Source organism: Micromonospora sp. HM134 (genome assembly GCF_007833915.1).
Classification (GTDB): Bacteria; Actinomycetota; Actinomycetes; order Mycobacteriales; family Micromonosporaceae; genus Micromonospora; species Micromonospora wenchangensis.
Map to the genome: position 1 here is coordinate 563,014 of NZ_CP041061.1, position 113,987 is coordinate 677,000.

General features: G+C 73.3%; 107 protein-coding genes, 1 tRNA gene and 1 riboswitch (2 of these 109 only partly in view). Of the genes, 68 read left to right on the forward strand and 40 right to left on the reverse strand.

Annotation, left to right across the window (positions count from 1 at the left end; genetic code table 11):
• Positions 1-35 carry the beginning of a PspC domain-containing protein gene (locus tag FJK98_RS02880; RefSeq protein ID WP_088643568.1) on the reverse strand. It extends 172 nt beyond the left edge of the window, so the window shows 35 of its 207 coding nt (coding positions 1-35); its start codon is at positions 33-35; its stop codon lies off the left edge, out of view.
• Positions 36-347: 312 nt separating this feature from the next.
• Here FJK98_RS02880 and FJK98_RS02885 point away from each other — a divergent pair, with 312 nt between their 5' ends.
• The 9 genes from FJK98_RS02885 to FJK98_RS02925 all read left to right on the forward strand — a co-directional run bounded on the left by FJK98_RS02885 (position 348) and on the right by FJK98_RS02925 (position 12,647).
• On the forward strand, positions 348-1,718 hold the full coding sequence (locus FJK98_RS02885) for an L-serine ammonia-lyase (protein ID WP_145917630.1): 1,371 nt from the start codon (positions 348-350) through the stop codon (positions 1,716-1,718).
• 59 nt (positions 1,719-1,777) lie between these two features.
• Positions 1,778-2,605 (forward strand): ABC transporter permease, encoded by an 828-nt coding sequence (locus FJK98_RS02890; RefSeq protein WP_145917631.1) that lies wholly within the window; start codon positions 1,778-1,780, stop codon positions 2,603-2,605.
• A complete protein-coding gene (locus FJK98_RS02895) occupies positions 2,606-3,346 on the forward strand; it encodes an ABC transporter ATP-binding protein (RefSeq protein ID WP_145917632.1) in 741 nt (246 codons plus the stop codon).
• A complete protein-coding gene (locus FJK98_RS02900) occupies positions 3,343-5,307 on the forward strand; it encodes a DUF5941 domain-containing protein (protein ID WP_145917633.1) in 1,965 nt (654 codons plus the stop codon). The genes FJK98_RS02895 and FJK98_RS02900 overlap by 4 nt, the downstream gene beginning before the upstream one ends.
• 16 nt (positions 5,308-5,323) lie before the next feature.
• A complete protein-coding gene (locus FJK98_RS02905) occupies positions 5,324-7,498 on the forward strand; it encodes a bifunctional glycosyltransferase family 2 protein/CDP-glycerol:glycerophosphate glycerophosphotransferase (protein WP_145917634.1) in 2,175 nt (724 codons plus the stop codon).
• Positions 7,499-7,633: 135 nt separating this feature from the next.
• Positions 7,634-8,938: an ABC transporter ATP-binding protein gene (locus FJK98_RS02910; protein WP_145917635.1), complete on the forward strand. Its 1,305-nt coding sequence runs from the start codon at positions 7,634-7,636 to the stop codon at positions 8,936-8,938.
• 73 nt (positions 8,939-9,011) lie between these two features.
• Complete coding sequence (locus tag FJK98_RS02915) at positions 9,012-9,479, forward strand: DUF4442 domain-containing protein (protein ID WP_145917636.1); 468 nt, start codon at positions 9,012-9,014, stop codon at positions 9,477-9,479.
• Positions 9,480-9,528: 49 nt separating this feature from the next.
• Positions 9,529-10,278: a beta-phosphoglucomutase family hydrolase gene (locus FJK98_RS02920; protein WP_145917637.1), complete on the forward strand. Its 750-nt coding sequence runs from the start codon at positions 9,529-9,531 to the stop codon at positions 10,276-10,278.
• The gene (locus tag FJK98_RS02925) at positions 10,275-12,647 is read left to right on the forward strand and encodes a glycoside hydrolase family 65 protein (RefSeq protein WP_145917638.1); all 2,373 of its coding nucleotides are present in this window, start codon (positions 10,275-10,277) and stop codon (positions 12,645-12,647) included. The genes FJK98_RS02920 and FJK98_RS02925 overlap by 4 nt, the downstream gene beginning before the upstream one ends.
• Positions 12,648-12,701: 54 nt before the next feature.
• On the opposite strand, the gene FJK98_RS02930 is transcribed toward FJK98_RS02925, so the two are convergent.
• The 3 genes from FJK98_RS02930 to FJK98_RS02940 all read right to left on the reverse strand — a co-directional run bounded on the left by FJK98_RS02930 (position 12,702) and on the right by FJK98_RS02940 (position 13,686).
• Positions 12,702-12,881 (reverse strand): hypothetical protein, encoded by a 180-nt coding sequence (locus tag FJK98_RS02930; protein ID WP_145917639.1) that lies wholly within the window; start codon positions 12,879-12,881, stop codon positions 12,702-12,704.
• A gap of 95 nt (positions 12,882-12,976) precedes the next feature.
• Entirely contained in the window at positions 12,977-13,324 is a 348-nt protein-coding gene (locus FJK98_RS02935) for a co-chaperone YbbN (protein ID WP_145917640.1), read from the reverse strand.
• Positions 13,294-13,686, reverse strand: coding sequence for a MerR family transcriptional regulator (locus FJK98_RS02940; protein WP_088643569.1), 393 nt, complete (start codon positions 13,684-13,686; stop codon positions 13,294-13,296). The genes FJK98_RS02935 and FJK98_RS02940 overlap by 31 nt, the downstream gene beginning before the upstream one ends.
• Before the next feature lie 124 nt (positions 13,687-13,810).
• Between FJK98_RS02940 and FJK98_RS02945 the strand changes: the two genes are divergently transcribed.
• The gene (locus tag FJK98_RS02945; protein WP_145917641.1) at positions 13,811-14,467 is read left to right on the forward strand and encodes a dienelactone hydrolase family protein; all 657 of its coding nucleotides are present in this window, start codon (positions 13,811-13,813) and stop codon (positions 14,465-14,467) included.
• Positions 14,468-14,562: 95 nt separating this feature from the next.
• On the opposite strand, the gene FJK98_RS02950 is transcribed toward FJK98_RS02945, so the two are convergent.
• Positions 14,563-15,729 (reverse strand): AI-2E family transporter, encoded by a 1,167-nt coding sequence (locus FJK98_RS02950; RefSeq protein WP_240762573.1) that lies wholly within the window; start codon positions 15,727-15,729, stop codon positions 14,563-14,565.
• 284 nt (positions 15,730-16,013) lie between these two features.
• On the opposite strand from FJK98_RS02950, the gene FJK98_RS02955 reads away from it, so the two are divergent.
• Positions 16,014-17,222 (forward strand): cytochrome P450, encoded by a 1,209-nt coding sequence (locus FJK98_RS02955; protein ID WP_240762575.1) that lies wholly within the window; start codon positions 16,014-16,016, stop codon positions 17,220-17,222.
• A 20-nt stretch (positions 17,223-17,242) separates the two neighbouring features.
• On the forward strand, positions 17,243-17,473 hold the full coding sequence (locus FJK98_RS02960) for a ferredoxin (protein WP_145917643.1): 231 nt from the start codon (positions 17,243-17,245) through the stop codon (positions 17,471-17,473).
• A 54-nt stretch (positions 17,474-17,527) separates the two neighbouring features.
• Here FJK98_RS02960 and FJK98_RS02965 read toward each other — a convergent pair whose 3' ends face one another.
• The 5 genes from FJK98_RS02965 to FJK98_RS02985 form a co-directional block, all read right to left on the reverse strand.
• Complete coding sequence (locus tag FJK98_RS02965) at positions 17,528-18,130, reverse strand: hemerythrin domain-containing protein (protein WP_145917644.1); 603 nt, start codon at positions 18,128-18,130, stop codon at positions 17,528-17,530.
• Between the two features lie 178 nt (positions 18,131-18,308).
• Positions 18,309-18,767: a TIGR03618 family F420-dependent PPOX class oxidoreductase gene (locus FJK98_RS02970; protein WP_145917645.1), complete on the reverse strand. Its 459-nt coding sequence runs from the start codon at positions 18,765-18,767 to the stop codon at positions 18,309-18,311.
• Positions 18,768-18,813: 46 nt separating this feature from the next.
• Positions 18,814-19,164 carry a YkvA family protein gene (locus tag FJK98_RS02975; protein ID WP_145917646.1) on the reverse strand — a complete coding sequence of 117 codons (351 nt, stop codon included), beginning with the start codon at positions 19,162-19,164 and terminating at the stop codon, positions 18,814-18,816.
• An 85-nt stretch (positions 19,165-19,249) separates the two neighbouring features.
• Positions 19,250-20,047, reverse strand: coding sequence for a hypothetical protein (locus FJK98_RS02980; protein ID WP_145917647.1), 798 nt, complete (start codon positions 20,045-20,047; stop codon positions 19,250-19,252).
• A gap of 230 nt (positions 20,048-20,277) precedes the next feature.
• Positions 20,278-20,649, reverse strand: coding sequence for a hypothetical protein (locus tag FJK98_RS02985; protein ID WP_145917648.1), 372 nt, complete (start codon positions 20,647-20,649; stop codon positions 20,278-20,280).
• Positions 20,650-20,889: 240 nt separating this feature from the next.
• Between FJK98_RS02985 and FJK98_RS02990 the strand changes: the two genes are divergently transcribed.
• Positions 20,890-21,492 carry a lipocalin family protein gene (locus FJK98_RS02990; protein ID WP_145917649.1) on the forward strand — a complete coding sequence of 201 codons (603 nt, stop codon included), beginning with the start codon at positions 20,890-20,892 and terminating at the stop codon, positions 21,490-21,492.
• Between the two features lie 66 nt (positions 21,493-21,558).
• Here the strand turns inward: FJK98_RS02990 and FJK98_RS02995 are convergent, their stop codons facing one another.
• Entirely contained in the window at positions 21,559-21,885 is a 327-nt protein-coding gene (locus tag FJK98_RS02995) for a helix-turn-helix transcriptional regulator (RefSeq protein WP_370516991.1), read from the reverse strand.
• Between the two features lie 256 nt (positions 21,886-22,141).
• Between FJK98_RS02995 and FJK98_RS03000 the strand changes: the two genes are divergently transcribed.
• Entirely contained in the window at positions 22,142-22,846 is a 705-nt protein-coding gene (locus FJK98_RS03000) for a carbonic anhydrase (protein WP_145917651.1), read from the forward strand.
• 138 nt (positions 22,847-22,984) lie between these two features.
• Here FJK98_RS03000 and FJK98_RS03005 read toward each other — a convergent pair whose 3' ends face one another.
• On the reverse strand, positions 22,985-24,010 hold the full coding sequence (locus tag FJK98_RS03005; RefSeq protein ID WP_145917652.1) for a hypothetical protein: 1,026 nt from the start codon (positions 24,008-24,010) through the stop codon (positions 22,985-22,987).
• 3 nt (positions 24,011-24,013) lie between these two features.
• Positions 24,014-24,145: riboswitch (cyclic di-AMP (ydaO/yuaA leader) on the reverse strand.
• A 166-nt stretch (positions 24,146-24,311) separates the two neighbouring features.
• Entirely contained in the window at positions 24,312-25,655 is a 1,344-nt protein-coding gene (locus FJK98_RS03010; protein ID WP_145917653.1) for a YibE/F family protein, read from the reverse strand.
• 161 nt (positions 25,656-25,816) lie between these two features.
• Between FJK98_RS03010 and FJK98_RS03015 the strand changes: the two genes are divergently transcribed.
• The 3 genes from FJK98_RS03015 (at position 25,817) to FJK98_RS03025 (ending at position 29,071) form a co-directional block, all read left to right on the forward strand.
• Positions 25,817-27,859, forward strand: a complete 2,043-nt coding sequence (locus FJK98_RS03015) for a heavy metal translocating P-type ATPase (RefSeq protein ID WP_145917654.1) — start codon at positions 25,817-25,819, stop codon at positions 27,857-27,859.
• Positions 27,860-27,903: 44 nt separating this feature from the next.
• Positions 27,904-28,377, forward strand: coding sequence for a hypothetical protein (locus FJK98_RS03020; RefSeq protein ID WP_145917655.1), 474 nt, complete (start codon positions 27,904-27,906; stop codon positions 28,375-28,377).
• A 64-nt stretch (positions 28,378-28,441) separates the two neighbouring features.
• Complete coding sequence (locus FJK98_RS03025) at positions 28,442-29,071, forward strand: DUF305 domain-containing protein (RefSeq protein WP_145917656.1); 630 nt, start codon at positions 28,442-28,444, stop codon at positions 29,069-29,071.
• A gap of 52 nt (positions 29,072-29,123) precedes the next feature.
• Here FJK98_RS03025 and FJK98_RS03030 read toward each other — a convergent pair whose 3' ends face one another.
• Positions 29,124-29,423: a metal-sensitive transcriptional regulator gene (locus FJK98_RS03030; protein ID WP_091244878.1), complete on the reverse strand. Its 300-nt coding sequence runs from the start codon at positions 29,421-29,423 to the stop codon at positions 29,124-29,126.
• A 94-nt stretch (positions 29,424-29,517) separates the two neighbouring features.
• Here FJK98_RS03030 and FJK98_RS03035 point away from each other — a divergent pair, with 94 nt between their 5' ends.
• The 5 genes from FJK98_RS03035 to FJK98_RS03055 all read left to right on the forward strand — a co-directional run bounded on the left by FJK98_RS03035 (position 29,518) and on the right by FJK98_RS03055 (position 33,226).
• The gene (locus FJK98_RS03035) at positions 29,518-29,724 is read left to right on the forward strand and encodes a heavy-metal-associated domain-containing protein (RefSeq protein WP_088643691.1); all 207 of its coding nucleotides are present in this window, start codon (positions 29,518-29,520) and stop codon (positions 29,722-29,724) included.
• A gap of 11 nt (positions 29,725-29,735) precedes the next feature.
• Complete coding sequence (locus FJK98_RS03040) at positions 29,736-29,963, forward strand: hypothetical protein (RefSeq protein WP_145917657.1); 228 nt, start codon at positions 29,736-29,738, stop codon at positions 29,961-29,963.
• A 14-nt stretch (positions 29,964-29,977) separates the two neighbouring features.
• Positions 29,978-32,254 (forward strand): cation-translocating P-type ATPase, encoded by a 2,277-nt coding sequence (locus FJK98_RS03045; RefSeq protein ID WP_145917658.1) that lies wholly within the window; start codon positions 29,978-29,980, stop codon positions 32,252-32,254.
• 145 nt (positions 32,255-32,399) lie between these two features.
• Positions 32,400-32,573 carry a CsbD family protein gene (locus FJK98_RS03050; protein ID WP_088643694.1) on the forward strand — a complete coding sequence of 58 codons (174 nt, stop codon included), beginning with the start codon at positions 32,400-32,402 and terminating at the stop codon, positions 32,571-32,573.
• Positions 32,574-32,716: 143 nt separating this feature from the next.
• Complete coding sequence (locus FJK98_RS03055; protein WP_145917659.1) at positions 32,717-33,226, forward strand: hypothetical protein; 510 nt, start codon at positions 32,717-32,719, stop codon at positions 33,224-33,226.
• Between the two features lie 54 nt (positions 33,227-33,280).
• Here FJK98_RS03055 and FJK98_RS03060 read toward each other — a convergent pair whose 3' ends face one another.
• Positions 33,281-34,558: a DUF2786 domain-containing protein gene (locus tag FJK98_RS03060; RefSeq protein WP_145917660.1), complete on the reverse strand. Its 1,278-nt coding sequence runs from the start codon at positions 34,556-34,558 to the stop codon at positions 33,281-33,283.
• Between the two features lie 169 nt (positions 34,559-34,727).
• On the opposite strand from FJK98_RS03060, the gene FJK98_RS03065 reads away from it, so the two are divergent.
• Entirely contained in the window at positions 34,728-35,618 is an 891-nt protein-coding gene (locus tag FJK98_RS03065; RefSeq protein WP_240762577.1) for a DUF3152 domain-containing protein, read from the forward strand.
• Between the two features lie 104 nt (positions 35,619-35,722).
• On the opposite strand, the gene FJK98_RS03070 is transcribed toward FJK98_RS03065, so the two are convergent.
• Positions 35,723-36,151, reverse strand: a complete 429-nt coding sequence (locus FJK98_RS03070; RefSeq protein WP_145917662.1) for an ATP-binding protein — start codon at positions 36,149-36,151, stop codon at positions 35,723-35,725.
• 396 nt (positions 36,152-36,547) lie between these two features.
• Between FJK98_RS03070 and FJK98_RS03075 the strand changes: the two genes are divergently transcribed.
• The 7 genes from FJK98_RS03075 to FJK98_RS03105 all read left to right on the forward strand — a co-directional run bounded on the left by FJK98_RS03075 (position 36,548) and on the right by FJK98_RS03105 (position 46,511).
• Positions 36,548-38,083 (forward strand): glycosyltransferase family A protein, encoded by a 1,536-nt coding sequence (locus tag FJK98_RS03075; RefSeq protein ID WP_145917663.1) that lies wholly within the window; start codon positions 36,548-36,550, stop codon positions 38,081-38,083.
• A 287-nt stretch (positions 38,084-38,370) separates the two neighbouring features.
• Entirely contained in the window at positions 38,371-38,460 is a 90-nt protein-coding gene (gene kdpF, locus FJK98_RS03080; RefSeq protein WP_067312053.1) for a K(+)-transporting ATPase subunit F, read from the forward strand.
• Positions 38,460-40,115, forward strand: a complete 1,656-nt coding sequence (kdpA, locus tag FJK98_RS03085) for a potassium-transporting ATPase subunit KdpA (RefSeq protein ID WP_145917664.1) — start codon at positions 38,460-38,462, stop codon at positions 40,113-40,115. Before kdpF ends, kdpA begins: the two co-directional genes overlap by 1 nt.
• A gap of 20 nt (positions 40,116-40,135) precedes the next feature.
• A complete protein-coding gene (gene kdpB, locus FJK98_RS03090; RefSeq protein WP_145917665.1) occupies positions 40,136-42,325 on the forward strand; it encodes a potassium-transporting ATPase subunit KdpB in 2,190 nt (729 codons plus the stop codon).
• Positions 42,325-43,206 carry a potassium-transporting ATPase subunit C gene (locus FJK98_RS03095; RefSeq protein WP_145917666.1) on the forward strand — a complete coding sequence of 294 codons (882 nt, stop codon included), beginning with the start codon at positions 42,325-42,327 and terminating at the stop codon, positions 43,204-43,206. Before kdpB ends, FJK98_RS03095 begins: the two co-directional genes overlap by 1 nt.
• A gap of 84 nt (positions 43,207-43,290) precedes the next feature.
• Positions 43,291-45,831 carry a DUF4118 domain-containing protein gene (locus FJK98_RS03100; protein WP_145917667.1) on the forward strand — a complete coding sequence of 847 codons (2,541 nt, stop codon included), beginning with the start codon at positions 43,291-43,293 and terminating at the stop codon, positions 45,829-45,831.
• Positions 45,828-46,511: a response regulator gene (locus FJK98_RS03105; RefSeq protein WP_145917668.1), complete on the forward strand. Its 684-nt coding sequence runs from the start codon at positions 45,828-45,830 to the stop codon at positions 46,509-46,511. Before FJK98_RS03100 ends, FJK98_RS03105 begins: the two co-directional genes overlap by 4 nt.
• A 15-nt stretch (positions 46,512-46,526) precedes the next feature.
• Here the strand turns inward: FJK98_RS03105 and FJK98_RS03110 are convergent, their stop codons facing one another.
• Both FJK98_RS03110 and FJK98_RS03115 read right to left on the reverse strand, forming a co-directional pair.
• Complete coding sequence (locus FJK98_RS03110; protein WP_145917669.1) at positions 46,527-47,123, reverse strand: hypothetical protein; 597 nt, start codon at positions 47,121-47,123, stop codon at positions 46,527-46,529.
• A 194-nt stretch (positions 47,124-47,317) separates the two neighbouring features.
• The gene (locus FJK98_RS03115) at positions 47,318-47,707 is read right to left on the reverse strand and encodes a DUF1304 domain-containing protein (RefSeq protein WP_145917670.1); all 390 of its coding nucleotides are present in this window, start codon (positions 47,705-47,707) and stop codon (positions 47,318-47,320) included.
• Positions 47,708-47,849: 142 nt separating this feature from the next.
• On the opposite strand from FJK98_RS03115, the gene FJK98_RS03120 reads away from it, so the two are divergent.
• Positions 47,850-49,064 carry a PP2C family protein-serine/threonine phosphatase gene (locus tag FJK98_RS03120; protein ID WP_145917671.1) on the forward strand — a complete coding sequence of 405 codons (1,215 nt, stop codon included), beginning with the start codon at positions 47,850-47,852 and terminating at the stop codon, positions 49,062-49,064.
• 40 nt (positions 49,065-49,104) lie between these two features.
• Here FJK98_RS03120 and FJK98_RS03125 read toward each other — a convergent pair whose 3' ends face one another.
• Together FJK98_RS03125 and FJK98_RS03130 are read right to left on the reverse strand one after the other, a co-directional pair.
• Positions 49,105-50,244, reverse strand: coding sequence for a hypothetical protein (locus FJK98_RS03125; protein WP_145917672.1), 1,140 nt, complete (start codon positions 50,242-50,244; stop codon positions 49,105-49,107).
• A 275-nt stretch (positions 50,245-50,519) separates the two neighbouring features.
• The gene (locus tag FJK98_RS03130; protein WP_145917673.1) at positions 50,520-53,522 is read right to left on the reverse strand and encodes a family 16 glycoside hydrolase; all 3,003 of its coding nucleotides are present in this window, start codon (positions 53,520-53,522) and stop codon (positions 50,520-50,522) included.
• Between the two features lie 261 nt (positions 53,523-53,783).
• Here FJK98_RS03130 and FJK98_RS03135 point away from each other — a divergent pair, with 261 nt between their 5' ends.
• Positions 53,784-54,455: a DUF305 domain-containing protein gene (locus FJK98_RS03135; protein WP_145917674.1), complete on the forward strand. Its 672-nt coding sequence runs from the start codon at positions 53,784-53,786 to the stop codon at positions 54,453-54,455.
• A gap of 120 nt (positions 54,456-54,575) precedes the next feature.
• On the opposite strand, the gene FJK98_RS03140 is transcribed toward FJK98_RS03135, so the two are convergent.
• Entirely contained in the window at positions 54,576-57,125 is a 2,550-nt protein-coding gene (locus tag FJK98_RS03140; protein ID WP_145917675.1) for an LVIVD repeat-containing protein, read from the reverse strand.
• A 349-nt stretch (positions 57,126-57,474) separates the two neighbouring features.
• On the opposite strand from FJK98_RS03140, the gene FJK98_RS03145 reads away from it, so the two are divergent.
• Positions 57,475-57,822 carry an STAS domain-containing protein gene (locus FJK98_RS03145; protein WP_145917676.1) on the forward strand — a complete coding sequence of 116 codons (348 nt, stop codon included), beginning with the start codon at positions 57,475-57,477 and terminating at the stop codon, positions 57,820-57,822.
• 6 nt (positions 57,823-57,828) lie between these two features.
• Here FJK98_RS03145 and FJK98_RS03150 read toward each other — a convergent pair whose 3' ends face one another.
• From FJK98_RS03150 to FJK98_RS03165, 4 genes are all read right to left on the reverse strand, one after another.
• Complete coding sequence (locus FJK98_RS03150; RefSeq protein WP_145917677.1) at positions 57,829-59,076, reverse strand: PP2C family protein-serine/threonine phosphatase; 1,248 nt, start codon at positions 59,074-59,076, stop codon at positions 57,829-57,831.
• Between the two features lie 132 nt (positions 59,077-59,208).
• A complete protein-coding gene (locus FJK98_RS03155) occupies positions 59,209-59,760 on the reverse strand; it encodes a DUF5872 domain-containing protein (protein WP_145917678.1) in 552 nt (183 codons plus the stop codon).
• 32 nt (positions 59,761-59,792) lie between these two features.
• On the reverse strand, positions 59,793-60,572 hold the full coding sequence (locus FJK98_RS03160) for a SigB/SigF/SigG family RNA polymerase sigma factor (RefSeq protein ID WP_145917679.1): 780 nt from the start codon (positions 60,570-60,572) through the stop codon (positions 59,793-59,795).
• Between the two features lie 203 nt (positions 60,573-60,775).
• Entirely contained in the window at positions 60,776-61,342 is a 567-nt protein-coding gene (locus FJK98_RS03165; RefSeq protein ID WP_145917680.1) for a hypothetical protein, read from the reverse strand.
• An 89-nt stretch (positions 61,343-61,431) separates the two neighbouring features.
• On the opposite strand from FJK98_RS03165, the gene FJK98_RS03170 reads away from it, so the two are divergent.
• The 9 genes from FJK98_RS03170 (at position 61,432) to FJK98_RS03210 (ending at position 72,175) form a co-directional block, all read left to right on the forward strand.
• Positions 61,432-62,682, forward strand: coding sequence for an HlyD family secretion protein (locus tag FJK98_RS03170; protein WP_145917681.1), 1,251 nt, complete (start codon positions 61,432-61,434; stop codon positions 62,680-62,682).
• A 26-nt stretch (positions 62,683-62,708) separates the two neighbouring features.
• Positions 62,709-63,365, forward strand: a complete 657-nt coding sequence (locus FJK98_RS03175; protein WP_145922537.1) for an ABC transporter ATP-binding protein — start codon at positions 62,709-62,711, stop codon at positions 63,363-63,365.
• Entirely contained in the window at positions 63,362-64,621 is a 1,260-nt protein-coding gene (locus FJK98_RS03180; protein ID WP_145917682.1) for an ABC transporter permease, read from the forward strand. Before FJK98_RS03175 ends, FJK98_RS03180 begins: the two co-directional genes overlap by 4 nt.
• A 787-nt stretch (positions 64,622-65,408) precedes the next feature.
• Positions 65,409-66,728: a cellulose binding domain-containing protein gene (locus tag FJK98_RS03185; protein WP_240762579.1), complete on the forward strand. Its 1,320-nt coding sequence runs from the start codon at positions 65,409-65,411 to the stop codon at positions 66,726-66,728.
• A 229-nt stretch (positions 66,729-66,957) separates the two neighbouring features.
• Complete coding sequence (locus FJK98_RS03190) at positions 66,958-68,589, forward strand: ABC transporter substrate-binding protein (RefSeq protein WP_240762581.1); 1,632 nt, start codon at positions 66,958-66,960, stop codon at positions 68,587-68,589.
• Positions 68,586-69,599, forward strand: coding sequence for an ABC transporter permease (locus FJK98_RS03195; protein WP_240762583.1), 1,014 nt, complete (start codon positions 68,586-68,588; stop codon positions 69,597-69,599). Before FJK98_RS03190 ends, FJK98_RS03195 begins: the two co-directional genes overlap by 4 nt.
• On the forward strand, positions 69,592-70,491 hold the full coding sequence (locus tag FJK98_RS03200) for an ABC transporter permease (protein ID WP_145917684.1): 900 nt from the start codon (positions 69,592-69,594) through the stop codon (positions 70,489-70,491). The genes FJK98_RS03195 and FJK98_RS03200 overlap by 8 nt, the downstream gene beginning before the upstream one ends.
• The gene (locus tag FJK98_RS03205; RefSeq protein ID WP_240762585.1) at positions 70,488-71,495 is read left to right on the forward strand and encodes an ABC transporter ATP-binding protein; all 1,008 of its coding nucleotides are present in this window, start codon (positions 70,488-70,490) and stop codon (positions 71,493-71,495) included. Before FJK98_RS03200 ends, FJK98_RS03205 begins: the two co-directional genes overlap by 4 nt.
• Positions 71,492-72,175 carry an ABC transporter ATP-binding protein gene (locus FJK98_RS03210; RefSeq protein ID WP_145917685.1) on the forward strand — a complete coding sequence of 228 codons (684 nt, stop codon included), beginning with the start codon at positions 71,492-71,494 and terminating at the stop codon, positions 72,173-72,175. The genes FJK98_RS03205 and FJK98_RS03210 overlap by 4 nt, the downstream gene beginning before the upstream one ends.
• A 24-nt stretch (positions 72,176-72,199) precedes the next feature.
• Here FJK98_RS03210 and FJK98_RS03215 read toward each other — a convergent pair whose 3' ends face one another.
• On the reverse strand, positions 72,200-72,865 hold the full coding sequence (locus tag FJK98_RS03215; RefSeq protein WP_145917686.1) for a response regulator transcription factor: 666 nt from the start codon (positions 72,863-72,865) through the stop codon (positions 72,200-72,202).
• Positions 72,853-74,142, reverse strand: a complete 1,290-nt coding sequence (locus FJK98_RS03220) for a sensor domain-containing protein (protein ID WP_145917687.1) — start codon at positions 74,140-74,142, stop codon at positions 72,853-72,855. Before FJK98_RS03220 ends, FJK98_RS03215 begins: the two co-directional genes overlap by 13 nt.
• 192 nt (positions 74,143-74,334) lie before the next feature.
• On the opposite strand from FJK98_RS03220, the gene FJK98_RS03225 reads away from it, so the two are divergent.
• The 4 genes from FJK98_RS03225 to FJK98_RS03240 all read left to right on the forward strand — a co-directional run bounded on the left by FJK98_RS03225 (position 74,335) and on the right by FJK98_RS03240 (position 78,320).
• Complete coding sequence (locus tag FJK98_RS03225) at positions 74,335-74,868, forward strand: SigE family RNA polymerase sigma factor (RefSeq protein WP_145917688.1); 534 nt, start codon at positions 74,335-74,337, stop codon at positions 74,866-74,868.
• Positions 74,855-76,096, forward strand: coding sequence for a hypothetical protein (locus FJK98_RS03230; protein WP_145917689.1), 1,242 nt, complete (start codon positions 74,855-74,857; stop codon positions 76,094-76,096). The genes FJK98_RS03225 and FJK98_RS03230 overlap by 14 nt, the downstream gene beginning before the upstream one ends.
• A gap of 297 nt (positions 76,097-76,393) precedes the next feature.
• The gene (locus tag FJK98_RS03235; RefSeq protein WP_240762587.1) at positions 76,394-77,788 is read left to right on the forward strand and encodes a glycoside hydrolase family 6 protein; all 1,395 of its coding nucleotides are present in this window, start codon (positions 76,394-76,396) and stop codon (positions 77,786-77,788) included.
• 103 nt (positions 77,789-77,891) lie between these two features.
• Positions 77,892-78,320, forward strand: coding sequence for a nuclear transport factor 2 family protein (locus tag FJK98_RS03240; RefSeq protein ID WP_145917690.1), 429 nt, complete (start codon positions 77,892-77,894; stop codon positions 78,318-78,320).
• Positions 78,321-78,358: 38 nt separating this feature from the next.
• On the opposite strand, the gene FJK98_RS03245 is transcribed toward FJK98_RS03240, so the two are convergent.
• The 3 genes from FJK98_RS03245 to FJK98_RS03255 form a co-directional block, all read right to left on the reverse strand.
• On the reverse strand, positions 78,359-79,096 hold the full coding sequence (locus FJK98_RS03245) for a phosphotransferase family protein (RefSeq protein WP_145917691.1): 738 nt from the start codon (positions 79,094-79,096) through the stop codon (positions 78,359-78,361).
• 130 nt (positions 79,097-79,226) lie between these two features.
• On the reverse strand, positions 79,227-80,171 hold the full coding sequence (locus FJK98_RS03250; RefSeq protein ID WP_145917692.1) for an NADP-dependent oxidoreductase: 945 nt from the start codon (positions 80,169-80,171) through the stop codon (positions 79,227-79,229).
• Between the two features lie 61 nt (positions 80,172-80,232).
• The gene (locus FJK98_RS03255; RefSeq protein ID WP_145917693.1) at positions 80,233-81,087 is read right to left on the reverse strand and encodes a helix-turn-helix domain-containing protein; all 855 of its coding nucleotides are present in this window, start codon (positions 81,085-81,087) and stop codon (positions 80,233-80,235) included.
• Between the two features lie 337 nt (positions 81,088-81,424).
• Between FJK98_RS03255 and FJK98_RS03260 the strand changes: the two genes are divergently transcribed.
• Together FJK98_RS03260 and FJK98_RS03265 are read left to right on the forward strand one after the other, a co-directional pair.
• The gene (locus FJK98_RS03260) at positions 81,425-82,495 is read left to right on the forward strand and encodes an acyl-CoA desaturase (protein WP_145917694.1); all 1,071 of its coding nucleotides are present in this window, start codon (positions 81,425-81,427) and stop codon (positions 82,493-82,495) included.
• A gap of 140 nt (positions 82,496-82,635) precedes the next feature.
• Positions 82,636-83,046 (forward strand): STAS domain-containing protein, encoded by a 411-nt coding sequence (locus FJK98_RS03265; protein ID WP_145917695.1) that lies wholly within the window; start codon positions 82,636-82,638, stop codon positions 83,044-83,046.
• Between the two features lie 100 nt (positions 83,047-83,146).
• Here FJK98_RS03265 and FJK98_RS03270 read toward each other — a convergent pair whose 3' ends face one another.
• Together FJK98_RS03270 and FJK98_RS03275 are read right to left on the reverse strand one after the other, a co-directional pair.
• Entirely contained in the window at positions 83,147-83,695 is a 549-nt protein-coding gene (locus FJK98_RS03270; RefSeq protein WP_145917696.1) for a DUF5994 family protein, read from the reverse strand.
• 3 nt (positions 83,696-83,698) lie between these two features.
• Positions 83,699-84,010 carry a lipopolysaccharide assembly protein LapA domain-containing protein gene (locus FJK98_RS03275; RefSeq protein WP_205789366.1) on the reverse strand — a complete coding sequence of 104 codons (312 nt, stop codon included), beginning with the start codon at positions 84,008-84,010 and terminating at the stop codon, positions 83,699-83,701.
• Between the two features lie 659 nt (positions 84,011-84,669).
• On the opposite strand from FJK98_RS03275, the gene FJK98_RS03280 reads away from it, so the two are divergent.
• The 3 genes from FJK98_RS03280 (at position 84,670) to FJK98_RS03290 (ending at position 87,462) form a co-directional block, all read left to right on the forward strand.
• Entirely contained in the window at positions 84,670-85,311 is a 642-nt protein-coding gene (locus tag FJK98_RS03280) for a GAF and ANTAR domain-containing protein (protein WP_145917698.1), read from the forward strand.
• A 73-nt stretch (positions 85,312-85,384) separates the two neighbouring features.
• Positions 85,385-86,116, forward strand: a complete 732-nt coding sequence (locus tag FJK98_RS03285; RefSeq protein WP_145917699.1) for a GAF and ANTAR domain-containing protein — start codon at positions 85,385-85,387, stop codon at positions 86,114-86,116.
• A 170-nt stretch (positions 86,117-86,286) separates the two neighbouring features.
• The gene (locus FJK98_RS03290) at positions 86,287-87,462 is read left to right on the forward strand and encodes a metallophosphoesterase (protein ID WP_145917700.1); all 1,176 of its coding nucleotides are present in this window, start codon (positions 86,287-86,289) and stop codon (positions 87,460-87,462) included.
• Here the strand turns inward: FJK98_RS03290 and FJK98_RS03295 are convergent.
• A complete protein-coding gene (locus FJK98_RS03295) occupies positions 87,443-88,318 on the reverse strand; it encodes a helix-turn-helix transcriptional regulator (RefSeq protein ID WP_145917701.1) in 876 nt (291 codons plus the stop codon). The genes FJK98_RS03290 and FJK98_RS03295 overlap by 20 nt on opposite strands.
• A 144-nt stretch (positions 88,319-88,462) precedes the next feature.
• Here FJK98_RS03295 and FJK98_RS03300 point away from each other — a divergent pair, with 144 nt between their 5' ends.
• Entirely contained in the window at positions 88,463-89,242 is a 780-nt protein-coding gene (locus FJK98_RS03300; protein WP_145917702.1) for an NAD(P)H-dependent oxidoreductase, read from the forward strand.
• 282 nt (positions 89,243-89,524) lie between these two features.
• On the opposite strand, the gene FJK98_RS03305 is transcribed toward FJK98_RS03300, so the two are convergent.
• Complete coding sequence (locus tag FJK98_RS03305; protein WP_145917703.1) at positions 89,525-90,787, reverse strand: ATP-binding protein; 1,263 nt, start codon at positions 90,785-90,787, stop codon at positions 89,525-89,527.
• 143 nt (positions 90,788-90,930) lie between these two features.
• On the reverse strand, positions 90,931-91,431 hold the full coding sequence (locus FJK98_RS03310; protein ID WP_240762590.1) for a hypothetical protein: 501 nt from the start codon (positions 91,429-91,431) through the stop codon (positions 90,931-90,933).
• 158 nt (positions 91,432-91,589) lie between these two features.
• On the opposite strand from FJK98_RS03310, the gene FJK98_RS03315 reads away from it, so the two are divergent.
• The 6 genes from FJK98_RS03315 to FJK98_RS03345 all read left to right on the forward strand — a co-directional run bounded on the left by FJK98_RS03315 (position 91,590) and on the right by FJK98_RS03345 (position 97,502).
• Entirely contained in the window at positions 91,590-92,171 is a 582-nt protein-coding gene (locus tag FJK98_RS03315; RefSeq protein WP_145917705.1) for a hypothetical protein, read from the forward strand.
• 86 nt (positions 92,172-92,257) lie between these two features.
• Complete coding sequence (locus tag FJK98_RS03320; protein WP_145917706.1) at positions 92,258-93,094, forward strand: PfkB family carbohydrate kinase; 837 nt, start codon at positions 92,258-92,260, stop codon at positions 93,092-93,094.
• 740 nt (positions 93,095-93,834) lie between these two features.
• Positions 93,835-95,016, forward strand: coding sequence for a prolyl oligopeptidase family serine peptidase (locus FJK98_RS03330; RefSeq protein ID WP_145922542.1), 1,182 nt, complete (start codon positions 93,835-93,837; stop codon positions 95,014-95,016).
• Positions 94,904-95,398, forward strand: a complete 495-nt coding sequence (locus FJK98_RS03335; protein WP_145922544.1) for a DUF4240 domain-containing protein — start codon at positions 94,904-94,906, stop codon at positions 95,396-95,398. The genes FJK98_RS03330 and FJK98_RS03335 overlap by 113 nt, the downstream gene beginning before the upstream one ends.
• A 393-nt stretch (positions 95,399-95,791) precedes the next feature.
• Positions 95,792-96,910, forward strand: a complete 1,119-nt coding sequence (locus tag FJK98_RS03340) for an EcsC family protein (RefSeq protein WP_145917707.1) — start codon at positions 95,792-95,794, stop codon at positions 96,908-96,910.
• 519 nt (positions 96,911-97,429) lie between these two features.
• Positions 97,430-97,502: transfer RNA gene (locus tag FJK98_RS03345), tRNA-Arg, on the forward strand.
• A 186-nt stretch (positions 97,503-97,688) separates the two neighbouring features.
• Here the strand turns inward: FJK98_RS03345 and FJK98_RS03350 are convergent.
• Positions 97,689-98,273: a hypothetical protein gene (locus FJK98_RS03350; RefSeq protein WP_145917708.1), complete on the reverse strand. Its 585-nt coding sequence runs from the start codon at positions 98,271-98,273 to the stop codon at positions 97,689-97,691.
• A 134-nt stretch (positions 98,274-98,407) separates the two neighbouring features.
• Between FJK98_RS03350 and FJK98_RS03355 the strand changes: the two genes are divergently transcribed.
• From FJK98_RS03355 to FJK98_RS03365, 3 genes are all read left to right on the forward strand, one after another.
• Positions 98,408-99,706 carry a hypothetical protein gene (locus tag FJK98_RS03355; protein WP_145917709.1) on the forward strand — a complete coding sequence of 433 codons (1,299 nt, stop codon included), beginning with the start codon at positions 98,408-98,410 and terminating at the stop codon, positions 99,704-99,706.
• 155 nt (positions 99,707-99,861) lie between these two features.
• A complete protein-coding gene (locus FJK98_RS03360) occupies positions 99,862-101,100 on the forward strand; it encodes a hypothetical protein (protein WP_145917710.1) in 1,239 nt (412 codons plus the stop codon).
• Between the two features lie 112 nt (positions 101,101-101,212).
• On the forward strand, positions 101,213-102,904 hold the full coding sequence (locus FJK98_RS03365) for a choice-of-anchor D domain-containing protein (RefSeq protein WP_145917711.1): 1,692 nt from the start codon (positions 101,213-101,215) through the stop codon (positions 102,902-102,904).
• Positions 102,905-102,959: 55 nt separating this feature from the next.
• Here FJK98_RS03365 and FJK98_RS03370 read toward each other — a convergent pair whose 3' ends face one another.
• The 4 genes from FJK98_RS03370 to FJK98_RS03385 all read right to left on the reverse strand — a co-directional run bounded on the left by FJK98_RS03370 (position 102,960) and on the right by FJK98_RS03385 (position 106,232).
• The gene (locus FJK98_RS03370; RefSeq protein ID WP_145917712.1) at positions 102,960-103,352 is read right to left on the reverse strand and encodes a PAAR domain-containing protein; all 393 of its coding nucleotides are present in this window, start codon (positions 103,350-103,352) and stop codon (positions 102,960-102,962) included.
• A 33-nt stretch (positions 103,353-103,385) separates the two neighbouring features.
• Entirely contained in the window at positions 103,386-104,153 is a 768-nt protein-coding gene (locus tag FJK98_RS03375; protein WP_145917713.1) for a response regulator transcription factor, read from the reverse strand.
• Positions 104,150-105,502 (reverse strand): hypothetical protein, encoded by a 1,353-nt coding sequence (locus FJK98_RS03380; RefSeq protein WP_145917714.1) that lies wholly within the window; start codon positions 105,500-105,502, stop codon positions 104,150-104,152. Before FJK98_RS03380 ends, FJK98_RS03375 begins: the two co-directional genes overlap by 4 nt.
• Positions 105,503-105,614: 112 nt before the next feature.
• Positions 105,615-106,232: a Pvc16 family protein gene (locus FJK98_RS03385; protein WP_145917715.1), complete on the reverse strand. Its 618-nt coding sequence runs from the start codon at positions 106,230-106,232 to the stop codon at positions 105,615-105,617.
• 179 nt (positions 106,233-106,411) lie between these two features.
• Between FJK98_RS03385 and FJK98_RS03390 the strand changes: the two genes are divergently transcribed.
• The 7 genes from FJK98_RS03390 to FJK98_RS03420 form a co-directional block, all read left to right on the forward strand.
• A complete protein-coding gene (locus tag FJK98_RS03390; protein ID WP_145917716.1) occupies positions 106,412-107,971 on the forward strand; it encodes a phage tail sheath subtilisin-like domain-containing protein in 1,560 nt (519 codons plus the stop codon).
• Between the two features lie 56 nt (positions 107,972-108,027).
• On the forward strand, positions 108,028-108,510 hold the full coding sequence (locus FJK98_RS03395; RefSeq protein ID WP_088643766.1) for a phage tail protein: 483 nt from the start codon (positions 108,028-108,030) through the stop codon (positions 108,508-108,510).
• Positions 108,497-108,913, forward strand: coding sequence for a hypothetical protein (locus FJK98_RS03400; RefSeq protein ID WP_145917717.1), 417 nt, complete (start codon positions 108,497-108,499; stop codon positions 108,911-108,913). The genes FJK98_RS03395 and FJK98_RS03400 overlap by 14 nt, the downstream gene beginning before the upstream one ends.
• A gap of 844 nt (positions 108,914-109,757) precedes the next feature.
• On the forward strand, positions 109,758-112,238 hold the full coding sequence (locus FJK98_RS03405) for a DUF4157 domain-containing protein (RefSeq protein ID WP_145917718.1): 2,481 nt from the start codon (positions 109,758-109,760) through the stop codon (positions 112,236-112,238).
• A gap of 83 nt (positions 112,239-112,321) precedes the next feature.
• Positions 112,322-112,807, forward strand: coding sequence for a phage tail protein (locus FJK98_RS03410; RefSeq protein WP_088643770.1), 486 nt, complete (start codon positions 112,322-112,324; stop codon positions 112,805-112,807).
• 8 nt (positions 112,808-112,815) lie between these two features.
• Entirely contained in the window at positions 112,816-113,937 is a 1,122-nt protein-coding gene (locus FJK98_RS03415; RefSeq protein WP_168222374.1) for a phage tail protein, read from the forward strand.
• Positions 113,938-113,950: 13 nt separating this feature from the next.
• A protein-coding gene (locus FJK98_RS03420; protein WP_145917720.1) for a phage baseplate assembly protein V crosses the window boundary here: on the forward strand, positions 113,951-113,987 show its beginning. The gene runs 1,889 nt beyond the window's last position; 37 of the gene's 1,926 nt are visible here — the first part of the coding sequence; it begins with the start codon at positions 113,951-113,953; its stop codon lies off the right edge, out of view.

The following is a 113,987-nucleotide window of genomic DNA, read 5'->3' on the forward strand; positions in this document are numbered from 1 at the left end:
CGCCCCTCGCGGGGTCGGACCAGTTTGCGACTCATCGTCGTACTCCCACTCTGCGGCGATCCGCCGCGCTGCATTCCACGGTAGGAAGGGGCGGCCACCGTGCCCTCCGTCCCGAGGGTGATCCGGTGACCCCGTACCCGTAGGTGGTTACCCGAGTCGACCCCGGCCGACGCCTGCCCGGCGCGACGACGGGGTGCGGACGACGGGGTGCGGTGGGCGGGGCGGGTAGGCTCGCCGGTCGACACCGCCCCCACCCCGGGCGGGATCAGCAGGTCACCGGGGACCCCGGGCGGCCACGGACCCGGCCCGACCCGGCACCACCCGGGCGACGGCGAGGAAGCGCAGCGATGATCAGTGTCTTCGACCTCTTCAGTGTCGGCATCGGCCCGTCCAGCTCCCACACGGTGGGCCCGATGCGGGCCGCGCGCACCTTCGTCGCCGGGCTGAAGGCCGACGGGCTGCTGCACACCGTGACCCGGGTCGGGGTCGAGCTGTTCGGGTCCCTGGGCGCCACCGGGCACGGCCACGGCAGCGACCGGGCGGTGCTGCTCGGCCTGGCCGGCGAGAGCCCGGAGACGGTGGACACCGACAGCGTCGGCCCCCGGGTCGCCGAGATCCGCGCCCGACGCCGGCTCGCCCTGCTCGGCAGCCAGGAGATCGACTTCGAGCCGGACCGGGACCTGGTGCTGCACCGCCGCCGGTCACTGCCGTACCACCCGAACGGGATGGTCTTCTCGGCCTGGGACGCGGCGGGGGCGCAGGTGCGCAGCCGGACGTACTACTCGGTCGGCGGCGGGTTCGTGGTGGACGAGGCGGCGGCCGGGGCGGACCGGATCACCGTGGACACCACCGCCGTGCCGCACCCCTTCTCCACCGGTGCCGAACTGCTCGACGTCACCGCCGGCACCGGCCTGTCGATCAGCGGGGTGATGCTCGCCAACGAGCTGTCCTGGCGTGGCGAGGCGGACGTCCGGGCCGGGCTGCTGGACATCTGGCGGGTGATGCGGGAGTGCGTGGCCCGGGGCGGCACCCGCGACGGCGTACTGCCGGGCGGGTTGCGGGTCCGGCGGCGTGCCGCCGAGCTGCGCCGCAGCCTGGAGGCCGACGCGGGCGCGGCCGACCCGCTGCGCGCGATGGACTGGGTGACCCTGTTCGCGCTCGCGGTCAACGAGGAGAACGCCGCCGGTGGCCGGGTGGTGACCGCCCCGACGAACGGCGCGGCCGGGATCATCCCGGCGGTGCTGCACTACTACACCCGGTTCGTGCCGGACGCCTCCGACGAGGGGGTGGTGCGGTTCCTGCTGGCCGCCGGGGCGATCGGGGTGCTGTTCAAGGAGAACGCGTCGATCTCCGGGGCCGAGGTGGGCTGCCAGGGCGAGGTCGGTTCGGCCTGCTCGATGGCCGCCGCCGGGCTGGCCGAGGCGCTCGGCGGCACCCCCGAGCAGGTGGAGAACGCCGCCGAGATCGGCATGGAGCACAACCTCGGGCTGACCTGCGACCCGGTCGGGGGGCTGGTGCAGATCCCCTGCATCGAGCGCAACGCGGTGGCTAGCATCAAGGCGATCACGGCGGCCCGGCTCGCGCTGCGTGGCGACGGGGTGCACCACGTCTCGCTCGACAAGGTCATCAAGACCATGCGCGAGACCGGGGCGGACATGAAGGTCAAGTACAAGGAGACGGCACGCGGCGGCCTGGCCGTCAACGTGATCGAGTGCTGAGGGGCGTTCGTTCACCGACTGCTAACCTGTCGTCCGTTGTTGTCAGGCGGGAGGCGACGGTGACCGCAGGCGTCACGGCGTTGTGGTCGCACCGCAACTCGCTGCGCATCCTGGTCAGACGCGATCTCGCGGTGAAGTACCAGCAGTCCGTGCTCGGCTACCTCTGGTCGCTGATCGAGCCGCTGGGGATGGGCGCGATCTACTTCTTCGTCTTCGGGGTGCTCTACTCCGGGCCGACCAACCGGCACCTCGGCGAGGCCGCCGGGTCGTACCCGCTGTTCCTGATCACCGGCATCTTCGCCTGGATGTGGACGAGTTCGGCGCTGAGCGAGGCGACCAACGCGCTGACCGGGCAGTCCCGCCTGATCACCACGATGAACGTGCCCCGGCAGGTCTTCCCGATCGGCCGGGTCACCGGCCGGTTCGCCGAGTACGTCGCCGGCCTGCCGATCCTGCTGGCCGTCGCCGCCGTCTACGCCGCCAACGGCCGGATCACACTGGGCTGGTCGCTGCTGAGCCTGCCGCTGGCCGTCGCCGTGCAGGGCACCCTGCTGATCGGGCTGGCCCTGCTGCTGTCCGCGGTGAACGTGCTGATGCGCGACGTGGAACGGTTCATGCGGCTGGTCATCCGGGTGCTGTTCTACGCCACCCCGATCATCTACCCGCTGAGCCTGGTCCGGGAGTCGGGCATGCCGGGCTGGGTGAAGGTGGCGTACGAGCTGAACCCGCTGGTCGGCATCTTCCAGCTCCAGCACGCCATCTGGTACCCGGACGAGTTCCCCGACGCCCGGCTGCTGACCACCACGATCGCCGGGAGCCTGCTGGTGCTGGCCGCCGGCTGGTGGGCGTTCCGCCGGCTCGAACCGGCCGTGCTGAAGGAACTGTAGGTGCCGCCGATCATCGAGGCACAGGGGCTCGGCATCCGGTTCGTCCGCAACCGGCGTCGGCAGCTCCGGCTGCGGGAGCTGTTCATCCACCGGGGCGGCCGGGCCGCCACCGGCCAGTTCTGGCCGCTGCGGGACGTCTCGTTCACCGTCGCGCCGGGCGACACGCTCGGGGTGATCGGGCGCAACGGCACCGGCAAGAGCACCCTGCTGCGGCTGATCGCCGGGGTGCTCATCCCCGACGAGGGGCGGATCACCGTCTCCGGTGACGTCGCGCCGCTGCTGGAACTCTCCGCCGGCTTCTCCAACGACCTGACCGGCCGGGAGAACCTCTACCTGGTCGGCGGGCTGCACGGACTCTCCACGGGCTACCTGCGACGGCACTTCGACGACATCGTCGGGTTCGCCGGTGAGCAGGTGGAACGGGCCATCGACACGTCGGTGCGGCACTACTCGTCGGGGATGAAGGTGCGGCTCGGGTTCGCGATCATCTCGCACCTGCCGCACCCGATCCTGCTGATGGACGAGGTGACCGCGGTGGGCGACGCGGAGTTCCGCCAGAAGTGTTACTCGACGATCGACCGACTGCTCGCGGAGGGGCGCACCTTGGTGCTGGTGTCACACAACGAGAAGGACCTGACCCGGTTCTGCCGTCGGGGTCTCTACCTCGACGGCGGGCGGCTGGCCGTGGACGGGACGGTCGCGGAGGCGCTCGACGCGTACCACGCCGCGGTGCCGCGATGACCGTGGCGATCGTGCTCGCCGCCGGTGCGCCGGCCGCGGGCCTGCCCACCGGCACGGGTGAACCGCTTGCCGACCGGCTCGCCGGGCAGTTGCGCCGGGCCGGGGCGGACCGGGTGCACACCGTCACCGACCTGCCCGCGCTGGCCGCCCTGGTGGACACCGTCACCGGCCCGGTCCTGGTCACCGGGGGCGACCTGGTCGCGCACACGGCCGTACTGCGGCATCTGGCGACCAGCCCGGTCGGCCCGACGGTGGCCCTGGTGCTCACCGACCCGCCGGCCGACGGCCGGACGCTGGTGCGCGAGGAGCGCGGGCAGGTGGTCGACGCCGGCCCGGAGCTGTCCGACGCCACCGGCGTCTTCGGCGGCGCGGTGCGGGTCGGCGTGGACGACCTGCCGGCGCTGGCCGCCGCCGCCCGCTCGGCGGCCGTCACCCCGGCGGGCGGGGCCGCCGTGGACCGGCTGTTCGCCGCGCTCGCCGACCTCGGCACCCTGACCTTCGCCCACCGGGTACGCCTGCTCGTGGCGCACCGGGTCGCCGATCCGGCCGGGCTGGCCGCCGCCGAGGCGGCCCTGGCCGGGGTGGACGAGGACCGGGCACAGCTGCGGCTGTCGGTGAAGGAACGGGACGACTTCTTCACCACCTACTTCGTCAGCACCTGGTCGCCGTACGTGACGAAGGCGTGCGCCCGGCTGGGCCTGACGCCGACCGGGGTCACCATGATCTCGGTGCTGTTCGCAGTGGTCGCGGCGGTGCTCTTCGGCGTCGGCGGGCGGGCCGCCCTGGTGGCCGGCGGGGTCCTGCTCTACCTGGGGTTCGTGCTGGACTGCGTGGACGGGCAGTTGGCCCGCTACACCCGGCACTTCAGCGCCTGGGGCGGCTGGCTGGACACGATGGCCGACCGGGCGAAGGAGTACCTGGTCTACGCCGGGCTGGGCTACGGCGCGACGCACGCCGGGTTCCGCTACGGCTGGGCGCTGGCCATCGCCGCGATGACGTTGCAGACCGTCCGGCACATGACCGACGCCTGGTACGGGGTGCTGCACGACGAGGCGGCCCGACGTCCCCGCCCGGCCGGCCCGGCCGCCGGGGGGATCGGCGGGAAGCTGAACGCCGCCTCGACCCGGGTGCAGGCGGACACCGGCTCGGTGTCGTACTGGCTGAAGCGGACGGTGGTCTTCCCGATCGGCGAGCGGTGGGCGCTGATCGCGGTCACCGCCGCGCTGTTCGGGCCGCTGGTCAGCCTGGTCGCGGTGCTGGTGTGGGGGGTGCTGGCGTTCGGTTACACGGGAGCGTTGCGGACCCTGCGGGCGCGCTGGATGTGGGTGCCGGTGCTGGACACGGTCGACGCGACGCTGCACCGCGACGACGGGCCGGTGGCGGCCCGGCTGCCGGTGGTCCGCCCGATGGGCCCGTTGACCCTGGCGGTGCTCGGGGCGCTCGGGCCGGCGGTGCTGCTGGTGGTGGGGCTGCTCCGGGCGGCCGGCGACGGCGACCCGGGCGGGCTGCGCTGGTGGCTGCCGGTGGCGCTGGTGGTGCTGCTGGTCGCCGGCCTCGGGGCGGGCGCGGCGCACAACGGGCCGCTGGACTGGCTGGTGCCGGCGGCGCTGCGGGCCGGCGAGTACCTGTTCGCCGCCGTGGTCGGGGTGATCGGCGGGGTGCCGGCGTGGCTGGTCTTCGGGTACGTCTTCGTGCTGACCGTGCACCACTACGATCTGACCGCCCGGTTGGAGAAGCGGCAGGCGGCCCCGCCGTTGCACACCTGGACGCTGGGCTGGGAGGGGCGTTCGGTGCTGCTGGCGGTGGCGGCGATCGCCGGATTTGCCGCCCCTGCCATGGCTACAATCGGTACGTACCTTCTGGTGGTGTTCGTGGCGAGTGTCGTGCTGGCCTGGGTCGTCCTGCCGGCCCGCGCGGGCCGGGCGGCGGCCGTACCCGTGCGGGGTGCCTCGCCGGGCTGACGACGGGGGCGGCCGGATGACGCTGATCAGCTTCGTCGTACCGGCCTTCCGGGTGCAGGGCTACCTGCGCGAGTGCCTGGACTCGCTGCTCGGCCAGCCGTACCGGGACATCGAGGTGATCGGGGTCGACGACGCCTCCCCGGACGCCTGCGGCGACATCCTCGACGAGTACGCCGCCCGTGACCCCCGGGTCCACGCGGTACGCCTGCCGCGCAACGTCGGGCTCGGTCCGGCCCGCAACGTCGGGCTGGACCGGGCCACCGGCGAGTACGTCTGGTTCCTCGACGGCGACGACCGGCTCGCCCCCGACTGCCTGCCCGAGGTCGCCGACCGGCTCACCACCACCCGCCCCGACGTGCTGCTGGTCGACCACGTCCGGGTGCACTGGGACGAGCGCGCCACCCGCAGCGCCCTGCCGGAGGTCTTCCCCGAGCCGCCCGGCGCGGCGACGTTCCGGCTCGCGGAGCGGCCCGAGGCCCTGCGCCTGCTGCACACCGCCTGGAACCGGGTGGTCCGTCGGGAGTTCCTGACCGGCCTCGGGCTGCGCTTCACCCCCGGCTGGTACGAGGACGTCGCGTTCAGCTACCCGGTGCTGCTGGCCGCCGGGCGGATCGGCGTGCTCGACCGGGTCTGCGTGCACTACCGCCAGCGTCGGGCCGGCGCGATCACCCGGACCCTCGACGGCCGGCACTTCGAGGTCTTCGAGCAGTGGCACCGGGTGTTCGCGTTCCTCGACGGGCGGCCCGGACTGGCCGGCCTGCGCCCGGTGGTGTTCGAGCGGATGATCTGGCACTACCTGACCGTGCTCGGCAACGGCGACCGGATCGCCCCCGCGCTGCGGCCGGCGTTCTTCCAGCGGATCACCGCCGACCACCGGCGCTTCCGCCCGCCCGGCGGCTATCCGGTGCCGGACGGCGGGGACGGGCTCAAGCACCGGCTGGTCGCCGCCGGCCGGTGGCACACCTTCAGCGCGTTGCGCACCGTCAACCAGGCCCGGGAGAGCGCGCGGGTGACCGGCCGGCGGGTCCGGCCGGTGGCCCGGCGGACCGCCCGGCTGGCCCGGGACGCGCTGCTGCACGAGTACTACCGGGCCGAGCTGCGCCGGCCGATCGACCCGACGCTTGCCGTCTACGCCGCCTACTGGTACCGGGGCTACGCCTGCAACCCGGCGGCGGTGCACGCCGCCGCCCGCCGGCTCGCCCCGCAGGTACGGGGGGTGTGGATCGTCCGCCGGGACCGGGTCGACACCCTCCCACCCGGAACCGAGTACGTCGTCGCCGGCACCCGCGACGCCCAGCGGGTGCTGGCGCGGGCCCGCTGGCTGGTCAACAACGTCAACTTTCCGGACTTCGTCCGCAAGCGCCCCGGTCAGGTGCACGTGCAGACCCACCACGGCACCCCGGTCAAGGTGATGGGGCTGGACCAGCAGCGGTATCCGCTCGGCGCGGTCGGGATGGACTTCGCGGGGCTGCTGCGCCGGGTGGACCGGTGGGACTACAGCATCACCTCCAACGCCTTCTCCACCCAGATGTGGGACCGCGCCTACCCGGCGGACTACGTCCGGCTGGAGGTGGGCTATCCGCGCAACGACCGGCTGGTCACCGCCACCGCCGAGGAGGTACGCGCGGTCCGGGCCGGGCTCGGGATCGCCCCGGACGAGCGGGTGGTGCTCTACGCGCCGACCCACCGCGAGCACCTGCCCGGTTACCGGCCGCCGTTCGACCCGTACCGGCTGCTGGACGTGCTCGGGCCGGCCGGCCGGTTGCTGGTGCGCAGCCACTACTTCCACGACCGGGAGGGCCGGGTCCGGCGGCGGGCCGGGGGGCGGGTGGTCGACGTCAGCGACGTCGGCACCGTGGAGGATCTCTACCTGGCCGCCGACGTGCTGGTCACCGACTACTCGTCGGCGATGTTCGACTACGCGGTGCTGGACCGGCCGATCGTGATCTACGCGCCGGACCACGACGCCTACCGGTTGGCCCGGGGGGTCTACTTCGACGTCACCGCCGAGCCGCCGGGCGCGGTCGCGCTGACCTTCGACGAGCTGCGGGAAGTCTTCCGCTCCGGCGCGGTGACCGGGGCGTCGGCCGAGCGGGCCCGGCGGGCGTTCCGGGAGCGGTTCTGCGGCTGGGACGACGGGCACGCGGCGGAACGGGTGGTCCGGCGGGTGTTTCTCGACGAGCCGGGGTGATGTTTCCGGGCGGATCGCCGTACTGGCCCGTAATAGGGCTGTCATCAGTCGAACATGGCACGTTTACCCGATGTGCTAACCCGATGATGCTCGTCACAGTCAACCCGGGGTTCGGCCAAGCTGGGGGAGGAGACGGTGACCACCGTCGCGCTGAAGGACGTCACAAAGGTATTCCCGGACGGGACAATTGCCGTCGACAACGTCAGTCTCGACGTCGTCGACGGGGAGTTCATGGTGCTGCTGGGCCCGTCCGGTTGCGGGAAGTCGACCGTGTTGCGGATGATCGCGGGCCTGGCGGAGCCGACCAGCGGCGCGGTGATGCTCGACGGTGAGGTCGCCAACGACCTTCCGCCGCGCGACCGGAAGATCGCCATGGTCTTCCAGGACTTCGCGCTCTACCCGCACATGTCCGTCGGTGACAACATCGGCTTCCCGCTCAAGCTGTCCGGCGTCGAGCCGGTGCCCCGGGGTGAGCGGGTGCAGGACGTGGCGAGCGCGCTCGGCATCGGCGACGTGCTCGGCCGCAAGCCGAGCCAGCTCTCCGGCGGCCAGCGGCAGCGGGTCGCGATGGGTCGGGCGATCGTCCGCCGGCCGGGGCTGTTCCTGATGGACGAGCCGCTGTCCAACCTGGACAGCGGGCTGCGCGCCGAACTACGGGCCGAGATCTCCGCGCTGACCCGTGAGCTGGGCGTCACCACCATCTACGTCACCCACGACCAGGCCGAGGCGCTGACCATGGCCGACCGGGTGGCCATCATGCGCAAGGGCGTGCTCCAGGACGTCGGCACCCCCACCCAGGTGTACGGCCGGCCGGCGACCCTCTACGTGGCCGCCTTCCTCGGCAGCCCCCGGATGAACCTGCTGGAGGCGTCGGTCTACGTCCACCTCGACCGGTACGTCACGCTGACCCTCGGTGACCAGGCGCTCTACCTGCCGTGGGACGACATCCGCAGCCGGGCGGTGGCGCACTACCACGGCGAGCGGATCGTGGTCGGGATGCGGGCCGAGGCGCTCACCCCGGTCGCCCCGGACACCCCCGGCGACGTGCTCCAGGGTCGGGTGCGTTACCTGGAGCACCACGGGCACGAGTCGCTGGCCTTCCTCGACATCGGCGCCACCGCCATCATGGTCGACGAGATGAGCGCCCCGACCGACGACGCGGCCCCCGGCCAGCGCGGGCTGCGCCGGTTCGGCCAGGTCATGTCCCGGCTCACCGGGCGCGCCGCCGACCCCGAGCAGACCGACCGGACGCCGGGCGGCAACCGCACCAGCGTGCTGAACGACCCCGGCCGGCACCACCGCCGCCCGGCCGAACTGGCGGTCCGGCTGGCCCCGTACCCGGCGATCTCGGCGGGTCACCCGATGGCGGTCGCGGTCCGGATGGACGCCCTGCACTTCTTCGACGAACGCGGCGACCGGATCGACGTCGGCTGGCGCTGACCCGGCCGCCGCGCGTGGTCGCGACATCGCGCATGGTATTGGCGGGGTATCTACCCGCGAGTAACGTCAGGGTATGACCGTTGACTCCCGCGAGGTGGCGGCCGGGGTGCTCCGGGCCGTCCCGTTCGCCCGCACGCTCGGCTTCGAGTTCGTCGAGGTCGCGCCCGAGGCCGAGGGCGGGGTCCGGGCCGTCGTCCGGCTGCCCGACTCGCCGGCCACCCACAACCACGTCGGCGGCCCGCACGCCGGCGCCATGTTCACCCTCGGCGAGACCGCCTCCGGCGCGGTGGTGATGGCCGCGTTCGGGCAGGTGCTCGACCGGGCGCTGCCGCTGGCCGTACGGGCCGACATCGCGTACCGGCGGGTGGCGATGGGGGAGGTGCGGGCCACCGCGCGGCTCGGTCGCCCCCCGGCCGAGGTGCTCGCCGAACTGGACGCCGGGCAGCGCCCCGAGTTCCCGGTGGCGGTGGAGATCGGCACCCCCGACGGCACCGTCACCGCCACCATGACCGTCCTGTGGACGCTGCGCCCGCACCGCTGACCCGCGTGGCGGGGGTTTGCCCGGGTGGGGCGGTGGATAGATTCGTAGCGTGCTGGGCCTACCTGCTCATGTGACCGCCTGCCTCTTCGACCTCGACGGCGTGTTGACCCCGACCGCCAAGGTGCACAACGCCGCCTGGAAACAGACCTTCGACGACCTGCTGCGCCGGCACGCCGAGGCCAACGGCGAACCGTTCCGGCCGTTCGACCCCGGCCCGGACTACCACCGCTACGTCGACGGGAAACCGCGCGCCGACGGGGTGCGTTCCTTCCTCGCCTCCCGGGGCATCACCCTGCCCGAGGGGAGCCCCGACGACCCGCCCGGCGCGGAGACCGTCAACGGCGTCGGCAACCGCAAGAACGTCGTCCTGCTGGACCGGATCCACCACGACGGCGTGGCGGCGTATCCGGGCTCGGTGGCCTACCTGAAGGCGGCCGAGCGGGCCGGGCTGCGCCGCGCGGTCGTCTCGGCCAGCGCCAACTGCCGCGACGTGGTCGCCGCCGCCGGTCTGGAACCGCTGCTGGAGGTACGCGTCGACGGGCTGGTCGCCCGCGCCGAGGGGTTGCGCGGCAAACCGCACCCGGACACCTTCCTCGCCGCCGCCGAGCTGCTCGGGGTGGCCCCCGCCGACGCCGCCGTGTTCGAGGACGCGCTGGCCGGGGTGGCCGCCGGCCGGGCCGGGGGCTTCGGCCACGTGATCGGGGTGGACCGGGTCGGACAGGCCGACGAGCTGCGCGCCCACGGCGCGGACGTGGTGGTCACCGACCTCGCCGAGCTGCTGACCGGGCCGGCCGCATGATCCGGGAGCGCGCCTACCCGGTCGAGCCGTGGCACATCCGGGAGACCCGCCTCGACATGGACGTGCTGGCCCAGTCCGAGTCGGTGTTCGCGCTCTCCAACGGCCACATCGGGCTGCGCGGCAACCTCGACGAGGGCGAACCGCACGGCCTGCCCGGCACCTACCTGAACTCGTTCTACGAGCTGCGTCCGCTGCCGTACGCGGAGGCCGGGTTCGGGTTCCCCGAGTCGGGGCAGACCATCGTCAACGTCACCAACGGCAAGCTGATCCGGCTGCTCGTCGACGACGAACCGCTGGACCTGCGCTACGGCGAGCTGCTCAGCCACGAACGGGTCCTCGACCTGCGGGCCGGCACCCTCTACCGGGAGATGCACTGGCGCTCGCCGGCCGGCCGGGAGGTCAAGGTCCGCAGCACCCGGCTGGTCTCCTTCACCCAACGGTCGGTCGCCGCGATCCACTACGAGGTGGAGGCGGTCAGCGGCCCGCTGCGGCTGATCCTCCAGTCCGAGCTGGTCGCCAACGAGAACCTGCCGGCACAGAGCCGCGACCCCCGGGTCGCCGCCGTGCTGGAGTCGCCGTTGCAGGCCGAGGAGGAGCTGACCACCGGCGACGGCGGCCTGCTCATCCACCGCACCAAGGTCAGCGGGCTGCGGGTGGCCGCCGGGATGGGGCACGACGTGGACGCCCCGGGCCGCACCACCATCGAGTCCGAGGGGTACGAGGACTGGGTGCGGACCACCGTCGGCTGCGTGCTCCAGCCCGGCGAGACGCTCCGCGTGGTCAAGTACCTCGCGTACGGCTGGTCCAGCCGACGCTCGTTGCCCGCGCTGCGTGACCAGGTCGGCGCGGCGCTGGCCGCCGCCCGGCTGGCCGGCTGGGACGGGCTGCACCGGGAGCAGCGTGGCTACCTCGACGGGTTCTGGGACGCCGCCGACGTCCGGGTCGAGGGCGACCCGGAGGTGCAGCAGGCCGTCCGGTTCGGACTGTTCCACGTGCTCCAGGCCGGGGCGCGGGCCGAACGCCGGCCGATCTCCGCCAAGGGGCTGACCGGCCCCGGCTACGACGGGCACGCGTTCTGGGACACCGAGATGTTCGTGCTGCCGGTGTTGACGTACACCCAGCCGGGCGCGGTCCGCGACGCCCTGTACTGGCGGCACGCCACCCTGGAGCAGGCCCGGGAGCGGGCCCGGACGTTGAACCTGGCCGGCGCGGCGTTCCCGTGGCGCACCATCGAGGGGCCGGAGTCCTCGGCGTACTGGCCGGCCGGCACCGCCGCCTTCCACATCGCCGCCGACATCTCCGACGCGCTGCGCCGCTACGTCCTGGTCACCGGCGACGAGCAACTGGAACGGGACATCGGCCTGGAACTGCTGGTGGAGACGGCCCGGCTGTGGCGTTCCCTGGGCCACCACGACCGGTACGGCCGGTTCCACATCGACGGGGTGACCGGCCCCGACGAGTACACCGCCGTCAAGAACGACAACATCTACACCAACCTGATGGCGCAGCGGAACCTGCTCACCGCCGCCGACTGTGCGATGCGCCTGCGCGACGAGGCCCTCGACCTCGGGGTGTCCGAGGAGGAGGCGGCCGAGTGGCGCGACGCCGCCACCGCCATGCACATCCCGTACGACGAGGATCTCGACGTGCACGAGCAGGTGGAGGGGTTCACCCGGCTCCAGGAGTGGGACTTCGCGCACACCCCGACCGAGAAGTACCCGCTGCTGCTGCACTACCCGTACTTCGACCTGTACCGCAAGCAGGTGGTCAAGCAGGCCGACCTGGTGCTGGCCATGCACTGGCGGGGGGACGCCTTCACCGACGCGCAGAAGCTGCGCAACTTCCTCTACTACGAGCGGCGTACCGTGCGGGACTCGTCCCTGTCGGCGTGCACCCAGGCGGTGCTCGCGGCCGAGGTGGGGCACCCCGAGTTGGCGCACAGCTACCTGCGGGAAGCCGCGCTGATGGACCTGCACGACCTCAACGAGAACACCCGCGACGGCGTGCACATGGCGTCGCTGGCGGGGGCCTGGATCGCGTTGGTGGCCGGCTTCGGCGGGCTGCGCGACCACGACGGCGAGCTGTCGTTCGCCCCCCGGCTGTCCAGCCGGTTGAGCCGGTTGGAGTTCTCGTTGCAGTGGCGCTCGATGCGGCTGCGGGTGGACGTCCGGCCGCACCAGACGACGTACTCGCTGCGCAACGGCGGGCCGGACACGGTGATGGAGCTGCGGCACCACGGCGAGACCGTCCGGGTGACCTCCGCCGCCCCGGTGACCGTGCCGGTGCCGCAGCGCCACGAGAGCGGCCCGGCACCGGAACAGCCGCCCGGTCGGGCCCCGCTGCTGCGCCTGCCCGAGTCCCCCGGCTGACCCTGCCGGCCGGGGAGGGTCGCCGTCGCGGCAGCGCCGACGACCCTCCGCCTGTCAGAACTGGGGGCCGTTGGAGGGCCGGCCACCGGCGTCGCGGGGGGCCACCGCCCGAGGGTCCTCGGGGGTACGCGCCTGCGCCGCCTCGTCCGCCCAGTCGGGCTCGTGCCCGGCGTCCGGTTCGGGGCGGTCCTGCTCGATGGTCCGGGTCTGCTGACGTGCCTTCCGCTTGGCCATGGCGAACCTCGTGATCCGTGCGGGGCGCGGCTGCGCCGGTGTCCCGCGCGTCTTCCCGCCGGAAACCCCCGCAAACCGCCGCCGGGCGGGGCCGGTCAGGTGTCGAGGTGGCGGGCGAAGGCGAGGCGCAGGTGGTTCTTCGGGCGGGCGCCGACGATCGAGCCGGCCACCTGCCCGCCGACGAACACCAGCATGGTGGGCAGCGACATCACCCCGTACGCCCGGGTGGTGGCGGGGTTCGCGTCGGTGTCCAGGGCGACCACCCGCAGCCGGTCGCCGAACTCCTCGGCCAGCTCGGCGAGGTGCCGGGAGGTGCCCACGCAGGGCGGGCACCAGTCCGCCCAGAAGTCGACCACCACCGGCCGGTCGGCGGCCAGCACCGTGTCGGCGAAGGTGGCGTCGGTGACGGCGGTCAACCGGTGCGCTGCCGTGTCCTGAGGCATGTTTCCTCCCGTTGTGCGATGGCCTGGGTGAGCTGGTCGTGCAGCCGGCGGCGGACCGTGCCGAGCCGGTCGAGGTAGGCGTCCACCTCGGCCAGCTTGCGGCGCAGCACCGCCACCGAGTCGGGGCAGACGTCCCCGGAGGCGTGGCCGGCCCGCAGGCAGGCCACGAAGGGCCGGATGTCGTCGAGGCCGAAGCCGACCGCCAGCAGTGCCCGGATCTCGTGCACCACCCGCAGCTCGGCCTCGTCGTACACCCGGTAGCCGTTGGCCGAGCGGCGGGGCCGGACCAGCCCGTGTGTCTCGTAGTACCGCAGTGTGCGGGTGCTCGTGCCGGCCCGTTGCGCCAGCTCGCCGATCAGCATCCCGACCTCCTCGCCGGTGTTCCCGGCGTCACGCTAGACCTTGCCGCCGGTGTCAAGGCAACGGGTGAGAGCGGCCACCGGGTGGGTAACCGCCACCGGCCGGCGAGCGGGAGGGGGCACCACCATGGGGGTACGCGCCGAGGCGACCGTGTCGCTGGGGGAGGTCAGGCTGCCGGCGGACGTCGACGGGCCGGACGACGCGACGGGGGTGGTGCTCTTCGCCCACGGCAGCGGCAGTTCCCGGCACAGCCCGCGCAACGTGGCGGTGGCCCGGGTGCTCCAGCGTCGCCGGCTGGTGACGGTGCTGGTGGACCTGCTCACCGCCGAGGAGGACGCGGCCGACGCCCGGACCGCGCAGTGGCGTTTCGACATCGGCCTGCTGGCCGGCCGGCTCACCGGCACCCTCGACTGGCTGGCCGCCGAACCCACGCTGGGCCGGCTGCCGGTCGGCCTGTTCGGGGCGAGCACCGGGGCCGCCGCCGCCCTGGTGGCCGCCGCCGCCCGTCCGCAGCGGGTCGCCGCCGTGGTGTCCCGGGGCGGCCGGCCGGATCTGGCCGGCCCCGCCCTGTCCGGGGTACGCGCTCCGACGCTGCTGCTGGTGGGGGGCCTCGACGACCAGGTGATCACGGTGAACGAACAGGCCGCCGAGGTGCTCGCCGCCCCGCACGAACTGCGCGTGGTGCCCGGTGCCGGTCACCTGTTCGAGGAGCCCGGCACGCTCGACCAGGTGGCCGACGCCGCCGCCGGCTGGTTCACCCACCACCTCCCCGTCCCGGCCTGACCCCGTCCTGGCGGCCCGACGCGCAACGGGGGCGATGTTGCGGTGTACCGGGCCCCGGAATACCGCAACATCGCCCCAGGAGCGTTTGGTGCGCCTCAGGCCGGGGCGGCGGGCGGCTCGTCGCGGCGGTGGTGCGGGCGGTCGGCCGGCGGGGTCGGGGCGACCTGCTCCCGGTGCCGCTGGACGGTGTCGACCACCCGGTAGGCGACCGCCGCGATCGGCACCGAGACGAAGGCCCCGGCGATGCCGGCGATCAGCGTGCCCGCCGTGACCACCACCAGGATCACCGCCGGGTGCAACTGCACCTGCCGCTTCATGATCAACGGTTCCAGCAGGTTGCCCTCGACCTGCTGGACGGCGACCACCGCCGCCAGCACCAGCAGCGCCGTGGTCGGCCCGTTCGCCGCCAACGCCACCAGGACGGCGACCGCGCCGGCCACCGTCGCCCCGATGATCGGCACGAAACCGCCGAGGAAGGTGATCAGTGCCAGCGGCAGCGCCAACGGCACCCCGAGCAGCACCAGCGCCAGCCCGATCCCGATCGCGTCGATGGCCGCGATGATCATCGTGCCCCGGCTGTACGAGCCGAGGGTGCGCCAGCCGACCCGGCCCGCCTCGGCGGCCACCGTACGGTTCGGCCCGGTCATCCGGCGCAGCACCCAGTGCCACATCGACCGGCCGTCCTTGAGCAGGAAGAACAGCAGCACCAGGGCGAGCAGGGTGGAGCCGAGCGCCTCGGCCGCCGTACGGGCCCCGCCGACCGGGTCGGGGGCGCTGCCACCCAGGCCGTCGCGGACCTGCCCGATCAGCTTGTCGAGTTGGGCGTCACTGACCGGCAGGGTCTCGGTGACGAAGTCGCGGGAGCGTTGCAGCCCCTCGTCGAGCTGCTGGCTCAGCTCACCGAACTGGGCGGCCGTCAGGTTCCACACCAGCACCCCCACCCCGACCAGCACCCCGAGCAGCAGCAGGACGCTCAGCAGCGCGGCGAGCGCCGCCGGCACCCGCAGCCGGCGCAGGGCCAACAGCACCGGGTCGAGCAGCGCGGTGAGGAAGAAGGTGACCGCCACCGCGATCGCCAGCGGCGCGAGCAGCACCGCCACCCGGCCCAGCAGGTAACAGCCGAACACCACGACCACCAGGCAGGCGCTCCACACCACCGCCGTGCGGACCAGCCAGGGCAGCGCCGCCCAGGCCTGCCGTGGGCTGGGGCGGGCACCCGCAGCCGTCACCTCGGGCGTACGCCCGGCACCGTCCTCGGCCACGTCGGTTCCTCCTCGGTCTCGGCGGGGTCGATACCCGACCGGGCCGGCCGCGACACCCGGTGGCTCAACGCCGTGCCGGCTACCCGGTTCCGTTCAGGACGGTCCCTTCCGGACGGCGGCCACCCGCCGGACCCCGGTGCTGCCGGTCCCGACAGACGTTCCGCCCCTGGAAACCATCGGCGACTGTCGCTACTATCCGCATTCGGGGCATGACTCACCGTGGAGTCGTGTGGAGTGGGTCGGCGCGCGAGCGCGCGGGCCGTCGACGAGAGGGAGCATCCCCGGTGACCGAGACAACGCACGTCACGAAGGCCCGGCCGTATCCGTTCAGCGATCCGCACCGGCTCGACGTCGACCCCCGCTACGCCGGGCTGCGCCGCGACGAACCACTGGTCCGGGTGCAACTCCCCTTCGGGGAACCGGCCTGGCTGGCCACCCGGCACGCGGACGTGCGGACGGTGCTGGGTGATCCCCGGTTCAGCCGGGCGGCCGCCGTCGGGCGGGACGAGCCGCGCAGCGTCCCCTACCAGCGGGAGGCCGGCATCCTCGGGATGGACCCGCCCGAGCACAGCCGGCTGCGCCGGCTGGCGGCCAAGGCGTTCACCGCCCGGCGGGTCGAGGAACTACGCCCGCGCACCCGGGAACTGGCCGACGGCCTCGTCACCGGCATGACCGCCGCCGGGTCGCCGGCCGACCTGGTCGCCCACGTCGCCACCCCGCTGCCGATCCGGGTCATCTGCGACCTGCTCGGGGTGCCGGTCACCGACCAGGACCGGTTCCACACCTGGTCCGAGGCGATCGTGTCGACCACCTCGCTGCGGCCGGAGGTGGCCCAGAGCTACCTCGACCAACTGCTGTCGTACATGGCGGGGCTGATCGCCCAGCGGCGGGTGACCCCCACCGACGACCTGATCGGGGCGATGGTCCGGGCCCGCGACGAGAACGCCGACCGGCTGACCGAGGACGAGATGGTGCGCCTGGCGGCGGGCCTGCTGGCCGCCGGCCACGAGACCACCGTGACCCAGATCCCCAACCTGGTATACGTCCTGCTCACCGAGCCCGACGTCTGGCAGCGGCTGCTCGACGAGCCGTCCCTGGTGCCGTCCGCCGTGGAGGAACTGCTGCGCTTCATCCCGCTCGGCGCCACCTCCGCGTTCGCCCGGTACGCCCTGGAGGACGTCGAACTCGGCGGGGTGCTGGTCCGCGCCGGTGAACCGGTGCTGGTTTCCATCCCCTCGGCCAACCGGGACGAGACCGTCTTCCCCGACGCCGACCGGCTCGACCTCGACCGGGAGACGAACCCGCACCTCGCCTTCGGGCACGGCCCACACCACTGCATCGGTGCCCAACTGGCCCGGATGGAACTCCAGGTGGTGCTGGAGACGCTGCTGACCCGTACCCCGGGGCTGCGGCTGGCGGTGCCCCCGGCGGCACTGACCTGGAAGAGCGGCCTGCTGGTCCGGGGCCTGACGGCGTTGCCCGTGAGCTGGTAGCGAAAGGAACGGTGGGGCAGATGGGGGACAGCGGCTGGCGGGTGCACGTGGACCCGACCCGGTGCATCGGGGCGGGGATCTGCGCGAGCTACGCCCCGGCGCACTTCGTCCTGGTGGACGGGTTGTCCCGGCCGGTGGCCGAACGGATCGACCCGGCGGACGCGGTGCTGGACGCCGCCGAGTCCTGCCCGATGGAGGCGATCGTGGTGTCCGACGCGGCGGACGACAGCCGGATCGCCCCGGAACCGTGACCGGGCCCGGTGGTCACCTCCGGCGGGGTACCCGGAGGTGACCACCGTCGACGCTCAGTCCTGCCCGTCGTGCAGCTCCGCCCGGGTGGTCGGCCGCCCGCTCAGCGTGTCCCTGATCCGGTCGACCAGTCCGGCGCCGGGGTTGAGCAGCCGGTTCGCCGGTGGGTGGTCCGGTGCGCCGGGATGCGGGCGGGTCGGCAGGTGCCCCTTCGCCGCCCGCACCCGGTCGGCCAGCTCCACCAGCTCCTCCTGCGCGACCGCCGCCCGCAGCCGGGGGAACAGCTCCGACTCCTCCTCCCGTACGTGGTGGCGGATGGTCTTCGCCAGGTGGCTGATCAACGGCTCGAAGCGGGCGTCGGACGGGTCCAGCGGCTCCAGTTCCTTCAGCGTCCGCTCGGCGGCGGCGTGTTCGGCGATCTCGTGCTCGGCGAGCTGTTCGCCGTCGGGCAGGGCCCGGCGGGCGGCCGGGTAGACGTACATCTCCTCGGCGACCGCGTGCCGGACCAGCTCGGCGATCAACACCCCGGCCAGTTGACGACGGTGTTCCGCGCTGCCCTGCCGGGTGCCCAGCTCCGCGAAGATCGCCTCGATCTCGTGGTGGTCGGCGGTCAGGACGTCCACCACGTCCTGGTCCGTGGTGGCCTGTGGGTCGTTCATCTCGGTGCCCCTTACCGGTTGCGGACGGATCGGCTCCTGGCGGGGCCTGTACCCACCGCCGGCGACCCGAACCCATCACCGTCGATGAACCGCCACCCGTCGACCCCGCCCGTCAGCCGGCGGTGTCGGCGGCCCGCCCGTCACGCGCCGGTCGGCCCTGTCACGTCGGTCGTTCCTGTCACGTCGGTCGTTCCTGTCGCGCCGGTCGTTCCTGTTCGGACGTGAGCGGCGGGAGGGAGCCGAGCAGGCGGGTCACCCCGATCTCGATGACCACCCGCTCCGGGTTCGGGCGCGGCGGGCGGTAGCGCTCGGCGTACCGGCGCTCGGCCTCGGCCACCGCGGCGGCGTCGGTCCGCAGCACCGCCCGGCCCTCGACGGTCAGCCACCAGCGGCCGTCGAGGTGACAGGCCGCCACCGGGACCCCCGTCGCACCGGCGGCGGCGACGTACCGGGCCTTGGTCGAACCGGCGGACGTGATCACCCGGGCCAGCCCGGCCGCCGGATCGTAGGTCAGCCCGACCGGTACGACGTGCGGCGTGCCGTCGGGCCGCAGGGTGGTCAGCGTGGCCAGGTGCCGCTCGCGGCAGAACGTGAGGACCCGTTCGTCGTACGGGTCCAACCGATGCCTGCCGGCCATGTCCGTCCCCCGTCCCAGGGCCGGCGTGGCCCCGGCCCGGCCCCGATCATGGCACGATCTGGCGGGGCTGGCCCGGACCGGGCGGGACACCCGTCCGACCGGGCTGGCCGGGCAGGCCGCGACCGGCGGCCCGGCGACGGTGGGCCAGCCGGGTCAGGTAGATCAACGCCCCGGCCAGCACACCCATGTCGTCCAGGTAGATCGGGTCGGGCAGGAGGTCGACCGGGCAGATCGTGTAGATCAGCGCGCCGTAGAACGCCACCTTGCCGCTCACGCCGAGCGTGCCGAGCAGCCGTCGGGTGCGGACCACCCGTACCGCCAGCAGGACCGCGCCGACCAGCGTCGCCAGCGCCAGGATCACACCGACGACGACGAGCGCCCACATCTCCCGGGACATGCCCGCAACGCTAGTCCAGCGCCGCCCGCCGCGCCGAAGTCCGGGGGCGCGCCGCGCCGCCGTCCGTCGCCGGGGCGGGGGCGGGTCAGTAGGCGGCGACGGCGGCCCGACCGCGCGCCACGACCGGGTTCTCCCGGGTGGTGTCCGTCGCCGGGCGGGGTGCCTCCGGCATCGGCAGCACCGACTCGGCCCGCTCCGGGCGGCGCTCGCGCGCGGCGAACGCCTCGTCGCGCAGGCTGCGGGCCGCCGCGCCGGCCAGGTCGGCGGCCCGCCAGGCCGCCTGCTCCCGGGCGACCGCCGCTCGGTGCCGGGCCGCCAGGTGGTCCCGGGTCGCGCGGCGCAGCACCAGTTCCTGCTCGACCGGGTGCCGGCGCGGGTCCCAGCCGGCCCGGTGGGCGAGGACGTCGTCGAGTTGGGCGTCCGACAGCTCACCCCTCCGGTGCGCCTCCTCGGCGGCCCGGTGCAGCCAGCGTTCCCGGTCGGCGTACTCGGCGGGGGTCTGGCCGGTGTGCGGCAGGGGCATGACCGCAGCGGCGGCGAGCCGGCGCAGGTGCGCCTCCGCCGCCTCCAGCGCCGTCCAGGCCGACTCGACCTCCTCCTGGGTGGCGAGCCACCCGGCCCGCAGCCGGCTCGCCGTGGTGCCGGCCCGGTCGGCCGCCACGGCGACCTCCTCGGCGTACCGGGTGTGCTCCCGGTCCAGCTCGGCCCGTTCCGGGTCGTCGGGCAGGGCGGCGTCGCGGAACCGGCCGGCCACCGCCAGCCGGAGCCGGCCGGGCCGGACCACCAGGGCCGCGACGGCGACGGCGGCGAGGGCGAGCAGGATCAGCCAGATCGCGGCGGCGGCGGGGACATCGGGCAGGACGGCGGAGAAGACGGTCTGCATCACCAACACCTCACGGTGGACAACGATGTGGACGGACGGTGGCCCGGCAGCGGGCGGGGGCGGTGCGCGACACGTCCTGCGACGGAGGGACCGGACCGGATCTGCCCGGACCGGACCGGATCGGCCGGATCGGATCGGCCGGATCGGATCGCCGCCGGACCGACCGGGATCGGTTCGCGGCCGGCGGTGGGCCGGTCGTGGCCGGACGGGCGGCGCAGGTGCCGCGCGGCTCAGCTCCGGGGCGGGCCGCGCCGGCCGGTGGCGTCCCGGGCCGGGTCCGGCGTCGCCCCGGCGGCCGGCGCGACGGGCCGGGCGGCGGCACCGTCGGCGGGCGTCGGCGGCTGGGGCCGGAGGGACCCGTCGTCGGGCCGCTCGTCGCCGGGCCGGGTGTCGGCCCGGTCGCCGGCCGGCCGGGCGTCGGCGGGCAGCGTCGCCACCCGCGAGGTCACCACGGACGGTCGGGCGGCAGCGGCGGCCGGGCCGCCGGTGACGGCGAGGAACCCGCCGAGGCCGACGGCGAGCACCAGCGCGGTGACCGCCAGCCGGGTCAGGTCGCGCAGCCTCGACACCCAGACGGGCGGGGTGGAGGCTGCGCGGATCACCCGTCCAACCTATCCCCGACCGGCCGTCCGCGCAGCGGCGGTGGCCCGACCGGACGAGTGAGTCGGGCCACGGTGTGCCGTGTGGACGGACCGCTCCCACCAGGGATACGGCCGCTGACCTGCGCCTGGATGCATCGACGGTGATGAGAATGCCGACAGTTTCCGGCCGGTGGGTCCGGGCAATTCCGCCGACGGCGCGACGCCCCCGCCGCGCCGGACCGACAGACCGGAGGAGACACCATGGGAGTACGCCGTCAGGTCGTTGCGGCCGTCGCGGTCGCCATCGCGGCGGTGCTGGCCACCGCCGTACCGGCGCAGGCCGCGCCGACCGCCGTCGACACCGGACCGCTCACCCCGGTGGCCGACGTCGACGTCGAGCGTTACGCGGGCGACTGGTACCAGGTCGCCGCCATCCCGGCGATCTTCGAGATCCAGTGCTACAAGAACGTCGCGGCGCGGTACGACGTCCAGCCCGACGGCACCATCGGGGTCCGCAACACCTGCCGCACCATCATCGGCACCACCAGCGCGGTCACCGGGCGGGCCCGTAGCGAGAACCCGCCGGCCGACTCGGCGTTGACCGTGTCCTTCCTCAAGCTCGGCGGTAGGTGGATCTACCTGGGCGGGCCGAACTACGTGGTGATCGGGCTCGACCCCGACTACCGGTGGGCGGTCGTCGGCGACCCGGACCGCAGCAGCGGTTTCGTCCTCTCCCGGGAGCCGGCGCTGACCGGGGCGCAGACGGCGGCGGCGAAGGCGGCGCTCACCGCCAACGGCTACGACCTGTGCGACTTCCGGACCACCCGGCAGGACGGTGGTGGCGGAGCCGGCAGCTTCTGCTGAACACCCACCCCGCGACGGCCCGTCCCCACCGGGGCGGGCCGTCGGCGTACCTGCCGGGCCGGCGGCTCAGGCGTCGGGCTCGGCCGGGTCGGGGGTGAAGAGGGCGAGCAGGTCGCCGACCTGGCGGTCGGCCTCGGCGGGGTGCCGGAAGTGACCGCTCGGGTTGAGCGTGTACTCGTTGCGCCGGCCGACCCGGGTCCGCCGCAGGTAGCCGCCGGCTTCCAGGTCGGCGACGATCGCCTGGGCGGCCCGTTCGGTCACCCCGACCTCGTCGGCGACGTCCCGGAGCCGGGCGGTGGGGTTGCGGGCGATGGCGAGCAGCACGTGACCGTGGTTGGTGAGGAACGTCCAGTTCCGGGTGCTCCCGGTGCCGCCTGTCGCCATGATGGTCATCGTATGGCCCGTTCCTGGGAGACCCGTCGTCGGCCGCCCCGACGGTCGCGCCCGGTCGGTGGGATCGGGCCCGGTGGGTCGCCCGCCGAGCCGGTGCGCGCCCGGGTTCGACACGCCGTCGACACCGCGCCGACCGATGCCTGAAACGTGTATCACGAAATCTTGACGTACCTTTAGCTGCGTGTGACCGTGGGGACACGGCCGTCGTCGCCGCCGGCCGGCGTGACCAGGTGCGATTCCGGACCGAGGTGAGGCAATGGCCCCGATCACTCCGACCCAGGCGCTGGCCGAGTTGCAGGCCGGCAACCGGCGTTTCGTCGCCGGGGCACCCCGCCATCCCAACCAGGACGCCGGGCACCGCACCGCCGTCGCCGACGGCCAGCATCCCTTCGCCGTCATCGTCGGCTGCTCCGACTCCCGGCTCGCCGCCGAGATCATCTTTGACCGGGGTCTCGGTGACCTCTTCGTGGTCCGGACCGCCGGGCACACCGCCGGGCCCGAGGTGCTCGGCAGCGTCGAGTACGCGGTGACGGTGCTCGGCACCCCGCTGGTGGTGGTCCTCGGGCACGACTCCTGCGGTGCCGTGCAGGCGGCCCGGGACACGGCCCGTACCGGCACCCAGCCCCCGGGGCACCTCTACTCGGTCGTCGCCGCCGTCGGGCCGAGCCTGCGTCGCGCGGCCCAGCAGGGGGTGCACGACATCGACGGGATCGTCGACATCCACATCGCGCAGACCGTCGAGGTGCTGCTCGGCAACTCCCCGGTGATCGCCGCCGAGGTGGCGGCCGGCCGGTGCGCGGTGGTCGGCATGTCCTACCGGCTCGCCGCCGGTGAGGTCCACCAGGTGGCCCCGGCCGAGGAACCCACCGCCCAGGCGTCCGCCGTCGCGGTGCCCGGGCCCGCCGCGCCGACGGGTGTCGACCCCGCCCCGGCGGGCGAGCCGGCGGCCGTCCCCGGCTGAGCCGCCCCACGCACGACGAAGGCCGCCCGGTCCAGCCGGGCGGCCTTCGTCGTCGCTCGCTGACCCCACTGGGGTCGATGATGCGGATCCGGGACGCCGGACACCGCATCATCGGCCCCGATGAGGCTGATCACCCCGCTACAGCAGAGACACGTGCACGTGGTCGGTGTGGTTGGACGGCCCCGAGTACGAACTCCAGCCGTTGGCCGGGAACCAGATCTGCCGGTTCCAGATCACGTAGTAGATGCCCAGCCGGTCCGAGTTGCGGATCAGGAACGCGGCGAGGTTGTTGCCGTACATCCGGGTGTCGTTGTTGTGCCACGGGCTGAACCCGCTCTTCTGCAACGACCAGTCGCACGCCTTGCCCTTGGGGTGCTCCCACGGCCCACCGGGGCGGTAGCAGCCGACGAACCGGTTGAAGCCGGCCCGCTTGACCTCCTTGTACATGTGCAGCGTGCGCGGCGTGACGCAGCCGGACGTGGTCGGGTCGTTCTCGCTGCACGACTCGCCGCGCCACTCGCCGTTGGCGGTCTGGCCGGGGGCGATGCGGGCCACCGGGGACGTCGCGTCGACCAGGCCACCGGTGAAGCCCCGGCCGCCGACGAGGGCCAGCGCCTTGTCGGCCTCGGTCTTCTTCTTGGCCATCAGGTTGGTCTGCTTCTGCTGCTCGCGTACCTCGGCGTCGAGGGCGAGCTTGGCGTTCTCGGCCCGGCTCTTGGCCTCGTTGACCTCGGCCAGCTTGCCGGCGTTGACCATGTTCAGCTCGTCCAGGGCGGCGGCCCGGCGGACGAAGGCGTCCGGCGCGTCGCTCTCCAGCAGCGCGGCGACCGCGCCGACCCGACCCGTCCGGTACGACTGGGCGGCGATCTCGGTGACCTGGGGGGCCAGCGCGGCCAGTTCCTGCTCCGCCTTCTCCACCTCGATGGCGAGCTGGAGCTGACGCTTCTTGGACTTCTCCAGCCGGTTCTTCGCCGCCGAGTACTCCCGGTTGGTGGCCTCGATGACGTCGGTGAGGAGCTTCGGCTCGTCGTCCTCCTCGTGCCCCGAGGGGGTGGGCGCGTTGGGCGCGGCCGTCGCGGGGGCGGCGGCCGGTCCGGCGACGATCGCCAGGGCGGCGAGTACGGCCACTGCCGGCGTCAGCCAGCGGCGTAGGGGTGCCGTCACAGTTTTCCCTTCCGTCGACCGCCGACCGGGTTAGCTGACGGGTTCGGGACGGAAGTGGCCCCTACCGCTGGCGCGGATTCACCCCGGGTGCTCGGTTCCCCGGCTCGCCGTACGGCGATTGGGCGGTGGCACCGCTGGCGCCGGTGGGCGCCTTCGGCGGTGACCGGCAGCGAGGTTACCCGAGAGTCGTACCGGGGATCTACGCCCGCAACCCGACCAAATGCGTATTTTCCCGATAGCGAGGGGTAATCAGTGACGCGGCCGACAGCCGCGACCTCGCCTCCGGTCACGCAGCGCAGTGTCACCATGCGGCGTCCGTGCTCCTTTCCGGGTCTGGCCACCGTGCGGGGGCCGGGGTGGACGGTTCACCGTGCCGGGGCGCGCTCAACGCCTCCAGCGCCTCGGCACGGTCGGGGGCGGGACGTGGGGTGGGCGGCGGTCCGACCGTACCGGCGTCGGCCGGCCCCCGCCCGGCGGTCACCACCAGCGCGGCCAACCCCGTGGTCAGCGGCACCGCCGCCACCAGCCCGAGGGTCGCCACCGCGCTGCGGACGATCTCCTGGGCCAGGAACTCGCTGGTGAGGATCTGGCCCACCGGGCGGCTGTCGGCGGTGAGCAGGAGCAGCAGCGGCAGCGACGCGCCCGCGTACGCCAGCACGATCGTGTTGACCGTGGACGCGATGTGCGCCCGGCCGACCCGGGTGGCCGCCCGGTAGAGCTGCAACCGGGACAGCCCCGGGTTGGCGTGCGCCAGTTCGGTGACGGTGGCCGACTGGGTGACCGTGACGTCGTCCAGGACCCCGAGCGACCCGATGATGATCCCGGCCAGCAGCAGGCCGTGCAGGTCCACGTCGCGTTGGTACATCGACAGCGTGGTGGCCTCCTCGCTGCCGTACCCGGTCAGGTGGGTGGCGGCGGTGGCCAGCGTGCCCAGGACGCCGGTCAGCACCAGGCTGCCCAGCGTGCCCAGCACCGCCACCGAGGTCTGCGCGGTGATCCCGTGGGTCAGGTACAGCACCACGAACATGATCAGCGCGGCGCCGGTGACCGCGATCGGCAGCGGCGCGCCCCCGGCGGAGATGCCCGGCACCACGAAGGTCAGCAGGATGGCGAAGCTGGCCCCGAGGCCGGCCAGGGCGGCCAGCCCGCGCAACCGGCCGAACGCCACGATCGCCGCCGCGAACAGGGCGACCAGCCAGAGCAGCGGCATGCCCCGCTGGTGCTCGGCGATGTGGTAGCTGCTCACCGACGGATCGCTCGGGTCGGCCAACGCGACGAGCACCACCTCGTCGCCGACCGCCACCGTCGGCGCCCCCGGCCCGGACGGCACCGGCGTCTGCACCTCACGGCCCGCGTCCGGCCCCTGCTCGACGGCGACCGTCACCGTCCCGCACGGCCCGTCGGCCACCCCGGAGGGGCCGTCGGGGGTCTGCGGGGCGGGCGGGCACGGCTCGGTCACCACCCGGGTCACCGTGCCGTGGTGGCGGGGCACCTGGTCGCCCTGGTCGATCTTCGGGGTCTCGCCGGGCCAGAGCACCAGCGTGGCGATCACCGTGACCACGATGAGCGGCACCACCGTCATGACGAGGAGCCGCCGCACCCGCGGCGGGGTGGACGGAGCGGGACGGGTGTGGTCGGCGCCCATGTGTGCGAGTTCTCCCAACGATCCGGGACGGGATACGTGTCAGCCGGCCAACCGGTTCATCCACGGACGGCGGGTCATCGTCGGACGATGGTAGCCACCACCCCGGCCCTCCCGCCCGGTTCGCCCTGCCCACGGTAGGTCGAGGGGGGAGGGTGGAGGTCATGGACCAGCACCGGCCGGCCCCGGCGGCCAGCCCGCACCCCGGCCACCCGGGGCCACCCGGTCACGCCGACCACGACCCGGCGACGTTCCGGCATCGGTTCCTGGTCTGCCTGGCGCTGACCCTGCCGGTGGTGGCGACCGACCGGATGGTGCTGGCCTGGGCCGGCCACCCGCTGGAGTTCCCCGGCCGGTCCCTGGTCGGGCCGGTGCTCGGCTCGGTGGTCTTCTGGTGGGGCGGCCGGCCGTTCCTGACCGGGGCCGTCCGGGAGGCCCGCGCCCGCACGCCGGGCATGATGCTGCTGGTCGCGATGGCGATCAGCGTCGCGTACGCCGCCTCGGTCCTGACCTTCCTCGGTGTCTTCGACCTGGACTTCTGGTGGGAGCTGGCGGCGCTGGTGACGATCATGCTGCTCGGTCACTGGCAGGAGACGAAGGCGATCGGCCAGGCCCGGGGGGCGCTCGACGCGCTGGCCGCGCTGCTCCCCGACGACGCCGAACGGGTCGGCGCGGACGACGTCGTCGAACGGGTGCCGGTGACCGGGCTGCGCGAGGGCGACGTGGTGCTGGTCCGCCCCGGCGGTCGGGTGCCCGCCGACGGACGGATCGTGGCCGGCGTCGCCGAACTAAACGAGTCGATGGTCACCGGCGAGTCCCGGCCGGTGCCCCGGTCGACCGGCGACCGGGTGGTGGCCGGCACCGTCGCCACCGACCAACCCGTCCGGGTGCGCATCGAGGCGGTCGGTGAGGCGACCACACTGGCCGGCATCCGCCGCCTGGTCGCCCAGGCGCAGCGGTCCGGCGGGCGGGCGCAGGCGCTCGCCGACCGCTTCGCCGGCTGGCTGTTCTACGTCGCCACCGGCACCGCCGTGGTGACCGCGCTGGTCTGGACCGCGCTCGGCGAGCCGGACCAGGCGGTGGTGCGGGCCGTCACCGTGCTGGTGATCGCCTGCCCGCACGCCCTGGGCCTGGCGATCCCGCTGGTGGTCGCGCTCTCCACCGCCCTCGCGGCCCGCTCCGGGGTGCTGGTACGCGACCGGTTGGCGCTGGAGCGGATGCGGACCGTCGACGCCGTGCTCTTCGACAAGACCGGCACCCTCACCCGGGGCGAGCACGTGCTGGTCGGGGTGGCCGCCGCCGACGGCACCGACGGGGACGACGTGCTGCGGCTCGCGGCCGGCGTGGAGGCCGCCAGCGAACACCCGCTGGCCCGCGCGATCGTGACCGCCGCCGCCGACCGGGGCGGACCGCGTACGGCCACCGGGTTCCGCGCGCTGCCCGGCCGGGGCGTCCGCGCCGGGATCGACGGCACGGGCTACGCCGTCGGCGGTCCGGCGCTACTGCGCGACCTGGGCCGGGAGCTGCCCGGCGAACTGGCGGCGGCGCAGCGGGAGTGGACCGGCCGGGCGGCGGTGGTGCTGTACCTGGTGCGCCTGCCCGACACCGTGGTCGGCCTGCTCGCCCTCGCCGACCAGGTGCGACCGGAGGCACGGGAGGCGGTCGACGCGCTGCGGGCCGAGGGCGTCCGGACGATCGCGATGATCACCGGGGACGCCCGGCCGGTGGCCGAGGCGGTCGCCGCCGACCTGGGCTTCCGACCCGGGGTGGACGAGGTGTTCGCCGAGGTGCTCCCGGCCGACAAGGACCGGCAGGTGGCCGGGTTGCAGCGGCGCGGGCTGCGGGTGGCGGTGGTCGGTGACGGGGTGAACGACGCCCCGGCCCTGGCCAGGGCCGACGTCGGGATCGCCATCGGCGCGGGCACCGACGTGGCGGTCGAGTCGGCCGGGGTGGTGCTCGCCTCGTCCGACCCGCGCGGGGTGGCCGGTGTGCTGCGGCTGTCCCGGGCGGCGTACCGGAAGATGCTCCAGAACCTGGCCTGGGCGGCCGGTTACAACGTGGTGGCGTTGCCGCTGGCCGCCGGGGTGCTGGCCGGGGCGGGGATCACGCTCGGCCCGGCGGTCGGCGCGATCCTGATGTCCGCGTCCACGATCGTGGTGGCGCTCAACGCCCAACTGCTGCGCCGGGTACGCCTCGACGCCCGGTGACCCGTACCGGCCCGCCGGGCGGCCGGGACGGCTAGCGTGGAGCCGTGCGGCGGGCGGGTACGGCGACGACGACCGGGCGGTGGTTGCGGCTGCTCCTGCTCGTCGGCACGTTGCTGGGGCTCTCCGCGATGCACACCCTCGGCCACGACGCACACCTGGGCGGCGGTCACCCCGCCGGCCACGACACCGCGACGGGCGGCCCGCACCGGTCCACCGCCGGGCACGACGCCCCGGCCGACCGGTCGTTGCCGCGTGAGCCGGTGCCGGTCGTCGGGGGATGCGTCCACGGGTGCGCGGCGGCGCTGCCCGGCGGGTCGTCCGACAGTCCGTCGACGGCGTGGGGCGTCTGCCTGGCGGTGCTCGGCGCGCTCACCGTGACGGTGCTGGTGCTGCTCTTCGCGGTGCGTACCAGGCCGGCCGGGGTGTCCCGTCCGCCGTCGCGGCCCCGGGAGCCGCGCGCGCCGCCACCCCGCCCGCTCGGGCTCCGCCTCGCCACGGTGTCGGTACTGCGCAGATAGGACGCCCCGACGCGCGGCTCCGCCGCGTCCAGTGTCCTTGTCCGTCGTACCGAAAGGTCCGCTCGTGTCCACTCGTCGTCGTGCGCGCCGTGCCGTCCTGGCCGGCGTCGCCCTCAGCACCGTCGTCGCCCTGTCCGGCTGCGGCGGCGACCATTCCACCGACGGCGGCCACGGCCGCCCGGCCGCGGGCGCCGCCCCGGCCGCCTCCGCGTCCGCCGGGGTCGACCCGGCCGACGTGACGTTCGCCCAGATGATGATCCCGCACCACCAGCAGGCGGTACGGATGTCGGAGCTGGCCGGGAGCCGGGCCGAAGATCCGGAGGTCACCCGGCTGGCCGGACAGATCCGCGCCGCCCAGGCCCCGGAGATCGCCACCATGACCGGGTGGCTCACCGCCTGGGGTCGACCCGTCCCGTCCGGCAGCCCGGCCGGCGGTCACCTGCCCGGGATGGACCACGGCATGCCGGGGATGATGTCCGACGCCGACCTGGCCCGGCTGGAGGGGGCGACCGGTCGGGACTTCGACCGCCGCTTCCTCACCATGATGATCGCCCACCACGAGGGGGCGATCACCATGGCCCGGCAGGAGTTGGCGGACGGTCGGCACGCCGGGGCGCGGGCCATGGCGCAGCAGATCGTCGCCACCCAGCAGGGCGAGATCGACACCATGCGGAAGATCCTCGCCCGGCTCTGACCCGTGCGCGGGCGGGCCGGTCCCGACCGGTCCGCCCGCGTCGCCGGGGCGGTCAGCCGCGTTTCATCAGGCGGCCGACGGCGGCCATCATCTCGGCGGCCATCTCGTCGGCCCGGCCCTCGGCGGCCCCCTCGTGCATGCAGTGCCGGGCGTGGCCGTCGAGCAGCCCGAGGGCGACCTTGTCCAGGGCGGCCTGCACGGCGGAGATCTGGGTGAGCACGTCGATGCAGTACCGGTCGTCGTCGACCATCTTCTCGATGCCCCGGACCTGCCCCTCCACGCGGCGCAGCCGCGCGAGCAGCTGGTCCTTGCTGGCGGTGTAGCCCCGGACCGGGGTGCTCGGTGTGGTCATGTCGACCACGATAGCTTACCCCCGGGGGGTATGCTACGGTCGCAGGGCGACGTACCCCTGGGGGGTATGTTGGACGAGTGGAGGGGAGAGCCGCATGATCACGAACTACCAGGTGACGGGCATGACCTGCGGGCACTGCGTCAGCGCGGTGAGCGCCGAGGTGGGTGCCCTCGACGGCGTCACCGACGTCCAGGTCGACCTGGCCTCCGGCCGGGTCGCCGTCACCAGCGACGGCCCGCTGGACACCGCGTCCGTACGGGCCGCCGTCGACGAGGCCGGCTACGACCTCGTCGAGGCGTGACGGTCCGGGGCGTGAACACACCGACCAGGCTGGGCGGCTTCGCCCTCGCCCTCGCGGTGGTGTTCGGCGCGGCGTACGGGGTCGGCCAGCTGACCGGCCCCGTCACCCCGCCCGCCGAGACCCGCCACGACCCCGCGCACACCCCGGAACCCGCCCGTAGCCCCGTCGTCCCCGAGCCCACCACCGACCCGACGCCGACCGTCACCGGCACCGGCGGGGCCGGTCACACCCACGGTTGACCGGAGGTGCCGCGATGACCCCGACCACCCAGAACCCGCCCACCGCCCCCCACCTGATCGAACTGGCCATCGGCGGGATGACCTGCGCCTCCTGCGCCGCCCGGATCGAGAAGAAGCTCAACCGGCTCGACGGCGTCGAGGCGAGCGTCAACTACGCCACCGAGAAGGCCACCGTCCGGTACCCCGACGGGGTCACCCCGGACGACCTGATCTCCACCGTCGAGAAGACCGGCTACACCGCCGTCGTCCCCCCGCCGCCCGCCCCCGCCGGGACGGAACCGGCCGGCGCGCCGGTCGACGAACTGGACGCCCTGCGGACCCGGCTGCGGGTGTCGGCCCTGCTCACCCTGCCGGTGATCGTGCTGGCGATGGTGCCTGCCTGGCAGTTCACCTACTGGCAGTGGCTGTCGCTGACCCTGGCCGCCCCGGTGGTCGCGTACGGCGGGCTGCCGTTCCACCGGGCCGCCTGGACCAACCTGCGGCACGGCGCGGCGACCATGGACACCCTGGTGTCGCTCGGCACCCTGGCCGCGTTCGGCTGGTCGCTCTGGGCGCTCTTCCTCGGCGACGCCGGGATGCCCGGGATGACCCACCCGTTCCGGCTGGACGTCGTCCGCACCGACGGGGGCGGCAACATCTACCTGGAGACCGCCGCCGGGGTGACCGTGTTCCTGCTGGCCGGCCGCTACTTCGAGGCCCGGTCCAAGCGGACCGCCGGGGCGGCCCTGCGCACCCTGCTCGAACTCGGCGCGCGGGACGTCGCCGTGCTGCGGGGCGGCACGGAGACCAGGGTTCCGGTCGACCAGCTCGTCGTGGGCGACCGGTTCGTGGTCCGACCCGGGGAGAAGATCGCCACCGACGGGCGGGTCGACGAGGGCACCTCGGCGGTCGACGCCAGCATGCTCACCGGCGAGTCGGTGCCGGTCGAGGTCGGGCCCGGCGACCAGGTGGCCGGTGCCACCGTCAACGCGGGTGGCCGGCTGGTCGTCACCGCCACCCGGGTCGGTGCGGACACCCAGCTCGCCCAGATGGCCCGGCTGGTCGAGGCGGCGCAGACCGGCAAGGCCGCCGTGCAGCGGCTCGCCGACCGGATCTCCGGGGTCTTCGTGCCGGTCGTCATCGCGCTGGCCGTCGGCACGCTGGGCTGGTGGCTGGGCGCGGGTGCCGGCCCGACCGCCGCCTTCACCGCCGCGGTGGCCGTGCTGATCATCGCCTGTCCGTGTGCGCTCGGCCTGGCCACCCCGACCGCGCTGCTGGTCGGCACCGGGCGCGGCGCCCAGCTCGGCATCCTGATCAAGGGGCCGGAGGTGCTGGAGTCCACCCGGCAGGTCGACACCGTGGTGCTGGACAAGACCGGCACGGTCACCACCGGCCGGATGACCCTGGTCGACGTCCGCCCCGTCGCGGGGCAGGACCGGGCCGAGCTGCTCCGGCTCGCCGGAGCGGTGGAGGCCGGCTCGGAGCACCCGATCGCCCGCGCCGTGGCGGCCGGTGCCGTCGGGGCCGGGGAACTGCCCCCGGTCACCCGGTTCGCCGCCACCGAGGGGCTCGGCGTCACCGGCACCGTCGACGGCCACGACCTCGTCGTCGGGCGGCCGAGGCTGCTGCGCGAACGGGGTCTGGACGTACCGGAGGAGGTGGTCCGGGCGGTGGCCGAGGCGGAGGCCGCCGGGCGTACGGCGGTGGTGGCGGGCTGGGCCGGGCGGGCCCGGGGCGTCCTCGCGGTCGCCGACGTGGTCCGACCCACCAGCCGGGCGGCGGTCGCCGGCCTGCGCGAGCTGGGCCTGACCCCGGTGCTGCTCACCGGGGACAACGCGACAGTCGCGCAGGCGGTGGCCGCCGAGGTCGGCATCGACCAGGTCACCGCCGAGGTGCTGCCGACCGACAAGGTCGACGTGGTACGCCGGCTCCAGGCGCAGGGCCACACCGTCGCCATGGTCGGCGACGGGATCAACGACGCCGCCGCCCTGGCCCAGGCCGACCTGGGGCTGGCCATGGGCACCGGCACCGACGTGGCGATCGAGGCGTCCGACCTGACCCTGGTCCGGGGTGACCTGACCGCCGCGGTGGACGCGATCCGGCTCTCCCGGCGCACCCTCGCGGTGATCAAGGGGAATCTGTTCTGGGCGTTCGCCTACAACGTGGCCGCCCTCCCGCTGGCCGCCGCCGGGCTGCTCAACCCAATGATCGCGGGGGCGGCGATGGCCTTCTCGTCGGTATTCGTGGTGGCCAACAGCCTCCGTCTGCGCCGCTTCTCCACCGCCACCCCCCACCCCGGACAGCCGCGTTGATCAAGAGGTTTGCGTCACCCGCCGGCTCGCTGGTGACGCAAACCTCTTGATCAACGGGCTGGGGCCGGTGGCGGCTGTGTTTTGGGGAGGGGAGGTGGGGGTATCTGGGTGGCGTTGGAAGAAATGCTTTATTCGGGAGGCTCTCATGGGGTTCGACGACAAGATCGGCAACACGACCGAGAACACCGCCGGCAAGATCAAGGAAGGCGTCGGCCGGGCGACCGACAACGAGCGCCTTGAGGCCGAGGGCCGCAACGACCAGGCCAAGTCCAGCCTCAAGCAGGCCGCCGAGAAGGTCAAGGACGCCTTCAAGAGCTGAGCCGCGCAACCGTCACGCCGGACCGACCCCGTCGGGCCGGCGTGACGCGTGTCCGGGCCCGCCGGTGCCCGCCGATTCGATTTCCCGCCCGGTCGTGCGGCATCGTGTCGCGGTACGGCCGTCACACCGAACGGGGAAAGTCGATGCATCGCCGCTCCGCCACCGCACTCACCCTCGCCGTCCTCGCCGTCCTCGCCACCGGCTGCTCGGACGGGGAGGCCGGCACCGACGCCGCCCCCGGCCCGTCGGCCACCGCCACCACCGGAGAGCCCACGCCGGAGGCGACGGCCACCACCGCCCCGGAGAGCACCGCGCCGACCACCGGCACCGCCGCGAACACCGCCCAGGTCTGCCGGGCCGTCGATCAGTTGATCATCGACGGCAGCCGGCAGATCACCGCCGACTCGGCCGACGCCACCCGGGAGGAACTCACCCCGGAACAGCTCAACGGCAAGCTCAAGGGGCGGCTGAGCCGGCTCGCCGACGACGTCCGCGCGCAGGCCCGCAAGGCGCAGGACGACCGGATCAAGAAGCTGGTCGAGGAGACCGCCACGAAGATCGACGCCGGGGCGGCGGCCAAGAGCCCGGCGAGCTGGATGGGCACCGACTTCGTCGACATCCCGCCCCGGCTCACCCGCGACTGCCACGTCTGAGCCGGCGCCACGGCCCGGCGTCGACCGGTACGGCCCGGCGTCGACCGTTACGGCTCAGCGTCGACCGGGCAGCGGGCGTGACGGCGGCGCGCTGCCGGCGAGCGAGGCCCGGTCGGCGGCCGAGGTGCCGGACTGCCAGCCCTCGGCGTCCCGCACGGTCAGCCGGGCCCGGGTGACCCCGGGGAAGAGGGTGTCCATCCGTTCCCGTACCGCACCGGAGCGGGCCGCGAGCACCGGCAGCAGCCGGTCCGCCCCGGCGTCCTGCGTCGCCTGCCGGTCCGCCGCGTCGGTCGCGGCCCGCAGCCGCTCACCGATGCGCAGGGCGAAGGCGTGCAGGAAAGCCTCGTCGTACGCTTTGGTCCGCCGGCCGCCGCCGCGCCGCTCCCGCCGGCCGCGCAGCATCGCGGCGGTGGCCTGCACCAGCAGCGAGGTGTGCAGCAGTTCGACGGCCTCCAGATCGGCCGGGAAGCCGAGCACGGTGGCGAAACCGAGATCGTCGGACCAGACCGACTCGCACCGGTTCGCCGCCGCCACCTCCTGCACCAGCAGCGCCTTCGCGCCCGCGTAGGGGGCGTCGGTGCTGATCCGGACCCCGCCGGGCTGGTCCGGGTGGGCGGCCGTCGACTCGACGAGCGCCCGCTCCAGGCTGTGCCGGGCGATCAACTCCTGCGCCTTCCCGGTGAACGCCTCCGCCTCGGCGGGGAAGGTGGTGGACTCCGCCTTGGCCAGCAGCGCCCGTACCCGGTCGAGGACGCGGGAGCCGGACGGCCCGCGCGGCCCGGTCACCGTCGCGGCACCGCCGCCGCCGGGCGGTGGGCGCAGCACCGCGACCGGCGGCAGGCCGGCCAACAGCGCCAGCACCTCGACCGCGTCCCGCAGGGCGGCGATCCGGTCCGTGCCCTCGCGGGCCGCCCACCCGCCCAGCCAGCCCGCGTCGTCGTCCCAGCGGACCCGGGCGTCCAGGTCGGTCAACTGGTCGTCCCACCACTGCGGCACCGGGCCGGGCTGTGCCGCCCGGTCGGCGGCGAGGGCGTCGACGACCAGCCGGCCGGGGCGCGCGCCGAGCCGGCGGGCCACGATCCGGGCCACGTCGGCCGGCTGCCAGCCCTGGGGCCACAACCGGTGCACGGCGGTGACGAGCCGGCGTAGCAGCGCGGCGTCCACCGCCGCCGGCCCGTCGGCGGCGTCCGTGGCACCCCGGCCGCCGTCGCCGCCGGGCCGCGCCGGGGCGCTGCCGACCACCAGCCGGTCCAGCTCCCGCTCCGCGTTACGTACGTCGGTGCCGCGCACCGCCGCGACGGCGGCGGTGATGAGGGCGTCGGCGTCCGGCACCTGTGGTCCTTCCTCGGGGGACGACGGCCGGATGGTGTCCGGATCGTCGGGAGTGTCTGCCCGGCAACGGTACCCGGGCCCGGATTGCCCCTCCCCGGCACTCATCCGTTCGCCGCCCGTGCCCGTACTCCTGCCCGGAGTGGTATCCGGTTGGACGGGGAGGCGAACGGTGAGCACCCTGACGGTGAGCGAGTCCGTCGACCGTGGCCGGCACCGGGGGCGACGCCGGGGCGTGACCCCGGCCGGCGTCCTGACGGCGGTGCTGGTGGTGGCCGGGCTGGTCGCCGGCGGCGCGGTGGTGACCCAGCGGCAGGGCATCGACCTGGGCGCCCTCGTCGGCGACGTACGGCGGGAACCGCTGCGGCCGGCCAACGCGGCGGTGCCGCCGGTGCCGCCCGGGGAGCAGGCGCCCGCCCCGCTCTCCTCCGCCGCGCCTCCCGCCGCCGCGCCCGCCCCGGCGGCGCTGCGTTATCCGCAGCGGGGGACCGGCACCTGGCGGACGGCTACCGCCCAGGGTGCGGTGGCCGGGCGCGGCGGGCAGCTGCTGCGCTACCGGGTGGCGGTGGAGGGCGGCATCGACGACGTCGACCCGGAGCGGTTCGGTCGGGAGGTGGCGATGGTGCTCGCCGACCGCCGGGGCTGGACCGCCGACGGCCGGTGGCGGCTGCAACGGGTCGGCGGCGACACCCCGGCCGACTTCACCGTGCTGCTGACCACCCCGGTCACCCGGGGTGAGCTGTGCGGGGACACCTCCGACCGGTACACCTCCTGCCGCAACGGCGACCGGGTGGTGGTCAACGTGGCGCGCTGGGCCCGGGGCGTGCCGGACTTCCGGGGCGACCTCGGCACCTACCGGGCGTACGTGCTCAACCACGAGGTGGGGCACCGGCTGGGCCGGGGGCACGAACGGTGTCCGGCGGCGGGCGGGCCGGCGCCGGTGATGCAGCAGCAGACCCTCGGCCTGCACGGCTGCCGCCCGAACGCCTGGCCGATGGTGGGCGGCAGCCTGCTCACCGGCCCGGCCGGCGAGTACGACGACCCGATCCCCTCCGACGGCTGACCCGGCCTCCGGGCGGGCGTTGATCGGCTCAGGTGGGCCGATGTTGCGCTGTCCCGGGCGGGCGAAGGCGCATCATCGGCCCCGTTGCTTCGCGTCCCGTCCGCTCAACGGCGGGGGAAGGACGCCCAGATGTTCTTGGTGCGGTCGGTGGCGTACCAGCCGACCTTCAGCGAGACGGCCATGGCGATCTGGAGTCCCCGGCCCCCGGCCCCCATCGGGCGGGTGTCGGCCAGCTCGGGGATGCTGCTGAGGTCGTGGTCGGCCACGTCGAGGATGAGCGAGTCGTCGACGGTCAGTAACCGGACGATAGTCGGCGGAATGCCATGCTTGAGGGCATTCGTGGCGAGTTCGGTGGCAACCAGGACGACCAACTCGGGGACCTCGTCCATCCGTTGACCGTCGAGGAGCCGCTCACCGGTGAGGGCCTCGTGCAGGGAGGCGCGCAGGGTACGCAGGTCGGCGGGATCGGCCAGTTCCCACCGTCGCAACTCGGTGGCCTGCGGCGGGGGCGGCGAGGTGAGAAGCTGTGCCATGATCCCGGTTTACCCTACGTAGCGGTCAGCTATGCCAGCCCCGGCTGTCGGGGATTCGTCGCATGCCACCCGCCGTACGGCCCCTCGCGTCGGCCCGGTTCGACGACCCCTGGGCGGCCCGGGGCAGGAGCCCCGTCGGCCCGCCTCCGGCGCCCGGCGGGGTGTGCTTCGGGCCACTGTCCAGGGTGGTGTGCCAGGCGGGGACGGGTGGGGTTCCGGCGTCCCGCCGGGGATCGCAGAAATCATCCGATTCGGGGCCTGCGTCAGCCCTTGCGGTCGCGTAAAGTCCGCAAACTGAACGGGCCATGTCGGCGACGGAACGCCCCGCTAACGGGTGCCCGTCCGCACGGTTGGGCGCATCCCCGCGCCGGCTCGCGGACCGCCTCAGGAAGAGCCATGACCGCCAGTACAAAGACCCCCAAGGTGACCGTCGTGGTCCCGGCGTACAACTCCGGACCGCACATCGAGAAGCTCGTCACCTCGTTGCTGGGCCAGTCGCTGCCCGCCGGTGAGTTCGAGGTCATGTTCGTCGACGACGGCTCGACCGACTCGACCGGTGCCCGCCTCGACGAGCTGGCCGCCGCCCACCCGCACTTCCGGGTGCTGCACATCGACAACTCCGGCTGGCCGTCGCGCCCCCGCAACCTCGGCGTCGAGCACGCCCGGGGCGAGTACGTCTTCTTCGCCGACGACGACGACTGGTTCGGCGAGGAGGCGCTGGAACGCCTGTACGCCTGTGCCACCGGGCACGACGCCGACCTGGTGGTCGGCAAGATGGCCGGGCACCGCCGCTCGGTGCCGCGCGAGCTGTTCCGGCGCAACCGGTTCGACGCCACCCTGGAGAACTCGCCCCTGATCGACAGCCTCACCGCGCACAAGCTGTTCCGGCGCTCCTTCCTCGTCGAGCACGACCTGCGCTTCCCCGAGGGCAAGCGTCGGCTGGAGGACCACGTCTTCGTCACCCGGGCCTTCTTCCTGTCCCGGCGCACCTGCGTGCTGGCCGACTACGTCTGCTACCACCACCAGCGGCGGGTCGACGCCGGCAACGTCACGGCCACCGCGCTGGAGCCCGCCGGCTACTTCGTCAACCTGCGCGAGGCGCTCGACATCGTCGACGCGCACACCGAGCCCGGCCCGCTGCGTGACCGGCTGCACCGGCGGTGGCTGCGCAACGAGATGGTGTCCCGGTTGCGCGGCCGGCGGCTGCTCGACGCGCCCGCCGACTGGGTGGACCAGCTGGTCGGCGAGGCGCAGCGGACGATCCGGGACCGGTTCGCCCCGGGCGTCGCCGCCGGTCTGCCGCCGCTGCAACGGATCATCACCCGGCTCATCGAGCAGGGACGCACCCCGGACCTGCGCCGGCTCGCCGAGTGGGAGGCGGCCGTCCGGGCCGTGCCCACCGTGCAGCGGGTCGAGCGGGACGCCACCACCCTGACCGTCACGCTCACCGCCGAGCTGTCCTTCGGCGACCGGCCGCTCACCCTCACCGCCGACGGCGAGCAGCGGCTGCTGGTGGTGCCGGTGGACGACGTCCCGGCCGACCTGCGGGACGCCACCACCCGGATCAAGCAGTCCAAGCTCGACGTGATCGCCCGGCGGCGGGACACCCGGGAGGAGTTCTTCGTGCCGGTCACCGGCACCGTCGAGCTGGTCCCGGCGGCCGACGGCATGCTGCGACTGGTCCAGCGGGGCACCGCCCGCCTCGACGTCGGGGCGCTCAACGGCGGCCGGAGCAGGGGCACCTGGGACCTCAAGGCCCGGGTCACCTGCTGCGGCTGGACCGAGGACGCCGTACTCCCGGTGGCGTTCCGCTGCGCGGCCGACGGGGCCCGGCCGGTCTCCGTGCCGTACCTGGGCAGCCTGCGTTTCCGGCTGCGGCGGGCGGTGGCCCGCCGGGTGCCCGAGTCGATCCGGCGGGTCATCCGCCGCTGACCCCGCCCGTCCCGTAGCGGGACGTGGACCGGCGCCACCGTGACCCCCGTCACCGGTCGGGCGGCCGGCGTGAAGAACGCGTCAAGAAACCGTGGCCCCCCGTCACGGTCGCGTTATGGCCCCTGTCCGGTCGGACGACAGCGCGTTGTGATTGCCCGGCGTGGCCGGGAGGCGGTCACGCGTACCCGTCCGGTTGGGGGAGTCCGCGTGTCTGACGTGGTGTTCGTGCTGGTGACGGTGGTGCTGTTCGCGGCGCTCACCCTCGTGGTGAGGGGCGTGGAGAAGCGGTGAACGCCGTCAACGCCGTCGGCCTGGTGCTGGCGATCGGTCTGGGTGTGTTCATGGTCGTCGCGCTGCTGTTCCCGGAGCGTTTCTGATGACCACGAGGACAGCCGGCGTCGTTTTCGTGGTGTCCCTGGTGGTGGCGCTCGCCGTCGCGTACCGCCCGGTCGGTGACCACCTGTACCGGTCGGTCGCCGGCACCCGTCAGTCCCGGGTGGAGCGCGGGGTGTTCCGGCTGGTCGGGGTGAACCCGGCCGCCGGGCAGTCGTGGGGCGTCTACGCCCGCAGCGTGCTGGCCTTCTCCGCCGTCTCGGTCCTGTTCCTCTACGCCCTCCAGCGGTGGCAGGACCACCTGTGGCTGTCGCTGGGCTTCGACCCGGTGGTCCCGCACGGGGCCTGGAACACCGCCGTGTCCTTCGTGACCAACACGAACTGGCAGTGGTACTCGGGCGAGTCGACCATGGGGCACCTGGTGCAGATGGCCGGGCTGGCGGTGCAGAACTTCGTCTCCGCCGCGGTGGGCATCGCCGTGGCGGTGGCCCTGATCCGGGGCTTCGCCCGCAGCCGCACCGGCGAGGTGGGCAACTTCTGGGTCGACCTGGTGCGGATCGTGCTGCGGGTGCTGCTGCCGGTCGCGGTGCTCGGCGCGCTGGTGCTGATGCTCGGCGGCGTGGTGCAGAACCTCTCCGCCGGCACCGACGTGACCACCCTGACCGGCGGCGGCCAGAGCCTCCCCGGCGGGCCGGTGGCCGGCCAGGAGGTGATCAAGGAGCTGGGCACCAACGGCGGCGGCTTCTACAACGCCAACAGCGCCCACCCGTTCGAGAACCCCACCGCCTGGACGAACTGGATCGAGCTGTTCCTGATCCTGCTGATCCCGTTCAGCCTGCCCCGGGTCCTCGGCCGGATGGTCGGCCAGCAGCGGCAGGGCTACGCCGTCGTCGCGGTGATGGCCGTCCTGGCGCTCGGCAGCGTCGCCCTCACCACCGGGTTCGAGCTGGCCGGGCAGGGCACCGTGCCGCAGGCGGTCGGCGCGGCGCTGGAGGGCAAGGAGGTCCGCTTCGACGTGTCGGACTCGGCGACGTTCGGGGCCGTCACCACGCTGACGTCGACCGGCGCGGTGAACTCGTTCCACGACTCGTACACGGCGCTGGGCGGGATGATGACGCTGGGCAACATGATGCTCGGCGAGGTCGCCCCCGGCGGCGTCGGCGCCGGCCTGTACGGGCTGCTGGTCCTCGCGGTGATCACGGTGTTCGTCGCCGGGCTGATGGTCGGCCGGACCCCGGAGTACCTGGGTAAGAAGATCGGCACCCGGGAGATCACGTTCGCCTCGCTGTACTTCCTGGTCACCCCGGCCCTGGTGCTGATCGGCACCGCCACCGCCTTCGCCACCGGCAACGACGCGACCGCGTTGAACACCGGCCCGCACGGCCTGACCGAGGTGCTCTACGCGTTCACCTCGGCGAGCAACAACAACGGCTCGGCGTTCGCCGGGATCACCGTGAACACCGCGTGGTGGAACACCGCGCTCGGGTTGTGCATGCTGCTCGGCCGGTTCCTGCCGATCATCTTCGTGCTCGCCCTGGCCGGCTCGCTCGCCCGCCAGGCACCCGTCCCCGCCTCCGAGGGCACCCTGCCGACGCACCGACCACTCTTCGTCGGAATGGTCGTCGGCGTCACGGTGATCCTGGTGGCGCTCACCTTCCTGCCCGCGCTCGCGCTCGGCCCGCTGGCCGAAGGGCTGTGACCCGCATGAGGAACGAGGACATGTCCGTCGCGTCCGTGACCACCGACGACGACCGGCCGGCCGTCGACACCCCCGCCGTCGACACCCCCGCCCCCCGGGCCGGTGGCGGCCTGCTCGACCCCCGGCAGCTGGTCAGGTCCCTGCCCGGGGCGCTGCGCAAACTCGACCCGCGCACCCTGTGGCGCAGCCCGGTGCTGCTGATCGTGGCGATCGGCGCGGCCTTCACCACCGTCCTGGCGGTCACCGACCCGTCGGTGTTCGGCTGGGCGATCACCGGCTGGCTCTGGCTCACCGTGATCTTCGCCAACCTCGCCGAGGCGGTCGCCGAGGGCCGGGGCAAGGCGCAGGCCGCCACGCTGCGCCGGGCCCGGCAGGACACCGTCGCCACCCGGCTGGTCGGCTGGACCCCGGGCGCGCCCGCCGACGCGTACACCGACGAGGCGGTGCCGGCGCCGCAGCTGCGGCAGGGGGACGTCGTCCTGGTCGACGCCGGCGGGATCATCCCCGGCGACGGCGACGTCGTCGAGGGCATCGCCAGCGTCGACGAGTCCGCGATCACCGGGGAGTCCGCCCCGGTGATCCGGGAGTCCGGCGGCGACCGCAGCGCCGTCACCGGCGGCACCCGGGTGCTCTCCGACCGGATCGTCGTGCGGATCACCCAGCGGCCGGGGGAGAGCTTCATCGACCGGATGATCGCCCTGGTCGAGGGGGCCGACCGGCAGAAGACACCGAACGAGATCGCGCTGAACATCCTGCTCGCCGCGCTCACCCTGATCTTCCTGCTGGCCGTGGTCACCCTCCAACCGTTGGCGATCTCCGCCAAGGGCTGGCAGGCCGCCGCCCCCGACACCGGGGCGGTCACCGGCACCGGGGTGACCGGGGTGGTGCTGGTGTCCCTGCTGGTCTGCCTGATCCCCACCACCATCGGGGCGCTGCTGTCGGCGATCGGCATCGCCGGCATGGACCGCCTCGTGCAGCGCAACGTGCTGGCGATGAGCGGCCGGGCGGTGGAGGCGGCGGGGGACGTCAGCACCCTGCTGCTCGACAAGACCGGCACGATCACCCTGGGCAATCGACAGGCCACCGCGTTCCTGCCGGTCGAGGGGGTCACCGCCGACGAGGTGGCCGCCGCCGCGCGGCTGTCCAGCCTCGCCGACGAGACGCCCGAGGGGCGGTCGGTGGTGTCGCTGGCCACGCGGGAGTTCGACCTGGGCACGCCGGAGCCGGATCCGCTGCCGTACGCCGACTTCGTGCCGTTCACCGCGCAGACCCGGATGAGCGGCGTCGACCTGACGCCCCCGGACGCGCCGGCCCGGAAGGTCCGCAAGGGCGCGGCGACGGCGGTGCTGACCTGGGTACGGGAGCACGGCGGCGAGCCGGGCACCGGGGTCGACCGGATCGTCGACGGGATCAGCGGACACGGCGGCACCCCGCTGGTGGTGGCCGAACACGTCGCCGGGGAACCGGCCCGCGCGCTCGGCGTCATCCACCTCAAGGACGTGGTGAAGGCCGGGATGCGGGAGCGGTTCGCCGAACTGCGCCGGATGGGCATCCGGACCGTGATGATCACCGGCGACAACCCGCGTACCGCGAAGGCGATCGCGGACGAGGCCGGGGTGGACGACTTCCTCGCCGAGGCCACCCCGGAGGACAAGCTCGCCCTGATCCGCCGGGAGCAGGAGGGCGGCCGGCTGGTCGCGATGACCGGGGACGGCACCAACGACGCCCCCGCCCTGGCCCAGGCCGACGTCGGCGTCGCCATGAACACCGGCACGTCGGCGGCGAAGGAGGCCGGCAACATGGTCGACCTGGACTCCGACCCGACGAAGCTGATCGAGATCGTCGAGATCGGCAAGCAGTTGCTGATCACCCGGGGCGCGTTGACCACCTTCAGCATCGCCAACGACGTGGCGAAGTACTTCGCGATCATCCCGGCCATGTTCGCCGGCATCTACCCGGGCCTGGACCGGCTCAACGTGATGCGGCTGGGCAGCCCCGAGTCGGCGATCCTCGCCGCGGTGATCTTCAACGCCCTGGTCATCGTCGCGCTCATCCCGCTGGCCCTGCGCGGCGTGCGGTACCGGCCGGCCGCCGCGTCGACGCTGCTCGGCCGCAACCTGCTGATCTACGGCGTCGGCGGCCTCGTCGCGCCGTTCGTCGGCATCAAGCTCATCGACCTGCTCATCCAGTACGTCCCGGGGATCTCGTGATGCGCCTACCCACCTGGCTCGCCCAACACCTCGCCGCCCTGCGTGCCCTGCTCGTGTTCACCGTGCTGCTCGGCGTCGCCTACCCGCTCGCCCTGGTCGCCGCCGGCCGGCTCCCCGGCCTCGACGCGAAGGCCGACGGATCGCTGCTGACCGTGGACGGCCGGACCGTCGGCAGCGCCCTGATCGGGCAGTCCTTCACCGACGCCGACGGCAACCCCGTCCCGCGTTACTTCCAGTCCCGCCCGTCGGCGGCTGGCGACGGCTACGACCCGACCGCCTCCGCCGCCTCGAACCTCGGCCCGGAGAGCGTGCTGGACACCCTCGCCGCCGACCCGCAGCAGTCGACCCGGAGCCTGCTCAGCCAGGTCTGCGCGCGCAGCCGGGCGGTCGGCCTGCTCGAAGGCGTCGACGGGCGGCGGCCGTACTGCACGCCCGACGGGGTGGGCGCGGTGCTCGCGGTGTTCCGCGCCGACGGGCTGACCGGCCGGATCACCCGGGTGGTCAGCGTCAACCAGACCGCCCCGGCCACCCCGTTCGTCGCCTCCTGGCAGGGGGTGCCGGTGGAGCTGGCGGAGCCCGGGGAGGACTACCGGGCCGCCGGTGGGCTGGTCACCCCGGTCCGGGGGGATGCGCCGGAGCATCCCGCCGTCCCCGCCGACGCGGTCACCGCCAGCGGCAGCGGCCTCGACCCGCACATCAGCCCCGCGTACGCCGAGATCCAGGTGGCCCGGGTGGCGCGGGAGCGGGGCGCGGACCCGGCGGTGGTGCGGCGGCTGGTCCGGGAGCACACCACCGGGCGGACGCTCGGCTTCATGGGCGCCCCCGCGGTGAACGTGCTGGAACTCAACCTGGCCCTGGACCGGAACCTGCCCGCCCGCTGACCCCCGACGCCGGCACCCCCGCCCGGGGGTGCCGGCCCGGCGGTCGCGCCCCCGGGGCGGTACGCACAGCGGGAGGATGGACGCGTGCCACGAGGTGAACTGCGCATCTACCTGGGCGCCGCCCCCGGCGTCGGCAAGACGTACGCGATGCTGGAGGAGGCCCGGCGGCGGGCCGGGCGGGGCACCGACGTGGTGGTCGGCCTGGTCGAGACGCACGGCCGGCCGCAGACCGCCGAGATGATCGGCGACCTGACGGTGCTGCCCCGCCGCCCGCTGCGCTACCGGGGCACCGACTTCACCGAGCTGGACCTCGACGCCGTGCTGGCCCGCCGCCCGGACCTCGTCGTGGTCGACGAACTGGCCCACACCAACGTGCCCGGCTCCCGGCACGAGAAGCGCTGGCAGGACGTCCAGGAGCTGCTCGACGCGGGCATCTCGGTGCTGTCGACGGTCAACGTCCAGCACCTGGAGTCGCTCAACGACGTGGTCGCCCGGATCACCGGCACCACCCAGCGGGAGACCGTCCCGGACGCCGTGGTCCGCGCCGCCGAGCAGGTCGAACTGGTCGACATGACCCCGGAGGCGCTGCGCCGGCGGATGGCGCACGGCAACATCTACCGGCCCGACCGGATCGACGCCGCGCTCGGCAACTACTTCCGGGTCGGCAACCTCACCGCGCTGCGTGAGCTGGCCCTGCTCTGGCTGGCCGACAAGGTCGACGACCAGCTCGACCGGTACCGGGCACAGCAGGGCATCTCCGCCACCTGGGAGGCCCGGGAACGGGTCGTCGTCGCCCTCACCGGGGGCCCGGAGGGGGAGACGCTGATCCGTCGGGCCGCCCGGATCGCCGACCGGAGCAAGGGCGCCGACCTGCTCGCCGTGCACGTGGCCCGCAACGACGGGCTGGCCGGGGCGGACCCGGCCCAGCTCGCCCGGCAGCGGGTCCTGGTGGAGAGCCTCGGGGGCAGCTACCACCAGGTGCTCGGCGCGGACGTCCCGGCCGCGCTGCTCGACTTCGCCCGCGGGGTCAACGCCACCCAACTGGTGCTCGGCGCCAGCCGGCGCGGCCGGTTCGCCCAGCTGTTCGCCCGGGGTGTCGGCGTCACCACCACGGCCCGCTCCGGGGCGATCGACGTGCACCTGGTGACCCACCCCGAGGCCGGGCGGGGCCGGCGCGGGGCGGCCATGCCGGCGGCGCTGTCCCGGCGGCGTCGGCTGCTCGGGTTCGCCCTCGCCGGGCTGGGCCTGCCGCTGCTCACCCTGCTGCTGTCGGTGTTGCCGGACCTCACCCTGACCAACGACATCCTGATCTTCCTGGCCGGGGTGGTCGGGGTGGCGCTGGTCGGTGGACTGTGGCCGGCGCTGGTCGCCGCGCTCGGCGGATCGCTGCTGCTGAACTGGTTCTTCACCCCGCCGTACCGCACGCTGACCATCGCCGAGGCGGACAACCTGCTCGCGCTGGGCGTCTTCGTCGCGGTGGCGGTCGCGGTGAGCGGGGTGGTGGACGTGGCGGCCCGGCGTACCCGGGAGGCGGCCCGCGCCGCCGCCGACGCGCAGACCCTGGCCACCGTCGCCGGCAGCGTGCTGCGCGGCGAGCGGCCGTTGCCGGCGCTGCTGGACCGGCTGCGGGAGACCTTCGCGCTGCGCGCGGTCAGCGTGCTGGAACTCGCCCCCGACGCGTACGGCCGGCCCGGCCGCGCCCACGAGGAGGGCGTGTGGCGTCGGGTCGCCAGCGTCGGCGTGGACCCGGCGGGCAGCCCCGGCGCGGGGGAGACCACGGTGCCGGTCGACGAGCGGCTGACCGTGGTGCTCAGCGGTCGCCGGCTGGAGGCCGCCGACCGGCGCATCGTCGAGGCGTTCGCCGCCCAGGCCGCCGTCGCGCTGCGCCAGGAACGGCTCGCCGAGGAGGCGGCCACCGCCCGGCCGCTCGCCGAGGCCGACCGGTTGCGCACCGCGCTGCTCGCCGCCGTCAGCCACGACCTGCGTACGCCGCTGGCGTCGGCGAAGGCGGCGGTGAGCAGCCTGCGCAGCCCCGACGTCGAGTTCGACCCGGAGGACCGGGCCGAACTGCTCGCCACCGCCGACGAGTCCCTGGACCGGCTCGGCCGGCTGGTGGCGAACCTGCTCGACATGAGCCGGTTGCAGGCCGGCGCGTTGGGCGTCACCCGCACCGCCGTCGGGCTGGAGGACGCCGTACCGCTGGCCCTGGACGAGCTGGGGCCGGCCGCCGCCGGGGTGCGCACCGACATCCCCGCCGACCTGCCGGCGGTCGACGCCGACCCGGGCCTGCTGGAACGGGTGCTGGTCAACGTCGTCGCCAACGCGCTGCGGCACAGCCCGGCCGGCCGGCCCCCCACGATCACCGCCAGCGCCCACGCCGGGCGGGTGGAGCTGCGGGTCATCGACACCGGCCCCGGTATCCCCGAGGACCGGTGGGAACACGTGTTCCTGCCGTTCCAGCGGCTCGGCGACCGGGACAACCAGACCGGGGTGGGGCTCGGGCTGGCCCTGTCCCGGGGGCTGGCCGAGGCGATGGGTGGCAGCATCACCCCGGAAACCACCCCCGGCGGAGGGCTGACCATGGTGCTGCGGCTACCCGCCGCCTACGAGAGGCCGGTCCGGTGACCCGCATCCTGGTCGTCGACGACGAACCACAGATCCTCCGCGCGCTGCGGATCAACCTGCGCGCCCGGGGGTACGACGTCGAGGTCGCCGGGACCGGCACGGCCGCGCTGAAGGCCGCCGCCGGCCACCCGCCGGACCTGGTGGTGCTCGACCTCGGCCTGCCCGACCTCGACGGCGTCGACGTGATCCGGGGCCTGCGCGGCTGGACCGGCATCCCGATCATCGTGCTCTCCGGCCGGGCCGGCAGCGCCGACAAGGTCGCCGCCCTCGACGCCGGTGCCGACGACTACGTCACCAAGCCGTTCGGGGTGGACGAACTCCTCGCCCGGATCCGCGCCGTCACCCGCCGCCTCGCCACCTCACCGGCCGACGCCACCGCGACCGCCCGGGTGGGGCGGCACACCGTCGACCTCGCCGCCCGCACCGTCACCCGGGACGACGGCACCGAGGTCCGGCTCACCCCCACCCAGTGGGCGGTGCTGGAACGGCTGCTGCGTCACCCCGGGAAGCTGATCAGCCAACGTCAGCTCCTGCACGAGGTGTGGGGGCCGGAGTACCAGCAGGAGACCAACTACCTGCGGCAGTACCTGGCGCAGTTGCGGCGCAAGCTGGAGGTCGACCCGGCCCGGCCCCGGCACCTGATCACCGAGCCGGGCATGGGCTACCGCTACCGTCCCTGACCGGCGCGCCCGGTCTCAGGCCGCGCCCCGGCCGAGCGCCTCGGCGGCCACCGCCGCGACGACCACCAGGCCGTCGGTGTTGCTCTTGCGGCTGGACCCCCGGATCACCATCACGGCCGACACCAGGTTGCCCCGGGCGAGGAAGGCGTCGCAGGCGACGAAGTCCGTCCCGCTGGCCCGCTCGGTGCGGTAGCAGTATCCGTAGCGCGCCTCCGTACCCGGGTAACTCGGCAGGGTCGCCGGCCCGAGGATGGCGATCGACTCGTCCTGCGACTTGTACTTCTTGCAACTGCCGACGGCCTCCTTCACCTGGGCCAGCACGGTGGTGCCGGGGACGGTGTACGCGTGGGTCGTGTTGCGCACCCACAGCCCGTCGGCGGACCAGGTGCGGGCGTGGCTGGCGTGCACCGGGCCGGCGTCGGCCGCGATGTTCCGGTCGCACACGTCGGTCACCCAGAAGGTCTCCTTCTCGTCTTCCGAAGGCTTACGCGCACCTCCGACGGCCACCAGGCCACCCGGGGCGATCAGCGCGGCGGTCGCCTGCTTCTGCAACGTCGGCAGATCCGGTGCGGCGGTGGTCGGGGTCGAGGCGGCCAGGGTGGTGCTGGTCACGGTCGTCGGCGTCGCACTCGCCGAGGGTGGCGCCGCCGCCGGGTCGCTCTGCCCGCAACCGGTGAGCAGGAGGGCTACGCAGCCGACGACGGCCGCAGCCCACCGTGGGCGATGAGGGGACATGGAGCGCTCCTGTCGGTCGTACGGTGGCAGCATCGTACGAGGACATCACGGAGCGTCGCTGTCCCGCCTCGCTATCCGAGGCTGAGCCCGACCGCCAGGGCGACGACGCCGAGCAGTGGAGGGAGGAGTTGCTTGAGCGCGGCGCTGGCCTTGGACGGTGCCGAGATCAGCAGCACCAGACCGGCGGCGACCATCGACCCGGCGCCGACGAAGACCAGGGTCGCGCCGACGGTGTGCGCGCCCACGGCGTACGCGACGATGCCGACGACCACCGCGACCGCCAGGAAGAGGTTGTAGAAGCCCTGGTTGAAGGCGAGCTGCCGGGTCACCTCCGCCTCCTGGCGGCTGGTGCCGAAGACCGCGCGGGCGCGGGCGGAGGTCCAGACGACGGACTCCAGGTAGAAGATGTAGACGTGGACGAGGCCGGAGATTCCGGCCAGGACGAGCCCTGCGACGATCACGACGCTGCCTCCTGCGTTCGGGCGGGCCGGAGATGTCCGCCACCGGCATTCTCCCTGTCCGCTGTGCCCCCGTATCGGCCGGTGGCGGGTTGTCCCCGTGACTCCTACGGTGTGGAGGACAACGTGGGGGAGGCTCAGGTAGATGGTCGACGCGGGTGACGCGGTGCGTTGGCTCCAACTCGCCGCACCCCGCGGTGGGCCGGACGACCTGCCCATGCTGGTGAACCGGGCTGCGCCAGCCATGGACGCCACCGAGATCGTGATCTACCTGGCCGACTACCAGCAGGCCAGTCTCGTACCGTTGCTCGGTGCCGGCCTCGACCGGGGTGAGCTGTCGATCGAGACGACCCTCGCCGGTCGGGCGTTCACCGGCCTCGACGTGCAGCGGGCGGCCGACAGCCCGGACCGGGTCTGGGTGCCGCTGCTGGTCGGGTGCGAGCGGATGGGTGTCCTGGAGATCGTCTCGCCGGTCGCCGGGGACCCGGCGATGGACGAGCCGGCCTGGGAGTTGGCGACCTGCGTCGGTCAACTGGTGGTGAACCGCCGACCGTACGGCGACGTGGTCGAGCGGCTGCGACGTCGGCTGCCGATGCAGGTCGCCGCCGAGATCGTCTGGGGCCTGCTGCCCCCGCTGACCTTCGCCACCGACGACATGCTGCTCACCACCATCCTCGAACCGTGCTACGACGTCGGCGGCGACATCGTCGACTACGCCCTCAACGGTGACGTGCTCAGCGTCGGGCTGTTCGACACCTGCGGGCACGGCATCAAGGCGAGCACCCTGGCCTCCCTCGTGGTCAGCGCCTACCGCAACGCCCGCCGGTGCGGCCTCGACCTGGTCGACACGGCGATCAGCATCGACAGGTGGGTGCGCTCCGAGCACCCCCACCTGTTCGCCACCGCGCTGCTGGCCGAGCTGGACCGGAGCACCGGTCGGCTCCGGGTGATCAACGCCGGTCACCCGGGCGCCCTGCTGCTGCGCGACGGCAAGGCGATCCGCGAACTGCCGGGCCCGACCGCGCTCCCGCTCGGCCTGGGCCACCTGACGACCCACCGCCCCGAGGTGTACGAGGAGGAGCTGCATCCGGGGGACCGCATCCTCGCCTACACCGACGGCATCACCGACGCGCGCGGCGTCGACGGGGAGCGGTTCGGGTTGGAGCGTCTCGTCGACTTCGTCAACCGGGCCCTCAACGACCGGTTGGCGACCCCGGAGACGATGCGCCGGCTGGTGCGCGCGGTGGTCGCCTACCAGGAGGGGCAGCTCGACGACGACGCGACGGCGCTGCTGCTGGAGTGGCGTCCGTCGCGGTCGCCGCTCCCCGACCTGCCCGGGGGTCCGACGCCCGGTCGCTGAGCGACCCGTGCGGGGTGGCCGGCGGTGCCGGGACGACGGGTCACCCGCTCGGATCGGTGTCCCGGTGGCCGGAGCGGGGCACCGGGACGGGGCCGGTCCGCGGGGGCCGGTCGGGCTCGGTGAGCTGGAGCAGGCGGTACATGGTGCGCCGCAGCAGCAGCGCGGCGTCGCCCGGACGGGCGGTCAACGCGCCCGTCACCGCCGCCCGGTCGACCTCGCCGGTCCGGGCGAGCTGGGGCAGCAGCGGCTGGTGCGGGTCCAGCCGGGGCGCGTGGAGGGCGAGCAGGTGTTGGGGTGTTCCGGGGGCGGGCGCCGGCTCCGGGGTGGGAAGGACCAGGGTCCGTCGTCCGACGGCGGCGGCGTAGGCGGTGACGGAGCCGTGGTCACCGATGACATGGTCGGCGGCGACCAGGGGGGCCCGCCAGTCCTCGGTCGGCTCGGGCAGCAGCAGCCCGGCGTCGAGGCACCCCCGGAGCCAGGCGCGGACCTGGCGGTGCCCATGGGCGGCCCAGATCGCCGGGTGCAGCAGCGCGGCGACCCGGTACCGGTCGGCCGGGAGCTGCGTCATCACCTGCGGAAGCAGGTCGGGCCAACGACCGAAGCTGCCGTCCGGGCCCCAGGTGGAGGCGACCACCACGAGTTCCTGCTGCTCACCGAGCCCGAGAGCCCGCCGGTAGTCGGGGCGTCGGGCCAGGCTGGCGACGAGCCGGTCGACGCAGGGGTCACCGACGACCACCGCCGCGCCGACCGCCTCCGGGCACTGCCGTCGCAGCACCTCCACCTCGGAGTCGTGGCAGAGGGCGAGCGCCGCCGGGAGGACCCGCCCGTCATGGGTGAGCCGTTGCGCGTCGAGGCCGTAGACGGGGCGGTCGGTGGGTGCCGGCCCGGCGTCCGGGCCGGACCGGACCCGTTTGCTGCGCCCGGCTCCGTGGGCCATCAGCAGCAGGGGGGCGTGGACCTGGTGCAACCCGCCGTGGGCGGCGGCGAGGCCGAGGTCGAAGCGTTCCCGGACGGCCTGCTGCCAGGGCAGGACGAGCGCGCCGAGCCGGTCGAGGAGCTGGTTCACCTGGTGGTTGAAGACGTCCGGTGCCACCGTGTAGACCACCTGCACCCGAGGATCGCTCTCGACGTGGCCGACGACGTCCAGCAGCCGGTGGCAGCTCGCGACGGTGTGGGTCACGGCGAGTACCGTGCGGCGGACCGACCGGGTCACCCAGCGGTCGGCATCGATGCCGATGGGGGCGGGTGGCCACGCCGACGTCATGGCTTCCCCCTCGACCGTCCTGTCCCTACTGTCCGATCAGGACGGTATCTGCGTCGGTGGCAGGGCGCCGGACCGTACCGCGATTCCCGGGAGCGGCGGGCGGTCCGCGCCACGACGACGGCCGGCCGATTCGCGACGCGGAACGGCCGGGACCGCCGCAACGGTCCCGGCCGCATCGCCTGCCGGCCGGGTCACCCGGCCAGCGGCTTGATCCAGATATTGCGGTACTGGACGGGGTTGCCGTGGTCCTGGAGCCGGATCGCGCCGGCCGCCGGACCCTCGGGCCGGCTGCCGCCGGTCGGGCCGAGGATCTCCACGTCGTCGTGCACGGTGACGCCGTTCCACACCACGGTGACCCGGGGGTTCGCCACCTTGACGCCGGCCGCGTCGTAGCGGGCCTGACGGTACTCGATGTCGTACGTCTGCCAGGTCTGCGGCGGTCGGGCCGCGTTCACGTCGGGCGCCTTCTGGGTGTAGATGGCGGCGGCGTCGTTGTTCTGCGGCGGGTCGATGCCGAACGAGTCGAGCACCTGGATCTCGTAGCGGTCCTGGAGGTAGACCCCGCTGTTGGCGCGCTGCTGGCCGGTCACCTCCGGCGGGTAGAGCGGCAGGTTGAACTCGACGTGCAGCCGGAAGTCGCCGAACGCCTGCACGGTACGCAGGTCGCCGCCGCGTACGGTCATGGTGTTGCCGTCGAGCGTCCACTCCGGTTCGCGCCCGTCGGTGTGCTGCCACTCGGTGAGGTCGCCGCCGTCGAAGAGGGTGATCCGTTCCCCGCGTGGCCGGACGGCGAGCACGTCGAGGTTGACGTGCCCGGAGTCCGCGCTCTCCTTGCGGTACTCGACGATGTTGCGGCCCCGGCGCAGGTGCGCCTTGGTGGTGACGGTGCCCCACTCCTCCCAGGTGACGGTGGAGGGGAAGATCGTCTGTTCGATCCGCTTGCCGTTGACGTGCAGGCTGAGCTGTTTCGGGCCGGAGAACGGGTTGGGGCCGTTGCTGTAGCGCATCGCCAGGTCGTAGTTGCCGGCCTCGGGGACGTCGACGGAGATCCGGGTCGACGCGCCGTCGTCGGCGAATCCGGCGGCGAAGCCGGCACCGGAGTAGGCGGCGTGGTCGGTGGCCATCCCGACGCCGACGGTACGGCCCTCCTCGGCCTCGAAGAACGTCTGCGGCTGGGCCACCCGGCCGGGGATCTCGTTGAGCGTGTACCAGGCTTCGGTGTTCCACAGCTGCTCGCCGTCGGCGGCGGAGAACGGGCGCGGCGAGCGGACGTGCACCACCCGGTTCTCCTTGAGGCCCGGAATCCGCAGCCGCACGGTGCGCCCGTTGGCCGCCAGCACCGCCCTGGTCACGGTGAGTTTCTCCAGGTCGAGCTTGGGGCCGCCGTACTGGCTGGTCGCCCCGTAGCGCCACTGCGTCACCTGGTACGCCTCGGCGAGCCGGGCGGCGGTCTCGGTCGAGACCGGCTCGGTGTACTCCAGGTCGAACCCGTTGGCGGTGGCGCGCATCTGCTTGACCTCGAAGGTCGAGGTGCCGTTGGGGGTGAGCTTCTGCAACCCGTAGCTGAGTTTGCCCTCCTGGCCCCAGTTGCCGCCGGCACCCACGCCGCCCACGTAGAGCGCGCCGTCCGGGCCGAGGGTGACCTCGTTGACGCCGGCCTCCAGGCCCTGCGTGTGCCGGAACACCGCCCCCTGGTACTGCCCCTCGACCTCGTCGAGGTACACCCGTTGCAGGCCGCCGTAGGTGACGTCGCCGACGACGAGCTGCCCGGCGTACGGGCCCTGCGTCAACAGCACCGGGCTGGACGGGGAGTTGCCGATCTCGTTCTGCGGCAGCCAGACGATGGGCCGGGTGACCGGCTTGTCGTCGTACGGCCCGTCGGGGGTGGTGTAGTGGTTGAAGAACGCCCCCTGCTGGATCTGGACCAGCTTGGACGCGGGCAGCCAACCGCCCTGGTTGTCGGTGACGAGCACCTCGCCGCGCGGCCCCCAGCCGATCCCGTTCGGGGTGCGCAGCCCACCGGCCACGTACGTGATCTTGCCGGTCCGGGCGTTCACCGTGATCGAGGTGCCCCGGTTGGGCGCGGGCTGCGGCACGGTGGTGGCCCCGCCCTGGTTGATCGCGACCGACAGGTTGAGGTGGAAGAACCCGTCCCGGTAGAGCAGGCCGAACGCGAACTCGTGGAAGTTGCCGCCCCACGGCCAGGTGGCGACCGTACGCCGGTCGTCGGCGACGCCGTCGCCGTCGGTGTCGCGCAGCGCGGTCAGTTCGTGCTTCTGGCTGACGTAGACGGTGCCGTCGACCACGGCGACGCCCTGCGGCTCGCGCAGCCCGTCGGCGAACCGGCGGTAGGTGACCTGGTCGGGGCCGGTCGCGCCGGTCGCGCCCGTGGCCACCCAGATCTCGCCGGTGGCGTTGTCGGTGCCGCCCCAGGTGCTCAGCACGAGCGCGCCGTCGGGTCGGAACGCCATCCCGGTGACCTGTGGTCGGAACCCGTCGGGGCGCAGGTCGGTGAGGGTGTAGCCGGGGTGCACCCGGTCGAGCGGCAGGCCGTCGCCGGCCGAGTCGGTGGCCCCCTCGCAGTACTTCCAGCCGGGCGCGGTGACCCGGACGACCCCGGCGTCGGTGCTCAGCGCGGAGGTCGGGACGAGGGTGAAGTCGGCGCTGCCGGGCGGACGCCATTCCAGCCGGAGCACCTGGCCGCCGCCGTCGTCGAAGTGCTCGATGCGCAGCGGGTGCCGGCCGGCGGTGAGGGTGGTCGACCCCTCCTTGGCGGTTTCCCCGTGCAGCCCGTCGTGGTCGACGACGACGGTGTCGCCGATGCTCAGTCGGGAGCCGTCGTCGCTGGTGAGGCGGAAGGCGTAGGCGCCGTCGACGGGTGCGGCGAGGTTGCCGGTGACGTGGCTGACGAACCGGTCGGAGAGCCCGAAGTCGTCGGTGCTGCTCCAGTTGACCTGCGGCATCAGCTTGTCGACGTTCGGTGTCTGGGCGGGCTTGAGGGTGCACAGCGCGGACAGCGGGGTGCCCATGTCGTACGTGCGCAGGGTGACGCCGGGCTCCTGGGGCGGCAGGTCGGCGGCGGGGGCGGCGGTGGCCGGGGCGACGGACCCGGTGGCGAGCGCGGTCGCCAGGGCGGTGCCGGCGGCCACGAGCGCGGATCTGCGCCGCCGGTGCCGCCGGTGCGGGGTGGTCATGGTGCCTCCAGTGGTGGTGGGCCCGGCCGGGGGACCGCGCCACTTTCTCCCGTTGGCGGTCCGGTAGGGAACGCGTCACACCAAAGATTGATCGCAGACACTAGCACTTTGGATCGATTCGGGGAAACTTTTCGATGGTCGTACAAAAGTCGCCCGGGGGCGGGTCGAATCCACCGGCTCGTGGGCTGGTGGGCGGGGTCGGGGTGAGGCACTATGCCCATGGAATCCGCGCAGCTCAAGCCCAGGACTGGTAGGTGAACCGTGCCGCTGCCCCGTCGCGTGGTCGTTTCCGGTGTGGTCGCCACGGCCGTCCTCGGCACGGCGGTGGGCGTCGCCGTCTGGGCCGGCCGGGACGACCCGGCGTACCAACCGCCGACGTCACGCGTGGTGCAGCCCGGCGCACCCGGGCAGCCGGGCCGGCAACTGTCCGGCACCGACCTGTCGCAGGTCTCGCCGCCCGGGTTCACCGCCGCCGACAGCCGTTTCGTGCAGGGCATGATCCCGCACCACACCCAGGCCCTGGCGATGACCGCGCTGCTGCCCGGGCGTACCACCAGCCCCGACGTGACGCTGCTGGCCAAGCGGATCGAGGTGTCGCAGGGCGACGAGATCGCCCGGATGCGCACCTGGCTCGCCGAGCGCAACGTGCCGGCCGCCGGCCCGCACGACGGGGCGGCGCACGACGCGCTCATGCCGGGGATGCTCACCGCCGCCCAGTTCGACCAGCTCAAGCAGGCGCGCGGTACGGAGTTCGACAGGCTCTTCCTCACCGCGATGATCCGTCACCACCAGGGCGCACTGACCATGGTGGAGCAGCTGTACGCCGCCGGCGGCGGCCTGGAACCGGCGAGCGACCAGTTCGCCCGGGAGGTCAACGCCGACCAGGGCATCGAGATCCAGCGCATGCAGCAGATGCTGGCCAAGCTCGGCTGAGCCGCCGCCAGGCGGCGCCGGCCCGGGGCCACAACGGTCGGGGACGGCCGGGGCCTGCCCAGCGATGCTGGGCAGGCCCCGGTTCCGTGCGGTCCCGTCGGTCCGGCCGGACCGGGCGGGTTACCTGTCGAACTGGTCGATCAGCGCCTGGGCGTCGCGGACCAGCAGGTTGCGCGCCCCGATGGCGTTGAGCGCGCGGGCCTGGTCGAGGAAGGCGGTCAGGTGGGTGACCGCCTCCGCCGGCTGGCCGCCGCTGGCCGCCGCGCCGGCCTTGCCGAGGCTGGTGGTCAGCTTGTCGGCGTTGCCCGCGCTGACGGTGCCGGCGGACCGGTAGCCGTCGACGAGGGCCTGGAGGTCGGCGAAGGACGTCGTGGTGGTGAACGTGACGGACCGGTTGGTGGTGTTACCGGCCTTGTCCTTCGCGGTCACCGTCAGGGTGTGGCTGCCCAGCGGGAGGCCGGACAGGGTGACCGTCGCCCCCCGGGCGACCCGCTTGCCGTCCAGCAGCGCGCTGTCCGGGTTGATGCCGGGCCCGGAACCGGTGTCGGTGACCGTCCAGTCCACCGTCACCGTGCCGGAGTCGCCGTACGCCGTGCCCTCGGTCAGCCCGGACACCTGCACCTCGGGGGCGGTCCGGTCGATCTTGAGCCACTGGCTGCCCTGCCGGGAGGTGTTGCCGGCCCCGTCGACCGCCCGGTACCGCACCGAACCCCTGACCTCGGCACTGATCGTCGCGACGCCGCTGGCCGGCACGTCCACCCAGGTCACGCCGTCGTCGACGGAGTACTGGCCGGTCCACATGCCGGGGATCAGGCCGGTCAGGGTGAGCGTGACGGCATCGGTGTACCAGCCGTTGTTGCCGGTCGGCTCGGCCGGGCCCACCGTGGCGGAGACCCGGGGGTTGAAGGTGTCCGCGAGGTCCACCACGGCCCTGCGGAGCGTCCCGTACGCCGCGGCGTCGAGCCGGTCGGCGAGCGTCCGCAGTTGCGTCTCGGCGGCGAACCGCCTGCCCTCGGCGGCGAACCCGCCGGCCCGGCCCAGGGCCGTGTCGACCTCCGCGCTCAACGCCTGGTCGATCGCGCCGGCCCGGACCAACTGGTCGTGGTAGGCGCGGACGAGCGCGAAGCTCGGCGTCCAGCTGATCTTCGGCTGCCCCTGGGCGTTGAACCCGGCCAGCTTCACCTGGGTGGCGGCCTCGATCTCGGCCGCCGACAGGTGGGCGCTGGGGGTCAGCTTGAACACGTCGAAGCCCCGGGCGATCTCGTTACCGTAGAGGTTGCCGTTGTACCAGTACGCCGACCAGAAGCCACCCAGCACGAGCGCGCTCGGGTTGACCGGTCCCCGGTCGAAGTACGCGATCTCGCGCGGGTTCTTCGAGTCGGTGAAGTCGAACACCGAGATGCCGCCCTGGTACCAGGCCTGCATCATGACGTCGCGGCCGGGCACCGGGATCAGCGAGCCGTTGTGCGCGACGCAGTTCTCCTGCAACGACTGGGGCACCGGCAGCTTGTAGTAGCTGGCGAAGGTCATCTTCCGGTCGACGATGTCGAAGATGGCGTTGGCGCCCCACTGCGGCAGGTCGGTGTCGCGGCAGCGTGCGCCGCTGCCACCGCCCCACTCGTCGGTGAAGATCACCTTGGTGCCGTCGTTGTTGAACGTCGCCGAGTGCCAGTACGCGAAGTTCGGGTCGGCCACCTCGTCGATCCGCTTCGGGTTCGCCGGGTCCGAGATGTCGATCAGGATGCCGTTGCCCTGGCACGCGCCGGCCGCGAGCCCGATCTCCGGGTACGCGGTGATGTCGTGGCAGGCGTTGGTGTTCGGCGTGGGCGACCAGGTCGACCCGGACGGGTGCCGGGGCGTCACCGGGCCGTTCTGGAGGCCGTCGACCCGACCGGTGACCGGGTCCTGGAACAGCCTCGGCTGGTTCACCACGGCGGCGTCCTGCGGGGCGGCCAGCGGCACCTTGATGACGTCGATCCGCCACCGTGACGGGTTCTCCCCGTCGGCCGCGTTGTTGTTGCAGCCCTCCATCGTGGTCGCCGGCCGCACCGAGGTGGTGCCGGAGACGTAGACGTAGACGTTGTCGGCGTCGCGGGGGTCGGTCACCACGGAGTGCGTGTGCGAGCCACGGCAGAGCTGGACGGCCGCCACCTGCACCGGGCTGCGGACGTCGCTGATGTCGAAGACCCGCACCCCCTGGAACCGGGTGCCGACGTTGGGGTTGGTGCCGCAGTCGACCCGACCCCGGCTCTCCTCGACCGACATGAACAGCAGGTTGCCGTGCACGGAGAGGTCGCCCTGCCCGCCGGGGCAGACGACGCTGGTGACCAGCGTCGGCTCGGCCGGGTCGGCGATGTCGACGATGGTGAACCCGTTGTAGTTGCCCTGGAAGGCGTACCGGCCGCCGAAGGCGAGATCCGAGTTGTAGTACCCGCCGTTGCCCGGGTTCGTCGGGTCGACGAATCCGGCCGGCTTGTCGCGGTGTGCGACGTGTTCCAGATTGCTGATCGCGGACTGTGCGTCGAGCCAGCCGCCGCCGAGGCCGACGCGCGGATCGGGCTCCGCCGCCGACGCGGTGCCGGGGAGCGCGCCGGCCAGCAGCAGCCCGGCGGCTATCAGGCCGAGGGTCCGTCGACCCCGGCGTGCCCTGGTGGTTGGGGGAGTTGTCATGTGTCGCCTTCCGATCGAAGACCAGCCGCGACGTCCACATCGGGAGAAACGCGTCGCGTGAGTAAGGACCGTACCGACGATGCGGTGCTGGTCAAGACGCCCAGGTGAGCTATGTACGTGTTTGCGCGGCAAGCCGTACGCAATTGCTCCCGGGCGATCACGCAGGTCACGACAGTCGTAGGAGCGAGTGCCTCGGTCCTTACGCCAACCGTCGAGTCACCGCCCGCACCCCCGGACGCACCGGGACACCCGGCGGACGTCCGCGAGCGCTCCCGTTCGGATTCTGGCACCGTGGGTACGACGTACCGCGTCGCCGGATGTCCGGTACGCCTTGACGAAGGGGGTTCGGGTGGAATTCACGCTGTCGACCCGCCGGGAGGGGGCCGGCACGGTGGTCGAAGTCGCCGGTGACCTGGACATGAGCACCACGCCCCAGTTGCGCGAACGGTTACGCGAGGTGGTCGAGGGTGGCACCCGGGTGGTGGTGGTCGACCTGACCGGCGTCGGGTTCATGGACTCCAGCGGCCTCGGCGCGCTGGTTGTCGCCTATCGTGAGCTGCGGGAACGCAACGGCTGGCTGGGGCTGGCCGGGGTCCGCCGGTCGGTCCGGACGGTGTTGTCGATCACCTCGGTCGACCAGGTCATCGACATCTTCGACACGGTGCGCGACGCCGAGGTGGCATCCCCGGTGGCGTGAGCATCCTCACCGGGACGAGGCGCTGGCCCGCTCGGTGTCCGCACCGGCGGTGCTGCGGCGCGGCCCGTGGTCGCCGTACCAGTCGACGATCATCAGGGTGGCGTCGTCGGCCAGGTCGGGGCCGGCGGTGGACAGCACCGCGTCCGACAGCGCCCGGACCGCCTCGCGGGGGTGCAACGAGGCGATGTCGCGCAGGGCGGCCGGCAGGTCGAGATTGGCGGCGTTGCGTTCGCGCATCCCGTCGGTGACCACGACCAGCCGGTCACCGGGCCGCAGGACGACCTCCCCGCTGCGGAACCCCGCCTCGGGGAACATGCCCAGCGGAAAGTTGCCGGGCAGCTCCAGCATCGTGGTCCGGCCGTCACGCACCAGCATCGGGGGCACGTGCCCGGCGTTGAGCAGCTCGCAGCGCCCGGTGGGCAGGTCGATCCGGCCCAGCACCGCCGTCACGTACGCGCCGCGGACGTTGGCGTGTGCGGCGATGGCGCGGTTGGCCTCGTCGGCCTGACCGGTGAGGCTCACCCCCCGGCGGCGGGTGTTGCGCAGGCTGCCCACCCCCAGGGTGGCGGTCAGCGCGCTGGCGACCCCGTGGCCCATCGCGTCGGTGACGCTGAGGTGCAGCACGTCCCGGGCCACGCTGTAGTCGAAGGTGTCCCCGCCGACGCTCGCGGCCGGCTCCAACCAGCCGGAGAGGGCGAACGCCCCGGCCTCGCAGGTGAACGAGGCGGGCAGCAGCCGACGCTGGATCTCGGCGGAGAGGGTGAACGGGGTGCTGCGCTGCCCCCACTCGAACAGGTCGGTGTGCCGCCGGTTGGCGATCACCACGAACGCCAACGCGTGCGCGGTACGGGCGACCCGCTCGATCACCTCGGCGTCCGGCTCGTCGGGCAGGTCGATCTCCAACAGGCCGATGGCCTCGCCGCGCTCGGTGACGGGGGCGAGCAGCGTCCACCGCCCGTCGCCGGGAAGCACCCGGGGGACCTGGTGGCGTACCGCCTGCTCGTAGGGGCCGCCGTCGAAGGGCAGCACCTCGGCGAGTTCCTCGCCCTGGAGGCGGCCCGGCCCGGCGGCGCCCGGCTGGTGGGTCAGCCGGACCAGGGCCCGGCCGCTGAGGGCGGCGATCAGCAGGGAGACGCCGAGCGCGTTCAACGCCGTGGCGATCGCCCCGGTGACCGCCTCGACCGCCTCGACCGGCGCGGCGTCCTCGGCCGACTGCAGCATCTCGGCCAGCACGATCTGCTCGCTGTCCTCCACCCGTCGAGGATATGCACTCCCGGTGCCGGCCGCCGCACGGGCGACCGGCCCGGCGACCCGACGGCAGCGGTCACGCCCCGGGCCGCCGTACGGGCGGTGGCCCGACGGCCGCAAGCCGGAGCGCCGGTCCGGTCAGCGGCGGTCCAGCGCGGACTCCAGCCGCCGGAGCAGCGTCTTACGCCCCTTGCCCCGGCGTTCGGCCCGCAGGGCGGCCCGTAGCTGTGCGGTGTCGAGATCGCGGACGTGCCGGGTCGCCTCGGCGACGGTCAGCTCGGTCAGCGACCCACCCGAGGTGACGCTGCGGCGTGCGCGTTTGGCCGGGCCGGTGTTGGCCACGTACTGCCGGCCGGAGGTCGACGCCCGGCGCTTACGCGCGTCGGTGGCCCGTTGCTGCTGCGGGGAGAGCTGCTTCCACGCCTTGTCGGGCAGGTACCGGTCGGTCTCACCGTCGTGCCGGGCCCGGGTGGTGCCCCGCCTGGTCCGCCACTTCTGGTCGCCCCAGCGGCGCAGGGACTGCTGCCGTTCGTCCCGTGGGCCCTGGTAGCCGCCGCCGCGCTGCTGGTACTCGCGGGTCAGCAGTTGCGACTTGCGCGCCGACCACTGCCCCGGTCGTCCACCCCGGTCACCGGCCCGGATCTCCTCCTTGAGCTGCTCGCGCAGCTCGGGTTTCGTGTAGCGAGCCATGGCCGCGGATTACCCGTGGTGGCCCGCCGTACTCACCCGCGGACGAGCCGGCCGCGCAGGGTGGCCAGTGCCCGGCTGATCAGCCGGGAGACGTGCATCTGCGAGATGCCGATCCGGCCGGCGATCTCCGCCTGGGTCAGGTTGCCGTGGAACCGCAGGGTCAGGATCAGGCGTTCGCGTTCCGGCAGGGCGGCGAGGGCGGGGCCGAGGGCGACGTGGATCTCGACGAGTTCGAGGTCGTGGTCCTCGGCCCCGAGGGTGTCGGCGAGTTCCATGCCGCTGTCGGTGCCGACGGGGGTGGACAGCGAGGTCGCCCGGTAGGCGCGGGCCCCCTCCAGCCCCTCCAGGATGGTCTCTTCGGACAGGTCGAGGTAGGCGGCGATGTCGGCGACGGTCGGCGACCGCCCCAGTGTGTGGGTGAGGGTGCCGTTCGCCTCGCTGATCGCCAGCCGTAGCTCCTGGAGCCGGCGGGGGACCCGCACCGACCAGGTGCGGTCCCGGAAGTACCGCTTGATCTCGCCGACCACGGTGGGAATGGCGTACCCGGTGAAGGCGACGCCCCGGGCCGGGTCGAAGTGGTCGACCGCCTTGATCAGACCGACCGCCGCGGTCTGGGTGAGGTCGTCGTCCTGGACGCCGCGCCCGGCGTAGCGGCGGGCCAGGTGCCGGGCGAGCGGCAGCCACGCCTCGATGGCGCGTTCCCGCAGCGCCGGCCGACGCGGATCGCCGGCCGGCAGGGCTGCCATCGTGGCCACCAGGTCGTCGGCGGTGGCGCCGTCCGGGTCGAGGGTCGGTTCGGAGGTGGTGAGCATGCTGGACCTTCCGCAGGTGCCCGCTGATCGGAGGCGACACATCGGCTGAGCACGCGGACGGGCTGCGTGCTGTCGCAGGGTCACGATCACGGGCATGGTCACCGCGTCATGTAGTCCATTCGTTGGACCGAACCTACCCGAACGGAGGGCTGATTACCAGCCGAAAGGTGGATATTGGGCTGTTGGGTGGCCCGACGCCCCGGTCACCGGCTGAACGCCTCCCGCCGGCACGCCGTCATCTTGGGCGACTGGAAGTCACCGTTCGGGCCGACCTCGGTGATCCCGAACTCGCCGTCCTCGTCGGGCGTGGTCAACCGGTAACCGGCCTGCTTGGCGCACCGGTACCACTCGCGCTGGTTGTCCCGGAACGCCGCGTTGTCCGTACGCTTCTGGCGCTCCTCGAAGAACTCCGGCTCCGTCGACCGGCACGCCGCCCGTACCCGCTTCGCCTTCGGGTCGTTCTGGCTCTCCTTCCAGATCACGCTCCGGCCGTCCTCGTAGCCGGGGCCGCCCTCCTTCGCCACACACCGCCCCCAGACCGCCCGCAGGGCCTCGATCTCGTCTTGGGTGGCGTCGAGGGGGATCAGCGGGCGCTGGTCCTCGACGTCGGCGGGGCCGGTGGCGCGGGCGGTCGGGCTGCGTACCGAGGCCACCCGTGAGCCGTCGGCCCGGTCGTCGGTCGGGGCGGCGGAACAACCAGCGAGCAGGCAACCGACCACCAGCGCCGGTACGGCGAAGCGGCGGGCCGTGGTGACGAACGCGTATGACATGCCGACCACGGTCGGGGCGTGATGTCAGGAACCCGTGTGGATTCGCCGATCCTGACAGGTTTCTGAAGAACCGTCGCCATGCTCGCGGCGTGTCAACAGAACAGTCACCAGCGCAGAGCCCACCGCGCCGTACCGGTCGACGCGTCGTCGTCCCGGCCGTGCTGATCCTGGTGGTGGCGGTCGTCGCAAGCGGCGTCGTCTGGTCCGTCCACCGTGGTCCGGCCACGGCCGGCGGCGACCCGCCGGTCCCGGTGCAGACCACCACCGTCGTGCGGACCGACCTCGCCACCACCGTGTCGCTGACCGGCACCCTCGGGTACGGGCGGGCGCAGCCGGTGAAGGGCGGCCGGAGCGGGACGGTCACCTGGCTGCCGCCGGCCGGCGCGACGGTCACCCGGGGAAAGCAGCTCTACCGGATCGACGACCAGCCGGTGCCGCTGTTCTACGGCGGCCTGCCGCTCTACCGCGACCTGGCCGAACCCGGCACGGTGGGCCGCGACGTGCGGATCATCGCCACCAACCTCAAGGCCTTGGGGTACGAGATCGGCTACCAGCCCGTACCGGGGGAGAAGGTCTCCCGACCGGTCAAGTCCGGCGCCTCCGCACCGCCCGCCGGGCAGCAGCAGGCGGCACCGGAGCCGGGCAGGGGCACCTCCGGCCAGGGCGCGGCGGCACCCACGCCGACGGCTGCCGCCCCGGCCCGGGTCGTCGTCCGCAAGGGCGAGGGGGTGCTGACCGGCTCGCTGATGCGGGCCGTCAAGCGCTGGCAGCAGGACGCCGAACTGCCGGTGACCGGCCGGATCGCCGTCGGCGACGTGGCCGTACTGCCCGGCGCGGTCCGGGTCGACGCCGTCACCGCGTTGCGCGGGGACCCCGCCGAGACGCCGCTGCTGACCGTCACGCCGACCGCGAAGGTGATCACCGTTCAGGCCGACGTGGCCGAGGCCGGCACGATCCAGCGGGGCGACCGGGTGACGGTGACGCTGCCGGGCGACAAGACCGTCGACGGCACCGTCTCGGCGGTCGCCACCGCCGTCACCCAGGACGACAACCCCGGCCCGACCGCCACGCCGAAGCGGGCCGTCACGGTGACCGTGGACGACGACCTGGCCGGGATCGACGCCGCCGACGTACAGGTCGACCTGGCCGGCGAGACCCGGGAAGGGGTGCTCGCCGTACCGGTCGGCGCGCTGGTGGCGCTCAGCGAGGGCGGCTACGCGCTGCAACTGGCCGACAGTGGACGGTTCGTCGCCGTCACCACCGGCATGTTCAGCAAGGGGATGGTCGAGGTCTCCGGTGACGGGATCACCGAGGACCTCGCGGTGGTGACCGCCTCGTGACCGTACTGTCCGTACGCGATGCCGCCATGCGCTATCCGGGCGGGGTCACCGCCCTCGCCGGCGTCTCGCTCGACATCACCGGGGGCGAGATGCTGGCCATCGTCGGCCCGTCCGGCTCCGGCAAGTCGACCCTGCTGCACATCATGGGCACGCTGGACCGGCCGACCTCCGGCACGGTGCACCTCGGCGGCCTCGACGTGGCCGGGCTGTCCGACCGGCAGCTGTCCGCGCTGCGCGGGCGCTGGCTGGGTTTCGTCTTCCAGCAGTTCCACCTCACCGCCGGGCTCACCGCCGCCGAGAACGTCGCCACCGGCCTGCTCTACGCCGGGGTGCCCCGCCGGCACCGCCGGCCGCTGGCCCTCGCGGCGCTGGACCGGGTCGGCCTGGCGCACCGCGTCACCCACCTGCCGCACCAGCTCTCCGGCGGGGAACGGCAGCGGGTGGCGATCGCCCGCGCCCTGGTCCACCAGCCCGCGCTGCTGCTCGCCGACGAACCCACCGGCGCGCTGGACACCCGTACCGGCCAGGCCGTCCTGGAGCTGCTGTACCGGCTGCACGCGGAGGGCACCACCATCGCCGTGATCACCCACGACCGGGACATCGCCGCCCGCCTGCCCCGCCGGGTGGAGCTGCGCGACGGCCACCTGGTCGCCGACTCCGGCCGGGTGGTGACGCCCCGATGAGCACACCCACCGACGGGGGTACGCCGCACCGCGCGCATCCGGGTACGGCGCGCGAGGCCGCCCGGCCGGTCCGGCTGGCCGTGTCCGACCTGCTCGGTCTGGGGCTGCTCGGTATCCGTACCCGGCGCACCCGGGCCGCGCTGTCGGCGCTCGGCATCGCCATCGGGATCGCCACGATGATCGTGGTCACCGGCATCCCCGCCTCCAGCCAGGCCCAGCTGATGCGGGAACTCTCCGCGCTCGGCACGAACATGTTGGAGGTGCGGGCGCTGCCCGACCAGGACCCACCGGCGCTGCTGCCGAAGGAGTCGACCGCCATGGTCCGGCGGGTGGGGCCGGTGACCGGCGTCAGCGCGGTCGCCAACACCCACCGGTTGGTCCGCCGCTCCGACCGTACCGACCCCGACGACGGCTCCGGTCTGACGGTGCTGGCCAGCCAGCTCGACCTGCTCCCGATCATCAACGCCCGGGTCCGGCACGGAAGCTGGCTCACCCCGGCGACGGCCCGTTTCCCCACCGTGGTGCTCGGCGCGGTCGCAGCGGCCCGGCTGGGCGTACGCGACGTGCCCGCCGGGGGTGGCCCCGGCCAGCAGGTGTTGATCGGCGACCGGTGGTTCACCGTGGTCGGCATCCTGGCCGCCGTACCGCTGCTGCCGGACATCGACCGGTCGGTGCTGGTCGGCTGGCCGGCCGCGCAGTCCGAGCTGGGCTTCGACGGGCATCCCACGGTGCTCTACATCCGGTCGCTGGAGCCGGCGGTGGAGCAGGTCCGGGCGGTGCTGCCCGAGACGGTCAGCCCGCAGAGCCCGGCCGACGTGCTGGTCAGCCGCCCCTCCGACGCGCTGGCCGCGAAGCGTGCCACCGAGAACGCCTTCTCGTCGCTGTTTCTGGCCCTGGCCGCGGTGGCGCTGCTGGTGGGTGGGATCGGGGTGGCCAACACGATGGTCATCTCGGTGCTGGAACGACGGGCCGAGATCGGCCTACGGCGCGCGCTCGGCGCGCACCGGGGGCAGATCCGTGGCCAGTTCCTCACCGAGTCGGTGGCCCTGGCGTCGCTGGGCGGGATCGTCGGGACGCTGCTCGGGCTGGCCGTCACCGCCGGCTACGCCGCGTACCACCAGTGGCCGGTGGTGATCCCGCTCGGCTCGACGCTGGCCGGGCTGGGCGGTGCGGCGGTGGTGGGCGTGGTGGCCGGCGTCTACCCGTCGATGCGGGCCGCCGCCCTGCCGCCGACCGAGGCGCTGGCCAGCGTCTGAGCCGGGTCGGCGGCGGGCACGGCGGGTCCGGCCCCGGGCCGGACCCGCCGCCGGTCGGGCGTCCGTCCCGGCCGGCGGTGCCGCAGGTGGCGGCGGGTTCACCCGCGCCCTGCTGCCGCCGACGTTAACGGTCACATGGGTCGGCGGGGCCGGATTCAGAAAGTTGCGACCTGAGCGAACCGATAGTTTCGAGAACGGCTGTCGGTTCCGGGGCCGGTCGACCCGTCCCGGTGCGGGTCGGTCCCCGGTCGTCGGCGGGTCGGTCGCGGGTCTGTCCGGCCCTCACCGATCCGCTGGCGGTGCTCCCCGGCAAGGCTGCTGACCAGTGGGGACGGTGTGGCCGGGCCGGCGGTGGGCGGGTCGTCGCGGGTGGACCGGATCCGGCGCGCCGGACCCGGCCGGCCGGGGGACGCGGGTCGCGTCGCGGTGCGCCGAAACGCCCGCTCCGACAGCCGGCACCGCCCGTCCGGTTGAGTATGTTATCGATAACCTGCTATCTTTCGGCCGGGAGCGAAGGGCACGCTTCCCGTCGTCCCAGTCCGTTGGCAGCGGCACACGAGGGCACCCCTCGCGCCGCCCTGCCGGTCGACGACCAAGTCCGGGCCGCTCCACCGAGCCGTCGTGCCGTCCGCGCCGAGCGGGCGCGTCCGCCCACCCGAGTCGCCCCGCCCCGGCGAGGAGACGGGGTGCGGGTCGTTCACCGCATCCTGCCGTCCCCGCCGGCCATCGCCGGGTCGACTCCGCGTATCACCACCGGGACACCAGACCCATGGCAAGGAGCCAAGCAATGGTCAGACACAGACACCTACTCCCGACCATCGCCGCCGCGGCCGTCCTGCTCGCGGCGACCGTCGGCGGCGCGCTGAACGGCGGCCTCTCCGCGACGGCGGAGGCGGCGACGAACGGCACCCTCGCGGCGACGGCGGGCTGCGGCAAGGCCCCCACGCTGAGCAACGGAACGCGCACGATCACCAGCAGCGGGCAGAACCGCAGCTACATCCTGCGGCTTCCGGACGGCTACGACCGCAACCGCCAGTACCGGCTGGTCGTCGGCTTCCACTGGTTGAACGGCTCGGCGCAGAACGTCTCCTCGGCCGGCTACTACGGCCTGCTGCCGCTGTCCAACAACAGCACGATCTTCGTCGCCCCGCAGGGCATCGACGCCGGCTGGGCCAACACCAACGGCCGGGACCTGACCCTCTTCGACGACATCCTCCGGCAGGTCGAGAACGACCTGTGCGTGGACACCACCCAGCGGTTCGTGCTGGGCTGGAGCTACGGCGGCGCGATGAGCTACGCGGTGGCCTGCGCCCGGCCCACCGTCGTCCGCGCGGTCGCGGTGCTGTCCGGCGCCCAGCTCAGTGGCTGCAACGGCGGTACCCAGCCGGTGCCGTACTTCGGCATCCACGGCACCCACGACAGCGTGCTGAACATCTCGATGGGCCGGTCGCTGCGCGACACGTTCGTCCGGAACAACGGGTGCACCGCGCAGAGCCCGCGCGAGCCGGCCCTGAACAGCTTCACCCACATCACCACGACCTACTCGGGCTGCCGTTCCGGCTTCCCGGTGCAGTGGGCCGCGTTCGACGGTGACCACACCCCCAGCCCGGTCGACGGGTCGGGCACCCCCAACGACTCGCGGACCTGGACGTCGGGGGAGATCTGGCGCTTCTTCAGCCAGTTCCAGTCCACCACGCCGCCGACCACGCCCCCGCCGACCACCGCTCCGCCGACGACCCCGCCGCCCACCACCGCCCCGCCGACCACCCCGCCGCCGACCACGCCCCCGCCCACCAGCGGGCCCGGCGGCTGCACCGCCACCTACAAGGCGGTCAACAGCTGGCCCGGCGGTTTCCAGGGTGAGGTCACCGTGGCCAACACCAGCTCCGGTGCGATCACCGGCTGGGCCGTGGGCCTGAGCCTCGGCAGCGGCCAGGCGATCAGTAGCGTCTGGAACGGCGTCAACACCGGCACCACCGGCAACGTCACCGTCCGCAACGCCGCCTACAACGGCGCGCTGGCGCCCAACGGTTCGACCACCTTCGGGTTCACCGCCACCGGCAACGGCACCCCGCCGCCCGGCAACATCACCTGCGCCATCTCCTGACCACGGACGCCCTCAGGGCCCGGAGCCACCCGGCTCCGGGCCCGCCGTCCGTTCCGGGCCCGGTCGGCGTCGCGGGGTGTGCCGTACGGGTGCCGCGCCGGCGGGTCTTATTGCCAATAACTGGCAACTACGCGATAGTGGCAGCAGTGGCGGGTACCCGGGCCTGCGATGATCCGACCTGGCCCGAGTGCCCGCCCCTGCGTCGATCCACGACCCGAGGGAGCTGCCGGTGGGGCCCAGGCGCACGGACGCGATCTCCCCGGAGAACGTCACGTCCCGTTCCGTACGCGTGCCGGCGTTGCTCGGCATCGTCCTGGCCGTCGTCGTCGGCTGCGCGTCCCCGACGCCGTCGTCGACCGACCGCACCGGGAGCGGCCCGGTCGTGGTGGCCACGGCGGGTGAGCCGGACACCCTCAACCCGGTGCTCAACTACGGCCCCGACGGCGCGTCGCTGATCTTCGACGGGCTGGTCGCCCGGGACGCCCGCAACCAGCTCGTGCCGGCCCTGGCCCGGGAACTGCCGACGGTCTCGGCGGACGGCCGGACCGTCACGGCGACCCTGCGCGACGGGGTGCTGTTCCACGACGGCAGCCCGCTCACCGCCGGAGACGTCGTCTTCACCTACCAGGCGGTGCTGGACCCGAAGGTCGACTCGACGCTCCGCTCGGACCTCGACATGCTCGCCTCCGTCGCCGCCCCCGACCCCACCACCGTGGTCTTCACCCTCAAACACCCGTACGCGCCGTTCGTGCAGCGGCTGGCGCTGGGCATCGTGCCGGCGAAGGCGTTCGCCGGGCAGGACGTCAACCGGGCGGAGTTCAACCGCAGGCCGATCGGCACCGGGCCGTACCGGATGACGTCCTGGACGCCGGGGGACCGGCTGGTGCTGACGGCGAACGAGCGGTACTGGGGCGGCAAGCCGGCGAACTCCGGCGTGGTGGTGGCGTTCGTCGCCGACGACAACGTCCGCGCGCAGCGGATGCGGGCCGGCGAGTTCGACGCGGCCGAACTGCCGCCGAAGCTGGCGACCGGATTCGACGGCCAGGCCGGCCAGCAGGTGCAGAAGGTCCCCACCGCCGACTACCGGGGCGTGATGCTGCCCATGGGCAACCCCGTCCTGGGCGACCTGGCGGTCCGCCGGGCGCTGAGCACGGCGGTGGACCGGCAGGCCATGGTGACCGGGGTGCTCGGCGGGGCGGGGGAGCCGGCGTTCGGCCCGGTGCCGCCCACCTCCGAGTTCGCCGAGCCGTCGGTCACCGGGCGACCCACCGCCGACCGGGCCGCCGCCACCGCGATCCTCGACGCCGCCGGCTGGACCCCCGGCCCGGACGGCATCCGCGCCAAGGGTGGACGGCAGGCCGCGTTCACCCTGATGTACCCGGCCACCGACAGCCTGCGTAAGGAACTGGCCCTGGCGGTCACCGCCGACGCCCGCAAGATCGGTGTCGCGGTCACCCCGCAGGGCCTCACCTGGGACGCGATCACCCCCCGGATGGGGACCGACGCGCTGGTCATGGGGTACGGCACCCCGTACGACCCGGACTTCGTCTCGTTCAAGCTGTTCGGATCGGCCTTCGCCGGGCAGGGCTTCTTCAACCCCGGCTCCTACCGGTCCGCCACCGTCGACGCCGCCCTACAGGCCGGCCGGGACACCGCCGACCCGGCCGCCCGACGGGCCGCGTACGCCACCTTCCAGAAGCAGCTCGCCGCCGACGTGCCGTGGGTGTTCCTCACCTACCTGCAACACACCTACGTGGTGCGCGACACCGTGGCCGGGGTGACGCCCCGGGTCGAGCCGCACGAGCACGACGTCGCCAACAGCCTCTGGTGGAACGTGCACACCTGGGAGAAGACATCGTGACGACGCCGGCCCCGCCGCCGGTCCGCCGTCGACGGCTGGCCGGGGCCGGGGTCATGATCCGCCGCCGGCTGCTGGTCGCCGTACCGGTGCTCGCCGCGACCAGCATGGGCATGTTCGCCCTCGGCGCGGCCTCCCCGATCGACCCGGCCCAGCAGTACGCGGGCGCGGCGGCCTTCACCACCAGCGAGGAGAACCTCGCGCAGCTGCGCGCCAACTGGGGTGTCGACGACCCGCTGCCGGTGCAGTACGCCCGCTGGGTGGGCAACCTGCTGCGCGGCGACCTCGGCTGGTCCACCAGCCGCCACGAACCGGTCACCTCCGTGCTGGCCGCCCGCGCCGGCTGGACCCTGCTGCTCGTCGGCCTGGCCCTCGCCCTCGTCCTGGTGGCGAGCGTGCTGCTGGGCACCCTCGCCGCGTACCGGCGCGGTGGTGTCTTCGACCGCGCCCTGCGCACCGTCGCGTACGCCGTGCAGTCGATGCCGGTGTTCTGGATCGGGCTGGCCGCGATCGCCGTGTTCGCCCTCACCCTGGGCTGGCTGCCCGCCGGTGGGCTCACCGACATCACCGCGACCGGCACCGACCCGGCCGACGTGGCCCGGCACCTGGTGCTGCCGGTGAGCGTGCTGGCGATCTCCCAGGCCCCGTGGTTCGTGCTGTTCGTCCGGGACGCCGTCGCCGAGAGCCTGCGCGACGACCACGTGCTGGCCGCCCGCGCCCGGGGGCTGCCCGGCCGTACCGTCCTGTTCGGCCACGCGCTGCGGACCGCGCTGCTGCCCTTCCTCACCCTGGTCGGCACCCACCTGCCCGAACTCGTCGGCGGCGCGGTGCTGGTGGAGACCGTGTTCTCGCTGCCCGGCCTGGGCGCGGTCACCGTCCAGGCGGCGTTGGGCGCCGACTTCCCGCTGCTGGCCGCCACCACCCTGGCCACCACCGTGGTGGTGCTGGCCGCGAACCTGTCCACCGACCTCGGCTACGCCGCCGCCGACCCCCGGGTACGCCTCGATGACTGACCTCGCCCCACCGCCGCCCGCCCCGCCCGTCCGACGCCTGCCGCCGCGCCGACCGGCCATCCTGCTGCGGGGCGGACGGCCCGGCGCGGTGGTGGCCGCCGCCGTGCTCGTCGTCGCGGTCGCCGGCTGCCTGCTCGCGCCCCTGCTCTGGCCGCTGGACCAGAGCGCGGTCGACCTCGCCCGGACCCGGCTCGCTCCCTCACCCGACCACCTGGCCGGCACCGACGACCTGGGCCGGGACGTGGCCCTGCGCAGCCTCTACGGGCTGCGCGTCTCGCTGCTCGTCGGGGTGGTCGCCGCGCTGGTCGCCACCGTCATCGGTGGCCTCGTCGGCGCGGTCGCCGGCAGCGTCGGCGGGCGCGTCGACCGGGTGCTGATGCGGGTCGTCGACACCGTCGCCGCCCTGCCGCACCTGCTGCTGGGCATCTTCATCGTGGCGATGCTGCGGCCGAGCCTCGGCGCGGTCGTCGCCTCGATCGCGTTGACGCACTGGCTCTCCACCGCCCGTATCGTCCGCTCCGAACTGCTCAGCCTGCGGTCCCGCCCGTTCGTCGACGCCGCGATCTCCGGCGGGGCGGGCCGGGCCCGGGTGCTCACCCGGCACCTGCTGCCGCACGTGCTGCCCCGGCTCGCGCTGGCGACCACGCTGATGGTGCCGCACGCCGTCTGGCACGAGACCGCGCTGTCCTTCCTCGGCCTGGGCCTGCCGCCGCACCTCGCCTCCATCGGCAACATGATCAACGACGGCCAGCGGTCCCTGCTCACCGGCGCGTGGTGGGCCAGCATCGTCCCCGGCCTGGCCCTGGTCGCCGTCACCCTCGCCCTGGCCGTGCTCACCGGCCGCTGGCGGGACCGCCTCGACCCCCGCGTACGGGCGGAGTTGCAGCTGTGACCGCGAGCGCAACCGGCACCGTGCCCACCGCCGCCGGCCGCCGGCCGGCGTTGCTGACGGTCGACGGGCTGACCGTCCGGTTCCGGCTTCCCGACGCCGTCGTGCACGCCGTCACCGACCTGCGCCTCGCCCTGCACCCGGGCGAACTGCTGGCCGTGGTGGGCGAGTCGGGCTGCGGCAAGTCCGTCCTCGCGCACGCGCTGCTCGGTCTGCTGCCCCGCAACGCCACCGTCACCGGGCACGCCCACCTGCACCAGGCGGACGGCACCCCGGTCGACCTGGTCGCGGCGGGCGAACGGCACCTCGCCCGGCACGTCCGGGGCCGGGCCGTCGGGCTCGTCCCGCAGAGCCCCGCCACCGCCCTGACCCCGGTACGCACCGGCCGGCGGCTGCTGGAGGAGACCCTGCGCGCCCACGGGCACCCCCGGCGCAGCGCCGCCGACACCGCCGGGCGGGCCGCCGCCGACGTCGGCCTGCACCCCGCCGACCTCGACCGCTACCCGCACGAGATGTCCGGGGGGATGGCCCAGCGGCTGGCGACCGCCCTGGCGCTGGCCCCCGACCCGCCGCTGCTGCTCGCCGACGAACCCACCACCGGCCTCGACCGGCCGCTGGTGGAGCACACCCTGGACCTGCTGCGCCGCCGCTGCGACGCCGGGGCCGCCGTCCTGCTCATCACCCACGACCTCGCCGCCGCCCGCCGCGTCGCCGACACCGTCGCCGTCATGTACGCCAGCCGCATCGTCGAACACCGGCCCACCCCGGACCTGTTCGACAGGCCCGCCCACCCCTACACCGCCGGGCTGCTCGACGCCCTGCCCGACCGGGCGTTCACCCCGGTGCCCGGTCACCCGCCGATGCTCACCGACCTGCCCGACGGCTGCTCCTTCGCCCCGCGTTGCCCCCGGGCCACCGACACCTGCCGCACCACGCCCCGCCCGGCGGCCGATGGCACCGGGCAGGTCGCCTGCCACCACCCGCTCACCTCCGGAGCAGCGGCATGACGACCACGGTCGACCATCCGCCCGCCGGGCTCGCCGCGCACCAGGTCACCGTCCACTACGGCCGGCAGCGCGTCCTCGACCGCGTGGACCTGCACGTCGCTCCCGGGGAGACGGTCGGTCTGCGCGGCCCCTCCGGCAGCGGCAAGTCGACCCTCGCCCGGGTGCTGGCCTTCCTGCACGCCCCGGACGACGGCCGGGTCACCCTCGACGGTGAACCCGTCGCGGGGGTCCGGCACCGGCTGCCCGCCGCCGTACGGACCCGGGTGGCGATCCTGTTCCAGAGCCCCCGCGCCGCCAGCGACCCCCGGTTGAGCCTGGCCGACCTGATCGCCGAACCGTTGCGCGCCACCGGGACACCGGCCGGGCAGGTGACGGCCCGGACGGCCGAGCTGGCCGACCTGGTCGGGCTCACCCCCGACCTGCTCACCCGGCGTCCGCACGCGGTCAGCGACGGGCAGCTGCAACGCGCCTGCCTGGCCCGCGCCCTCGCGCACCGCCCCGACCACCTGCTCTGCGACGAGGCCACCGCCATGCTCGACGCCTCCACCCAGGCCCACGTGGCGGCAGTCGTCACCGACTACCAGCGTCGGCACCGCGCGGGCGTGCTGCTGATCACCCACGATCCGGCGCTGCTGGCCCGCTGGGCGACCCGGGTGGTGGACCTGCCGGTCACCCGGTGACGGCGGTGCCCGACCTGGCGGCGGCTACCGGGCGGGGCCGGTCCGCAGGTAGGTGAGGACGGCGAGGACCCGGCGGTTGGTGTCGTCGCTGGGCGGCAGGTCGAGCTTGGCCAGGATGTTGCCGACGTGCTTGCCGATCGCCGCCTCGGTGACGTGCAGCCGGGCCGCGATCGCCGCGTTGGAGTGCCCCTCGGCCAGCAGCACCAGCACCTCCCGCTCCCGGGCCGACAGGGCGGCGAGCGGGTCGCGCGGCCGGTGCAGCAGGTGCCGCACCACGTCGGGGTCGATGGCCGTGCCGCCGCCGGTGACCCGGCGCAGGGTAGCGGCGAACTCGGCGACGTCGGCGACCCGGTCCTTGAGCAGGTAGCCGACCCGGCGACGGTCCCCGCTGTCGAGCAGCGCCGCGGCGTACTCGGCCTGCACGTGCTGGCTGAGCACCACCACCGCGAGGTGCGGGCAGGCGGCGCGGGCGGTGACGGCGGCCCGTAGCCCGTCGTCGCGGTGCTGCGGCGGCATCCGGATGTCGGTCACCACCAGGTCCGGTTCGTGCGCGTCGACCGCCGCCAGCAGTTCCGGGGCGGAGCCGACGGCGGCGACCACCGCGAAGTCGAACCGGGTCAGCAGGCCGATCATGCCCTCCCGCAGGAGCACCTCGTCCTCGGCGAGCACGACCCGGGTCACCGGGGGCACGGCAGCTCCACCCGTACCAGGGTAGGCCCGCCGGGCGGGCTGGACAGCAGCAGCCGGCCGTCGACGGCGGCGACCCGGTCGGCGAGACCGGTCAGTCCGCTGCCCCGGGCCGGGTCGGCGTCGCCGCGCCCGTCGTCCTCGATCTCGACGACGAGACTGCCGGCGGACCGGGTCAGCCGCACCTCGGCCCGGCCCGCGCGGGCGTGCCGGGCCACGTTGCCCAGGGACTCGGACACCACGAAGTAGGCGGTGGTCTCGACCACCTCCGGCAGCGGCTGCCCGAGGTCGGCCCGGACGTCGACCGGGATGGTGGCCGCCCCGGCCAGTTCCCGGACGGCGCCGGCCAGGCCGAGTTCGGTGAGGTGCTGCGGGCGGATGCCCTGCACGATCTGCCGGAGGGTGACCATCAGCCCCTTGGCCTGCTCGTGCGCGACGGCCAACGGGCGGGCGGCGGGGGAGTCGTCGGGCACGTCCAGCCGGGCCAGGCCGAGCTGGAGGGTGAGGCTGGTCAGCCGGGGCTGCGCGCCGTCGTGCACGTCCCGCTCGATGCGGCGGCGTTCGGCCTCGTACGCGTCGACCAGCCGGGCCCGGGAGCGGGTGACCTCCCGCAGCGCCGTGGCGTCGGCGGACCCGTCGAGCAGCCGGCGGGCCGCCGTCGCCTGGCCGGCGGCGAGCAGGCCGGCCAGGTACACCAGCGCCGGGACGCACAGGACGCCCACGGCCGCGTACGGGATCGCCTGGCGGGCGGTGTCGATCGTGGTCCACACCACGATGACCGGGTCGCTGCCGCTGGCCAGCCAGGGGCTGGCGATCAGCGTCGCGTCGAGCAGGACGAGCAGGAACAGCAGCCAGTACGCCAGCGGCACGAGCCCGCCCAGCAGGAAGGTGTAGCCGACCTCCCGCCACGCCGCGGCGCTGGTGTAGCGGGCCGCCAGACCCGTGAACCGGGGCCGGTGCACCGGTCGCGGGTCGACCAGGCGCAGCCGCCACCGCTCGATCGCGGCCACCGCGATGCTGACGACCGGGGCCGACGCGAGCACCAGCAGGGCGACGACGGTGAGGAACACGACGATGGGCAGCTCGACCGGGCGGTCCTGCCGCACCGTGTTGAGGACGGCCATCAGGGGCGCGCCGACGACGAGCAGCCCGATCGACAGGGGTCCGGCGACCGGCAGGGTGGTGGCGAGGTAGGCCAGCGCCCGCCACGGCCACGGGGAGAGCAGGTGGTCGCGTCGGCGCAGCGCCGCCGCCAGGTGCAGGGGTACGTCCGGGGTCATGGTCGAACCCTGTCAGGGCGACGCCCTCCGACCCAGCCCACTGGTCGTAGCGTTGCGGGTATGCCTGGCCCTACCCGGCCGGACTGCCGGCCGAAGCCGCTACGCAGAGTTATTCGGCAACTACCTTGGCGGGCCGTGCAACTCTGCGGGCCGGTGGCTCCGTTCTACCTCCGTCACAAGGAGGCAGTCGACTTGAAAGCCGAAGACGAACAGGCGTTCCGCGAGTTCGTGACGTCGCAGATGGCGTCGCTGCGCAAGCTGGCGTACATGACCTGCGGCGACTGGCACGCGGCCGAGGACGCCGTGGCCAACGCCCTGGTCAAGCTCTATCCCCGCTGGCGTCGGCTGGAACGGCCCGATCTCTACGTCAAGACCATGGTCTACCGGGCCGCCGTCGACGAGACCCGGCGGCCCTGGCGGCGGGAGCGGTCGTTCGGCGACGCCATGCCGGACGTCGCGCTGCGCGACCCGGCCGACGCCGCCGACGAGCGGCTGCGCCTGCGGGCGGCGCTCGACGCCGTACCGGCCCGGCAGCGGGCCGCCGTCGTGCTCCGGCACTACCTGGGCCTGAGCCTGGAGGACACGGCCGGCGTCCTCGACTGCACGGTGGGCACCGCCAAGAGTCAGGTCTCCCGTGGCCTGGCGAAGCTGCGCGAGTCGCTCGCCGCCGAACGCATCAGTCTCACCGGGAATTCGATCGAGGAGTGGACCAGTGCAGTTGCATGAATTCGTGGACGCGGTGACCGGTCAGGAGCCACCGATGACCCGTACCGCCGACGACATCGTCGCGGCGGGGCGGCGGGCGCAGCGGCGTCGCCGGGCCGGGTTCGCCTCGGCCGGCGCGGCCGGCCTGGTCGTGGTCGCGGTCGCCGGCGCGTTCGCGCTGCCGACCCTGGGCGCCGGACGGGACACCACCGCCGCGCCGCCCCCGGCCGGTGCGGCGGCCGCCGCACCCGCCGAGGCCCGCTGGTCCGACGCCCCGCCGTTCACCTTCACCTTCCGGGGGTACGACGCGGGCCCGCTGCACGTGCAGGACCCGATCGTCGCGTCCGTCGGCTACCAGATCGCCTCGGTCTACTCCGACGGCCACATCTCGAACGACAAGCCGGTCACGGCCGACGAGGCCGAGGCGGGCGGCGACGCCGTCGAGCGGAAGCGGCGGACCGCCGGGGGCAAGCCCACCCTGTGGGCGTACCTGACCGTGTACCGGCCGGGCGTCTTCGACCCGGCCGGGATCAAGGACGGCAGGAAGGTCACCGTGGCCGGGCACCGGGCCGTGCAGGCGACCCTGCCGGTCGGCCTCGACCCGAGCAAGCCGCTCGACGAGGGAAACAAGCTGCTCGCTTGGGAGTACGCCCCCGACGCCTGGGCGGCGGTGACGTCGTTCTCCAGTTCCGTGGCCTCGCCCAGCTTCCAGGACCTGGGCGGCCTGGTCGGTGGCCTGAAGCCGAGCCGGCCGAAGCCGGCCCCGGTGCCGTTCACCGTCGGCTACGTGCCGGCCGGCTACCGGCCGTTGCAGTCCGGCACGCACGCCATGCCCGGCCTCAGCGGCATCGCCACGGCCCGCGCCGGTGACTACGGCGGCGCGACGTTCACCCGGCCGGCCGCGCCCACCTCGGGGCTGACCGCGCCGTACGACGCGGCCGAGAACGGCATCAAGGACGGCTTCCACATCTTCGTCACGCCGGCCAGCAGCTCGAACCAGTCCCCGGAGCCGGGCGTGACGAAGTGCTACCCCGGCTCGGACCGGCGGGCGTCGGGCGACGACGCCGCAGGCGGCGGCTTCTGCAACATCTGGAACGCCGACGGCTCGGTCGTCCTCCAGGTCAGCGGGATGGGGCTGGGTAACAGGCTGCCGCTGGCCGAGCTGGAGAAGATCGCCAAGGGGATCAGGGTCGCCGACGTCAGGGACGAGTCGACCTGGACCCCGGCCGCGCAGGCCCTGCGGCCGTAACGGAACCGTCCACTCCGGCGGGTCGGCCCCGGCAGGGGTCGGGGCCGACCGCCCCGGTGACAGCGGCACCGCGCACGACGGCGGTGCCGCTGTCGCCGTTCCGGGGTGCCGCCGCCTCCTGTTCCCGTCGCCGGGCCACCGCACCGGCGGTACGCTGCCGTCCGGCCCGTCCGGCCGGTGAAGTCGGTCGATGCCTTAATGGGTGGGCCGTACGTCTTGGCAGCGGCGCACGCCTCGGCTACCGTCGTGGGAACGCTCCCATGTAGAAACATCTATGTGATCAGGAGGCAACACGTCGTGGCTACCCTCTCCTCGCTCCGCCGCAGATCGGTGGCGGCCTTCAGTGTGGCGGCCGTCGCGGGCGTCACCGCCGCCGGCGTCTGCCTCGCCGGTGGCACCGCCTCCGCCGGGACGATATCCGGACCGCTCTACCGCGACCCGACCACGGCCGTCGTCCGCTGGGTCGCCGCCAACCCCGGCGACTCGCGGGTCGGTGTCATCCGCGACAAGATCGCCAGCCAGCCGCAGGCCCGGTGGTTCGCCAACTTCAACCCGTCGACCGCACAGTCCGAGGCTGCGTCGTTCATCGGCGCCGCCAACTCCGCGGGGCAGATCCCGGTGCTCTCGATCTACGAGATCACCAACCGGGACTGCGGTGGGGCCAGCGCCGGTGGCGCGCCCGACCTCAACCAGTACCAGACCTGGGTGTCGAACTTCGCCCGGGGGCTGGGCAACCAGACGGTCATCATCATCCTGGAGACCGACTCGCTCGCCCTGCTGACCTGCCTGAACAGCAATGAGATCAACGCCCGTAACCAGGCGATCTCGACGGCCACCCGGACCCTCAAGGCGGCCAACCCCAACGCCAAGGTCTACCTCGACGGCGGCCACTCCACGTGGAACAGCGCCAACGAGACGGCCAACCGCCTGCGGGCGGCCGGCGTGCAGTACGCCGACGGCTTCTTCACCAACGTGTCGAACTTCAACCCCACCTCCAGCGAGGCGAACTTCGGCCGGAACGTCATCTCCGCCCTCAACGGCATGGGCATCTCGGGCAAGCGCCAGGTCATCGACACCAGCCGCAACGGCGGTGCCAGCGGTGACTGGTGCGGCGACGACAACACCGACCGCCGCATCGGGCAGTACCCGACGACCAACACCGGCGACAACAATATCGACGCGTACCTCTGGGTGAAGCCGCCGGGTGAGGCTGATGGCTGCCGCTACACCGCCGGCTCGTTCCAGCCGGACCTGGCCTTCAGCCTGGCCAACGGCGCGCCCAACCCGCCGGTGACGACCCCGCCGACCACCGCGCCGCCCACCACGGCCCCGCCGACCACCCCGCCGCCCACCACGGCCCCGCCGACCACGGCTCCCCCCACCACGCCGCCACCGGCCGGCAACGGCTGCACCGCGTCGGTGGTGGTCAACCAGTGGAACGGCGGCTTCACGGCGAGCGTGACGGTCACCGCCGGTGACAGCGCCCTCAACGGCTGGAACGTCAGCATCAGCCTGCCCGGCGGTGCCGCCGTCACCAGCACCTGGAGCGCACAGTCCAGCGGCACCAGCGGGACCGTCCGGTTCACCAACGTGAGCTACAACGGGCAGGTCGGCGCCCGGCAGTCGACCAACTTCGGCTTCCAGGGCACCGGCACCGGCCCCGGTGCGACGGCCACCTGCGCGGCCAACTGACCCAGTCCGACGGCGACGGCCCGGCGCGGAGCACCCTTCCGCGCCGGGCCGTCGCGCGTCCACCGTCCGCCTGCTCCGGCCCGGCCGCGGGCTAGGCTGGAGAGTGGACCTCAGACACCAGGAAATCTTCCAGCGGTACGTCTACGCCGGCGCGGTCACCCGGAACCCGGACGCGGTCGCCGCCCTGTTCACCGAGGACGGCGTGTACGACGCGCCGCTCGTTCCCGAAGGTCATCCACTGCACGGCCGCCTGGTCGGGCGGGAGGCGATCCGGGCCGGGCTCCGCGCGTACCACCGGCAGTTGGCCCGGCCCGGCACGGTGGACCCGCGACACTCCACCCACCATCTGCACGAAACGGCGGACCCCGACGTGTTCGTCGCCGAGATCGACGTCGCCGTCGACGAGGCCGACGGAAGGCGTACGACGATGTCGCTCGTGCAGGTCTTCCGGCTCCGCGCCGGGCAGATCGTCCTGCTGCGCGACTACTTCACCGAGCCACCCACCGGCGCCTCCGGCCGCCACCCGCGCTGACGTCACCGGCGGCCGGCGACCCCCCGGCCCGGGTGGCGTCACCTCCGGGAGGTGAGCACGTCGATCTCGCAGCCCGGAGCGGCCGGGTCGAAGCCGTGTTCCATCAGCCAGCGGATCGTCAGCAGGCTCCGCGCCGACCACCACGCCCGGATGACGTCGACGTCGACCTCGGTGCCGTAGCCGGCGACGACGTCGTCCAGGTGTTCCTCGTGACCGAGCGTCAGGATGGCGAGGTCGTACAGGGCGTCGCCGGGGCCTGCCTCGGACCAGTCGAGCACGCCGGTGACCTCGTCGTGCTCGACGAACACGTGCGCGGTCTGCAGGTCGCCGTGCATGAACACCGGAGTCCACGGCCGCAACGCGGCCTCGGCGACCCGACGGTTACGGGCGACCAGATCGGCGGGGAGAACGCCGTTCGTGACGAGCCACCGGCACTCCCCGTCAAGGCGTGCCGCCAGGTCGTCGAGGTGACGACCGGGCCAGGGCGGCAGCGGGGCGTCGTGCAGCGTGCGTACGGCGGCACCGGCCGCGGCCCACGCGGCCGGCGACGCGGTCGACGGTTCGCCGAGCTGGCCGAGTGGCCTCCCGGGAAGGGCGGCGAGCGCGAGTACGGGCGGCCTGTGCCACCGGATCTTTGGCGTGGGGACCGGTGCCAGCGCCATCGCCTCGACCTCGACGGCGGTGCGCGTCGGATCGGTGTCGATTTTGAGGAACAGGTCGCCGACGCGCAGGGTCGCACGCTCCTGATGGGCGACGACCACCTCGACCCCTGCCACGCCGGTCAGTGTCGCGTAGACATCCGTCGACGTCACCTGGTTTGTGGCGGACGACCGCGGGCCTCATGGTCGTCGTGTGCGGCCCCGGTGTGCTGATTCGCGGGTCCACCCTGCCGAGGGCCGGTCGTCCTCACGCCGTGGGCGAGAGGACGACCGTCTTGCCGGGCAGCTCACCCGCGCCGGCCCGGGCGTGCAGCGCGGGCAGTTCGGCCAGCGTCACCCGCTGGGCGACCTCGACGCGCAACTCGCCGGTGCTCACCCGCGCCGCCAGGTCGGCGAGCTGGTCGGCGTCGCTGCGGACGAACAGGTCGATACCGCGTACGCCGCGCGTCCCGTCGGAGGGGGCCGGCATCCAGACGGTGGTATTGACCAGGGTTCCACCGTCACGGATCAGCGGGACCAGGGCGGCGAGCTGTTCCGGGGTGACCGGGGCGAGGTTGAGCACCAGGTCGACCGGCTCGGTCACCGCCGCCGTCACGTCGGTGCTGGTGTGGTCGACCACCTCGTCGGCCCCGGCGGCCCGGACCCGGCCGGCGCTGCGGGGGCTGGCCGTGGCGATCACCCGGGCACCGGCCTCCTTCGCCAACTGCACGGCGTATCCGCCGACCGCACCGCCGGCCCCGTTGACCAGCACCCGCTGGCCGGCGGTCAGCCTGCCGTGGTCGAACAACGCCTGCCACGCCGTCAGCCCCACCAGCGGGAGCGCCGCCGCATCGGCCAACGGGACGTTCCCGGGTGCCCCGGTCAGGATCTCCGCCGGGGCGATCACGTACTCCGCCGCCGCCCCGGTCCCCGTCATCGGCAGGAAGCCGATGACCCGGTCGCCGACCGCGACGTCGGTCACCTCGGGACCGACCGCGTCGACCGTGCCGGCGACGTCGAGGCCGGGAGTGTGGGGCAGCTCGACCGGGATCGGGCCCTGCATGAAGCCCGCGCGGATGGTGCCGTCGACGCCGTTGAACGACGTCGCGGCGACCCGGATGCGGACCTGACCGGCACCGGGGACGGGCTGCTCCACGTCCTCGTAGCGGAGCACCTCGGGGCCGCCGAACTCGTGAAAACGCACTGCCTTCATTGCCTGACCTGCTTTCCTGGACGCCGTCGGTGAGCCTCCAATCTGGCAGGAACCGGCGCGGTCAGCCTGGGCCAGGTTGGCCCACCCTGATGACGGTCGGCTCACCGGCGTCGTCGACGATCTCAGCGAGCCGCGCCGCATCGGCCGAACGCGGTGCCGCGGTGAGCATCAGGGCCGCCAGATCGTCACCCGGGATGGTGACCAGGCTGCCGACGAGGGTGACGACGCCGCCGTCCGGATGAACGAACGCGGCGCTGCTCTCGTAGGCCGCCACCGGACGCGGCTCCCGCCACAGGGTGTCGAACAGGCCGCTGCGGCTGCGCATCTCGTCCACCAACCCGGCGAGGGAGGCGTCGGCGGGGTAACGCAGCACCGCGCTGCGCAGTCGGGCGACGAGGACCGCCTCGTGATCGGTCGCCTCGGCCGCCGACTGCCGGAAACCCCGGAACGGATCGCAGAACGTACGCCAGGCGACGTTCCACTGCCACGGGTCCCCGGTGAGCTCCCAGTGCCCCAGGGCCAGGAAGGCGCTGTTCACGGCGACCAGGTTCATCGCCGCGTCGGAGACGAACATCGGGGTGTCGGTGAACCGCTCCAGCAGCCGCGTCGCGCCCGGACCGATCTCGTCGGGCACCCGCCCGTCCGCGGCGGCGTACCCGGCCAGCGCGCAGAGCCGCTCGTACTCCGCCCGCCCGACCCGCAGCGCACGGGCGATGGCGTGCACCACCCCGGCCGACGGATGACTGCGCCCCTGCTCCAACCGGCGTACGTAGTCCGCCGACATCCCCGCCAGCTCGCCGAGCTCCTCCCGCCGCAACCCCTGCACCCGCCGCCGGCCCACCGGCAGCCCGACGGTCGCCGGGGTAGTGCTCTCCCGCAGGTGGCGCACCGCGACGCCGAACTCGTGACGTTCCACGGCCCAAGTGTGCCCCGCCGGGCCGGACAGCCTCGACCACGGTGACGGCCACCGCACCGCGTGGATGCGCCTTTCCGGCCGCTGCCCGGCAGGGGAGAGGCCGCGCCGGTCCGTGTGCGGCCGGTGACCGGGCCGGGCGGCCGTGCTGCGTGGCCCGTTTCCCGACGTCGTCGGCAGGGTAATGGGTCTGCTCGACGCCGCGTGTGAGGTCCGAGCCGAATCGCGGCGGCCGCCCAGACTCCCGCGGCCTGGCGTTGCACCTGCTGCACCCGCTCGCCTCCCGCGAAGGACTGGATCGTCGATCTTCCCGTGGGGCTGGAGATTTGAGGAGCCCCACATGTCGAGCGCGACCGCGTTTCCTCCCGTCGTCCGAGCCGCCGACGTCCCGCCCGCCGACCGGGAGCCACCGGTCACCGCCGGTAGCGACTTCGCCGAGCTGAACCGACGGATCATCCGGGCTGGTCTGCTCGAACGTCGACCCGCCCACTACGCCGTACGCCTGATCGTGGTGGCGTCGATGCTGGTGGCCGGTTGGGTGGCGTTGTGGCTGGTCGGAGCCTCCTGGTGGTCGCTCGCGGTCGCGGCCTTCCTGGGTGTCGCGTTCTCGCAGGCGGCCCTCGTGGCCCACGACGTGGCGCACCGGCAGGTGTTCCGCACCAGGAAGCTCAGCGAGCGGGCGGGCCGGATCGCGGCGAACCTCGCGGTCGGGATGAGTTACGGCTGGTGGATGGAGAAGCACACCCGCCACCACAACAACCCCAACCATGACGATCTCGACCCGGACGTCGCGCCGGAGGTGCTGATCTGGACCAGCGGGTCGGCCCGGGGGCGGCGCGGGCTGAAGGGCTTCGTCACCCGCCACCAGGCCGGTCTGTTCTTCCCCCTGCTGACGCTGTTGGGTGTCAACCTGAGGGTGTCCAGCATCAGGGCGCTGCTCCGGGTGCCCACGATGAAGCACCGGGGTCGGGAAGCGGGCCTGATGGGTCTTCACCTGGTCGCCTACGTGGCCGCGCTGCTGCTGGTCCTCACGCCGTGGCAGGCGCTGGCGTTCTTCGCCGTACACCACGCGGTGTTCGGGGTCTACCTGGGCATGACGTTCGCACCGAACCACAAGGGCATGCCGCACCCGGAGGGCACCGAGGACTACCTGCGCAAGCAGGTGCTGACCTCGCGCAACGTGACCGGGGGCCGGCTCACCGACGTCGCCCTGGGCGGACTGAACTATCAGATCGAACATCACCTGTTCCCGGCGATGCCGTCACCGAACCTCCGCCGGGCCCAGCCGATGGTCGAGGCCTACTGCCGGGAGATCGGCGTCGCCTACGAGCAGACCAGCCTGGTCCGTTCCTACCGGCAGGCGCTGCGGCACCTGCACCAGGTCGGTGCCCCGCTGCGCGAGACCCGGTGAGGCGCAGGGCCGCCGGTCCGCCCGGTGGTCATCGGGCAGCGTTCGCGTCACGGGTCGTCGGGCGTTAGGATCACCGTACGGCCTGTTACCGGTCGTTGCCCGAGCCCCCGGCACCAGGTCGTTCACGCCGAGGTGAGGCTATGGCCCAGGTGTCCGGCGCGCATTTCGTCATCACTCTACTGACCTCCCCCCGACGCCTCCCCGCCCTGGTCTGCCTGGCGGGTGAGATCGACATGGAGGCCGACCCGGCGCTGTCAGGCGTGGTGGCACGACTGTCGGCCACCGCGCCGACCGAGGTCGTCGTGGACCTGGCCGAGGTCACCTTCGCCTCTTCCACGCTGCTCAACTTCCTCGCCCGCGCGCACCTCGCGCTCGCGGCCGACTCCACCCTGGTCGTCTGCCGCCCCGGGGAGAGCACCCTGCGGTTGCTGCGGGCCACGAACATGGAAGACATCGTGACGCTGCGCGCCGACCTGCCGGTGCCCGACCACTGGATGCCGAGCAGCGCCGCACGACGGGTCGCCCTGCCCACCGTCGGAGGCGTCGACTGACCTCCCCGGCGGCTCCCGCCACGGCCCGCCCCAGCCCGCTCCGGGCGCCTGCCGGTCAGCCCACCGGCACCGCAGCCGTCGGCCGGTCCAGCCCCGGAACTCAGGCGGCGTCGACACCGTCGCGGGCGCGAACCCGACCCCCACCGGCCAGCCGGGTGCTGCCACCCTCGTTGTCCCACACCGCGCACGTGTCGGAGCCGGTCGCCGCCGTAGCCCCGGGCCGGTCCGGGGCTACGGCCAGGATGTCGGGCGCGCGCCTGCGGTTGGCGGGGTCGGCGGCGGTCGCCATCGCCCACTCGGCCACCGCGGTCGGGGTGGCGGGCGGCACCACCAGCAGGTCGACCTGGAGGTCGCGGCCGGTGGTGGCGACCAGCAGGGCGGGATCGAGGGTGTCGAACCAGCCGATCCGGACCAGGTCCGGTCCGACGGTCAACCGGCGGGTCCGGCTCTCCCAGGCGTGGATGTTGAGCATGAGATGCCGGATCCGGCCGTGGCGTTCGGACAGGGCGAGAACCAGGCCGGGGAGTTCGGTGCCCGGGTCCCAGGACCGTGGCCACCACCCGCCGTCCAGAACCGCCCGGTCGTGGGGAAGGGCGAGGACGAGCCGGGGTACGGACGCGGTCGGCGCGGAGATCGTGGGGACGGACACGGCTCAGCCGTCCAGGTTCTCGGGGCGGTGCGGCAGCGGGACGCCGGTCGTCGGCCGGGGGGTCGCACGATGTCCGGGCGTGCCGGGGTCCGGCGTGACACGACGGCGGCCCACCATCCTGAGTTGCACGATCCGGGCGGTGCCGGGGAGGGCGACGAGGAGGACACCGGACACTGCGGCCAGCAGCAGTGCCACCCCCATCGGCAGGGTGCCGTGTGCGCCGAGGAACGACACCTCAGCGCGTTGTCCGTTCTGAAGCACGAAGACGAGCAGCAGCAGGAGCACGACCGCGAAGACCACGGCGGCGACCCACACACCGCCGACCCGCGAGCGCCTCACCGCCGGCCGCAGGGGTGCCGGACGAGGGGCATCCGGGTCACGGTGGGCGTCGTGGGGGAAGAATCGAACCTGACCGTTCCGGGGTGCGGTCATCACGAACCGCCGCCTTCCGAGGAGCATCTGGCCGGTCTGAGCGCGATGGCGCGCCGACGCGTCCGGTTGATTGCGGACCTGTGACAGACCGTCGCAGTCCGACGTGCGGTGGAGGGTGCCCTGCCAGGAACACGAGGAGGCCCGGCGACCTGACCGGTGGGGATGGCGCGGTGAGTGGCCGACACGGTGACCTCGATCGGTGGGGGCGTCCGCCAGCGGCGGGCTGTCAGCCACCGGGGTCCCGAGCGACACCGCCAGCGTACGCTTCCACGCCCCGATCGGCTCGGCGGCGGTCGTCGCCGTCGCGTCCGGTGCTCCGCCGATCGGCACGGCGGCGTCATCCGGAGTATCGTTTGGCCTCCGCCGGGGCCTCAGCGCCACACCGTGGTGTCCGCTTCGAACGAACCGGGTCGGAGTCAGCAGTGGGCAGGGACAACCCGGGACGCGGCGATCCGACGACCTCCGATCGCCGGCTGCGGCTGTCGACCGCTCTCGGCGATGCCGCCCGAGGCGGAGCAGTCACTGTCGGTCATGTCTGCGCGGTGGCCGTCTCGGTCGCAGGCGTCGACTCTGCGGCCGTCGCCGTCATCCTCCAGGCCACGCCGCGTGAACTGGTGTACGCCACGGACTGGACCGCCCTGGAACTGGAGGACCTGAGCCTCACTCTCGGTGAGGGGCCGTGCGTGGACGCGACCACCGGTGGACCCGTCCTGGTCGCCGACCTGACGGTGCCGGAGTGTCGCACCCGCTGGCCGCTGTTCGCACCGGCCGCGGTGCTCGCCGGGGCCGGTGCGGTGTTCGCGCTGCCGCTGCGGGTGGGCGGCATCAACCTCGGTGTCCTGGACCTCTACCGGGCCCGCGCCGACGACCTCGCGGCGGAGGAGTTGGCCGACGTACTGCTCCTGGCGGACACGGCCTGCGCGGTGCTGCTCAACGGCGTGGAGCGTCCCGGCGTGGACCGGGACGACCAGCGGACCGGAGGGACCGGCCTGCACCACCCCGAGGTGCACCAGGCGACCGGCATGGTCATGGTCCAGCTGGGGGTGCCCGCGGCGGTGGCGCTCGTCCGGTTGCGCGCCCACGCGTACTCCCAGGGCCGACGGCTGCGGGACGTGGCAACCGACGTCGTCGCCCGGCGCCTGCGTCTCGGCCCGGCCGGGACACCTGGTGAACGGGATGGGTGAACAGGGGATCGACGCCGGGCGGACCGTCCCGTCGGGCTACCGGTGGAACCACTGACTGATGAGGGTGATTGACATGGCCGAGACCCAGCTGGCCGACGTTTTCGTGGAGATGGCCGACACTCTCGTCGACGACTTCGATGTCATCGAGTTCCTGCACGTGCTGACCGAGAGATGTGTCGACCTGCTGGGTGTGTCGGCGGCCGGGCTGCTCCTGACCGACCAGCGGGACACGCTGCAGGTGGTCGCCGCATCCTCCGAACGCACCCGGCTGCTGGAACTGTTCCAGCTTCAGACCGACCAGGGGCCCTGCCTCGACTGCTTCCGTACGGGCCGACCGGTGTCGGTCGCCGACCTGAGCCTGACCACCGCCCGATGGCCGAGATTCGCCGCCGCAGCGGCCGAGGTCGGCTTCGCCGCCGTGCACGCCCTGCCCATGCGCCTGCGTTCCGAGGTCATCGGCGCGCTGAACCTCTTCGAGGTCCAGCCGGGCGCCCTCGACGAGGGCAAGCTCCGCATCGGGCAGGCGCTCGCCGACGTGGCCACCATCGGACTGCTGCAACAGCGCGCCATCCACCGACGCGACATGCTCACCGAGCAGTTGCAGACCGCCCTGAACAGCCGCGTCCTGATCGAGCAGGCTAAGGGAATCCTCGCCGAACGCCTCCAGGTGGACGTGGGGCAGGCCTTCACGTTGCTGCGCGACGGCGCCCGAAGTCGCAACCGGCGACTGTCCGAGCTGTCCCAGGCGATCGTCGACGGCTCCGAGCAGTTCGCGCCGACGCCGGTCGTCAAGCGGCCGGGTTGACGACCGGGGCGACAGTCGGCTGCCCCCGGTGGCCGCCCTGGACGTCGACGTCCGACCGGGTACGGCTCCGCGGGCCGGACGACAAGCGGGTAGGCCGTCCCCGGGTTGCGGGCGTGGTCGATCCGGCCCGGACCGTGTCATGCTGCACGGGCCCCGACGGGAGGACGACGATGGCTGCTGGCGATGCGGTACAGGTGCGGCCGGCGCGAGGATCGCTGCGACCGCTGCTGTCCGGGGCGACGCTGATCGCGGTCCTGGCGTTGCTGTTCGGGCTGCCGTGGTGGACGTTGACGGTGGCGGCGCGGTGGCCGGCACCGGTGGAGGCCGCCGGCACGACCGTGTTCGTCGTCGCGCTTGTCGCGTTCCCCGTTCTGATGTATCTCGGGCACGGCCGCCGGCGGCTGGACGCGGCGGCCCGCGCCGGGGACACCCTGCTCGGCCTGGTGTGGATCCTCTTCGTCTGGACGCTGCTCGGCAACGTGGCCCGGCTCCCGCTGGCCGTGGCGGGCGTCGCCGATCCGGCGCGGTCCCGGTACGTGGCGGCCGGTGCGGCCGTCGTCGCGGTCGTCCTGGCCGTCTGGGGCTACGCCGAGGCGATGCGGGTGCCCCGGGTCCGGCGGGTGGACGTCACCGTCGACCGGCTGGGGGCCGGCCTCGACGGGGTCCGGGTGGTGCTGCTGACCGACACCCACTACGGCCCGATCGACCGGGCCCGCTGGTCCGCCCGCACGATCGAGGTGGTCAACGGCCTGGCCCCCGACATCGTCTGCCACACCGGCGATATCGCCGACGGCACGGTCGACCAGCGCCGGGCGCAGGCGGCACCGCTGGGTGCCGTGCAGGCCCGGCTGGCCCGGGTGTACGTGACGGGCAACCACGAGTACTACGGCCAGGCGCAGGGCTGGGTCGACCACATGCGGGCCCTCGGCTGGGAGCCCCTGCACAACCGGCACCTCGTGGTGGAGCGGGATGGCGCGCGGCTCGTCGTCGCCGGGGTGGACGACGTGACCGCCGCCTCGTCCGGCGTCGCCGGTCACCGCGCCGACCACGCCGCGGCGCTCGCCGGCACCGACCCGGGGCTGCCCGTGCTGCTGCTGGCGCACCAGCCGAAGCAGATCGACGACGCGGTCGCGGCCGGCGTGGATCTGCAACTGTCCGGGCACACCCACGGCGGCCAGATGTGGCCGTTCCACTACCTCGTCCGGCTCGACCAGCCGGTCGTGCAGGGCCTCAGCCGGCACGGCCGGACCCAGCTCTACACGAGCCGGGGGACCGGCTTCTGGGGTCCGCCGTTCCGGATCTTCGCGCCGAGCGAGATCACCCTGCTCACCCTGCGGGCGGGTTAGCCTCCAGCCGCAGCCGATGGGCGACCCGCGCTCCTCTTCCCGTGGGGTTCCGGTCGTCGTTGAGTGCGGCCAGCAGGCGTAGGCCGTCTTCGGCGGGGCTTTCCGGTGGCGCGGACAGGACTATCAGTTCCATGCCTGATCCGTCGGGTAGGGCGAAGTTCTCCTGGTGCAGTTCCAGCAGGCCGACCAGCGGATGCCGGTAGGCCTTGCGTCCGTGTGTGCGGGCGCGCACGTCCGCGCGGGCCCAGAGCCGGCGGAAGCGTTCGCTGCCCATGGACAGTTCGCCGATGAGTGCGGCCAGGCGGGGATCGTCAGGGTGTTTTCCGGCGGCCAGGCGAAGGTGCCCGACCACGTCGAGGGTGCATTTCTCCCAGTCCGCGTAGAGGCCCCGATCGGCTTCCTCGAGGAAGATGTGCCGGGCCGTGTTCAGACCCGTCGGGTTGCGGCCGTAAAGAAGTCCGGCGAGGCGGTTGCCGGCGACCACGTCCATCCGGTGGTCCATGATCAGGGCGGGGGCGTCGACGATCAGGTCGAGTACGCGCAGCAGCTCCGCCCGGGGGCGACCGCTGGGCGACCTGCTGCGACGGCGGCGTTGCCGGGCCAGCCGGTGCAGATGACCACGTTCAGTTTCGTCGAGCCCGAGGACGCGGGCGAGCGCGTCGAGGACCTGCTCCGACGGTTGGGTGGCGCGGCCCTGCTCCAGGCGTACGTAGTAGTCGACGCTGACCCCGGACAGGTGGGCGACCTCTTCGCGACGCAACCCCTCGACGCGGCGTCGGCTGTCGGTCGGGATGCCGGCGGCGGACGGGTCGACCCGGGAGCGCCGGGTACGCAGGAAGCCCGCGAGATCGTCCATGGCCTGAAGTATCGCTCCGGCGACACGCGTGCGGGTGGTCCCGCCAGTACCAGGAAGTCCGGTCCGACGGAACGCGCGCCCCTGAACGGCGCCCTCCCGGCCGCCGAGCATGGGTGGCGACAGACGTCGGCGAAGGGACCAGCCATGAAGACGCTCATCGTGTACGCCCATCCGGAGCCGCGTTCGCTGAACGGCTCGCTGAAGGATGTCGCGGTGTCCACCCTTGAGGCCGCCGGTCACGAGGTGCGGGTGAGTGACCTGTACGCGATGAACTGGAAGGCCGTCGTGGACGCGGCCGACTTCGGCGGGTACGCCACCAGCCCGCTGCGGGTGATACCGGGTTCGGGCGGTGCGTACGACGCCGGCGCGCTCACCCCCGACGTGACGGCCGAGCAGGAGAAACTGCTCTGGGCCGACACGGTGATCTTCCAGTTCCCGATGTGGTGGTACACGATGCCGGCCATCCTCAAAGGCTGGGTGGACCGGGTGTTCGCTTTCCACTTCGCCTACGGCGTCGGCGTGCACGACGAGACCCGCTACGGCGAGCGTTACGGCGAGGGGACGCTGCTCGGCCGGCGGGCGATCCTCTCGGTGACCGTTGGCGGCCCGCAGTCGCACTACACCGACCGCGGGATCAACGGCCCGATCGAGGATCTGTTGTTCCCGATCCACCACGGGATCCTCTACTACCCGGGCATGGAGGTGCTGCCGCCGTTCGTGCTGTACGGCGCCGACCGGATCTCCGACGGCGAGTTCGAGGACGCCGCGAAAAGGTGGAAGGAGCGGTTGCTGACGCTGGAGACGACCGCGCCCATCGCGTTCCGGCGTCAGAACTCCGGTGACTACGAGATCCCGTCACTACGGCTGAAAGAGGGCCTGGAGGCTCCTGGCCGCAGGGGCTTCAACCTGCATGTACGGGACTAGCCGCCGCGTCGATGCGGCATCGTCCCGCGTGGGCGGTGTGTGCTGTCCAGCCGGTACCGACCCGGGCGAGCATCGGTCGTGAGCCGGGGTTCGTGTGCTCGGGGTGTGCCCCTGGGCTGGCATCCGCCGGTGTCCACAGGCCGATGACCTGCGGATTTCCTATCGTCCCCGTTGTGTGCCGGTCGCTTCGCGGGCTCGCTGCGGTCCCTTGCCGAAGATCAGCTGACCAGCGCTTCGGTCGTCGGTGGCCATGAACGGCTGAGGAGCGGCCTGGGAGCGAGGTCAGTCTGCTGTCGGGGCGGGAGCCTGCCACAGGGTACTGACCGGCATGGCGCGGAGTCTGTCGCCGAACGGCAGCGTGGAGGTTCCGGTGTAGAGGACGATGCCGGCGACGAAGTCATTGCCGAGGCGTTCGGCGAGCCGGCGTAGCCCGCGGAAGTCGTCGGGTCCGACGGTGGTGGCTGCCTTGACTTCGATCCCGACCACCTGACCAGCTCGGTTCTCGAGCACCGCGTCGACTTCGTACCTGCTCTGGTCGCGGTAGTGGGACAGGTCGACGAACTGCTCGGACCAGGTGAGCTGCCGGGACAGCTCGGACAGGACAAATGATTCGAGCAGCGGGCCGAACGGTGCGCCCGGCCGGAGCAGTGCCCGGGCGTCGGTCGCGATCTCGTTGGCGGCGATGCCCGAGTCGACGAAGATCAGTTTCGACGCGGCGGTGGCCCGGGTGCCCAGGTTGCGGGACCAGCCCGGGATCCGCTTGATCAGGAAGATCTCTTCCAGGGCCTGGAGGTAGCGGGCGATCGTCGGTCGACTGAGCCCGAGGGCGGATTCGAGGGAGTTGGCGGCGATGATGGTCGCGGACCTGGCCGCAAGCAGGCGTACCAGTTTGCGTAGCTCGCCCTTGTGCTGGATGTCGGACAGCTGCCGGACGTCGCGGTCGATGAGCGCCTGGACATAGGCGTCGAGGAACCGTTGGCGGCGGCGCGGGTCGGTACGGGTGGTGGCCTCGGGTAGGCCGCCGCGCACTATCCTGGCCGCATAGTCGGCGCGGGTCACCTCCGACTCGTGTCGCAGGTCCGGACCGAGCGTGAAGACGGCGTCGATGAATCCGTCCGGCTCAGCGTCGAGTTCTCCCTGGGAGAACGGCCAGAGTTCCACGGTCTCCATCCGGCCGGGCAACGCGTCCGGGGCGGCAACCATGCCGAACAACCGTGACGAGCCGGTGAGCAGGTACCGGCCCGGACGAGGGTCCTCGTCGACTGCTGCCTTGATGGCCAGCAGTAGTTCCGGAGCGCGCTGGATCTCGTCGATGACCAGGAGTTCGGAGGAGTCCACGAACCCGACCGGGTCGGCGATCGCCGCCGCCCGGTCCTGCGCCCGATCAAGATCGCGGCGCTCGGCCAGACGATCCCCGGCCACGAGGCGAACCAGGGTGCTCTTGCCTGCTTGGCGCGCTCCGCTGATCAAGACGACGCGGGTGTCCGCCAGAGCAGCGTCGACCTGCGCGGCGGCGCGGCGGGGGATCAGCTGCGGTGTGGGCACGGCATCATCATAATGGCAGCATTTTCGATCTGCGAGGACATTGGCTTTCGATCTGCGGCACGAGGCGTGTTCGATACGCGGTCAATTTGGTGTTCGATCTGCGGGCCACGCGGGTCGAGCCGGTTCGTGGAAGGGGCCCACGGCTACGTCGCGTTGTTGTGGGTCGCGGCGAGCTCGGGGAAGGCTTCCTCCCAGCGTTGGCGGAGCTGGGGTGGCAGCCAGAGGGTGGTGGGCCAGAGCCGCCGGAGGAGGTCGGCTTTGAGCCAGATGTGCAGATCCTCGACCGTGCTGGCTTCGGTGAGTACCACCTTGTACATGCTGGCCAGGCGCGCGGGCCGGTTCAGGTCGTACTCGGCGTGCCCGGACCAGTCGAGGTGACGCGGAAGCGTCACCGCGCCGTCGGTCGGGCCGTGCAGCGCGGCAAGGGTTTCGGCCACGACGTAGGGCTTCCGGTCTCCGTAGGGCCGGTAGTCCGCTGGCGGCTGGGGTGATGTCCGGCGCCGGCTGAGGTTGGTCGCTCGGCGGACCTCCGGTCGGAGCGCCTGACGGATCGTCTCCCGGCTGTACCCGGTGACGCGCTGCAGATCCACCGGCCGCCAGCCGGCGGCGTGAAACGCCCGCAGCTGCTCGTCCCGCTCGGTCAACGCCTGCGCCCGCGTCGCCTCGTACCTGGAGACAACCGCCTGCAGCTCATCCTCACCCGCCAGACGGATGCTTGGGTGCCCAGTTCGCCTTCCGGTATACGCAACTCCGGACGAGGTATCTGGCGCTGTTCATACGTTTACAGTGGCAGGATCGTCCCGTGGGGGGTATCGATGATGAGCTCGGCCGCTTCGACTGGTCTCGGATCCAGACGTACCAGGGCTACGCCGAGATTTTGCCGCATGCCGTACGCGGGCTCGTAGCGGCCCCAGATACGAAGGAAGCGGTACGGCTCGGTAAGTGGATCGAGCGCATTCTCCTGTCCGTGGCCGGTCCTTGTGAGGGCTGTACGCCAGTCGCCACCGTCCTGGTCGCGACGCTGCCCGAGATGACGCCGGCCGGGCGCAGCGTAGCCCTTGATCTCCTGTCACTCATCGGAGCTGCCGAAATCACCGGACCAGCACACGAACAGATCGGCGCGGTCGACGTCGCCGAGATCCGGCAGGCGGTAGCGGGCGGCTTCCGGCACTACGTCGCGGTGCTCCAGACGGAATCCTCCTCGGAAGCCGACCTCTACTCCTGCATCGATCTCATGGACATCCTGGCGTTCGACGACCCCAGCCTGACGGCAACCGCCACCGCAGCGCTCAAGGGAATCCGGACCGGCGGCCGCAACCCGAGCTTGGCTGTGGCGATCGAGAACGCGCTCGACGATCTGACCAAACCTTCGAGCAATTCCTGAAGCCGGCAAGCGGAAAACTGTCATCGGCTACTCCCGAAGCTGGCGACCACCACCAGCCCGACGAGACGTCCCCATCGCCACCGCAGGTGATCGTCGTCGGCCGCGCCAACATCGACATCACCGTCCGGATCCCCCGACGGCCACAGCCTGGCCGTACGACCTTCGCCTCGGCATCCGCTACCACCACAGCCGGCGGCAAGAGCCTCAACCAGGCCAGGGCCGCTGCCGGCGCAGGTGCCCGGACCACCCTGGTCGCCAACGCCGGCACCGACGAATGGGGCACCTTCCTGCGACGCGCCCTCACCGAGGCGGGCGTCGACGTGTCGTACTTCCAGCTCATACCATCGGCGCCGACCGGCGTGGCGATCGTGGAAGTCACCCCCGACGCCGAGAACCACATCGTCCTCGCACTGTCTCCCGCCACGGAACTCACCGCCGACCAGGTGCGCGAAGCGCTACGGCGGCTGCACGCACCAACCGTGCTCACCCAACTCGACCTTCCACCCGACGCCGTCGACGCCGTTCTCCAGCACCACCGGGCCGAGACACTCATCGGCAACCTCGTACCGCAGCCCGCGCTCGGGTCAGCCGTGCTCACCGCCCTCGACCTCTTCGTCTGCAACGAACACGAGGCCGCCGCGATCCTCGGCCGTCACCATGCCGATCCGACGACCGCGGCTCAGGAACTTCGTGGGCTGGGACCACGGGCAGCCGTGATAACCGCAGGCGCTCGCGGTGCTGCCTACAGCACCGACGAACACACCCGGCTGGTCCCCGCACCACAGGTCCACGCCACCGATACCACCGGCGCAGGTGACCACTTCCTCGGCACCCTCACTGCCCGACTCACTCAGAACACTCCGCTGGGGCAAGCCATCGTCGATGCGGTCAACGCTGCGACGGCAGTGGTAGGTGGCGACTGAGGGCCGAGACCAGCCGCCGGCCTTGGCGATGCCCGGACCGGTTGGCGAGCCGGCTGTAGTCCGGCCTGCTGGGAGTTGTTCGAGGAGGACATGTGAGGGTGGCGGGCATGACCGCTGAAGTGTCGGTCGATGACGCCGTCCGCGCGTCGGTGAGCTACGACCAGCTACGTGCCGGTGACGATGGCGTGTATTGGTTGGAGACCCGCCCCGACGCGGAGCAGGGGACGACGGTGACGGGCTGGCGGGCAAGCGATGGCAAGGATGATGTCAGTCCGAAGAACTTCGATGTCGGCAGCGGAGTGCATGCGTACGGGGGCGGATCGTTCGTTGTCGCCGAGGGAACGTTGTGGTGCGTCGGCGGAGAACGCCTTTACCGGAGGCGCCTGGATGGCGACGAACTCGAATTGGTCGGTCACGGGTGCTTCGGTGATCTGACGATCGGTGACGGCGAGTTGCTGGCCGTGCGGGAGTCGGAGCAGGGTGACCAGCTCGTGGCGGTGCCCCTCACCGGCGCTCCGCGGATGCGGACTCTGGTCTCGTCCCCGGCGTTTCTCGGCGCGCCTCGGCCAGGCCCGGGTCGGTTGGCTTGGACCGCTTGGAGCGAGCACGACATGCCGTGGGATGCCTGCGAGGTGTGGACCGCCGCCTATTCGCCGCACGGTGAGGTCGAGAATCCCGTGAAGCTGGCCGGTGGTCCGGGGGAATCGGCGGTGGAGCCGCGATGGGGACCCGACGGAGCGTTGTACTTCGTGTCGGACCGTAGTGGTTGGTGGAACCTCTACCGGTGGGACGGCCTCACGGTGGAGGCGGTGGCACCGATCGCGGGTGAATGCGCTGCGGAGCCCTGGGAGTTGGGCTACGCGTCGTACGGCTTCCTCGACGACGGTCGGATCGTCGCGGTTGTGCAGGAGGGGCCGCGACACCGCCTTGTCGTCATCGAGCCCGACGGCACTGTCTGTCCGGTCGACCTGCCGTACACGTCGATCAAGCCGTACCTCGCCCCCCGGGGGACGAGGGTGGCGTTGATCGGTTCGTCGCCGACCGCAGCCCCGCAGGTCGCGCTCGTAGACGTGGCTAATATCGATCCCCCTCAGGTGGAGGTGCTCGCCAGCCCGGAGCATGCCGCGCTCGACGGCGTGCGGGTATCGACGCCGACGGAGCTCCGCGTACGGGTGGCCGGTGGCCGGGAGGTCATTGCCCTGGTGTACGCGCCGACGAACTCGACTGCGGACTGGCTCGCACCGGTGATCGTTCGCGCGCATCCCGGGCCTACCGCCTCGTGTCTGCTGCGCCTGGACTGGCAGGCGCAGTTCTTCACCAGTCGTGGGTTCGCCGTCGTTGACGTCGACTACCTGGGTAGCACCGGGTACGGCCGGACGTTCCGGGAGTCGCTCTACGGACGGTGGGGCCTAGACGACGTCGACGACTGCGCTGCTGTGGCGGTTCACCTGCTATCGGCGGGGCGGGCGTTGCCGGGGCAGGTGTTCATCCGCGGTGCCAGCGCCGGCGGATACACGGCGTTGCACGCGGTGGCACAGGACGGCCCGTTCGCCGCCGCCACCGCCGTGTCGGCGATCGTGGATCCTGACCGGTGGGCGCGGACGGTGCCCCGGTTCCAGCGGGCGCACGCGATGCGGTTACGCGGGGGCGCCGGTGCGGTCCGTGCCGCCGAGATCCAACGGCCGGTGCTGCTCATTCACGGCACCGCCGACGAGGTGGCCGAAGCCGATGATGTGCGGGAACTCGCCGAGGAGTTGACGTCTCTCGGCGTGGCGCCCAAGGTGTTGCTTCTTCCTGATGTCGGCCACTATGTGGCGTCGTCCCGTCGAGCGGGCGCGGTATTGGAGGCGGAACTGGCCCACTACCGCTCGGTGGGGACGGGTCCGAGACGCGGCGATACTTCTGCTCGGCTCCATCGATGATGAAGACTTCCTCGCTGCGCGAGACTGGATCCTGTCGCGCGGGCGGCAAACCATGCAGCGCGTCCAAGATGACCCTGACGGCCTCGTCGAGTTGGCACCCGACCGGCACAACGCCCGCATTGACTGGTTTTGCGGCCTCCCGCTCGAGGCGCATATCGCCGCAACCGGGGCTCCCTTCGCTATCGATGGGCCCTCCGGACCCGGTACACCGCTCGGAACTCCGGCTGATCTGACGCCGAAACCCGTACGAGGCAGGTTTCCCAGGCTGACGGCCGACCGCGACGACAATCCGTGGACTGAGCGTCCATGGGAACGCACCGCCGGCTGGCCGCCGGGCGCGTTCAGCGACGAATGCCAACGCAATCTCGGTCGGCCTGGGTGAGAATTTACCGGTGAATGAGGTGACGCTATCCGTCCCTGGTTACGACTCCCAGCGAGGTGTTGTCGCTCCGACTGAGGGAGGATCCATCGTGGTCATAGTCCGAGACGGCACAGTAGAGGTACTCGTGACTCGACCGGGCTGCGGGATCTCGCGCGGTGGTGTCTGGCACTGTCCGATTCGACCGCTCCGCCCGGAGCGCACGTCCACCTTGACCCTGGCACCGTGCCGCTGTCTCTGGAATCCAGTCCGTTGATGCTTGCTCGGGAGGGCTGATGACCGTCCATGCGGGCGTTCACATAGCGCTCTGACGTTTGGTTGCGGCCAATCGGGCCAACGCCAAATCCGCCGCTTACCCGTTCTTGAGCGGCGGTTCGGGGCACTAGCCTGGGCGACATGGCAGAACCCTCGGAGTACGAGATTTCGGCGTGGCGAGACATCCAGCGGTTCAAGGGCCGGCCGCTGTCGGCCGCATTGCGCAACGCCGGCGAGGGCGTGTCGAACGGCGCTGCGGCACTGGGTCGGCGTGCGACGACGTACCTGGACAACCACCCGGCAGCCCAGTCAGTCGTGTCGCGGGGACGCGGCATCGTCGCCAAGGGTGCGAGCGCCATCGGTACTGGGGCGCGTAAAGCCGCAGGCGTCCTTCCCGGCAGTGCGGCGGACTGGAGTGGCAGCGCTGTCGGTTCGATGCAGCAAACGGTGGCGAAGATATCGCGAGTGGGGCTCTCGCCCAAGCGGGTGGTGGAGCTTCACCAGAAGCGCGGGCACGACGTCACCAAGCTCTCCGACCTGCGGCGCCTCGACCTCGAGCAGGTCCACGCAGTCCGCGGGCGGGCTTTGAGTTGGTACTACCCAGCCACTGCCGCAGTCTCGGGGATGGGTGCGGGGCTGGTGATCTCGGGAGGCGAGTTGGCTACCACAGTCTCCGGCGGTGCGGCGGCAGCACCGGGTGGAGCTGCCATCGTCAGTGCTTTCGCTGGCGACGCCGCCATTGTCATCGGGCTCGCTTCCCGCGCGGTCGGCCATGTCTCGCTGCTGTACGGCTACGACCCCGAAGAACCAGCCGAGAAGCTCTTCGTGCTGTCCGTCGTCAACGCCGGGACGGCCGCGTCCATGAGCGCAAAGAACGCCGCCTTCGCTGACATCTCGCGCCTCACCCAGGCACTCGTCCGCGGTAAGACGTGGAAGGTCTTGAACGAATCGATCGTCGCCCGTATCGCTGGGCGGTTCGCGGAAGCAGTCGGCCTGAATCTCACCAAGAAGGGCCTCGGCAAGGTCGTGCCGGTAGCCGGAATCCTGGTCGGTGGTGCCCTCAACTGGACCACTCTGGAGGAGATCGTCGATACCGCCGGAATGGCCTATCAGCGCCGGTTCCTGCTGGAGAAGTACCCTCAGCTACTGGATGAGGAGCCGATCGAAGCCTTCGTTATCGAGGACTCGGACGACATGGTCGACGACGGGTTCAGCGTGCTCGACGAACTCGCCGTGGAGGGCGGGCCCGACCTGCGTTGAATCCAAAGCGGGCGGCCATAGGCAGTGGTTCGAGGATGTCGGTCATCAGCCCGTCAATCTGGAGGATCAATCCTGCGTTCCTCAGGGTCGAGACCGGTGGCATCCGCTCATCGGCAGAGCCGCGAGCGCCAGGTACGCGGCCAGGATGTGGATGGGGTGTCGGTCAGGTTATTGGGTCATATCGGCATTATCGGGCGCTCGATGGAGGCCGTCGTAGTCGATATGGCGGCGGGGGTGAGCGCTCCGCGCTCGTCCGGTGGCGACTGCCGAAGGTGGGTATGCAGATGGGACATCGCTGATCTTCGATGATGTGCGCGCCGTGTGCTCGCCAGCGGATGCCAACCCGGGTCACCCGGTGCCGACGCGGGCCACCGCAGCCGCTCGTGGTCGCAAACGGGGGTTCGTGTGCTCGGGCTGTGGTCCTGGGCTGGGCGAACACGGGTCCTGGCGCTGTGGGTGGACGTGGGCCACTCCCTGCCACCCCGGGTGAACCCGCAGGTCGCTAGACTAGGCGCTCGCGCCCTCGTAGCTCAGGGGATAGAGCATCGGTTTCCTAAACCGTGTGTCGCAGGTTCGAATCCTGCCGGGGGCACCTCCAAGATCAGCCGCCGATCCCTCTGGCCTGTGGATATCCTCCTGCTCGACCACGTGCAGGAGGTGCCGGCGCCGACGGCACAGCGACCATCCCCCGGCCCCCACACCACCCAACCGGTCAAGATCGGCACGCCGATAGCCTTCTGTCACCCTGCGGCCCCAGCCGTGCGGCGCAGTCCCTGCCCTATCCGGCGATGGCGGCAGCATGGCGGTCGGCCCGCCGGACAACGTCCAGGAGCATGAGCAGCACCAGAGCCATCATGATGAACACCGCGAGGTAGAAGCCCCAGGCCACATTCGTCTCCCTGGCGGAGAGATGGTCACGCACGATGTCGCCGAACCTGACCCCGCCCGCGATCTGTTCGGCGGCGACGGAGCCGTACCCGCTCGCCGCGTCCACTGACGGGATCGCCAACCAGGAGACGGTTGCCACGAGCAGACCCGTCGTCGCGGTGAGCAGGAGCAGCCAGCGCAGCCGCACCGACAGCGTCGGCCACCTGTTGGCGTAGACGCCACAGGTCACCTGACCGGCCGCCGCGATGACGCCGAGGAGCACGGCCAGCGACCAGGCCGATGAGCTGTGCCACGCCGTGGCCGTGTTGACGTGATGGGTCTGCTGTCCGCTGCCGTACCGGCTGACCGTCCAGCTCAACCGGTACCAGGGGAGGAAGCTGTCGGCGAGCAGCACCACGCCGAGCGCCCCGATGGACCGCTCCCACCACGGTGAGCGGAGACGGCCGTGAAGGTGTTGTCGGATACCGAGTCGCATAGACGAATGTTGGCCTGTCGCGACGTTCCCCGTTGTCCGGGGTGAAGACTCGGCTACGGCGGTCAGGCCCGACAGGCAAGGGGCAACGAGGTCGGACGTCGCCGGGTGCCGACGGAGCCGGATAGGGTGCTGCCGTGCTGACACTGCCGTGCGGGCATCCGGCGGATGCGGCCACCAGCCGGGTCTGCTCCCACCTGGTCGCCGTACCGGAGGACCGGGAGGTGGCGTGCTTCCGGTTGCTCACCGGGCGCGGGCTGGCCTTCGACCTGGTCTGCCGGGAGTGCGGGGAGGCCGGTGGGTCGGCCGCGCTGGTCGTGGTGTGCGAGGGGTGCGTCGACCGGCTCGTCGAGGACGGGGAACTGCTGGGCTGGCGAGGCGAGCCGGAGATCCTGGAACGGCCGGAACCGCTCGACCTGACGGTGTCGGACTGGCCGCTGCCGGCGTCACTGGGGCAGGTGACCGATCTCGCCCCGGTCGACGACGCCGACGGCTCCCGCTGGCTGGTGCTCACCGCCGACGGCACGATCGTCGCGCTCGACCCGGACGACGACCGGGCCACCGTGTTGGCCACCGTAGAGCTGGTCGACGAGCCGGGGCAGCAGCCGTGGATGGACCGCCAGCTACGACGCAGTCTGCACGTCTCCGAATGTGGTCGTTTCGCGGCCGTGGTCAACGACTTCGGCCGGTACGGGCGGGTGGTGGACCTCGACCGGGGCGGTGCGGTGACGCTCGCCCTCGACGGCGGGGACTACCACGCGAACACGGTGCCGTTCGCGCTGGCCTTCGCCCGGGTCGACGGCCGGCCGGTGGTGGTGCACCGCACCCGATGGAACCGGCTCGACGTCAGCGACCCGGCCACCGGCGAGTTGCTGACACCGCGTGAACTGGAGAAGACGTCGGAGCAGGACCGGCCGGCGCACCATCTCGACTACTTCCACGGCCGGTTGCTCTGCTCCCCGGACGGGCAGGTCCTCGCCGACGACGGCTGGGTCTGGCATCCGGTGGGTGTGCCCTCGGTGTGGGCGCTGCGCCCGTGGTTGGACGGCAACGTGTGGGAGTCCGAGGACGGGCCGACCCGCCGGGCGCTGTGCCACCGCGACTACCACTGGAACGGGCCGCTCTGTTTCGTCGGTGACACGCTGCTGGCCGTCGGTGGCATCGGCGACGACGACGAGACGATGCTGCCCGGCGTACGCCTGTTCGACGTGGCCTCGGGCCGCGAGTTGACCACCTTCGCCGGGCCTGCCGGGGCCTGGTTCTCCGACGCCCGGCGGCTCTACTCGGCGCACTCCGACGGCCTGCACGCCTGGGACCCGCTGACCGGGCACCGCACCGCGACGGTGCCCGGCTTCGTGCCGACCTGCCTGCACCGGGGCACCGGGGAACTCGCCGCGGTCACCGACGGCGTGCTGCGCCGGTGCCGGCCGGCGTGAGCGGGCCACCGGCCGCGCGGCGCTGACCCCAGCACCGGGCTTGCCCGCGGGGGCAGGGGGGACTGCCCCTAAGACGGCCGGTGCCCGCGTACCGCGGCGGCCGGGGTCGCGGCAGGGTGGCCGGGTCGACTGTCGCCGATCCGAAAAGAGCGGTCATGACCTGGGAAGAGAACTACTGGGACGATGCCACGCAGAGCCCGGACTACTTCCAGCTTGTCGAGTTCGCCACCGTCCTCGACGCCGACTACGGCACCCGGATGTTCGGCCGGTGGATCGAGCAGATGCACCCGGACCGCCACGACCTGATCCGCAGCCTGGAGTACCTGCTGGTCACCTACCGGCACGGCGACGACGCGCGGGCGACGCTTGACACGTTCGAGCGTCAACTGCCCCGGCCGTGGGACGACTGGGCGATGAACACGGCGCTGACGGAGACCGCCCGACGGTACCCGGACGTGCCTGTCGAACTCCGGGACGACGACGACTTCGCGACGCTGGCCGAGCTGCTGCGCGACGACGAGCAGCTGTTCGCGCTCTGGCGGGAGGAGGTGCAGCAGGCCGCCGTCATGGCGCTGTCCGTCCCCGAGGTGATGCCCGCCTTCGTGGCCTCCTGCCAGGCCCTCGCCGAGGAGGCGCTCCGGCAGCAGGGCAGGGGCAAGGAGGAGGAGAGCGACCGGGAGAGCGAGGAGGAGAGTTACGACTACTCCGGCTACGACCGGGCGTTCGGCCACATCGCGTCCGACGACGACCTGGTGGCGCCCCCCGCCCCGGCGAAGTCGGTCCGGTTCGCGGAGCCGCTGGTGGAGGGGGAGGACGCGCCGGAGTGGCAGCAGAACGAGTTCAAGATCGGGGTGGCCTTCACCCTGAACCCGGAGGCCAACTCGAACCTGCCCGGCCACTACTCCTGGGCGCAGACCCAGGCCCTGGTCAGCGCGTGGGGGGTGGACGTGGACGAACTCGCCACCATGATCGGGGCGGCGATGAACCGGATGCCCCGCATGTACCGGGACGACCGGCTGACCATCCACGTCTTCCCGCAGCACGTCTTCATCACGGTGACGATCGACTCGGCCCTCAACGCGCACAACACCGGGATCATCGCCACCCTCACCGACGAGGGGGCGTACGCGCACTACGTGCAGTTCAAGGACCTGGTGATGTTCTACACCGACGAGAGCGACATGGACACCCCGATCTACAACGTGCTCAAGACGTTCGGGGACCCGTGGGCCGGTGGCACGGCCGAGAGCTACGTGGTGCGCCACGGCCGGGGTCGCAAGGCGTACTTCACTGTCGACCCGGTGAAGACCAGCCACGAGCAGAGCGTCGCGGCGGTCGTCCGGCGCTGCTCCGGCGGGCTGGACGTCCGGGTGCTGACGGCCCGCCCGCAGTAGGGTGACAGCCGGCGGGGGCGCCGGGGCGGTGCCCGAACGGGCAGGCGGGACTGCCCGCAGAACTTCCCGCACGGTCCCGGTCGACCCGGTCGGGCCGCGTTCACTGTCCACCATGGCAGCGTCAGCGTCCCGTTCCCTGCGCGCCGCGTCGGCGTTCGCTGTGGTGGCAGTCCTGGTGGCCAGTGCACCGCCGGCCGCGTACGCCGAGTTCTTCGCGGCACCGCGACCGGCCGGCGGCCCGGCGTTGCGGATCAGCGTGGGCGACGGCGTCGCCCCCCTGGTCGGCGAACCCGCCGGGACGACCCTCGGGCTGACCCCCGGCGGCTCGGCGGTGGTCACCCGCACGGTGACCACCGCGACCATCCCGCCCCGCCCCGACGTGGTGCTGCTCGCCGACACGACCGGCAGCATGCAGGCGGCGCTGAACGACGTCCGGGTCAACGCGAAGCGGATTGTCGACGACATCAGCGGCGTCCAGCCCGACGCCCGCTTCGCGGTCGCCGAGTTCCGGGACGAGGGCGACGAGTTCGTCTTCCGGCTCAACCGGGACCTGACCGCCGAGCCGTCCGAGGTGCAGGACGCGGTGAACGTCTGGACCGCCGGGGGCGGCGGCGACGACCCGGAGGCCGGCCTGAACGCCCTGCACGCCGTCGCCACCGGAGCGGTCACCCTGCGGGCCGAGAGCAGCCCGATCGTGGTGATCTTCGGGGACGCGCCGTCGCACGACCCGAGCGTCGGCCACGACCTCGCCGGCACCATCCAGGCGTTGACCACCCGGGGCGTCCGGGTGGTGGCCGTGGACGTCGGCAACCCGGGCAGCTACTCCCTGGACCAGACCGGACAGTTCACCGAGATCACCCGGCAGACCGGGGGCGTGCTGCTCAACGCCGCCGGCCCGTCCGAGGTCTCCAACGCCATCCTGGCCGGCGTCCGCGCCATCCAGAGCACCGTCGCCGCCCGCGTCACCGACTGCGACCCGCAGCTCACGGCCTCCGTCACCCCGGCCGAGCAGACCGTCGACAGCGGCGGCACCGTCGACCTGACCATCGCCGTCGCGGTAGACGCCGCAGCCCGCAACGGGGAGTACGCCTGCCGGCTCGACGTGTCCGTGGACGGCATCGTCCAGGGGGAGCCGGAGCGGCTGACCGTGACCGTCAGCGGGGCGGCACCTGACGTACCCGTGCTGCACTCCGACGCCGCCACGCTCGACCTCGGCGAGGTCCCGCTCGGGGTGCCCTCGGCGGCCCGGACGGTGACCCTCACCAACACCGGCGACTACCCGCTGACCGTGGCCGCCGCCCTCGCCGAACAACCCCTCCCGGCGGTCTTCGCGGTCACCGGCTCCACCTGCGCCGGGGTGCTGGCCGTCGCCCGGTCCTGCACGATGGCCCTCACCGCCACCCCCCGGGCGATCGGTGCCGCGACGTCGGTGCTCAGCCTCGCCAGCGCCACCGACACCGGCGGGGTCGCCGCCCAGTCGCTGGCCCTGAGCGTCTCGGGCCGCAGCCCGACGTTGCAGTTCAACCCGGGCGTCGGCCGTCCCGGCCAGGTGGTCACCGCGCTCGGCCAGGGCTTCCCGGCGGGTGCCGAGGTGCTGGTCGGCTGGGTCGACGGCACCGGCACGGTGACGGCGGTCGCCGACGCGTCCGGCCGGTTCGCGGTGCCGATGGTGGTCTTCGAGGAGGGGCTCGCCGGCCCCCGGGCCGCGCTCGCCTCGGTGCCGGCGGTCGGCCAGGTGACCAGCGGTACGTTCCTGGTGCAGTCGGCGACCGCCCAGCCGGGGCCGTTCACCCGCCGCCGCTGACCGGCCCACCCGTCCGGGCACCCCGGACCCGGGTCGCCCCGGGAACGCGGCCTGCTCAGCCGACCAGCACCTGACCGGTGGCGACGATGCTGCCGGCCGGCAGCGGCGCGGGATCGTTGCAGGTGTTGACCTTGTCGCCGTGCCGGGCCGCCGGCTTGCCGTTGATCAGCACCAGCGGGCTGCCGGCGATGATCGTGCCCTGGTTGTTCGGCGGGGTCTGGAACGGCCCACCGGTCGGCACGTGCGGCGGGGCGTTCACCGCGACGCTGCCGACGACGGCGGCCGGCTTGCCCTCGATCAGCACGTCGGTGCTGCACCCGTTGGCGATCGTCCCGGCGAACGGCATCGGGGTGGGTGTCGGCACCGGCCCGGTCGGTGAGGGCACCATGATGATGTGCGTGTCGGTGCCGACCACCTTGTCACCGAGCTTCGCCGCAGGTACGCCCACGATGACGACCTCCCCTGAACCGACGGGACGGGATCAGATCAGCCCCTCGCGGATGGCGTGCGCGACCGCCTGGGTGCGGTTGCGTACGCCCAACTGGGTGGTGATCTCGTGCACGATGTTCTTGATGCTGCGTTCCGAGTAGGACAGTTCCCGGGCGATCGTCGCGATGTCCGCCCCGGCGGCGATCATCCGGAGCACGGCGAGCTGACGCGGCGACAGCGGCAGGATGGTCAACCCCCGGGGCGCCAACACCTGCCGCTGCGCCCGACCCACCCGGGTCAGCAGCGAGCTGAGCAGGTCGGTGGGGAGCCTCGCCTCGCCCCGGGCGGCGGCCCGGACCACCTCGCGCAGCAGGGTGGCGGTGCTCTCCGAACGGCGTACCAGGCTCAGGCCGCCCGCCTCGATCGCCTGGAGGCCGGCGGTGTCGTCGAGCTGCCCCACCACCAGCACCGGTCGGGGGGCCGGCCGCCCGGTCAGGGCGTCGAGCTGGGCCAGCAGCCACCCGTCCACCGTGTCGGCGACGATCACCAGGATGTCCGGGTCGTCGTCGGGGCCGGCCACCACGACCGGCCGCGCACCGGCGGGTTCGTCCGCCCCGACGGTGCCGAGCTGGGCCGTCACCCCGGCCTGGGAGATCGGGTCGCGGGAGCGGACCGCCGCACGGACCGGCCCGGGGTGGACGGTGCGGCCGGTGTCGGCCGGGTGGCCGTTGCCCTCCGAGTGGGTGGTGTCGGTCGGGTCGGCGGTGTCGGGGGGGTACGGGCCGGGGGCCCGCCGGGCAGCGGGGTGCGGGTCGCTCATCGGCTGGGGGAGGGGCTCGGGGTGGGCGCGACCGGCACGAGCTGACCGGCGAAGTAGGCGGCCGGGGTGCACGCCGTGGTGCCCGGGTTCGCGCACTTCACCGCGACCGTCACCGGCTGGCCGGCGGAGAACCGCAACGGCTGGACGAAGTGGTAGTCCAGGTCCCGGAAGTTGTTCAGGCCGGTCTCCAGCAGCACGGTGTCGCCCCGCCGCACCTGGAGCAGGCCGGCGTCGCCGTGCGGGTTCTGCAACACGATGTCGGTCACCCACAGCACCTTCTTCTCGGCCGGCCGGTAGGTGGAGAGGGTGAACTCGTTGGCGGTGGTCGGCGACGCGCTGGTCGCCACCCGGAAGTCGGCGGCGGTCTCCGGATCGGCGTTGTCCAGCGTCCCGGCCTGGCCGCCCGGCCCGTTGCCGTTGCCCTTCCCGGTGTCGGTCGTCGGGCTCGGTGACGCGCTCGGCTTGGGGCTGACGCCAGCGGCGACGTTGGCCACCTTCTCGGCCTTCTCGGCGGTCTGCGCCGCCTCGCTGGCCTGGGTCTTCACCTCGGCGACCTCCTGGGACAACTCCTTGGTCTCCACCTGCGCGGCCTCCTTGGCGGTCGACTGCACGGTGGGCTTGAGCACCGCGAACCAGAGCCCCACCAGGGCCACCGCCACCGCAGCGGCCACCAGCACCACCCGGGGCGACCAGGCCGGCAGGACGGACCGCTGCACCAGCAGTCCGTCGCTGGTGATCGGCTCGGCGTCGGGACGGGTCACCGCCACCTGGAACGGCAGGTTGCGGTCCGGGCCGAGCAGGAACCGCCGCCGGGGGCGTACCCGCAGCTTCACGAACGTGGCGGTGCCCGGCCGCAGCACCGGCGCGGCCGGCAGCACCCGGAACGTCAGCAACCGGTCCGGGTCGGCGGGCAGCACCTCGACCGTGGTCTCGACGTTGCCGGTGTTGTCGATCACCAGCTGGTGCCGGGCGGCGCGCCGCGCCTGGGAGGTACGGGGCACCAGCTCCGTCGCCAGCTCCACGAAGGGCTGCACGGTGACGGTGCCCTCCTCGACCACCGAACCCTCGGGGTTCTCCCGCCCCCGGACCCGTACCCCGAAATCGACGCTGCCGGCCGGCACGGTCGCCGCACGCGGCGGCGTGAACGTCACCCGCGCCTCCTGCTCGGTGCCGGGCAGCAGGTTCATCGTCGCCGGCTCGACCTCGGCCCACGGTGCGGCGTCACCGACCACGTCCAGGGTGAACTGGTCGACGACGGCGGCGGTGTTACGCACCCGGACGGTGCAGCCGACCGTGCCGCCGGCGGCGACGGTGAGGTCGGTCTCGACAAGTCCCACAGCGACACTCATGCGGGCAGTCTCGCCGCGCGGGCGGGGCCGGCAGAACCACGAACGAGGAACACCAAGGGGCAGCCGTGGCTACCTGAACGGGCAGCGGAACGCCTGATCGGGCAGCGGGCCGTCAGCGCGGCTCGCTGATCCCGCCCCTCGGCCGTCGGCCCGCCACCCCGCCGGGGCCGGCGGGCCGGCCGCCGCCGCTGTTGACGCTGACCTCGCGCGGGGGCGGAGCCAGGTCCGTCTGCGTCTCCGGCACGAACGGCACGAGCAGTTGCAGGTGCAGCCCGGTCCGGGCGGTCCCGCCGTAGCCCACCCAGGCGGAACCGGTGTCCCCCTCCCGCCGGGGCGCGCTGCGCACCACCACCGGCTGGTTGGCGCGGGCCACCGCACCGGTCAGGAACCCCGACGGCAGGGCGGTGCAGCTCGCGCAGCCCACCAGCAGGTCACCCAGCAGCCGGTGCTCCCGCTCGGTGTCGGCGGCCCAGGCGGTCAACAGGTAGCTGAACCGGTAGCGGCGGCCCGGCGGGCGACGCCCGACGAGCTGGCCGTCGGCGTCGCGCAGCTCGTCCCAGGTCGCCGAGACGCCCGCGGAGTCCTCCTCGACGTCCAGCAGGAACGCCGAGACCAGGTCACCGTCGGCGCGCTGCGCGCACCGGTCCGGCGGGTCGAAGACGACCGGCACGTCCGCCGGCAGGTAGTGGCCCAGCCAGGCCCGGACCGACAGGTCGACATCCCAGATCATCCGTCAACCCTGCCGGCTGCCCGAACGGGAGCGCGGGCGGCGGCTGGGCAGGCCGTCGGGGCGGATCGGTTGCCCTTGGGGGCAGTGGTGCCTACCCCGGCGGCGTCCCGGCGGGCAGCCCTGGTGGCCGGTCGACGTTGGCAGGCTCGGCCCCATCACACCGTCGTACAGGAGGTTCGATGCCGACGTATCTGTCGCCGGGCGTCTACGTGGAGGAGGTTTCCTCCGGGTCGAGGCCGATCGAGGCGGTCGGGACGGCCGTCGCCGCGTTCGTCGGCTTCGCCGAGAAGGGGCCGGTCGACGAGCCCACGCTGATCACGAACTGGACGCAGTACACCCGCACCTTCGGTGGTTTCGTGGCGGGCAGCTTCCTGCCGCTGTCGGTCTACGGCTACTTCCTCAACGGGGGCGGCTCCGCGTACGTGGTCCGGGTGGGTGGTGCCGGCGCGGACTCCGCCGACGCCGCCGCCGGTGAGTCGTACGCGGCTGCGGCCGTACCGGCGGCCGGTGACAACGGCCGGCTCTCCTTCACCGTCCGGGCGGCCCTGCCCGGCCCGGCCGGCCAGGACCTCTCGGTCGAGGTCACCGACGCCTCCGAGGGGGGCGACGACGCGTTCAAGCTCGTCGTCAAGCAGGCCGGCAAGCCGGTCGAGACGCTGGACAACCTGACCACCAAGCGGGGCGCGGGCAACGTGGTCACCGCCGTCCGCCAGCAGTCCAAGCTGATCCAGATCGAGGAGGCGAAGGGCGCGACCCTCGCCCCGCCCCGACGCGGCGCCGAGATCACCCTCGCCACGCCCGCGCTGCCGGCCACCACGACCGGCACCGGCGACCTGCGGGTACGCGCTGAGGACTACGTCGGTGACGTCAGCGACCGGACCGGCTTCGCCGGACTGGAGGCGATCGAGGACATCACCATGCTCTGCGTCCCCGACCTGGCCGCCGCCCACCAGCAGGGTGCCATCGACGACGAGGCGTTCAAGGCCGTCCAGTTGGCGATGATCGCGCACTGCGAGCTGATGGGTGACCGGGTGGCCATCCTCGACCCGCCGCCCGGCCTGCACCCGCAGCGCCTCAAGGAATGGCGGATGGACGTCGCCGGCTACGACTCCAAGTACGCGACCCTCTACTGGCCCTGGGTCAAGGTGATGGACCCGGCGCAGGGCCGGGCGGTCTTCATGCCGCCCAGTGGGCACGTCGCCGGTGTCTGGGCCCGCAACGACGACACCCGGGGCGTCCACAAGGCACCCGCCAACGAGATCATCCGGGGTGCGCTCGCCCTGGAGAGCGGGCTCACCAAGGGCGAACACGACCAGCTCAACCCGATCGGGGTCAACTGCATCCGGGCCTTCCCCGGGCAGGGCATCCGGATCTGGGGGGCGCGCACCCTGTCCAGCGACGCCGAGTGGCGTTACCTCAACGTCCGGCGGCTGTTCAACTGGATCGAGAAGTCGATCCTGCTCGGCACCAACTGGGTGGTCTTCGAGCCCAACGACCCCCGCCTCTGGGACGCGGTGCGCCGGGTCATCACGATGTTCCTGCGCCGGGTCTGGCGCAGCGGCGCGCTGATGGGCGACACCTGGTCCGAGGCGTTCTTCGTCAAGTGCGACGCCGAGAACAACCCGCCGGAGAACCTCGACGCCGGCATCCTCACCGTCGACATCGGCATCGCCCCGGTCAAGCCGGCCGAGTTCGTGGTGTTCCGACTCTCCCAGCTCTCCCAGGGCTCCGGCGACTGACCGGCCCCGGCGGCGAGCACCCGACCTGAGCGACGACGAGACCAGGAGAAACGAGCATGGCCGGTCAGGGTACCCAGGACCCGAAGCAGAACACCCAGATCATCAGTGCCGCCGTCTTCCGGCTGGAGGTGCCGGGCATGTCGGCGATCAACTTCGCCGAACTGGTCGGGATCAGCAGCGAGGTGGAGAACGCGGAGTACATGGCCGCCGGCACCACCGGGCCGATCTTCTCCCGGCACTTCGGTCGGACCAAGCCGCCGACGGTCACCCTCAAGCGGGGCCTCGACCTCAACGGCGACCTGTGGCTCTGGCACCAGAAGGTGCGCAACATGATGTACGACGCCTACCGGGACTGCGCGTTGAAGCTCTACGGCCCCGGTGACGACCTCAACGGCGACGCCCGGCTGACGTACATGATGACCAACGCCTGGCCGTCGCGGGTGGAGGTCAGCGGGGTCAAGGCCGGGGCCACCGACATCGTCTACCAGACGGTCACGCTGATGTGCGACGACCTGTTCGACTTCAATGCGCGGATCTAGCCTCGCCGAGCCCGCCGCCGGACCGGCGGCGGGCCTGCGGACCGAGTACCCGTTCGTGCTGCCGCGCGGGCTGGTCGACGACCGGGGCGGGGTGCACCGCGAGGGCACCATGCGGCTGGCCACCGCCCGCGACGAGATCACCCCCCAGGGCGATCCCCGGGTACGCCAGAATCCGGCGTTCCTCACCGTGCTGCTGCTCGCCCGGACGGTCACCCGCATCGGCGGGGTGAAGGCCGTCGACGTCGACGTGATCGAGCACCTCTTCGCCTCCGACCTGGCCTTCCTCCAGGACCTCTACCGGCGGATCAACCAGCAGGGGCACACCGGGGCCGAGGTGGCCTGCCCCCACTGCGGGGGACGCTTCGCGGTGGACCTGGCCGGCGGCCGACCGGGCGAATCCTGACCCACCCCGGCGGCCCGACCCCGCACACCCGTACCGGAACCTGAAGGAGGTGGACATGGCCTGGTCGTTACGGCCCGGACAGCCGTTCTGGCCGCGTCGCCGCCGGCCGGTCGGGGTACCGCCACCTGTTCCGGTCGCGCTGCCGATTCCGGTCGCGGCGCCTGCTCCGGTCGCGTCGCAGGTGCCCACCGACCGGTATCCGGTCGTCCCGGGCCTGCCCTTGCTGACCGTGGCACCCGCCTCGGCGATGGTGACCATCCCGCCGCCGGGGACGGGCCCGTCCCTGCCCCCGACCGCCGCCGCTCAGCCGGCGTTCGCCGGCCCGGCCCCGGTTGCCTCCGCGCCGTCCGTCGGGCCGGCTGCGGCCACCGAGCCGACCCTGATCCGGTACGACACCGCTGCGCCCCACCGCCCGCCGACCGCTGCGCCCGGGTGGACGCCTTCCGTTCCGGCCGGGTGGACGCCTTCTGCTCCCGCCGGATGGACGCAGCCCGTTCCGGCCGGATGGACGCTGCCCGATTCGGCCCGGCCGGTGGTGACCGGGCCGGATAACCCGTGGCCGGTCGGGCCGGTGGCGTACCGGGCACCGCTGGGCGGGGACGACGCGTCGCGGTTCACCTGGGCGGACGGCCACCTTCCGGTCACGCATCCGGTTGCCGGTCCGGCGACCGAGACGCCGTCGCCCGCCGATCCGACCGGGTGGGGCGGCCCGCCGGCGGGGGCCGTCCGCGAGCCCGACCGGCCGTTGCAGGCCGCGCCCCGGGCACCGGACCCGACTGCGTTCCGGGCCCCGACCGACACATACGGCCCGACCGCGATGCAGGGTCCGGCACCGAACCAAGGCATGACTCCCGACCACAGGCCCGGCGGAGAGGGAGCCTTCCCGGCGTCGAGCCCGCCGGATGGGTCGCAGGAGCCGCAGGGACGGACGTCCGCCGGGCGATCCGACGGGGCCGGGGCGGATGCCGCAGCGGCCCGGACCGCAGCGCAGTTCGCCGCCGCCGGCCTGCCCACCGCGCAGGTCTGGCCGCCGCCGGGATTCGAGGTCGCCTATCTGGCGGCGGAGGCCACCCGGGCAGCGGAGGAGTCCCGGGCGTCGGCCGGCGGCGGCCGTGCCCGACCGGCGCAGCCGGACACCGGCACCGGCCGGGGCGCGGCCACCGCCGCCCCGGGTCACGACGGTCGGAGCGACCCGGAGGGGACCCCGCCGTCGGCCGGTGAGGTGCGCCCGGTCGAGGTGGCCTTCGCCGGACGCCGGGGCCGCACCGGCCGGCGAGCCGACGCCCGACCGGTCCCGGAGCCGGCGGCACAGGGACCAGCCGACCAGACTGGCGCGACCGCCCCGCCCACCGCTGTCATGGGACAGCTCGCCGGGTCCGCCGCCCAGGACCAGGCCGAACCGGGTGGCCGGGCCGACCTGGACGATGCCACCGGCACCGACCGGGGCGTCCCCGCCGCCCGTCGGCGGGACGGCTCGGCGGGCAGCGGGCAGGACCGGCCGGTGGGCAACCGCCCGGAGGACCCGGTGCAGCCGACCGGGCCGGCGGAGCACCGGGGCGGGACGCTCGACGGGGCCGGTGCCGTGGTCGGACCGGCACCCGCACAGCGGGCGCAGCCGGCCGGACGGACTCCGGGCGGCGTGACCTCGCCGGCCACGGGTGCCACGGCACCGAGCCGGGACGCGGACCCGGCCGGGCAGCCGCCGTCGCAGGGCCGGCCCATCGCGGACCGCGCCGAGCTGCCGGCCCCGGAGCGCCGGCCGGGCCCGGCGGGGCGTGACAGCACGGACAACCGGCCGGCTTCGGCGGCGCGGGCCGACATCGCGGACGAGCTGCCGGCTTCGGCGACGGAGGGCGACCTCCTGGACGACCGACCGGGTTCGGTGGTGGACCGCGACACCGGGGACGACCGACCGGGCCGGCCGGGGCACGACACCTCGGACGACCGGCCAGGCCCGCCGGTGGGGCGCGACACGTACCACCCCGAGCCGGTGTCCCCGCCGTCGTCCTTCTTTCTCACCCGGCGTCCGGAGCAGTCCCCGCCGGCCGGGTCTCCGTCGGGAGTGGACCGGGATCACGGCCGGGCCGGTCAGGGGCCGCCGGGCCGGGGACAGGTGGAAGCGGTGCCGCATCCGCCCGTACCGTCGGCGGAGCGGGCCGGGTGGGTGGACCGGCCGGAGCCGTGGACGACGGCCGCACCCACGGACGCGCAGGTCCCGGCGTACCCCGTGGGGGGTGTCACCGCCGCGCCGGTGATGGCGGACGGACGGCCGGGTCCGGCATCGACCACGGCGGAGGGGACCGGGCCGCTGACGCACCGCGCGGGACCGCCGCCCACTCCGGTGGGCGTCGCCGAGCTGCCGGAGCAGGTCCCGGCCGCCCTGGTGGACGGCTTCCGGCAGCAGTACGGCGTGGACGTCGCGGCCGTGCCGGTGTGGCGGGGCGCGGCGGCCACGGAGGTGGTGCAGCAGGCCGGGGCGCGGGCGGCGACCCGGGGCGGCGAGGTGCTGCTGCCGGCGTCGGCCGGGCCACTGGACGCGCCGCCCGCCCGCGCGCTGCTCGCCCACGAGCTGGCCCACGTGGTGCAGCAGCGAACGTTCGGGGCGGCACCGCCGGCCGAGTCGACAGGCACCGGCCGGGACCTGGAGGCGCGGGCGCTCGCCGCCGAGCACGCCTTCGGCGACGGCGGTGGGCCGGGCGTCGGAGGCGTGCTGCCACCCGTCGCGCCGCTGACCGGCGGGGCTGCCGCGCCGACACCCCCGGGCACCGCCGGCACCTGGGGGACCACCCCCGGTGGTGGGCTGACCTGGCAGGCGAACCCCGGTGCGGGCGGCGTACCCCCGGCCGCGCCGACCGGCCCGCCGGCCGCCGCCCACCCGCTCCAGCGGGCGTCGATGGACACCCCGGCGGCCACCCTCGACGACCTGCGGGCGCTGGTGCGGGGCGAACTCGACCACCAGCAGGACCGGGCCGCCGACCAGCCGGCCGGGCCGACGCCGGACGCCCTGCGGGCCGAGGTGGCCGCCGCGACGGCGGCACCCACGATCGACCGGAGCGCGGGCCGGATCGCCGAGGTACGCGACGCGGTGGAGCGGCTGCGGGCGGAGCTGCGCACGGTGGCCGACCGGGGACGGGCCACGGCGGCCCGGCTGGACCGGGACGCCGACCGGGTGCCGGACCGGTCGCCGGGCCGGCCGGTGGACCTGGAGAACCCCGACGACCTGGAGGAACTGGCGGGCCGCCTCTACGGGCGGTTACGCGGACGGCTGCGGCAGGAACTGCTGGTCGACCGGGAACGCAGCGGACGGCTGACCCAGTTCCGCTGAGCACGGCAGGTGGCACGACGCAGGGCAGGTGGCACGCCCGCACGGATGCGGGGCCAGGACGAGGCGACGAGGAGGGCGAAACGATGGCAGGCGGTCTTTCCACCGCGGCCCGCTTGATGGGCGGCTTCTTCGAGGTCACCGGCGTCAACCACCGGTACCTCGTGGTCATCGACGACGAGCGGTACAACCTCGGCTCCTGGTCCCGGGTCTCCGGGCTGGGGGTGACCTGGCAGGTCTGCGAGTACCGGGCCGGGGACAGCAACGACGTCTTCACCTACGTGGGTGAGCCGACCTACAGCCGGATCAGGCTCAGCCGGGCGGTGTGCTTCGACTCGCAGGTCGTCCAGGAGTGGCTCTGCCAGCAGGCCAACCGGTACCGCCCGCTCAGCGGCACGATCCAGCTCGTCGACAGCGTCGGCCTGAAGATCGTCGGCTGGGACCTGAAGCACTTCTTCCCCGTCGGCTGGTCGGTGTCGGAACTCGACCCGAGCCACAGCGGGGTGGCGGTCGAGACCCTGGAGCTGGCGCACACCGGCTTCCTGCACGACGACGTGAAGTTCTCGCTCTGATGGCCGCCGTGTCCGCAGGGCAGCTCGGCGGGATGCTGGGCGACCCGAGCCAGACCGCGCAGGGGCTCGCCGCAGGCGGCCTGCTCCAGATGTTCCGCGACGGGCCGGGGGTCAGACGGACCCTCAAGCTCGGCCTGGCGATGCGTTTCCAGGTGACCATCGGTGACGTCCAGATCGGGCTGTGGCGTTCCTGCCGGGGCCTGCGGGCCGACTTCCGGCCCGAGGTGGTCCGGGTGACCGGGGACTACGTCGGCCAGTACCACCTGCCCGGCGAGGTCAGCTACGCCCCGATCGTGCTGGAACGGGCGGTGCACCGGGAGAGTTCGGCGCAACTGCAACAGTGGCTGGTCGGGGTGCTGCGCTCGTGGCAGGACGGCACCGGCGACGACACCCGGACCACCGCCCGGATCACCCTGCTCGACGCCGACGGCGAACCGGCCACCAGCTGGCTGCTCTACGGCGTACGGCCGTCGTCGTGGACGGGCCCGGACCTCTCCTCGGACAGCAACCAGGTCGCCGTGGAACGGCTGGAGCTGGTGCACGAGGGGTTCTTTCCCGACCTGCAGGCCAAGGCGGAGACCGCCACCCTGTCGTCGCCGACGCTCGGTCGGGTCGCGTTCTCCTACAACCCGGCCAAGATGGGCATCACCCGCTCCTCCCGGGCCTCCCAGCTCGTCGGCCGGGGCCGGGGCGTGGAACTCACCTCCGACACCGCGTTGCGGGTGATGGCCGGCGAGGTGCTGCTGGTCGGCGCGGGGGTGGCCCAGGACGTGCAGAAGCTGATCGCGTTCTCCGGCCCGCCGAGCGTCGACGAGCAGAGCCGCAGCGCGACCGGCATCGAGCTGCCCCGGCTGACGTTCACCTGGGGAAAGCTGTCGATGGCGGTCAACCTGAGCACGCTGAACGTCAACCTGACCCGGTTCGACGGTGAGGGGCAGCCGGTGCGGGCCCAGGCCACCCTGGACCTGATCGTGATCGAGGGGGAGATCTTTCCCAAGCGGGGCGGTCCGGTCCCGACCCGGTCGGTGCGGACCGACCCGGCGCAGTGGCGGCAGCGGGCGCTGGCCAGCGGGCTGGACGACCCGATGCGGGCGCAGGCCAGGGGCGCGTCCGTCGGGGCGCGGCGGTAGTGGGGGCCGGACGATGACCGCGATCGACCGGCACGGCCTGCTCTGGGGTA

What these genes read in the sequence shown, in the direction of transcription:
- FJK98_RS02885 (WP_145917630.1), top strand. Translation starts at nt 348, where the DNA reads ATGATCAGTGTCTTCGACCTCTTCAGTGTCGGCATCGGCCCGTCCAGC.
- FJK98_RS02900 (WP_145917633.1), top strand. Translation starts at nt 3,343, where the DNA reads ATGACCGTGGCGATCGTGCTCGCCGCCGGTGCGCCGGCCGCGGGCCTG.
- FJK98_RS02905 (WP_145917634.1), top strand. Translation starts at nt 5,324, where the DNA reads ATGACGCTGATCAGCTTCGTCGTACCGGCCTTCCGGGTGCAGGGCTAC.
- FJK98_RS02915 (WP_145917636.1), top strand. Translation starts at nt 9,012, where the DNA reads ATGACCGTTGACTCCCGCGAGGTGGCGGCCGGGGTGCTCCGGGCCGTC.
- FJK98_RS02925 (WP_145917638.1), top strand. Translation starts at nt 10,275, where the DNA reads ATGATCCGGGAGCGCGCCTACCCGGTCGAGCCGTGGCACATCCGGGAG.
- FJK98_RS02930 (WP_145917639.1), bottom strand. Translation starts at nt 12,881, where the DNA reads ATGGCCAAGCGGAAGGCACGTCAGCAGACCCGGACCATCGAGCAGGAC.
- FJK98_RS02935 (WP_145917640.1), bottom strand. Translation starts at nt 13,324, where the DNA reads ATGCCTCAGGACACGGCAGCGCACCGGTTGACCGCCGTCACCGACGCC.
- FJK98_RS02940 (WP_088643569.1), bottom strand. Translation starts at nt 13,686, where the DNA reads ATGCTGATCGGCGAGCTGGCGCAACGGGCCGGCACGAGCACCCGCACA.
- FJK98_RS02945 (WP_145917641.1), top strand. Translation starts at nt 13,811, where the DNA reads ATGGGGGTACGCGCCGAGGCGACCGTGTCGCTGGGGGAGGTCAGGCTG.
- FJK98_RS02960 (WP_145917643.1), top strand. Translation starts at nt 17,243, where the DNA reads ATGGGGGACAGCGGCTGGCGGGTGCACGTGGACCCGACCCGGTGCATC.
- FJK98_RS02965 (WP_145917644.1), bottom strand. Translation starts at nt 18,130, where the DNA reads ATGAACGACCCACAGGCCACCACGGACCAGGACGTGGTGGACGTCCTG.
- FJK98_RS02970 (WP_145917645.1), bottom strand. Translation starts at nt 18,767, where the DNA reads ATGGCCGGCAGGCATCGGTTGGACCCGTACGACGAACGGGTCCTCACG.
- FJK98_RS02975 (WP_145917646.1), bottom strand. Translation starts at nt 19,164, where the DNA reads ATGTCCCGGGAGATGTGGGCGCTCGTCGTCGTCGGTGTGATCCTGGCG.
- FJK98_RS02980 (WP_145917647.1), bottom strand. Translation starts at nt 20,047, where the DNA reads ATGCAGACCGTCTTCTCCGCCGTCCTGCCCGATGTCCCCGCCGCCGCC.
- FJK98_RS02990 (WP_145917649.1), top strand. Translation starts at nt 20,890, where the DNA reads ATGGGAGTACGCCGTCAGGTCGTTGCGGCCGTCGCGGTCGCCATCGCG.
- FJK98_RS02995 (WP_370516991.1), bottom strand. Translation starts at nt 21,885, where the DNA reads ATGACCATCATGGCGACAGGCGGCACCGGGAGCACCCGGAACTGGACG.
- FJK98_RS03000 (WP_145917651.1), top strand. Translation starts at nt 22,142, where the DNA reads ATGGCCCCGATCACTCCGACCCAGGCGCTGGCCGAGTTGCAGGCCGGC.
- FJK98_RS03010 (WP_145917653.1), bottom strand. Translation starts at nt 25,655, where the DNA reads ATGGGCGCCGACCACACCCGTCCCGCTCCGTCCACCCCGCCGCGGGTG.
- FJK98_RS03015 (WP_145917654.1), top strand. Translation starts at nt 25,817, where the DNA reads ATGGACCAGCACCGGCCGGCCCCGGCGGCCAGCCCGCACCCCGGCCAC.
- FJK98_RS03030 (WP_091244878.1), bottom strand. Translation starts at nt 29,423, where the DNA reads ATGACCACACCGAGCACCCCGGTCCGGGGCTACACCGCCAGCAAGGAC.
- FJK98_RS03035 (WP_088643691.1), top strand. Translation starts at nt 29,518, where the DNA reads ATGATCACGAACTACCAGGTGACGGGCATGACCTGCGGGCACTGCGTC.
- FJK98_RS03045 (WP_145917658.1), top strand. Translation starts at nt 29,978, where the DNA reads ATGACCCCGACCACCCAGAACCCGCCCACCGCCCCCCACCTGATCGAA.
- FJK98_RS03050 (WP_088643694.1), top strand. Translation starts at nt 32,400, where the DNA reads ATGGGGTTCGACGACAAGATCGGCAACACGACCGAGAACACCGCCGGC.
- FJK98_RS03055 (WP_145917659.1), top strand. Translation starts at nt 32,717, where the DNA reads ATGCATCGCCGCTCCGCCACCGCACTCACCCTCGCCGTCCTCGCCGTC.
- FJK98_RS03070 (WP_145917662.1), bottom strand. Translation starts at nt 36,151, where the DNA reads ATGGCACAGCTTCTCACCTCGCCGCCCCCGCCGCAGGCCACCGAGTTG.
- FJK98_RS03075 (WP_145917663.1), top strand. Translation starts at nt 36,548, where the DNA reads ATGACCGCCAGTACAAAGACCCCCAAGGTGACCGTCGTGGTCCCGGCG.
- kdpA (WP_145917664.1), top strand. Translation starts at nt 38,460, where the DNA reads ATGACCACGAGGACAGCCGGCGTCGTTTTCGTGGTGTCCCTGGTGGTG.
- kdpB (WP_145917665.1), top strand. Translation starts at nt 40,136, where the DNA reads ATGTCCGTCGCGTCCGTGACCACCGACGACGACCGGCCGGCCGTCGAC.
- FJK98_RS03095 (WP_145917666.1), top strand. Translation starts at nt 42,325, where the DNA reads ATGCGCCTACCCACCTGGCTCGCCCAACACCTCGCCGCCCTGCGTGCC.
- FJK98_RS03120 (WP_145917671.1), top strand. Translation starts at nt 47,850, where the DNA reads ATGGTCGACGCGGGTGACGCGGTGCGTTGGCTCCAACTCGCCGCACCC.
- FJK98_RS03130 (WP_145917673.1), bottom strand. Translation starts at nt 53,522, where the DNA reads ATGACCACCCCGCACCGGCGGCACCGGCGGCGCAGATCCGCGCTCGTG.
- FJK98_RS03140 (WP_145917675.1), bottom strand. Translation starts at nt 57,125, where the DNA reads ATGACAACTCCCCCAACCACCAGGGCACGCCGGGGTCGACGGACCCTC.
- FJK98_RS03155 (WP_145917678.1), bottom strand. Translation starts at nt 59,760, where the DNA reads ATGGCTCGCTACACGAAACCCGAGCTGCGCGAGCAGCTCAAGGAGGAG.
- FJK98_RS03160 (WP_145917679.1), bottom strand. Translation starts at nt 60,572, where the DNA reads ATGCTCACCACCTCCGAACCGACCCTCGACCCGGACGGCGCCACCGCC.
- FJK98_RS03165 (WP_145917680.1), bottom strand. Translation starts at nt 61,342, where the DNA reads ATGTCATACGCGTTCGTCACCACGGCCCGCCGCTTCGCCGTACCGGCG.
- FJK98_RS03175 (WP_145922537.1), top strand. Translation starts at nt 62,709, where the DNA reads ATGCGCTATCCGGGCGGGGTCACCGCCCTCGCCGGCGTCTCGCTCGAC.
- FJK98_RS03180 (WP_145917682.1), top strand. Translation starts at nt 63,362, where the DNA reads ATGAGCACACCCACCGACGGGGGTACGCCGCACCGCGCGCATCCGGGT.
- FJK98_RS03185 (WP_240762579.1), top strand. Translation starts at nt 65,409, where the DNA reads ATGGTCAGACACAGACACCTACTCCCGACCATCGCCGCCGCGGCCGTC.
- FJK98_RS03200 (WP_145917684.1), top strand. Translation starts at nt 69,592, where the DNA reads ATGACTGACCTCGCCCCACCGCCGCCCGCCCCGCCCGTCCGACGCCTG.
- FJK98_RS03210 (WP_145917685.1), top strand. Translation starts at nt 71,492, where the DNA reads ATGACGACCACGGTCGACCATCCGCCCGCCGGGCTCGCCGCGCACCAG.
- FJK98_RS03220 (WP_145917687.1), bottom strand. Translation starts at nt 74,142, where the DNA reads ATGACCCCGGACGTACCCCTGCACCTGGCGGCGGCGCTGCGCCGACGC.
- FJK98_RS03250 (WP_145917692.1), bottom strand. Translation starts at nt 80,171, where the DNA reads ATGAAGGCAGTGCGTTTTCACGAGTTCGGCGGCCCCGAGGTGCTCCGC.
- FJK98_RS03260 (WP_145917694.1), top strand. Translation starts at nt 81,425, where the DNA reads ATGTCGAGCGCGACCGCGTTTCCTCCCGTCGTCCGAGCCGCCGACGTC.
- FJK98_RS03265 (WP_145917695.1), top strand. Translation starts at nt 82,636, where the DNA reads ATGGCCCAGGTGTCCGGCGCGCATTTCGTCATCACTCTACTGACCTCC.
- FJK98_RS03285 (WP_145917699.1), top strand. Translation starts at nt 85,385, where the DNA reads ATGGCCGAGACCCAGCTGGCCGACGTTTTCGTGGAGATGGCCGACACT.
- FJK98_RS03290 (WP_145917700.1), top strand. Translation starts at nt 86,287, where the DNA reads ATGGCTGCTGGCGATGCGGTACAGGTGCGGCCGGCGCGAGGATCGCTG.
- FJK98_RS03295 (WP_145917701.1), bottom strand. Translation starts at nt 88,318, where the DNA reads ATGGACGATCTCGCGGGCTTCCTGCGTACCCGGCGCTCCCGGGTCGAC.
- FJK98_RS03300 (WP_145917702.1), top strand. Translation starts at nt 88,463, where the DNA reads ATGAAGACGCTCATCGTGTACGCCCATCCGGAGCCGCGTTCGCTGAAC.
- FJK98_RS03335 (WP_145922544.1), top strand. Translation starts at nt 94,904, where the DNA reads ATGTGGCGTCGTCCCGTCGAGCGGGCGCGGTATTGGAGGCGGAACTGG.
- FJK98_RS03340 (WP_145917707.1), top strand. Translation starts at nt 95,792, where the DNA reads ATGGCAGAACCCTCGGAGTACGAGATTTCGGCGTGGCGAGACATCCAG.
- FJK98_RS03350 (WP_145917708.1), bottom strand. Translation starts at nt 98,273, where the DNA reads ATGCGACTCGGTATCCGACAACACCTTCACGGCCGTCTCCGCTCACCG.
- FJK98_RS03360 (WP_145917710.1), top strand. Translation starts at nt 99,862, where the DNA reads ATGACCTGGGAAGAGAACTACTGGGACGATGCCACGCAGAGCCCGGAC.
- FJK98_RS03365 (WP_145917711.1), top strand. Translation starts at nt 101,213, where the DNA reads ATGGCAGCGTCAGCGTCCCGTTCCCTGCGCGCCGCGTCGGCGTTCGCT.
- FJK98_RS03375 (WP_145917713.1), bottom strand. Translation starts at nt 104,153, where the DNA reads ATGAGCGACCCGCACCCCGCTGCCCGGCGGGCCCCCGGCCCGTACCCC.
- FJK98_RS03380 (WP_145917714.1), bottom strand. Translation starts at nt 105,502, where the DNA reads ATGAGTGTCGCTGTGGGACTTGTCGAGACCGACCTCACCGTCGCCGCC.
- FJK98_RS03385 (WP_145917715.1), bottom strand. Translation starts at nt 106,232, where the DNA reads ATGATCTGGGATGTCGACCTGTCGGTCCGGGCCTGGCTGGGCCACTAC.
- FJK98_RS03390 (WP_145917716.1), top strand. Translation starts at nt 106,412, where the DNA reads ATGCCGACGTATCTGTCGCCGGGCGTCTACGTGGAGGAGGTTTCCTCC.
- FJK98_RS03395 (WP_088643766.1), top strand. Translation starts at nt 108,028, where the DNA reads ATGGCCGGTCAGGGTACCCAGGACCCGAAGCAGAACACCCAGATCATC.
- FJK98_RS03400 (WP_145917717.1), top strand. Translation starts at nt 108,497, where the DNA reads ATGCGCGGATCTAGCCTCGCCGAGCCCGCCGCCGGACCGGCGGCGGGC.
- FJK98_RS03405 (WP_145917718.1), top strand. Translation starts at nt 109,758, where the DNA reads ATGACTCCCGACCACAGGCCCGGCGGAGAGGGAGCCTTCCCGGCGTCG.
- FJK98_RS03410 (WP_088643770.1), top strand. Translation starts at nt 112,322, where the DNA reads ATGGCAGGCGGTCTTTCCACCGCGGCCCGCTTGATGGGCGGCTTCTTC.